The following is a 112,406-nucleotide window of genomic DNA, read 5'->3' on the forward strand; positions in this document are numbered from 1 at the left end:
GAGCACGCGGGCGCGGTCGACCAACGGGTCGCTGCCGGGCTGGTAGGCGCCGATCTCGACCAGCTCCCGGACGTCGCGCAGCGCGCCCATGAGCCGGCGCATCTCGCGGGAGTCGGCCATCCGCGCGGGCGTGGTGACCGCGCCGGCGACGCGGGAGATCGACTCGAGCACGTCGACGGCGGGGAAGTGCCCGGCGGTGGCCAGCTTGCGGGTGAGCACCACGTGCCCGTCGAGGATGGAGCGGGCGGTGTCGGCGATCGGCTCGTTGTGGTCGTCGCCCTCGACGAGCACGGTGTAGAGCCCGGTGATCGACCCGGTGGCGCCCGGCCCGGCCTTCTCCAGCAGCTTGGGCATCATCGCGAAGACGCTCGGCGGGTAGCCGCGGGTGGCCGGGGGCTCGCCGGCGGACAGGCCCACCTCGCGCTGGGCCATGGCGGTGCGCGTGATCGAGTCCATGAGCAGCAGCACGTCGCGGCCCTGGTCGCGGAACCCCTCGGCGATGCGGGTGGCCACGAAGGCCGCCTTGAGGCGCACCAGCGGCGGCTCGTCGGAGGTGGCGACGACGACGACGGTGCGCGCCATGCCCTCGGGGCCGAGGTTCTCCTCGAGGAACTCCTTGACCTCGCGGCCGCGCTCGCCGATCAGCCCGATGACCCGGACGTCGGCCTCGGTGCCGCGGGTGATCTGCGCCAGCAGCGTCGACTTCCCGACGCCGGAGCCGGCGAAGATGCCCAGCCGCTGGCCCTTGCCCACCGGCACCAGGGTGTCCAGCGCGCGGACGCCCACCGGCAGCGGCTCCTCCACCCGGCGGCGGGACAGCGCGTGCGGCGTCTCGCTGGCCAGGTCCACCCAGTCGACCCCGGCGCCGAGCGGGCCCTGCCCGTCGACCGGCCGGCCGAGGCCGTCGAGCACGCGGCCGAGCAGCGCCTCGCCGACCGGCACCTGCAGCGGCATGCCGGTGTTGCGCACCGGCGCGCCGGCGTGCACGCCGCCGAGCTCGCCCAGCGGCATGCAGGTGAGCCGGTCGCGGGCGACGGCGACGACCTCGGCCACGAGCGAGCGCGGGCCGGGGTCGACCTCGACGAGGTCACCGACGGCGGCGACGACGCCCTCGACGGTGAGCGTGAGGCCCATGGCGCCGACGACGGAGCCGGTGAGCTCCGGGCGGGCGGCGCGGCGGGCCCGGGCCAGGACGGCGGCGGCGGCGGACATCAGGACGGGCCCCCGCCCGACAGCACCGTCCGCACCCGCGCCAGCGCCGTCGACAGCTGCGCGTCGACCCGGCGGGGACCGCACTCGGCGACCGCGCCGGCCCGCTCGACGGCGTCGTCCCCGAGCACCGTGACCGACGGCGGCAGGGCGGCCAGGGCGTGCGCCGGGACCTCGGCGAGGTCGTCGGGGTGCAGCCGGACCACCGCGGGGGCGTCGGTGGGCACCAGGGTCAGCGCGCGGCGCACCGCGTCGAGGCCGGCGGTGGTGGCGGTCGACAGCTCCCGGCCGAGCAGGTCCTCGACCAGCGTCACCGCGCCGTCGAGGAGGGTGTCGCGGACGTCGTCGGCCGTGGGCACCGTGGCGGCCTCGAGCGCGGCGACGGCGGCGCCGAGCGCGGCGGTGGCGGAGGCCATCCGCCGCTCCCAGCGGGCCTGCACCTCGGCGAGGCGGGCCGCGGCCTCGGCCTCGGCCTGGGCGACCACGCGGCCGGCCTCGGCCAGGCCCTCCGCGTACCCGGCGCCGTGGCCCTCGGCGTGCGCGAACTCGCGCAGCCGGGCCAGCTCCTCGGCGTAGACGTCGCCGAGGCGCAGCACGCCGCGGCCGTTGGGCACCGGGACGTCGGCGGCGCGCCGGCTCCCGACCCGCCGCTCGACGACCACCTCGGGCGCGGTGGCGACCACGGGGGAGGCGGGCTCCACGGGCGGCGGGACGGGCACCGGCCGCGGCCGCGGCGGCACCGTCGTCCCGGGCACCGAGCGGTAGGGGGCCGCCGCGCTGGCCGAGGCCCCGCGCAGCAGTGCGGACTCACGCGACGAACTCATCGTCCCCACCGCGCGAGATGGTCAGCACGCCCTGCTCCTCGAGGGTGCGGATGACGGCGACGACCTTGCCCTGGGCCTCCTCGACCGTGCGGGCACGGACCGGGCCGAGCAGCTCGATCTCCTCGGCGAGATTCTCGGCGGCGCGCTCGGAGAGGTTGCGGACCACCTTGTCCCGGACGTCGGGGCGCACCCCCTTGAGCGCGGTCGCCAGGTCGTTGGACTGCACCTCGCGCAGCACCAGCTGCATCGAGCGGTCGTCGATCGTGGTGATGTCCTCGAAGACGAACATCTGCGCGCGCACCTGCTCGGCCAGCTCCGGGTCGGAGGTGTCGAGCCACTCGAGGATCGAGCGCTCGGTCGGCCGCGGCGAGCGGTTGATGATCTCGACGAGGGTCTCCACGCCGCCGACGGTGGACATGTCCTGGTGGGCGAGCAGCGAGCCCATCCGCCGGCCCAGCTCCTCCTCCACCAGGCGGACCATCTCCGGGGTGGTGCGGTCCATGGTGGCGATCCGGTGGGCCACCTCGGCCTGCTGCTCGGGTGCGAAGCCCGAGAGCACCTCGGCGGACTGGGCGGCGGTCAGGTGGGCCAGCACCAGGGCGATGACCTGCGGGTGCTCGTCCTTGAGGAAGGTGACCAGCTGCCGGACGTCGACGTTGCGCAGCGAGGCGAAGGGGACCTCGGTGTAGACGACGTTGAGCCGGGCCAGGATGCCCTCGGCCTTGTCCTCGCCCAGGCCCGCGGCGAGGATCTCGCGGGCGAAGTCGACGCCGCCCCGGCCGACGAAGCGCTGGGCGTTCATCAGCTGGTGGAACTCGGTGAGCACGCCGTCGACGTCCTCGGGCTCGATCGACCCGAGCTTCATGATCTCGCGGGTGATCGCCTCGACCTCGCGGGGGCGCAGCATCGACAGCAGGGCGCCGGCCTCCTCCTTGTTCATCTGGGCGAGGAAGACGGCGGCCTTGCGCAGGCCGGGCAGCTCGGGACGCGGCGGCTTGGGGGGCAGCGCGGGCAGGTTGGTCCCGCCCGCACCCACCAGCTGCTCGACGGAGGCGAGCGTCATCGCACGTCACTCAGCCAGCCGCGCAGCATCTGCGCCACCTCGTCCGGACGTTCGCTGACCATGGTCGCGATCTCCCCCCGCACCCGTTGCCGCTCCGCGGCCTCCAGCTCCAGCGCCCGGTTGTCCAGGACGGCGGTGTCGTCCCGTGCGCTGGCCACCCGCAGCCGCTCGAGCTCGGCCATGACGCCCTCGTCCAGCTCGAGCGGGTAGTCCTCCTCGTCCTCCTCGTCCTCGCCGCGGCGGCGCGAGCGCAGCCACACGACGAGGACCAGCAGGACGATGCCGAGGGCGATGGCCCCGGTCTTGATCAGCGACCACATCTGGGCCTGCTGCTCGGCCTCCCGTGCCGCGGTCATCTCCGCGGCCGCCGCGTCGGCGGCGCTGGTGTCGAAGGCCAGCGAGGCGAGGCTGATGTCGTCGCCGCGTGCGGCGTCGAGGCCGACGGCGTTGCCGACGAGGTCCTCGATCTGCGCCTGGTCGAGGCTGCCGGCCACGGTGTCGTTGAGCACGACGGCCACGGTCAGCCGGTTGACCTCGCCGGGGGCGCCGACGGTGTTGGTGACGGTCTGGTCGACGGAGTTGTTCGCCGTCGAGGACTCGGTCTCGTAGTTCGCCTGGCCGGTGCCGGTGGTGCCGTCGGCGGCGTCGGCGGTGTTCTCCGGGCCGAGAACGCCGCCGACCGCGGTGCCGTCGCCGGTGTAGGTCTCCCGGGAGGTCTGCTCCGAGACCGGCGGGGTGCCGTTCGTGTAGCCGTAGGTCGTCGCGGTGCTGTCGCGCTGGGACATGTCCAGGTCGGCGCGCACCGAGACGCGGGCGTTGCCCGGGCCGAGGAAGGTGTCGAGGATCGACTGGGCGTTGGCCGCCAGCCGGGTCTCGTAGTCGGTCTCCATCTGCGAGCGGGCGTCGCCGGACGCCGACGTCACGCCCTGGCCGGCCGCCGAGAGCAGCTGGCCGGTCGAGTCGCTGACCGTCACCTGCTCGGGGTCCATCCCCTCGACGCTGGAGGAGACCAGGTTGGTGATCGACTGGACCTGCTCACCGGCCAGCTCCGTGCCCGGCGTGAGGTCGAGCAGCACCGACGCGGTGGGCTCGCCCTCGTCGGTGGCGAACACCTCGTCCTCGGGCAGCGCCACGTGCACCACCGCCGTCGAGACCCCGTCCAGGGCCTCGAGGGTGTTGGCCAGCTCGCCCTCGATGGCGCGCTGGTACTGCACCTGCTGCTGGAACTCGCTGGTGGTGATGCCCTGCTCGTCGAGCAGCGCGTAGCCGGTGTCGGAGCCGGCGGGCAGGCCCTTGCCGCTCATCTGCAGCCGCAGGTCGTAGACCTGGTCGTTGGCCACCATGATCGTCTGGCCGCCGTCGGCCAGCTCGTAGGCGACGCCGGAGGCGTTGAGCTCGTCGACGATCGCCGAGGCGTCGGTCGAGGCGAGGTTGGAGAACAGCGGCGCCATCGTGGGCGTCGTGATCCACCGGTAGAAGAAGAAGCCGCCGAGGGCCAGCCCGACGACCAGCAGGCCGATGACGACCTTCTGGCCCAGGCTGATCGTGGCGAGGGTGCTCTTCAGCTTCCCCAGCGGACCGGCCAGTGCGGCAGGCATCAGATCGGCATCCTCATGATCTCGGTGAAGGCCTCGACCGCCTTGTTCTTGAGGGTCACGACGACCTCGGTGGCCACGGAGGCCTCCTGGGCGGCGATCATGTAGTCGTGCACGTCGCGCAGGTCGCCGGTGGCGCCCTGGACGGCGAGGGTGTCCTTGGCCGACTGCAGGCTGCCGAGCTGGTCGAGCGCGCCGGTCAGCGCCGCGGCGAAGCCCTCGCCGGAGCCGGCCGCCGGGGCCGCCGCCGCGGTGCCGGCGACGTCGGCGACGCCGGCCATCGCGCCGATGCCGCCGATGCCGCCGACGGTGGGGAAGCTGGGCAGCGAGACGCCGCCGATCGGAGAGGTCACGGTCAGCCCTTCCCGAGCTGCAGGGCGGCCTGGTAGGCGTCGGTCGCCCGCTCCATGGACGCGATGTTGGCCTGGTAGCCGCGCTGGGCCATGATCAGCTGGGTCATCTGCTCCCCCAGGTCGATGTCGGGGTAGCGCACGTAGCCCTCGCTGTCGGCCAGCGGGTGGTCGGGCTCGTGGACCAGCCGGCCCTCGCCGCTGCCGAACTCGGCGCGGGCGACGCGCACCCCGCCCTCGCCGGAGCCGTAGTCGACGGCCTGGGCGACGACCATGCGCTCCTTGAAGGCCTCGCCGTCGGTCGAGCTGACCGTGTTGATGTTGGCGATGTTGTCGGAGACGGCGTCCATCCAGCGGCGGTGCACCGAGAGGGCGGAGCCGGAGATGTCGAGGCTGTCGAACACGTCATGCCGTCCGGAGGGCCGTGCGCAGACCGCTGTACTTGCCGTCGAGCGCGGAGAGGGCGAACTGGTAGCGCAGGCCGGTCTCGGTCGCGATGACCGTCTCGGCGTCGAGGTTGACGTTGTTGCCGTCCTCGCGGGTCGGCTCGAGCGAGCGGGCCATCGAGCCGCCGGAGACGGTCGGGGTGCGGCCCTGGTGCAGCTGGGTGCGCAGCGAGGACTCGAAGTCCGTGCGGCCGGCGAGGAAGCCCGGCGTCTGGACGTTGGCGATGTTGTCCGCGGTGACCCGGGAGCGCTGGGCGAGGCCGCTGAGGGCCGCGTGCAGCGTCGTCATGGTGACGTCGCTGATCATCGGGCGGACCGCCGGTGGGCAGGACGGCAGGACACGAGGGCCTCCGGGTACGTCGGGACACCCCTCGCGCGTGCGCGCAGGAGGGGAGGGGCCGCCGATCCGTGGCGAGAGTGGTGCTGTCCGTGCGGGGTCGTCATCGGCACCCGCGTCCCGGTGGTTGACCGCCGTCCGCCACATGGGTGACGGGGGTTCCGCCCGGGACCGGTGTGACGCGCGGGGTCTGCCGACCGCGCCGGGCGGTGCCCGGCCTCAGCCCGCACCGCGAGGTCGGGCACCACGGCGCGCGGCCGGGTCGACGTCCCCGGCGCCGGCCGGCCGCTGCCCCGGGGGCGGGAGGACCCGCGGACGACGACGGCCGGGCCGCCACGCGTGTGGCGACCCGGCCGGAGGTCGGGGGAGGGGAGGGCTAGAGGGCGCGGTCGACGAAGGCGGCGACCGGGCGGGGGCGGTAGGCCATCCGGGCGGCGAGGTCGCGCTGGCGCTGCGACTGGGTGATCCGCTCGACGAGCTCCTCGGCGACGGCGAGCTGGTGCTGCAGCAGCCGGGCGGCCCGCTCGCGCAGGTCCATCGGCAGGGGGCCCAGGGCGCTGGGCGGCACCCAGTCCTCCATGCGCCGGCCCCAGGCGGCGATCTCCTCGGCGCGGTTGCCCCGGATGGAGCGCTCCGCGTCGATGACCTCGCCCTCCATCTCCTCGAGGACGAGGGTCCACTCGGCGCGGCGCTCGTCCTCCGGCGCGCCGGGGGAGACGCGCTGCAGGGCGGTCATGCGGTGGCCGCCAGGCTCGCGGCCGCCTGCCGCCACGCGTCGCGCAGCGGCTCGACCACCTGCAGGCAGGACCCGACGCGGTTGCGGTCCTGCTTCAGCGAGGCCTGGGTGATCTCGGCGAGCAGCCAGTTGTAGAGCGCGGCGAGGCGGGGACCGCCCTCCCACGCCTCGACCCGCAGGCTGCCCAGCAGCTCGAAGACGATGTCCTGCGCGTGCCGCAGCTCGGGCTCGGCGTCGGCCGGCCGGCCCTGGCCGAGGGCGAGCTGGGCGCGCTCGAGGTCGAGGGCGAGGCGGTCGTACAGCATGACCAGCACCTGCTGCGGCGAGGCGGTGGTCACGGCGTCGCCGAGGTAACGGGCGCGGAGGGACGCGGCACTCATCGAGCTGACTCCTGGGGAAGCGGTGGTACGGACAGGATCGGCCGGTCGGGCGTCAGCTTGAGCTGGGGAGCGAGGCGAGCTGGCCGGCCAGCCAGCTCGACTGGGACTTCAGGGAGCTCAGCGCCGTCTCCATGGCGGTGAACTGGCGGGTGAGCGTGTCCCTGCGCACCTTCAGCCGGGTGTCCCAGTCGGCGATGCGGTCCTTGATGTCCGCGGCCAGGGTGTCGCGGCCCTTGGCCAGGCTGGTCAGCGTCCCGGTCGTGGTGTCGGAGGCCTGTTTGGCCAGCGTCTGCACGCGCTGGGCGAGGCCCTCGACCGCGGTGGTGCCGGCGACGGTGTCCGCGGGCCTGCCGCCCAGCAGGGCCTGCACCTTCGCCGGCTCCTCCTCGAGGGCGGCGAGGAGGGTCTCCTTCTTGAAGGCGATCGTGCCGTCCTTGTTGAGCTGGATGCCCAGGGTGACGGCGGAGGAGGTGCCGATGCGGGTGCCGAACGCGCTCAGGATCGAGCCGGTGAGGCCGGTGAGGGTGCTGTCGCCCTTGAGGACGGCGGTGCTGCCCGGGGCCGAGGAGCTCTGCGCCTTGATCTCCTTGAGCGCCGCGTTGGCGGCGTCCACGAAGGCCTGCACCTTGGCGGCGACGCCCTCGGAGTCGCTGGCCACCCGCACGGTGGTGGTCGCGGTCGGGTCGACCTTCGACACGGTGACCGAGACGCCCGAGAGCAGCTCGGCGAAGGTGTTGGTGGCCGAGGTGGCGGTCAGGCCGTTGCTGAGCCGCAGCTCGGCGTCGCGGCCCGGCGGCTCGGCGACGAAGGCGCTGCCCGCGGTCTCGGTGGTCTCGTTCCCGCCGCGCAGCCAGAACTGCGACGCCGCGCCGGTGGTCGTGCTGGTCACCTGGAGCCGGACCTGGCCCGGGGCCAGCTGGACCACCGTGGCACGCAGGCCGTACTCGCCCTCGTTGATGGCGGCGGCGACGTCGGCGAGGGTGGGCGGGTTCTTGTCCGGCAGGGGGATCTCGGCGACCAGCGCGCCGTCGGCACTCCCGTCGGGCTTGCGGATCTGCAGCGGCCAGCCGGGGTCGCTGCCGCCGGCGCTGGGGGTGCGGACGTCGGTGGCGGCCGAGCTCCACACCAGGTTGCTGGTGACGGTGTGCGCGCTGGACAGCGCGACCACCGAGAAGCTCAGGGCGCTGCCGTTGACCGCCGAGGACGTGGCGCTGGCGGTGACGTCGGCACTGCTGCTGGTGGCCGTCCGCGCGGCGGCGAGGTTCGTCGCAGTGAGCGCCTCGGCCGCGCTGCGCAGGGACTCCATCCGGCTGTTGACCGTGCGGTAGGCGGTGGCGGCGGCGGTGGTGGCGCTCAGCCGGGTCTTCAGCGCCGTCTGCGGCGCGGCCTCGGCCGAGACCAGCTGGTTGATCAGCGTCGTGGTGTCCAGCCCGGACACGAGGCCGTCGACGGCCATCCCTGCCATGTCGGCTCCTCCTGTGTCGGGCGGGTGCGGATGTGGGTGAGGGGGGAGGCGCGGGGCCTCCCCCCTCACCGGGGTGGTGCGGTGTTACCGGGTGGGATCAGCCACGCAGCAGCTGCAGGACGCCCTGCGAGCTGGAGTTGGCCTGGGCGAGCATCGCGGTGCCGGCCTGGGACAGGATCTGCGAGCGGGTGAAGCTCACCATCTCCTGCGCCATGTCCGTGTCGCGGATCCGCGACTCCGAGGCCGACAGGTTCTCCACCGCGACGTTCAGGTTGTTGATGGTGTGCTCGAACCGGTTCTGCACGGCACCGAGGTCGGCGCGGACCGTCGAGACGGTCTTGATGGCGTTCTCGATGGCCGTGATCGCGGTGTCGGCACCGGTCGACTGGGCGAAGACCACCGCCCGGTCGGCCGCCGCCCGCGCCGTCTCGCCCGAGGCGCCGGTGGCACCCGTGATCACGAGGTCGACCGCGCCAGTGCCGCCCGCGGCGGTGGCGGAGGAACCGAAGACGGCGTTGATCTTCGTGACCAGGTCGGCCCGCTGGTCGTCGACGGTGGCACCGGTCAGCTTGACCGTGGCCAGGTCGAGGCTCTTGTTGCCGACGGTGATGGTGCCGTTGAGCTGCTTGAGGTCGTCGAGCGTGTCGAGCTGGGCCGACGAGATGGTCACCGTGCCGGCCGCACCGGCGGTCACCGGCTGGACGGTGACGGCCGTCTTCGCGGTCCCGGCGGTCACGGAGACCCCGGAGACGCCCAGGCCCGTGGTGGTCATCGCGGTGGCCACCCCGACGGAGATCGTCTCACCCTGGTTGGCGCCCACCTGGAAGGTCTTCCCGGTGTAGGTGCCGTCCAGCAGCTTGTTGCCGTTGAACTGGGTGGTGTCGGCGATCCGGTTCAGCTCCGACTTGAGCTGGCCGATCTCCGACTGGATGGCCTTCTTGGCGTCGTCGTTCAGCCCACCGTCGGACGAGGCCTGGACGGCCAGGTCGCGCATGCGCTGCAGGATGCTGTGGGTCTCGGTGAGAGCGCCCTCAGCGGTCTGGACGACCGAGATGCCGTCCTGGGTGTTGCGGACGGCGACCTTCAGACCACCGATCTGCGAGCGCAGACCCTCGGAGATCGCCAGGCCGGCCGCGTCGTCGGCGGCCCGGTTGATGCGCAGACCGCTCGAGAGCTTCTCGAGCGACTTGCCCATCTGCGTGTCGGTGGCCGACAGGTTGCGGTACGAGTTGAGCGCCGCGATGTTGGTGTTGACGCGCAGACCCATGGTGTTCCTCCTTGGAATCAGGTCTTCGGGTTTCCCGCTGCATCCGTGCTGCGGGGCGTGCAGGTGGTGTTACGGCCGGGACGGGACGGGACTTGAGGCGAATCCCGGACTTCTTGCCGGAGTTCTCACTCAGGCGGGTCGGGAGACGCCGTAGGAGCGGGCCGCCGCCGCCCACGCCGCGCGCGGTGCGGGGAGCGGGGGCACGGCCGCGGGCGGGGCGTTGCGGTCGCCGGCGTGCCGGCCGGCCACCCGCTCGACGTAGAGGCGCTGCTGGTTGCGGGCCCGCACGCCGCCGTCGGCCGGCACCGTCCGGCCGTCCCACACCTCGCTCATCGCCGCGTGCAGCAGCGTCAGTGCGCGGGCGCGCATCTGCGAGACGCGGGAGAGCGTGACGCCGAGGTCCGCGGCGATGTCGGTGAGCGACTCGCCCCCGAAGAAGTTGCGCTCGACGACCTCGTCGAGGCGGTCGGGCAGCGCCCGGACGGCGTCGTGCAGGTAGCGCGAGCGCTCCCCCCGCAGCACCGCCCGCTCGGGGGACTCCCCGGGGTCGGGCAGGTCCAGCGAGCCGCCCTCGGCACCGCTCTCGGCGTCGATGCTCACCATGACCGCCCGGTGCACGTCGACCTGCAGCGCGTCGAGCTCGTCGCGGCGCACGCCGAGCTCCCCGGCGAGCTCCTCGCGCGTCGGCGGCCGGCCCAGCCGGATGGTCAGCGCGTCGGCCGCGGCGTCGGTCCGCCGCGCCGCGGCCCGCACCGAGCGGCTGGCCCAGTCGCCCGAGCGCAGCTCGTCGAGGACGGCGCCCTGCAGGCGGGGGAGGGCGTAGGTGGCGAAGGTGGCGCCGGCCGACGGGTCGAAGCGGCGGGCGACCTCCACCAGCGCCAGGCGCGCGCAGGAGAGCAGGTCGTCGCGGCTGACGTGGCCGGGCAGCGAGATCCGCGAGGCCACCGCGTTGACCGCGAACGAGCACAGCGGCAGGTGCTCGGTGACCATCGCCTCCACCTCGGCGGCCGACCGCGACACGGCCGGCGGCGGCGCGCCACCGGGGGGCGGCGCGCTGCGCGGGGTGGCGGGGCGCAGGGCGGGTGGGCGCTCGGTCACCGGGAGGCGGGCTGCTGGCACGCCTCCCTCCTCGGCTGCCCGCACGGGCGACCGCACCACCCGGACCGGGCAACATCTGCCGATCCTGGGATCTCGGCTTGAGGGTCCTTCGCCCGGTGCCGATGGCCTGACCGCTGACGACGCCGGACGGGACCGCCCGCCCGGCAGGACGAGGGAGGCGGTGGCGGACGTGGACTTCCAGCACCTGTCGACGCTGCTGTGGCGGGAGCAGGAGCTGCTCGACCTGCTGCTGTTCAAGGCGGAGGAGAAGCAGTACCTCATCCTGTCGGGCAAGACCCGCTGGCTGGCGCGCATCGCCCACGAGATCGAGGTCGTGCTCGACCAGCTGCGCACGCTCGAGGTGGAGCGCGCCGCGGTGACCGAGTCCCTGGCCACCCGGCTCGGCGTCGGCGTCAACCCGTCGCTGCGCCAGCTCGCCGAGGTGGCCCCCGCGCCGTGGAACGACCTGCTGGGCCGCCACCACGAGGCGTTGCTCGTGCTCGTCACCGACCTGCGCAGCCTCTCCGACGCCAACCGCGAGCTGATCGAGGGTGGCCTGGCCGCCCTCGGCGACGCCCTGGTCTCGGTGCGCCAGCCCTCGGCCGGCACCTACGGCGCCAGCGGCCGCTCCGAGGCCGGCAGCTCCCGCGCGGTCACCCTGGACGGTGCCCTGTGAGTGCCTTCTCCGCCCTGAACACCGCGACGACGGCGCTGTGGGCCGCCCAGCGCGGCCTCGACGTCACCGGCCAGAACGTTGCCAACGTCAACACCGAGGGCTACTCGCGGCAGCGGGTCGACCTGCAGGCCATGGGCGGCACCGCCCTCCCCGCGATCCACTCGGTGAGCAGCGCCGTCGACGGCGGCGTGGACGCCGAGAAGGTCCGGCGGGTGCGCGACGCCCTCCTGGAGGCGCGCGCCCACCTCGAGACGGCCGACACCGCCCGGCTCACCGCGGAGAGCGCGGCGCTGTCCCAGGTCGAGGAGGCGTTCCGCGAGCCCGGCGACAAGGGCCTGCAGAGCATGCTGACCGCGGTCTGGGCCGGCTTCTCCGACCTGGCCAACTCGCCGCTGACGCTGGCCTCGCGCAGCCAGGTGCTCGAGCGCCTGGACACCCTCGCCGACGGCCTGCGCACCTCCCGCGCCGCGCTGGACCAGCAGTGGGACCAGACCCGCGACGGCCTGGCCGCCCTCGTCGCCGACGTCGACACCAGCACCCGGGCCATCGCCGACCTGAACGCCAGCATCCGGCAGGCGACGCTGGCCGGCCTGCCGGTCAACGAGCTCGCCGACCGGCGGGACGGCCTGGTGATGCAGCTGGCGCAGCAGATCGGCGCCACCGCGGTGCCGCGCGCCGACGGCGTCGTCGACGTCACCGTCGGCGGGACCAGCCTGGTCTCCGGCGGCACCTCCGTCGGCCTCGCGCTGGCCGGCACCGCCAAGCCCGACGACGCCACCACCGACCCGCCCCGCCTGGTCACCGTCCCCGGCGGCACGGTGCTGCGCCCCGGCGGCACGGCCGCCGGCCAGCTCACCGCGCTGACCGCCACCGTCCCGGCCTACCGCACCCAGCTCGACGAGTTCGCCCGGTCGCTGGCCGGCACGCTCAACACCGCGCACGCCCAGGGCTTCGACCTCGAGGGCCAGCGGGGCGGCCCCCTGTTCGACGACGGCTCGGGCGCGGCCACCGTCGACCTCACCAAGGTCACCGCCGCCACCATCACCCTGCGGTCGCTGCGGCCCGAGCAGGTGGCCGCGGCCGCGACCGACCCCGCCGCGCTCGGCGGCAGGACGTCGGCCGACGGCCGCAACGCCGACGCCCTGTTCCGGCTCAGCCTCGACACCGCCGGCCTGGACGCCACCTACCGCACGTTCGTGGTGGGACTGGGCGTGGAGTCCTCGGTGGCCGCCCGCAACCTGGAGGTGCAGTCGGTGATCTCCACCCAGGTGGACGCCGCCCGCGAGTCGGTCTCCGGGGTCAACCTCGACGAGGAGATGACCAACATGCTGTCCTTCCAGCACGCCTACAACGCCGCGGCCCGCATGGTGAGCGCGATCGACGAGGCGCTGGACACCCTGATCAACCGCACCGGCGTCGTGGGGCGGTGACCTGAGTGCGCATCACCCAGAAGGCCGTGGCGCAGACCGCGCTGCTCGGCCTCAACCGCAACCTCACCGAGCTGGGCAAGCTGCAGCAGCAGCTCACCTCCGGCAAGGTCGTCAGCAAGCCCTCGGACTCGCCGACCGGCGTCAACCGCGCCATGCAGATCCGGCAGGACCAGGCGGCGGTCACCCAGCAGGCCCGCAACATCTCCGACGCGCAGGGCTGGCTGGACACCACCGACACGACGCTGCGGACCATGTCCGCGCAGGTGCAGCGGGTCCGCGACCTCACCGTGCAGGCGTCCAACGAGGGTGCGCTCTCCGAGTCCGGCCGCAGTGCCGTCACCACCGAGCTGCGGGAGATCCGCAAGAGCCTGATCGGCCTGGCCAACACCTCGGTCGACGGCCGGCCGCTGTTCGGCGGGGTCACCACCGGTGACCGGGCCTACGCCGACGACGGGAGCTACGTCGGGGTCGGCGGCGCCGACGGCATCCCGGTCGTGCCGACCACCCGGCGGATCGCCGACGGCGAGGACGTGCGCATCGACGTCACCGGGTCCGAGGCGTTCGGCGACCCGGCCGGCGTCGACCTGTTCGCCCTCGTGGGGAAGATCGCCGACGACGTCGACGGCGACCCGGCCGCGCTCGGCGGGGACCTCGAGGCGCTCGACGCCTCGCTCAAGCGGCTGCTCACCGGCCTGTCGACGATCGGCGCCCGCGCGGCGCGGGTGGAGTCCGCCGCGCAGACCAACAGCGACGTGCAGCTCTCGCTGAGCCGGCAGCTGGCCGACGTCGAGGACGTCGACCTGCCCAAGACGATCATGCAGCTGCAGTTCCAGCAGACCGGCTACCAGGCGGCGCTGTCGGCCACCTCGCAGGTCATCCAGCCCTCGCTCGTGGACTTCCTCCGGTGACGCTCGCCCCCGTCGCCACGCTGCCCCTGCTGGGCATGGTCACGCCGCTGCCCGGGTTCCCCGAGTTCCGCGACTACGTGCTCGTCACCGCCGACGGGGACGGGCTGCTGTTCTGGCTGCAGTCCCTCGACGTCGGCGGCCCGCGGTTCCTGGTCATCCCCCCGGCCCGGTACTTCGCCGACTACGACCCCGTCCTCCCCGCCGCCCTGCTCGACGAGCTCGGCCTCGACGACCCCGCCGACGCGCAGGTCTACGTGCTGGTGACCGTGCCGGCCGGCGGGCCGTCCGCCGCCACGGCCAACCTCCGCGCCCCGGTGGTGGTCAACCCGGCCAACTGGCGGGCCGCCCAGGTCGTGCTGCCTGATGGACGTCATCCGATCCGGCGGCGCCTCTGCCGATGAAGGAGGGGACGGCGCACCCGCCGTCCGGGCCCGCCCCGGCGGGCACCGCCACGGAAGGCCGAACACACACCCATGGAGGGGTACCCGTGCTCACACTGACCCGCAGCGTCGGCGAGACCATCCGCATCGGCGACGACATCGAGGTGCACGTCGTCGAGGTGCGCGGCGGCACCGTCCGCCTCGGCTTCAAGGCGCCCCGCGAGGTGGCCATCCACCGCGAGGAGGTCTACCGGCAGATCGCCGAGGCCAACCTGCTCGCCGCGCAGGTCACCGCCGACACGCTGGGCGCGCTCGCCGCCTTCGCCCCGCCCGCCGACGGCGGTCCCGGTGCCGCGGCGGCCCCCGCAGCCGCTCCCCGGCCGGCCGTGCCGGGCGCCGCCTCGCCGGGACCGGCCACCCGCTGACGACTCGCCACGGACGCGGGGCCGGCGCCTCGGCAACTTCCGCCGTGGCGCCGGCCCGCCCGAGCCCCACGGGCGCCGGCGTCAGCAAGAACTGACGAAGGTGCCCCCGCAGATTGCGTAGGGCACGGCGAGTTGTGTGCCCGTCACCGTCCGCTCATGCGCCAGAGTTGCCCCGAGCACGTCACAGGGGGCGATGAAGATGCGACACAGCGTTGCAGCAGTGCAGGGTGCCGACGTCGAGGCCGGCACCGGTCCGGCGGCCGACACCGTCGTCGTGCACGTCCAGCTCCGCCCGCGGCGCGGGTCCACCCGCCGCTGCCTCGCCGAGCTGGCCGCGCTGGCCGCGGCCCACCCCGCCGTCGGCTTCGGCGTCAGCGGCCTGGGCAAGGACGAGCGCGTCGTCCGCGTGACCGTCGGCGTCGAGCTCGGCCCCCGCGAGGCCATCGCACGCTTCTCGCCGCAGGCCCAGGCCGCCTACGCCTTCGTCAGCGACCTGTTCACGGTCCTCTACGACCACATGCCGGTGTACGCCACCGAGCCCGGCCCCGCCGAGCGCGCCGCCGCGGAGGCCCTCCTCGGCGCGGCCGACCCCGAGGTCGTCGCCGTCCCCGGCCCCCGCTCCCCGCTGCCGGGCGAGCGCGTCCCCGCCTAGACCCCTCTCGAGGGGCCGCCGCCCCTCAGCCGTCGCCTTCCCCGCGATCGCCAGGAGCACCGGTGACCCACCCCGCCCCCGCCCCGTCCACCGACACCCGCGCGCCGCTCGTCTTCGGCGGCCTCCCCGAGGCCGAGGGCTTCGCCCGGGTGCCCATCACGCCGCGCGACCGGGTGCACTTCCGCGCCGACCGCGAGATCCCGCTGGCACGGCTGCGGGCCGACCTCCCCGACGGCGTGACCGTCAGTCACGACGAGGGGGAGGGGCTCTACCGGGTCGACGGGCCCTGCGGCCAGGGCGGGGTGCTCGCCGACTGGCTCCGCGCCTGGTGCGCCACGCACGGCGCGACCACGGTCGGCCTGCGCGCCGAGGCCGACGTCCGCCGGCGCGCGCCGCGCGACCTGCCGCCGGCCTTCCTCGAGGACCTCTGCCGGCACTACATGCCGGTGAGCCTCAAGCGGCTGCAGCGCAACATGAGCACGATCCGGCTGCACCTGCCCGACCCCGACGACCTCACCCAGCAGGTCGCCGAGTGGATCCTCAAGGCCGTCGGCCAGTACGACGAGACCAAGGGCGTCCCGTTCGGGGCCTTCCTCGCCACCCAGCTGTCGAAGTGGGTGCACGACCTGGGCCGCAACGCCCACGGCCGGACGGCGGCCGACACCGAGAACCGGCAGCAGAAGGCGATCGCCGCCTTCCAGGCCGAGCACCAGCGGCGGCCCACGGAGCGCGAGCTGGCCGCCTACATGGGGCAGAGCGTGGCCACCCTGCGCCGCAACTCGCAGACCGTCGCCACCCTCAACGGGCTGCGCAACCTGCAGTCGCTGGACGGCACGCCGGACGCGACCGAGGTGCTGCTGCCCGACTCCGACGAGGCGCCCGACCAGATCATGGACGAGGCCGAGCAGACGCTGCTCTCGCACGCGCTGACCGCCGCCTGCGCGCCCGACCCCACCGCCGCGCGGGGCCAGCGCGCCGCCCAGCCCAACGTGCTGGGCTGGGCGACCTGGTACCTGACCACCTGGGGCGGGCAGACCAAGACGCAGGTCTCGGCCGACCTGGGCACCTCGGTGCGCAACATGAACGTGCACGCCGACCGCGTCGAGCGGGCGCTCAAGGACCGGCTGGCCGAGCTCAGCGAGTAGCCGGCGAAACGGATCCGATCGGTCCGGCGCACCCGGGTCCATCCGGGTCCGGACCTGCCGATACCGAGAGCGTGACCACGAGTCCTGCCCGATCCCGCGCCGCCGGCGCCGGAGGGGCGGACCCGCACAGCCGTCCGGGGGGAGGTGCACGGTGAGCGTCCTGCCCGCCGGCGACCACGCCGCCGCGGCGCTGCTCCCGCACTGGCTGTCGGAGCAGGACCGCGGCGACCTGGCCACCGTCGTCCGCGACGCGCTGGCCGAGCCGGGGGTGCACCCGGTCGCCGCGGTGCACCTGGCCGACGTGCTCACCGAGCTGCACGTGGCCGCCGCCCGCGACGCCGTCTGGCCCGGGCCGGCCGCCCGCGTGCGCCGGGTGACCGGCTGGGCCGACGACGTGCTGCCGGTGCGCCTCTCGGCCGCCGAGCTCGACAGCGTCCTGGACCTGGCGGACCTGCCGCCGGCCCTGCAGGGCGTCCTCGGCGGTCGCCGCCCGTGAGCTCCCTGCACCCCCGGTCCCGCGCCGGCCTGCTGCAGCGGCTGCGGCCCGGGCCGGTCGACGTCGACCTCCTCCGGGAGACCGCCACCGCCGTGCTCCCCGGCCTGGCCACCGGCGGCCTGCGCGCCGCCGTGTCGGCCGACCCCGTGCGCGGTCCCGTGCTGGTCCTCGCCGAGGACGAGCGCCGGGTGCGCACCCCGCTGCGCGACCTCGCCGAGGACATGACCGACGCCGGCGTGCCCCCGACCGCCGCCGCGGTCGCCGCCGCGCTCACCGACCTCGTCGCCGCCCGCCCGGTGACCGACGCCGCGGCCGCCGCGACCGGGGTGGCCGTCCTCGACTGGACCGACCGGGCCCGCGCCGCCGTCGGCTGGCGGGTCGTCGTCCGCCGCGGGGAGCGCACCGTCGGCTGGGCGCCGTCGGACCGCGCCGACGCCGCGGTCGTGGGCCGCACCCGGGCCGCCGCGCTCGGGCGCGCCGCCGACGCCGGGGGCGTGCTGCGCGTCGAGGGGCCGGTCGCGCTGTGGTCGCACCCCGGCGCGCCGATGCTCGCGTCCGCGGCCCTCGCCGACCCCGCCCGGCTGCTCGCCCGCATCGCCGACGCCGGGCTGCACCTGACCGAGCCGCACGTCGTCGTCACGCCGGTGCGTCCGGTGGCGTGCGCCTCGGCCGCCGTCGCCGCCCGGTTGGGCGAGACCGGCGAGGCCTGCGTCCGCCTGCCCTGGTCGCGCCTGCCCGACCTCCGCTGGCTCTAGAAGGACCCCGTCGCCCCCCACGCCTCGCGAGCTCGGCGCGGGCCCCTGCGACGGGGCCGTTCCAGTACGTCACCGCGGCTACGCCAGGTCGCCGTACTCCCAGTGCCAGGGCTCGGGCTTCTCGCCGCCGGGCCGGGCCCAGTCGGGGTTGACGAAGCCGAACGCGCCGGCGTGCTGGGTCATCCAGGTCCACTGCGGGGTGCCGGCGACGTTGATCCCGCCGCAGAGGTCCACCGCCAGCGCCCAGCCGTGGTTCGACGTCCCCGGCACCGCGGCCAGCGCCGGCTTGCGGCGGAACGCGTCGACCTGCGCGCCCATCGACCGGTAGGAGTCGGTGATGCACAGCGGGGTGCCGAAGGCCGCCTGGTAGGCCTGCGCCAGGGCCGCGTAGCCGGCCGCCGCGTCGCAGCGCAGCGCGTGGCCGCGGGCGACCGGGCACAGCGCCGCGGTCGGGATCCGGCCGTTGGACCAGCCACCCCACGCGGGGCTGACCGGACCGGCCGGCGCGGGGACGGCACCGCAGGCGCCCCGCCCCGACGTCGACACCGGCAGCGGCGCGTTGGGCTCGGCGGGCGCCGGCAGGGTCACCCGGACCGCGCGGGCGTCGGAAGGCACCGAGCGCACGCCCACCTGGTAGCTCGCCGCCGAGGCGCCGAGCACGTCGTCCCCGCCGAGGTAGATGCCGACGTCGAGGCCGCCGTCGGAGACCAGCAGGTCGCCGACCTGCAGCTGCGACGCGGGCACCACGGGCGCGGCGGCCCACTGTCCGGCCGCGGTGGTGGGCAGCGCGTACCCGCCGAGCAGGTAGGAGGCGGCCACCAGACCGCCGCAGTCGTAGGTGTCCGGCCCGGCGGCGCCGGCCACGTAGGGGCGGCCGGCCTGCGACAGCGCGCTGCTCACCGCGGCCACGGTCTCGGCGGGCAGCACGGTCACCGGCCGGTTGCCGGCCACCGCCCACGCCACGCCGGGCACGGCCTGCCCCGCGGCGTCGAGGGCGGGGGAGAAGCCCTCGGGCAGCGCGGCCGGGTCGGCCAGCTCGGCCGCCGACGGCGGCTCGACGCCGGCGGCGGCCAGCTCGGTGAGGTAGCCCTGCCAGCGCTGCAGGGCGGCGGCGTTGCGGGCCTGCTGCTCCCCGGCGGCGGGCACGGTGCCCAAGGCGGCCAGCTGCACCGAGACGTCGAGCCCCAGGTCGCCGGCGGTCTCCCGGATGCCGCCCAGCAGCGAGCGGGCCTGCGCGGTGGCCGCGTCGACGGCGGACTGCGCGGCGGCCACCCGGGCGGCGGCGGTCCGGACGGCGGCCTCGGCGCGCTCGGCGCGGGCGACGGCGGCCTCGCGGTCGCCGGCGGCGCGGTCGGCCAGCGCCTGCCGGTAGAGGACGTCGGGGGTGCCGGCCGGTGCGGTGGCGTCGAGGCCGAGCACCGGCATCCGGGTGAGGGCGGTGGCGCGGTAGAGGTCGGCCGCGGCGGCCCCCACGGTGGCCTGCTCGGCGGCGACGGCGGCGCGGGCGCCCTGCTCGGCGGCGACGGCCTGCTCCACCGCGGTCCGGCGGGCGGCGATCTCGGTCTGCAGCCGGCGGTAGGTGTCGGCGTCCTGCAGCAGGGTGCTGCGGGCGGCCAGCGCCAGGCCGGCCGGGTCGCCGGGCACGGTGGCCGCGCCGGGGGCGGACGTGGTCGGCGCGAGCAGCACGGTGAGCACGGGGACGAGCAGGGTGGCCAGGCCGACGACGAGCAGCCGGGCCCGCCAGGGGCCGCGCGCGCGAGCGGTCCGGGGGGCGCGGCGGGCGGCCGGGCGGCGGCGGGTGGCCGAGCGCTGGCGGGCGGCGGCGGGCCGGGCAGGGCGCGGGCGGGCCCCGGCGGGGGCGCTGCCGGCGGTGCGGGCGGCGAGCAGGGCCTGCAGCGCCTGGGCCTCGCGGGCGGTCAGCGGGCGGCGGGGAGCGGGGACGCCGGCGGTCCGCGGGGAGGCGGTGGTGCGTGGTGCGGGCACTGCGGGTCCCCCGGGCGTCTCGACGGGCGTGGCCGGCTCCGCGGCAGGGGTGCCGTGGAGCGCTCGCCGTCAGATCGACGCGGTGGGGGACCCGGAGGAGGGAGGGGGGAGTCGGTCTCACCCCAGGGGGTGAGGGAGGCCGCCCGGACGGGGGGGCCCGCGCGGAGGTCGGGTGTGCACCTCCCCCGGACGTGCGCGGGGCACGTCCGCGGGAGTGCGCGGGGGTGCGGTCAGCGGTCGGGCGGCCACCAGGCGCCGTGGCGGGGCACCAGCGCGATGCGGTGCTCCGCCCCGTCCTCGGTGGACACGACGAGCTCGACGGCGGTGACCGCCACCGAGTGCTCGTCGTCGAGGCGCAGCAGCCGCCCGGTCGCCAGCGGCACCGGTGGCAGGACGAGGGCGTCCTCGCCGGGCGGCTCGCTGCCCATGCCCGCCCGGGTCAGCGCTCGGCGAGCGGGACGAAGGCCCGCTCGGTCTCGCCGGTGTAGACCTGCCGGGGACGGCCGATCTTGGTGGCCGGGTCGTCGATCATCTCCCGCCACTGGGCGATCCAGCCGGGCAGCCGGCCGAGGGCGAACAGCACGGTGAACATCCGCGTCGGGAAGCCCATCGCCCGGTAGATCAGCCCGGTGTAGAAGTCGACGTTCGGGTAGAGCTTGCGCTCGACGAAGTAGTCGTCGGACAGCGCGATCTCCTCGAGCTGCTGCGCCAGGTCCAGCAGCTCGTTGTTGCCGCCCAGCTTGGCCAGCACCTGGTCGGCGGTCTTCTTCACGATCGCCGCGCGCGGGTCGTAGTTCTTGTAGACCCGGTGGCCGAAGCCCATGAGCTTGACGCCGGGCTCCTTCTTCTTCACCCGCTCGACGAAGCGGCCGATGTCGCCGCCGTCGCGCTGGATGGCCTCCAGCATCTCCAGCACCGACTGGTTGGCCCCGCCGTGCAGCGGCCCGAACAGCGCGTTGATGCCGGCCGACACCGAGGCGAAGAGGTTGGCGTGCGAGGAGCCGACCAGCCGCACCGTCGACGTCGAGCAGTTCTGCTCGTGGTCGGCGTGCAGCACGAACAGCATGTCCAGCGCCGCGGCCAGGTCGGGGTCGACCTCGTAGGGCTCGGCGGGGAAGCCGAACGTCATCCGCAGGAAGTTCTCCACCAGGCCCAGGGAGTTGTCCGGGTAGAGGAAGGGCTGGCCGACGGACTTCTTGTACGCGTAGGCGGCGATGGTGGGCAGCTTGGCCAGCAGCCGGACCGTGGAGATCTCCACGTGCCGCTCGTCGAAGGGGTCCAGCGAGTCCTGGTAGAAGGTCGACAGGGCGCTGACCGCCGAGGACAGCACCGGCATCGGGTGCGCGTCGCGCGGGAAGCCCTTGAAGAACTGCTTGAGGTCCTCGTGCAGGAGGGTGTGCCGCCGCAGCCGGTCGTCGAACTCGGCCAGCTGGTCGGCGGTCGGCAGCTCGCCGTAGATGAGCAGGTAGCTGACCTCGAGGAAGCTGGCCTGCCCGGCGAGTGAGTCGATCGGGTAGCCGCGGTAGCGCAGGATCCCGGCGTCACCGTCGATGTAGGTGATCGCCGAGGTGCACGAGGCGGTGTTGACGAAGCCGATGTCGAGGGCCACCTGGCCCGTCGTCGACAGGAGCTTGGAGACGTCGAGGCCGGCGGACCCCTCCGTGGCCGGCACCACGCGCAGCGGGAGCTCACCTCCCGGGTGCCGGAGAGATACCTCGGGAGTGCGGTCGGCTGCGGCGTTCGCTGTCTCGGTCATCGCACCGCGACGCTACTGGCGTCGGGCCCCGCCGACGACAGGTAGTCGTCCGCGGGGGTGGGCCCGGCACCCCGCCGGGCCCACCCCGGGCCGTCAGGGGTGGGTCATGGACAGGACGTCGAGGGCCTCGTCGAGCTGCTGCTCGGTCAGCTTCCCCTGCTCCACGTAGCCGCGTTCCACGACGACCTCGCGGATCGTCCTGCGCTCGGCCAGCGACTGCTTGGCGACCTTCGCCGCCTCCTCGTAGCCGATGTACTTGTTCAGCGGCGTGACGATCGACGGCGAGGACTCGGCGTAGGTGCGGCACTGCTCGACGTCGGCGACGATCCCGTCGACGCAGCGGTCGGCGAGCAGCCGGCTGACGTTGGCCAGCAGCCGGATCGACTCCAGCACGTTGCGGGCCATCAGCGGCAGCGTCACGTTGAGCTCGAAGACGCCGGTGGTGCCGGCGTAGGTGACCGCCGCGTCGTTGCCGATCACCTGGGCGCCCACCTGGATGACCGCCTCGGGGATCACCGGGTTCACCTTGCCCGGCATGATCGAGCTGCCCGGCTGCAGGTCGGGCAGCTGGATCTCGCCGAGGCCGGTGCGCGGGCCCGAGCCCATCCACCGCAGGTCGTTGGCGATCTTCACCAGGCCCACGGCGATCGTCTTGAGCTGACCGCTGCCCTCGACCAGGGCGTCGCGGGAGCTCTGCGCCTCGAAGTGGTCGCGCGCCTCGGTGAGCGGGAGGTCGAGCTCGGCGGCGAGCTTCTCGATGATCGCGGCGGCGAACCCGGGCGGGGTGTTGATGCCGGTGCCGACGGCGGTGCCGCCCAGCGGCAGCTCGCCGATGCGCGGCAGCGAGGCGTGCAGCCGCTCCACGCCGTAGCGCACCGCTGCGGCGTAGCCGCCGAACTCCTGGCCGAGGGTGACCGGGGTGGCGTCCATCAGGTGGGTGCGGCCACTCTTGACGACCTCGCGGAACTCCTCGGCCTTGCGCGACAGCGCGGCCTCGAGGTGCTGCAGCGCCGGGACGAGGTCGCGCACGATCGCCCGGGTGGCGGCCACGTGGATGGCCGAGGGGAAGACGTCGTTGGACGACTGCGAGGCGTTGACGTGGTCATTGGGGTGCACCGGCGTGCCCGTGGCCTCGGTGGCCAGGGTCGCGACGACCTCGTTGGTGTTCATGTTGCTCGACGTCCCCGAGCCGGTCTGGAAGACGTCGATGGGGAAGTGCTCGTCCCAGGTGCCGGAGGCGACGTCGGCGGCCGCGGCGGCGATCGCGTCGGCGACGCCGCGGTCGAGCACGCCGAGGTCGGCGTTGACCCGCGCGGCGGCGCCCTTGATGGCGGCCAGGGCGGCGATGAGCTCGCGCTCGATGGGCGTGCCGGAGATGGGGAAGTTCTCGACGGCGCGCTGGGTCTGCGCCCGCCACTTGGCCCAGGCGGGGACGCGGACCTCCCCCATGGAGTCGTGTTCGATGCGGTGGTCCTGCTCGGTGGCCACGCTGGCTCCCGTGTGGTGTCGGTGGGATCGCTGCTGCACGCGTGACCCTAGAAGCACCCCGTCGTCCCTCCTGCCCGCAGGCCCGGAGCGGGACCCGGGAGGGGGCCGATCGGGGACCTACGGTTCCCCGGACGTCCCCAGCCCCGAGGAGGGCCCGTGTCCCACCCGCCGTCCGTCGACCCGTCCTGGGAGCCGCCGGCCTGGACCCCGCCGCCGGCACCCACCCCCGCGGGCGCGTGGACGCCGTGGGGGACCTGGGACCCCGCCGCCGGCCGCCCCGTCCCGCCCCCGCCGCTGCCCGCGCCGCCGGCGTCCCCCGGCCGGCCGGGGCGCACCGTGCTCGCCGCGACCGCCCTGGGTGCCGCCGGCCTGGTCACCGCCACCGTCCTCGGCGCGCTGGTGCTGAGCTCGGCCGCCGACGAGCTCGGCCGCGGGATCGGTGCGGGCGTGGCCGAGGCCGTGGGCGCCGGTGGCGTCTACGCCGACCCGTCCTGGACCGGCGGGGCGCTCGGCCCGGTCGAGCAGTCCGACCCGGTGGAGCCCGACGAGCTCGGCCCCGACCCGGTGCTCGACGCCTACGCGCAGAGCTGCTTCGACGGCGACCTGCAGGCCTGCGACGACCTGTTCTACGAGTCGCCGCCGCTGTCGGGCTACGAGGAGTACGGCTCGACCTGCGGGGGCCGGGTGCGGCAGTACGAGGTCCCCGCCTGCACCGACCTGGACTGAGCGCCGCTGCCAGTCGTCCGCCAGCGACCCGCAAGCGCGTCCGGCCAGGCTGTCCGTGACCCCAGGTGCCGCCGGGGACCGTGGGACGGGGCGCCGCCGTCCCGTGACCGCGTTCCGCTCCCGGCCCACCCGGGGCCGACCGAGACTGTCGGGCGCACCCGACCCGAAGCGAGGAGTCCCCACCATGTCCCAGCCTCCCCACCCTCCGCCGGGCGGCACCGACCCCGGGGCGCCGCAGCCGGGGCAGCAGGGCTGGGGCGCGTCCGACGACCCGACCGCGCAGGCCGGTCACCCGGCGCCCCCCACGTCGCAGTTCCCGTCGGGGCAGTACGGCCAGCAGGGGCAGTACGGGCAGCCCGGCCAGTACGGCGAGCGTGACCGGACCACCCCCCTCGGCCCGCCGGGCCAGGACCCGCACCAGGCCCCGTACGGCCAGCAGTACGGCGAGCAGTACGGCCAGCAGCCCCCCGGCGGGTACGACCCGAACCAGGCGCAGTACGGCCAGCAGTACGGGCAGCAGCCCTACGGCCAGCAGCCCTACGGCGCGTACGACCCGAACCAGGCCCAGTACGGCCAGCAGTACGGGCAGCAGTACGGGCAGCAGTACGGCCAGCAGCCCTACGGCCAGCCGCAGCGGCCGGCGAGCAGGCGGAACCTGGTCGTCGCGCTGACCGTCGGTGGGGTGCTGCTGCTCGCGGGGCTCGCCGTCGGGCTGTTCTTCCTGCTCCGCGGGGACGACGGCGGCACCACGGTCGCCGACCCGACCGGCACGAGCACGAGCACGAGCTCGTCGTCCGCGGGCTCGTCGTCCCCGAGCTCCTCCGTGGGCTCGTCGTCGCCCGCGGGCGCGTGCGAGGAGCCGTCGGGGAGCGGAACGGCGGGCGTGCCCGACCCGGCGTCGCCCTGCTCGATCACCGAGCCCGACCCCGACGGGGAGTTCCTCCCGCTGGCCGAGCAGTGCGCGGCCGAGGACTGGACGGCGTGCGACGACCTCTTCTTCGCCACCTCGATCGGGTCGGACTGGGAGGAGTACGGCTCCACCTGCGGCGGTCGCAACGACCCGCAGGGCGGCGGCTGCGAGGAGCTCTACGCCGGTGGCGGCGTCCCGCCGGCCACGATCCCGCCCACCGGGCTCGGCTCGGACCCTGCGCTGAACGCCCAGGCGCAGAGCTGCTACGACGGCGACATGGCCGCGTGCGACGACCTGTTCTTCGCCTCCGACGCCGACTCGGCCTACGAGCGCTACGCCGACACCTGCGCCGGCCGGCAGCCGGAGGGCACCGGCGAGCTGTGCACGGTCAGCTTCCCGGAGTGACGGTGCACTGACCGGCGGAGGCCGGCGCACGGCGGGCCCGGCCCCCCTCGGGGTGCCGGGCCCGCTGCATCGGGGGTCAGTCCTCGGTGTCGTGCCGGTCGAAGGGCACCGCGGAGTAGGCGCGCAGCTTCTCCAGCGCGTGCAGGCTGTCGATCGAGCGGATCGTGCCCGACCGCGACCGCATGACCAGCGACTGCGTCGTGCAGCCGCCGGCGCGGTACTGCACGCCGCGCAGCAGCTCGCCGTCGGTGATGCCGGTGGCCACGAAGAAGACGTCGCCGCGCACGAGGTCGTCGATCTGCAGCACCCGGTCGAGGTCGTGGCCGGCGTCGAGGGCCTTCTGCCGTTCCTCGTCGTCCTTGGGCCACAGCCGGCCCTGCAGCGCGCCGCCCATGCACTTGAGCGCGCAGGCGGCGATGATCCCCTCCGGGGTGCCGCCGATGCCCATGAGCAGGTCGACGCCGGTGCCCTCGCGGGCGGCGGCGATCGCGCCGGCGACGTCGCCGTCGGTGATGAACTTGATCCGCGCGCCGGCCTCGCGGACCTCGTGCACCAGCTGCTCGTGCCGCGGCCGGTCGAGGATGCACACGGTGACGTCGGCGACCGAGCCGCGCTTGGCCTTCGCGACCCGGCGGATGTTCTCCGCCACCGGGGCGGTGATGTCGACGACGTCGGCGGCGGCCGGTCCGGTGGCGATCTTCTCCATGTAGAAGACCGCCGACGGGTCGTACATGGCACCCCGGTCGGCGACGGCCATGACCGCGATGGCGTTCGGCATGCCCTTGGCCATCAGCGTGGTGCCGTCGATGGGGTCGACGGCGACGTCGCACTCGGGGCCGTACCCGTCACCGACCTGCTCACCGTTGTAGAGCATCGGCGCCTGGTCCTTCTCACCCTCGCCGATGACGACGACGCCCCGCATGCTCACCGTGCCGATGAGCGCGCGCATCGCGTCGACCGCCGCGCCGTCGCCGCCGTTCTTGTCGCCCCGCCCCACCCAGCGGCCCGCGGCCATCGCGGCGGCCTCGGTGACCCGGACCAGCTCGAGGGCGAGGTTGCGGTCGGGCGCCGGACGGTCGGTGCGGAAGGTGCTCACCCGCTGAGCCGGGGGTACGGGGCCGTCGGGGACGGGAAGGATCACGGGGACCTCCAGAGGAAGGACCCCGTCCTCCCCACCCTCGCCTGCTCGGAGGGTGCGCTGGACGGGGCCGCGGTCGTGGGGCGGCGGGGTGGGTCGGCGGTGCTGCGATCCTAGGGGAATGAGCACTCCCGGCCCGTCGGGCGAGCAGGCCGCCCAGCAGGGCACAGCACCGCCGACCGACGAGCAGCCGCCCCCGCCGCCGTCCGCGGTGGAGCGGGCCAACCGGATGAGCGCGGCCAACATGATCCGGTCGCTGCTGCCGCTGGTGGTCGTCTCCCTGCTCGCCGTCGGCTGGATCGCCTTCCGGCAGGGCGACCCCGACCCGGTGCGCCCGATCGACCCCACCAGCACCGTCCAGCTGGCCGCGGCCCGCGCCGGCTACGCCGTCCAGGTGCCCTCCGAGCTGCCCGACGGCTACCGGCCCACCAGCGCGCGCACCGACGCCGGGGACGCCGTCGACGGGGCGCCGGTGACCCTGCAGATCGGCTACGTGACGCCGTCGACGGAGTACGCGGGCTACGTGACCAGCGACGACCCGGGCGCCGACCCGCTCACCGACGTGCTCGACGGCGCCGAGCAGGAGGGCACCGTGCAGGTGGCGGGGGAGGAGTGGACCCGCTCGACCACCGGCCGCGGCGAGACCGCGCTCTCCCGCGAGGAGGACGGCGTGACGCTGCTGGTGACCGGCTCGGCGCCCGACGCGGAGCTGGAGACGGTGGCCGCCGCGATCGCGCCGGTGGCGGCGCGCTGAGCCCGGCTCAGTCCGGCTGGTCGCCCGGGGTGGCCGCGGCCAGCCGCTCGCGCGCCCGGTCCAGCCAGTGCTGGCACAGCCGGGCCAGCTCCTCGCCGCGCTCCCACAGGGCGAGGGACTCCTCCAGCGTCAGCCCGCCGGCCTCGAGCCGGCGGACCACCTCGGCCAGCTCCTCGCGGGCCTGCTCGTAGGTCTGGGTCGGCTGCTCGGGGGTCGGTGCGCTCACGACCGCCCATCCTGCCGGTCGACCCGGACGGGCAGCCGCCCACCGGCCACCCGCACCGCGAGCCGCTCGTCGTCGCCGACCTCGGCCGGGTCGCGGACCAGCGCGCCGTCGGCCCGCTGCACCAGCGCGTAGCCCCGCTCGAGCGTGGCCTGCGGCGAGAGCGCCGCGACGCGGGCGCGGGCGTGCTCCAGGTCGCGCTCGGCGGTCTCGACGCGGTGGGTGAGCGTGCGCCGGGCGCGGTCGCGCAGGGCGGAGACGTCGTCGGCGCGGCCGTGCAGCAGCCGCTCGGGGGCGGCCAGCGCCGGCCGGCTGCGCACCCCCTCCAGCCAGCGCACCTGCTGCTCGAGCCGCAGCGCGAGCAGGTGCCGGGCGCGGGCGCGCAGCCCGTCGACCAGCCGCCGCTGCTCACCGATCTCGGGCACCACCCGGTGCGCGGCGTCGGTGGGGGTGGCCGCCCGGACGTCGGCCACGTGGTCGACCAGGGTGGTGTCGGTCTCGTGCCCGACGGCGGTGACCACCGGGGTGCGGCAGGCGGCGATCGCGCGGACCAGGCCCTCGTCGGAGAAGGGCAGCAGGTCCTCGACCGAGCCGCCGCCGCGGGCGAGGACGATGACCTCGACCTCCGGGTCGCGGTCGAGCCGCTGCAGGCCGTCGATGACCGACGCGGCGGCGTTCACGCCCTGCACCAGGCTGTGGTGGACGGCGAAGCGCACCGCGGGCCAGCGCCGCCGGGCGGTGACCAGCACGTCGCGCTCGGCGGCGGAGTCCTTCCCGGTGACCAGCCCGACGACGGCCGGCGCGAAGGGCAGCGGCCGCTTGCGGGCGGCGTCGAAGAGGCCCTCGGCGGCCAGCAGCCGGCGGATGCGCTCGATGCGGGCCAGCAGCTCACCGAGGCCGACGGCGCGGATCTCGGTGGCGCGCAGCGAGAACGACCCGCGGGCGATGTAGTAGTCGGGCCGGGCGCGGACGATGACGCGCGCGCCCTCGGTGAGCTCCAGGCCGGGGCGGTCGGCGACGTCGCGGGCGCAGGTGACCGGCACCGAGAGGTCGGCGGCCGGGTCGCGCAGGGTGAGGAACACCGTCGCCGCCCCGCGGCGGGACAGCTGGGCGACCTGGCCCTCGACCCACACCTCGCCCAGCCGGCCGATCCACTCGGCGACCTTGCGGGCCACCGTGCGCACCGGCCACGGCGCCTCGGGGGAGGAGGGCGCGGTCATGCACCCGAGGGTGCCAGGCGGGACCGACCGTCCCGCCCGGCACCCTCGCCGGGGTCGCTAGCCGCGGGGCTGCAGGGGGCTGGCGTCGACGGCCTGCTGCTCGAGCTTCTCCAGCCGGTTGCGCAGCATGGTGACGAACTGCGGCCGGTTGCTGCCGGCCTCCTCGTAGGCGAGCAGGTCCTGCACCGTGGCGAGCTGGTACCCGCGCAGCCGGCCGCGCAGCTGGGCGATGCTGAAGCTGTCGTAGCCCTCGATCGGGGCCGCGGCCTGCTCGGCGCCGCTCGCCGTGTCGTCGGAGGACGTGTCGGGCTGCTCGTCGACCGCGCCCACCGCGGCCACGGGCGTGCCGCCCTCGTCGGTGGCGGTCGCGGCGGCGGAGTCGGTGCCGGTGCCGGTGCCGGTGTCGGGCTCCTCGGCCGGGCCGGCCTCGGCGCCCACCTCCTCGTCGACGCGGGCGTGCTCCTCGGTGACGACGTCGCTGCCCGCGCCGGTGGCGGTCCCGGTCCCGGCCGCCGCCTCGTCGCCCTCCGGGGCGACGACGCCCTCGTGGGTGACGGTGCCCTCGACGGTGGCGACCTCGCCGTCGGGCGTGACGACGTCGACCTCGGACGGCGCCTCACCGCCCGCGTCGGGCTGCGCGTCCCCGGCCAGCACGCCGGCGTCGCCGGTCGCCCCGTCGCCGGCCGCCTCGCCGGTGGTCGCCTCGTCCGTCGTCGCCTCGTCGGCCAGGCCGATGTCGGTGTCGGGCACGCCGGAGTCGGCGGCGTCGGGCAGAACGGTGTCGTCGCTGCCCACGTCGGGGGCGCCGGCCAGCTCACCGACCGGGGAGCCTCCGGGGTCGCTGGCGGCGGGCGCGTCGTCGGGGGTGGTGGTGTCGGTAGCGGCGCCGGACTCCGGGCCGGTGCCCTCCGCCTCGAGCAGCGCCGACTCCAGCGCGTCCTCGGCGGTGAGCGTGGAGTCGGCCGCGTCGAGGGCGGCCCCGGCCTCCTCGGCGCCCTGCACCTGGTCGGTGATGCCCTCCAGGGCGGCCACGACCTCGGCCGGCGCCGGGTCCGGCGGCAGCCCGGCGGTCTCGTCGTCGACCAGGCCGGCCGCGTCGGTGTCGACGTCGACCTCCATGACGTCGACCTGGGTGAGCCCCACCCGCGCGTCGGTCTCGTCGAGGGCGGAGGCGGTGTCCTCCACGGCGGCGACGACCGCGTCGGCGGCCGGGTCGTCGGGGAGGGCCGCGACCTCCTCGTCGGTGATGGTGCCGGCGGTGGTGTCGACGTCGGGTGCGCGGTCGAAGGCGGAGTCGCGCCGGACGTCGATCGGCTGGGCCACCAGCGGGCCGCCGTCCGCGGACCGGTCCTCGTCGTCGTCGTCGAAGGTGGCCAGCCCCGGCTCGCTCTCGCCCCGGATTCCGGTGAGCACCTCGTCGCCGCGGGCCACCAGGCCCGACCACTGCTGCTGCAGCTTCATCGCGGCCTGCAGGGCGATGCCGATGAGGCGCACCGGCAGTCCCGGCAGGGTCCGGGGGAGGCTGCGGACGTCGTCGAGGACGGTGGCGGCCAGACCGACACTCGCCCGGATCGGCTCGGGGATCTCACGGGACATGGCCCCAGCCTGCCCCAGTGCCCGCGGAACGGCATCGTGTGCCCCGCCCCGGCCACCCGGTCGAGCAGGCCGCACGGTGTGACGTTGGCGACGTTCCGGGACGGCCTCCCTGCAGGGGCCCGCCGCGAGCCGGCGAGTGGCGGGGAGCAGGGAGGTCCTTTCTCTACCATGGGGGCCATGGCTGATCAGCGCGGACGCGTCCTGCTGGCCGATCCCCGGGGCTACTGCGCCGGCGTCGACCGGGCGGTGATCGCCGTCGAGCGGGCGCTGGAGATCCACGGCGCGCCGGTCTACGTCCGCAAGCAGATCGTCCACAACAAGCACGTCGTGGCCACCCTCGAGCGGCGCGGCGCGGTCTTCGTCGACGAGACCGACGAGGTGCCCGAGGGGTCGGTCGTCGTCTTCAGCGCCCACGGCGTCTCGCCGGCGGTGCACCAGGAGGCCGCGGCCCGGCAGCTGCGGACCATCGACGCCACCTGCCCGCTGGTCACCAAGGTGCACCAGGAGGCCAAGCGGTTCGCCCGCGACGACTACGACATCCTGCTCATCGGCCACCGTGGCCACGAGGAGGTCGAGGGCACCTCCGGTGAGGCGCCGTCGCACATCCAGCTCGTCGACGGTCCCGAGGACGTCGCGGCCGTGCAGGTGCGCGACCCCGAGAAGGTCGTCTGGCTGTCGCAGACGACGCTGTCGGTCGACGAGACGCTGGCGACGGTCGACCAGCTGCGCACCCGCTTCCCCGGCCTGCAGTCCCCGCCCAGCGACGACATCTGCTACGCCACCCAGAACCGCCAGCAGGCGGTCAAGCAGATGGCCGCCGAGTGCGACCTGGTGGTCGTCGTCGGCTCGACCAACTCGTCGAACTCGGTGCGGCTGGTGGAGGTCGCGCTGGAGGCCGGCGCCCGGGCCGCGCACCTGGTCGACTACGCCGCGGAGATCGACGAGGCCTGGCTCGAGGGCGTGGGCACCGTCGGCGTGACCAGCGGTGCCTCGGTGCCCGAGGTGCTGGTCAGCGAGGTGCTCGACTGGCTGGCCGCGCGCGGCTACCCCGACGTCGGGACGGTCAAGGCCGCCGAGGAGCGGCTGGTCTTCGCGCTGCCCCACGAGCTGCGGCCCAAGCGCGGCTGACCCGCCCGGAACGCAGCAGGGCCCCCCTCCCGACCGGGAGGGGGGCCCTGGTACGTGCGTGGAACGGCCTCCCTGCAGGGGCCCGCCGCAGGCCCCGTCCAGAGGCTCGTCCCGAGCTCGCGAGGGATGAGGAGGACGGGGTCCTTCCACGGTGGGAGGTCCTCCCGTCAGCGGCGGGCGGCCCAGCGGACGATCGCGACCACCAGGGCGGCGACGGTGGCGACGGCCATGGTCGGGAAGCCGCGGACGAGCACGGTGGCGATCGTCGGCAGGTTGAGGCTGGCCGAGGGGGCCAGGCCCACGTTCACCGCGGCGACGGCGACGAACACCAGCGGCGGGGCGACGGCGGGGGTGAGCAGGTCGCGCCGTCGGACCAGCAGCGTCGCGACGGCCGAGCCGGCGACCAGCGTGACCAGGGTCAGCGTGCCGAGGCCCACGCCGAAGAAGGAGTCGACGGCGCCGCCGGCCAGGGTGAGCACGAAGACCCCGAGGACGGCGACGGCGCCGCGCAGCCGGCTGCCGGACCCCGCCTCGGAGGGCCCGCGTCGGGCGGCGGGGCGCCCGGGGGCGCGGCCGCCGCGGCGGGCACCGGCGTCGTCGCGGTCGGGGAGCGGCGGCACCGCGGCCGAGGGGGTGCGCTGCGAGGGGCGCGCGCCGCCCGCGGCGGGACGGCCGGTCCCACCCGCCCGGCTGGGGGCGGGCACCGCGGGACGGCCGCGCGGCGGGGGCGGCGGGACCGGCGGACGGGCCATGCGCACCGGGCGGTCGGGGCCGGTCAGGTCGGGACGGAGGCTGCCGTGGTGGCGCTCCGGGCGCACTCCGCTGTCCCGCCAGGTGTCGGCTGCACGCACCGAGGCCATGGCACCTCCCCGTCCGGACCGGTGGGCCCCGGGCGGGGCCGCTGTCGGCACTCACGGTAGCGACGGGACCGGGATCGACGGGCCGTTTGCCGGTGTCGCACCTCGACACATCTGCGTGTCGATTTGGCAAGTCTCGGTGAGGGGCGTGCGTGGTGTGACGGACGGGCCGTCCGGGGCGGAGGGGGTGCCGGCCCCGGCGGGTCAGCCGTCCCGGGTCCAGCGCAGGGGGCGCACCTCGTCGTCGGCGGGGTCGCGCTCGGTCAGCAGGGTCCGCTCGGGCAGCGCGGGACGGCCGACCGCCAGGACGGGGTGGTGCCCGGCCCCGATGTCGTCACCGTCGTCGTCACGCTCGTCGGCCGCGTCGTCGGTGCGGTCGTCGGCGGGGCGGAGGGCGCGGACCACGGCCTCGACCGCCGGGGGCGTGGGCACCGGGGTCTCGGCGACGCCGAGGTCGTCGAAGCGGCGGGCGGCGGCCAGCACCGAGCGCTCGTAGGAGCCGACCGTCTCGTTGTAGCGGGCGAGCGTGGCACCCAGCGCCGACCCGAGCCGGGTGAGGTGGCCCGACAGCGTGGTCAGGCGGGCGTGCAGCCGGCGGCCGACCTCGATGACCTGGTCGGCGTCGCGGGCCAGCCGCTCCTGCCGCCAGGAGTGGGCCACCGTGCGCAGCAGCGCCAGCAGGGTGCTCGGCGTCGCGATGACGACGTCGCGGCCGAAGCCGTACTCGAGCAGCCCGGGCTCGGCCTCCAGCGCGGTCGTGAGGAACCCGTCGGAGGGCACGAACAGCACGGTGAACGGCGCCGCCGGCCGGAAGGCGGTGGGGTAGCGGCGCGCGGCGAGCTGGTCGACGTGGGTGCGCAGCTGGCGGGCGTGCGCGGCGAGCCGCTGGTCCCGCACGGCCTGGTCGGTGGCCTGGACCGCCTCGATGTAGCCGGTGAAGGGCACCTTCGCGTCGACGACCACCTGCCGCCCGTCGGACAGGGTGACGACCAGGTCGGGGCGGACGCCGGCGCCCTCGTCGTTGGTCGACGACGGCTGCTCGACGAAGTCGCAGTGCTCGAGCAGGCCCGCGACCTCGACCACCCGGCGCAGCTGCACCTCGCCCCACCGGCCGCGCACGTGCGGCGTCCGCAGCGCGGTGACCAGCGCCGCGGTCTCCTGGCGCAGCATCGCGCTGGTCTGCCCGACGGTGCCCATCTGCTCGCGCAGCTCGCCGTGGGCGGTGGCCCGGGCCTGCTCCATGCCGGCGAGCAGCCGGTGCAGGTGGTCGATCGACTCGTGCAGCGGGTCGAGCCCGGTGTCGGCCGGCCGGCGGCGGGCCAGCAGCGCGACGACCCCGAGCGTGACGGCCGCCCCCAGCAGCACCCCGAGGAGCAGGCCGAGCAGCAGGGAGGCGGCGTCCACGGACAGCAGCGTGCAACACCGCACCGACAACTCCCGGGAGGCGGCCCCGTCCCACTGCCGTGGCCCCCCTGCCGGGTCCCGCCGCGAGCGGAGGGAGTGGCGGGGGCAGGGGGGTCCTCCGTCAGGCGTCGACGGGGACGGGGGCGTGCTCCGCCTCGTGGTCGAGCAGCCAGCGCTTGACCGGCGTGCCCCACCGGAAGCCGCCGAGGCCGCCGTCGGAGCCGAGCACGCGGTGGCAGGGCACGAACAGCGCCGCGGCGTTGCGGGCGCAGGCGTTGGCCGCGGCCCGCACCGCCGACGGCCGGCCGCAGCGCGCGGCGAAGGCGGCGTAGGTGTCGGGCTGCCCGGCGGGCACCGTGCGCAGCACCTCCCACGCGTCCTCGAGGAAGGGGCCGGAGCGCTGCCGCACCGGGACGGCGTCGATCGCGGTGACGTCGCCGTCGACGAAGGCCGCCACGGTGTCGAGCACCGGCAGGGTGTCGGCGCGCTCGACCCAGGTGGGCCGCAGCGCGCGGTGGACGACCGGCAGCAGCTCGGCGACGTCGGCGGTCCAGCCGGCGGCCAGGACGACGTCCTCCCCGTCGACCCCGGTGGTGACGACGACGGTGAACGGTCCGGGCGGGGTGGCCACGGTGGCGTGGCGCGCGGGCGGGGTCATGACGCACTCCGATCGGGGGCGGGGGAGCGGGGGGCGGGGAGGGACGGGCGGGTGAAGAGTGTGGGCGCCGCGAGGGCCCACAGGTGCACCGCGGCGTACGAGCGCCACGGCCGCCAGCGTGTCGCGGCGTCGGTGTCGGAGCTGCCGACGGCGGCCAGGGCGCGGCGCAGCGCGAGGTCACCGGGCAGCCACACGTCGGGGTCGCCGAGCCCGCGCATCACGACCAGCGCCGCGGTCCACGGGCCGATGCCCGGCAGCGCCAGCAGGTCGCGGGCGGCCTCCTCGCGGTCGCAGCCGGGGTCGAGGGCCACCCGCCCCTCGGCGAGCGCGGCGGCCAGGCCGGTCAGCGTGCGGCGGCGGGCGCCGGTGAGGCCGACGGCCGACAGGTCGGCCCCCGCCAGCGCCTCGGGCCGCGGGAAGGCGGCGGTCAGCGTGCCGACCGGCTCGGCCAGCGGCGTCCCGGCGAGCGCGACGACGCGGGCGGTGAGCGTGCGGGCGCCGGCCACCGACACCTGCTGGCCCAGGACGGCGCGCGCCGCGGCCTCCGGGCCGTCCGGCGACGCGGGCACCCGGCGGCCGGGCGCGCCGGCGACCAGCGGGGCCAGTGCCGGGTCGGCGGCGAGGACCTCGTCGACAACGAGCGGGTCGGCGTCGAGGTCGAGCAGCCGCCGGCAGCGGGGGACGGCGGCGCGCAGGTCGCGCAGGTCGGTGAGCAGCAGCCGCGCGGTCACCGCCGGGCCGCCGTCGGCCGCGGGGGAGAGCCGGACGACGCCGGGGCCGGCGGGCAGGTCCAGCACGCGGGAGAACGTCGTGCCGTCCCACTCCTCCAGGCCCGGGACGGCGTGCGCGCCCAGGAAGTGCAGCACCTCCGCGGCGTCGAACGGGGCGCGGGCGGCCAGCCGCAGGGTCAGCCAGCCCGGCGTCCCGCCGTCGCCGCCCGGCCGCCGGAGGCGCAGCTCGGACGGGGTGCAGGCGAACACCTCGCGCACGGTGTCGTTGAACTGCCGGACGCTGGCGAACCCGGCCGCGAAGGCGACGTCGGTCATCGGCAGGTCGGTGGTCTCGACGAGCACCCGCGCGGTCTGCGCGCGCTGGGCGCGGGCGACGGCGAGCGGGCCGACGCCGAGCTCGCCGACCAGCAGCCGGTGCACCTGCCGCTCGGAGTAGCCCAGCCGCGCGGCCAGGCCGGGCACGCCGGTGCGCTCGACCTCGCCGTCGGCGATCAGCCGCATGGCCCGGGCGACGACGTCGGCGCGCACGTCCCACTCCGGCGACCCGGGGACGGCGTCGGGGCGGCAGCGGCGGCAGGCGCGGAAGCCGGCGGCCTGCGCACCGGCGGCGGTGCCGAAGAAGCAGACGTTGGCCGCGGCGGGGGTGCGCGCCGGGCAGGAGGGTCGGCAGTAGATGCCCGTGGTGCGGACGGCGGTGACGAACCAGCCGTCGAAGCGGGCGTCCCGGCTGGCGACCGCGCGGTAGCAGCGCTCGGCGTCCAGGGAGGCGGTCACGGGATCGAGCATGACAGCACGCAGGAGCGGTGACTGGCGGTTTCCGGACGTCGCCGTCGCCGCCGTCCGGGTGCGCGCTGTCACCTCCTCCCGACAGACTGCCGACCATCCGCCGGTGCTCCGGCCGGCGGGGACGAGGGGGACACCGTGATCGATCCACCGACCCGCCGCGGCCCGGGCCCGAGGCCGCCCGTCCGGACCACCGGGCGCCAGGTCGTCGTCTTCGCCGACCGCGACGACCTGCAGGTCGACTGGTCGGCGGCCGGCATCACCGACGTGGCCGACTCCCGCGACTTCGCCGCCGGGCGGGTGCCGGCGCAGACGCTGCGCGAGGCCGGCGCCACCGTGTTCGCGCGGCTGGGCATCGCGGTCGTCGCCGCCGGCCCCGACCAGGTCGGCGCGCTGCGCGCCGCGGCGCGGCCGGTGCTGTCGGTGTCGCCGGAGCTGGTGCACCGGGTGCTGCCGGAGGACACCGCCGGGTACGTGCGGGGCTACCGCGACGGCGTCGCCGACCTCGCCGGGCGGGTGCTCGGCGGCGCGGGCGAGGACGGCACCGCGGCCCCGCCGCTGTTCCAGGACACCGCGACCGCGACCTGGGGCGTGCAGGCCGTGCGGGCGACGACGTCCCCGTACACCGGCAGCGGCATCCGGGTCGCCGTCCTCGACACCGGGCTGGACCTCGAGCACCCCGACTTCGCCGGCCGCACGATCACCGCGGAGTCCTTCGTGCCCGGGGAGACCGCGCAGGACGGGCACGGTCACGGCACCCACTGCGTGGGCACCTCCTGCGGGCCGCGCACGCCCCCGGGCGGCCCGCGCTACGGGATCGCCTCGGAGGCCGAGGTGTACGTGGGCAAGGTGCTCGGCGACGAGGGCAGCGGGGACGACGGCGGCATCCTGGCCGGCATCGACTGGGCGGTGGCCAACGGCTGCGCGGTGATCTCGATGTCGCTGGGCGCCGACGTGGCCGAGGCCCACCCGCCCTACTCCGCGGCCGGGCGGCGGGCGCTGCAGCAGGGCTCGCTGATCGTGGCCGCGGCCGGCAACAACGCCGACCGCCGGTCGGGCGAGTTCGGCTTCGTCGGCGCGCCGGCCAACAGCGTGGAGGTCCTCGCGGTGGGCGCGCTCGACCCGGCGCTGACGGTGGCCTGGTTCTCCGCGCGGAGCCTGCCCTCACCCGGCGGCGAGGTCGACGTCGCCGCGCCCGGCGTGGACGTGCTCTCCACCTGGCCGATGCCCGAGCGCTACAACACGATCAGCGGCACCAGCATGGCCACCCCGCACGTCGCGGGGGTCGCCGCGCTGTGGGCCGAGGCCACCGGGCGGCGCGGCTACGAGCTGTGGGCCACGCTCACCCAGGCGGCGCAGCGGCTGGGCGAGCCGTCGGTCGACGTGGGCAGCGGGCTGGCGCTGGCGCCCCAGGAGGGGGCCGGCGGGGCGTAGCCTCCCGCCATGGCCCTCCCGCTGACGCCGGTCAGCGTCACCGTCGACGACGGCCACCTGGCCCAGGTCGAGACGGTGGCGCAGGCGCTGCGCGACTCCGGCATGGAGGTCGAGCGGGTGCTCGGCTCGGTCGGCGTCATCACCGGCCGCGCCCCGGCCGACGCCCGCCGGAGCCTGCTGGCCGTCGAGGGCGTGACGTCGGTCGACGGGCAGCTGCAGGTCTCGCTGCCCCCGCCCGACGCCCCCGTCCAGTAGCCGGTGGGGACCCTCGCGCGCCGCCGTCCGTTGGACGGGTCGTGCAGGTGCCCCGGCAGGTCGCGTCCCGGCAGCGGAGGGTCGTCGCGCTGGTCGCCGGCGTCCTGGTGCTGCTCGCGGCCGTGCTGGTGGTCCGCTCGGTGACCGCCGAGCCGCCGCGGTCGGCCGAGTGCGCCGCCGCCGGGCCCGCCGTGCGGGTCGACCCCGCCGCGGTCCCGGACGGACCGGTCGCCGGGTACGGCGCCGAGCAGCTGGCCAACGCCGCGGCGATCGTCAACGCCGCCGAGGCGCTCGGGCTGGACACCTGCGCGCAGGTCGTCGGCGTGATGACCGCGATGGGGGAGTCCTCCCTGCGGGTGCTCGACCGCGGCGACGCCGCCGGCCCGGACTCCCGCGGGCTGTTCCAGCAGCGGGACAACGGCGCCTGGGGCTCCTACGCCGACCGGATGGACCCCACCACCAGCGCGACCAACTTCTTCCGGGCGCTGCTGGAGGTGCCCGGCTGGGCGTCGCTGGAGCCGACCATCGCCGCGCACCGCACCCAGCGCAACGCCGACCCGTACCACTACGCGCGCTACTGGGAGCCCGCCGTGGCGGTCGTCTCGGCGCTGGCCGGCCGGCCGGTGCTCGGCGGCTGACCGGCAGCGTCCACCGACCGGTGGACGGCGGACCCACGGAACGGGCGTCCCGGTGGACGCCGCGACCGGCCAGGCTGGGGCCATGACAGCGATCCAGGTGGCGCCGGTCCCGGTGCCGGTCGGGCAGGACCCGGCGGTCCGCGTGCGCGGGCTGGTCAAGCGGTACGGCGGCCGCGCCGTGGTCGACGGCGTGGACCTCGACGTCCGCCGCGGCGAGGTCTTCGCCCTGCTCGGGCCCAACGGGGCGGGCAAGACGACCACCGTCGAGGTGCTCGAGGGCGTGCGCCGGCGCGACGGCGGCGAGGTCACCGTCCTCGGCGAGGACCCGGCGACGGCGGGGCGGGGCTGGCGCGACCGGATCGGCGTGGTCGCGCAGAGCACCGGCGTCGGCGACGCGCTCACCGTGCGCGAGACGCTCGACCACTTCGCCCGCTACCACGGCACCGCCCGGCCCACCGCCGAGCTGCTCGCCGCGGTGGGCCTTCCCGAGGCCGCGGGCACCCGGGTGGCGCGGCTCTCCGGCGGCCAGCGGCGCCGGCTGGAGGTGGCGCTCGGCGTGCAGGGCCGCCCGGAGCTGCTGTTCCTCGACGAGCCCACCACCGGCATGGACCCGGTGGCCCGCCGGCGGTTCTGGGACCTCGTCCGCGGCCTGCGGGCCGGCGGGACGACCGTGGTGCTCACCACGCACTACCTCGACGAGGCCGCCGAGCTCGCCGACCGGGTCGGCGTCCTGGCCGACGGGCGGCTGGTCGACGTCGCTCCGCCCGGCGAGCTCGGTGCGCAGCTGCGGCGGGTGGCCACCGTGCGCTGGACCGAGGACGGCGCGACCCGCGAGGTGCGCACCCCCGAGCCGGCCGCCGTGCTCCGCGACCTGCTCGCCGCGCACCCGGCCGGCGAGGTGCCCGGCCTGACCGTCACCCGCCCCGGCCTGGAGGACGTGTACCTGTCCCTGGTCGGCGCCACCCCCGAGGGAGAGACCCGATGACCGCCGTCCTGACCCCCGCGACGACCCGCCCGGCGCCGCCGTCGGCACTGGCCATCGGCCTGGCCCGCACCGGCCTGGAGCTGCGGTTGTTCGTCCGCGACCCGGCGCAGGTGGTGTTCTCCTTCGCCTACCCGATCGTGATGCTGGTGATCTTCGCGTCGGTGTTCGCCGGCGAGGACCGGCCCGGCGGCGTGCCGTTCGCGCAGTACTTCCTCGCCGGGATCGCCGCCACCGGGATCATGCTGACCAGCTTCCAGGCGGTGGGCACGGCGCTGGCCGAGGAGCGCGAGCGCGGCGACCTGGCCCGCCTGCAGGTCATCGGCACCCCGCCGCTGGGCTACTTCCTCGGCAAGGCCGGCCAGGTGCTGGTGACGACGGTGCTGCAGCTGGCGGTGCTGCTCACCGTGGCCGCCACCGTCTACGACGTGTCGCTGCCCACCGGCGTCGGCCGCTGGCTGACCTTCGCCTGGGTGGTGCTGCTCGGGGCGGTGGCCGGCACGGTGCTCGGCACCGCGGTGGCGTCGGCGGGCAGCAGCCGCGCGGTGGGCAACGGGATCAGCGCGTTCGCCGTCGTCCTGCAGTTCTTCTCCGGGGTGTTCTTCGTCTTCTCCGAGCTGCCCTCGTGGATGCAGGAGGTGGCCGCGGTCTTCCCGCTGAAGTGGCTGGTGCAGGGCATGCGGTCGGTGTTCCTGCCCGACGCCGCGGCCGCGGCCGAGCCCGCGGGCAGCTGGGAGCACGGGACCACCGCCCTCGTGCTGGCCGCGTGGGTGGTCGTCGGTCTCGTGGTCTGCGCCCGCACGTTCCGCTGGCGCCGGACGGCGTGAGCACCGCCCGCCGCCGGCTGGCCGCCGTCCTCGTCCCCGCCGCCGGGGACGAGGGCGGCGAGCCGCTGTCCGCCCGAGGGTGGCGCGCCACCGTCGTCGGGATGCACGTCATCTCGGCGGCGGTCTGGACGCTGGCGGTGGCCAGCGTGCTCTCCGGCGAGGTGACCGCGCCCGTGGAGCAGGGGCCGGTGCTCGCCGTCCTGGCGGTGCTGGCGCTGTCCTACGTCCTCGCCGGCGGGCCGGCGGTGGCGGGCGGGCACCCGCGGCGGGCGCTGGTCCACCTCGTCGTCGTGGTGGTCGCCTTCGGGCTGCTGGGCCGGCTGGCGCCGGGGCTGCTGTTCCTGCTCTTCCTGGCCTACCCGCAGGTCTGGTTCGTGGTGCAGGGCCGGCTGACCGGAGTGGCCTGGACGGTGCTGCTGGCCGTGGCCAGCGCGGTCGGCCCGGTCTCCGGGGCGGTGGCCGGCGGTACCACGCTGGAGGTCCTGCGCGAGTCGGTGGTCAGCCTGGCGTTCAGCCTGGCGCTCGGGCTGTGGATCAGCCACGTGCTGCGGCAGAGCGCGGAGCGGGCCGACCTCATCGAGCAGCTCCGGCGCACCCGCTCGGAGCTGGCCACCGCCGAGCGCGAGCGCGGGGTGCTCGCCGAGCGGGAGCGGCTGGCGGGGGAGGTGCACGACACGCTGGCGCAGGGCTACACCTCGATCGTGGTGCAGGCGCAGACCGCCGCCGCGCTGCTCGCCGCCGACCCCGACGCCGCCCGCGAGCGGCTGTCGGTGATCGAGGAGGTCGCGCGCGACAACCTGGCGGAGGCCCGGGCGGTGGTGGCGGCGTTCCGGCCGGTGGCCCTCGACGGGTCGACGCTGGTCGAGGCGCTGCAGCGGCTGGCGTCCCGCTTCGCGCGGGAGACGGGGCTGGCGGTGCGGGTGGACACCGGCGCGCTCGACGGCGTGCCGGCGCTGCGCACCGACGAGGAGGTGGTCCTGCTGCGCGGGGCGCAGGAGGCGCTGACCAACGTCCGCCGGCACGCGGGGGCCACGGCCGTGGTGCTGCGGCTGGCGCGGGTGGGCCCGCAGGTGTCGGTGCACGTGGAGGACGACGGCGTGGGCTTCGACCCGTCGGCGGTGGCCGCGTCGGGTCTGGAGGGGCTGCGCGGTCGGGTGGCGCAGGTGGGTGGCGAGGTCGACGTCGCCTCGGCGCCGGGCGCGGGCACCCGGGTGACCGTGCGGGTGCCGGGGTCGTGAGCATCCGGGTGCTGGTGGTCGACGACCACCCGGTGGTGCGCGGCGGGCTGGTCGGCTGGCTGGCGGCGCAGCCCGACCTCGACGTCGTCGGGGAGGCCGGCGACGGGCAGGAGGCGCTGGCGCTGGTGGCGTCCACCGCGCCGGACGTCGTCCTCATGGACCTGCGGATGCCGCGGGTGGACGGCGTCACCGCGACCGAGCGGCTCGCCGCCACGCACCCCGACGTGCGGGTGCTGGTGCTCACCACCTACGACACCGACGCCGACATCCTGCGCGCCGTCGCGGCGGGGGCCACCGGCTACCTGCTCAAGGACGCGCCGCTGCCGCAGCTGGCCGACGCCGTCCGTGCCGCCGCCCGGGGGGAGACCGTGCTCGCGCCCCCGGTGGCCGCCCGGCTGGTGTCCCGCATGCGCGCACCGGCCCCCGAGGAGCCCACCCCGCGGGAGCTGGAGGTGCTGGCCGGGGTGGCGCGCGGGCTGACCAACGCCGAGATCGGCCGGGAGCTGTTCATCGGCGAGGCCACGGTGAAGACCCACCTGCTGCGGGTGTTCGCCAAGCTCGGCGTGGACGACCGCACCCGGGCGGTGATGGTCGCGGTCGAGCGCGGCCTGCTGCCCGGCCCCGGCTCGCGCTAGGAACCCTGGTCGCCCGCCCCGGCGGCCGACAGGGTGACCGCATGGCCCGGCTGATCAGCCCCCGCGCGCTGCTCGAGCTGCTGCGGACCGGCGACGCCCGTGCGCGGTGGCGTGCCGCGCAGGACGGGCAGGCCGCCCTGCGCCTGCAGGTCGTCAGCGCCGCGCTCGACACCGGGGTGCTCGACGAGCTGGCCCGGGCGCCCGCGGGCACCGCCGAGCTCGCCCGTCGCACCGGTGTCACCGAGCCCGCGCTGCTGGAGGCCTTCCTGCGCGTGGCGGCCGTGGTCCGGCTCGTCGACGGGGACGGCGCCGGGTGGCGGCTGGGCCGGGCCGGGCGCGCCGTCGTCGGGGACGACCTCGTCCGGGCCTCCTACCAGGGCTTCGGCGGCTTCCACACCGACCTCTACCGCGGGCTGCGCGCGGTGCTCGCCGGCGGGACGCGGCGGCGGGACGTCGCCGAGCGGGGCGAGGTCATCGCCCGGATGAGCGCCGGCTTCGACGTGTTCGTGCACGACCTGCTCGTGCGGACCGTCGCCGAGCGGCGCCCGCGCCGGGTGCTCGACGTCGGCTGCGGTGCCGGGCTGCAGCTCGCCGGCATGCTGGAGGCGGCGCCCGCGGCCTCGGGGGTCGGGGTGGACGTCGACGCCGAGGCCGCCGCCCTGGCCGCCCGGACCCTGCGGGAGCGCGGGCTCGCCGACCGGGCGACCGTCGAGGCGGTCGACGTCCGGACCGCGCTCGCGACGGGACCGGCCGGCGCGCTCGCCGAGCCCTTCGACCTCGCCCTGCTGGCCAACGTCGTCTACTACCTGCCTCCGGCCGAGCGGGTGCCGCTGCTGCGGGCGGTCGCCGGCCTCCTGGCCCCCGGCGGCACGCTGCTCGTGGTCACCACCGCCGCCGCCCCGCAGCTGTTCAGCCGGCACATGGACCTGCTGCTCCGCGCCCAGGACGGCGACATGCAGCTGCCCGACGCCGACTCCCTGGTCCGGCAGCTGGCCGAGGCCGGCCTCGACCCGCAGCCGCCGCGCAGCCTCGTGCCGGGGACGCCGCTGATCGCGGTGTCGGCCACCCGCGGGTGACCCGGGTCACCCGCCGCTACGCTCGCGCAGCACCCGGACCGCACCCGGAGGTGCTCCATGGACGCTGGTGTCGACACCCTGCAGAAGGCCCTGCAGGTCAACCTGGACCTGCGCTGGTACGGCACCATCGCCGAGATCGGGGCCGGCCAGGAGGTGGCCCGCTGGTTCTTCCGGGCCGGGGGCGCGGCGGGCACGGTGGCCAAGTCGATGTCGGCCTACGACATGGCGGTGAGCGACGCCGTCTACGGCAAGGCCGACCGCTACGTCTCCCAGGGCCGGCTGCAGGCGATGCTCGACCGCGAGCTGCAGCTCAACATCGACCGGCTCGGCGACCAGCGCGGCGACGACACCTCCTTCTTCGCCTTCGCCGACACCGTCGTGGCCCGCAGCTACCGCGGGGGCAACGAGTGCCACGGCTGGATGGGCGTGAAGTTCCAGGCGCACCCGCGCGACGAACCCAGCCAGGTCGTCATCCACGTGCGGATGCTCGACGACGAGGCGCCGCAGCAGCAGGAGGCACTCGGCATCGTCGGCGTGAACCTCCTGCACGCCGCCTTCTTCCAGCACCACGAACCCGACCGGCTCGTGGAGAGCCTGCTCGACCGGCTGACCCCCGGCCGCATCGAGATCGACCTGCTGGAGATGAGCGGCATCGAGTTCCGGATGGTCGACAACCGGCTGATGGCGCTCAAGCTCGTGCAGGTCGGGCTCTCCGGTGCGGCGATGTTCGGTCCCGACCGGCGGGTGCTGCAGCCCAGCGAGGCGCTGCGGAAGAAGGCGATCCTGGTCGAGCGCGGCAGCTTCCGCCCGCCGACCGTGGTCAACATCGACATGCTCGAGGCGGCCCGGACGGCGTTCGAGCAGGACCCGGCGGTCGCCGAGCGCGAGGTGCTCGTGCTCACCGAGCTCACCATGGCCAACCTCCGCGCCGGCGGGGACGTCGTCGACCGGCGGGACTTCCTCGCCCGCGCCGACCTGCTGGCCGCCTGTGGCCTGCCGGTGCTGATCTCGGACTACCTGGCCTACCACCGGCTGGCCGCCTACCTCGCCTGGCGCACCGACGGCCGGCTGGGGATGGTCATGGGGGTGCCCAGCCTGCTCGAGCTGTTCGACGAGGCCGCGCACGCCGACCTGCCCGGCGGGATCCTGGAGAGCTTCGGGCGCCTGTTCAAGAACGACCTGCGGCTGTTCGTCTACCCGATGCTGCGCGACAGCCGGGTGGTCACGGTCGAGACGGCCGAGGTGGCCGAGCAGCTGCGGCCGCTGTTCGACTACCTCCACCGGCGCGGCAGCTTCGTCGGCCTCGACCACCAGGCGGACTACCTGCCGATCCTCAGCCGGGACGTGCTCCGGCGGATCCCCACCGACGACACCGGCTGGGAGGCGATGGTGCCGGCGCAGGTGGCGACACTGATCAAGAAGCGCGGCTTCTTCGGCTACGACCGGTCGCGCTGACCCCTGGTCGCGGCTGGCGCACGGTGGCGCGGATCTGTGGACGAGCCGCTGACCTGCGGATTCGTCCTGCAGCCGCCCGTCGGATCGGCTGGACTTCGTACGTGTGTTCGGGTGACGGGTCGACCGGTGACGTGCTGGACGACGTCGCCGCGCTGGTCGCCGAGCGCAACCGGATCGACGCGTTGTTGGCCCGCCGGGTGCGGGCCGCCGAGCTGTCCCAGGCGGCCGAGCGCGACGGACTGAGGTCGATGCGGTCGTGGCTGGCCGGGCACTGCCGGCTCTCGCCTGCCGCGGCCGCCCGCATCGTGGGCAACGGGCGGGTGCTGGCGCACTTGCCGGCGCTGGCCGAGGCCCACGAGGCCGGCCTGGTCACCGCCGAGCAGGTCGCCGTGGCGGCCACCGCGCTGACACCCGGCTGTGCGACACCACGCTGGCCGCCGGCGGTCTGCCGGTGCTGCGCACGGTCAAGCCGCACATCGCCGCGGTGATCGACCTCGACGACCTCGCCGGCACCGCCACCGGCCCGGAGGCCGCCCGGATGGGGTTCGGCGCGGTCGTCTCCGCCGCGAGAGCCCGCTGGCTGGCCTGCGACAGCACCGTCTCCCGCGTGGTCTTCGGCCCCGACGGCGCACCGCTCGACCTCGGCCGCGAACACCGCCTGGCCAACCGGTGTGGCCCCTCCGCAGGGGCCCACCGCGAGCTTGCGAGCGGTGAGGGGGCGGAGGGGTCCTTTCTCTGGTGCACTGGCTCGACGGCGGCGAGACCAACCTGCAGAACTCGGCGCTGCTGTGCGAGCGGCACCACACCAAGGTCCACCACGGCTTCCGCGTCGAGCGACAACCGGACGGGCGGTGGCGGACCTGGCGACCCGACGGCACCGAGATCGGCGTGCCGCCACCGCTGCTGCAACCCGCCGCCTGAGCACCGACCGAGACGCCCGCGCGACCACCCCGACCGGGTCGCTCAGGCTGTGTGCTCCGCAGGGACCGGCGCCCCGGGCGCGGCGAGGGCCCGCTCGACGAGCGCGAGCAGCTGGCGGCTGACCTCGGGACGGCGTTCCAGCTGGACCATGTGCCCGGCGCCAGGGTAGACGGCGAGCTCGGCGGTGGGGAGCGCCTCGGCCAGCGCGCGGCTGTGCTCGACGGGGCAGAGCCGGTCGGCGTCCCCGACGGCGATCAGCACCGGCACGTCGGTGAGGGCGCTCAGTGCGGTCAGCCGGTCGTGGTCGGAGAAGGTGGGCAGGAAGGCGGCCACCGTCTCGGCCGTGGTGCCGCGGTGCACCTCGATGGTGGTCCGCACGTCGGCGGGGTCGGCGGCGCCGCCGAAGACGAGCCACATGTCGGCCTTCCCGACCGCCCGCTTCCTCCCCGCCAGCTCCGCCGTCACCGCGCGCTCGTTGAGCACCGGCAGCGCCTTCTTGACCACGCGGGCCAGCGGCGCCGGCAGCCCGTAGGTGACCGCGTCGAGCCCGCCGGAGCTGGTGCCGACGAAGGCGACGCCGGCCACCCGGTCGCCGAACAGCTCGGGGCGCTGCTCGGCCAGGGCCATGAGTGTCATGCCGCCCATGGAGTGGCCACCGAGGACCACCGGCCCGTCGGGCACGACCTGCTCGAGGACCTGTGCCAGGTCGCGGCCGAGCTGCTCGATGGTGGCGCGGTCCCGCGTCGTCGACCCGGACGCCCCGTGGCCGCGGTGGTCGTAGGTGACCACGGCGAGGTCCGGCCGGGCGTCGAGCAGGTCGTGGACCTGCCCGGCCCACAGGCGGGAGGACTGCACGTAGCCGTGCGCGAGGACGACGGTCGCCGTCGGCTGCTCGCTCCCGGACACCTCGACGTGCAGGTCGACGCCGTCCTCGGTGGTCACGGTCCGGACGCGCCCCCGCGGCAGCGGGGCCGGCGGCGGGACGGGGCTGCGTTCGCGGCCGGCGGCGCGGCGGCGGGCGACGAGGGCGCCGGCCGCGACGGTGAGGGCGCCGGCGGCGGCGAGGGAACGGGTGCGCATGGGGGAGGGCTCTCCAGGGGTGGGTCAGGCGGGGACGGCGACGGGGACGGGGACGCGGCGCGGGCTGCGCAGCTCGTAGGAGTCCGCGTCGAAGCGCCGCATCAGCCGCAGGAACACCGAGGTGCGGGTCGGCCAGAGGGTGAAGTTGCGACCCTGCTCGTCGCGGTACCAGGAGCGGCAGCCGCCGGCGTTCCACACGGTGCCGGTGAGCTCCTCCTGCAGGCGCGCGTTGTAGGCGTCCTGTGCCGACCGGCGCACCTCGATCGCGCCGGCGCCGGCCTCCTCCACCCGCCGCAGCGCCTCGACGACGTAGCCGATCTGCGCCTCGATCATGATCACCACGGAGGTGTGCCCGAGCGCGGTGTTCGGCCCGAGCAGCAGGAACAGGTTCGGGAAGCCCGCGACGGTGGTGCCACGGTGCGCCTGGACGCCGGAGCGGTCCCACTCCTCGCGCAGCGTCCGGCCCTCGCGGCCGACCAGCCGGTGTCCCAGCGGGATGTCCATGACGCGGAACCCGGTGCCCCAGACGATCACGTCGACCTCGTGCTCGGTGCCGTCGGCGGCGACCACGGCGTGCGGTCGGACCGCGGTGACCGGCGCGGCGACCACCTCGACGTTCGGCTGCGCGAGCGAGGCCAGGTAGTCGTCGCTGACGACCACCCGCTTGCAGCCCAGGGCGTAGTCGGGCGTGAGCCGGGCGCGCAGCTCCGGGTCGGGGACCTGCTGCTCCAGGAACCCGAGCGCCTGCCCCTCGAAGAGCCGCCGCAACCGGCCGGCGCCGGTCCACACGCCGAGGCGGGCCTCGCGGACGACGTACTGGCCGCCGCGCGCCAGCCGCAGGAGACCCGGCACCCGGGCCTGCAGCCGGTGCTCGCGCTCGGAGTAGGCGCGGTCCCGGCGCGGGAGCACCCACGGCGGCGTGCGCTGGAAGACGACCACCTCCGCCGCCGTCCTCTGCAGCTCCGGCACAAACTGCGCGGCCGAGGCGCCGGTGCCCACGACGGCGACCCGCTTGCCGGCGAGGTCGACGGAGTGGTCCCAGCGGGCCGAGTGGAACGACGGGCCCTGGAAGGTCTCGGTGCCGGGCACGTCGGGGAGGTGCGGCTCGACGAGTCCGCCGGCACCGCTGACGACGACGTCTACGGTGAGGTCGCCGCGCGAGGTCTGCAGACGCCAGACCAGCGCGTCGTCGTCCCACCGGCCGGACACGACGTCGGTGTCGCAGTACAGGTGGGGGAGGACGCCGTGGTCGGCGGCGACCTGCTCCAGGTACCGCTGGATCTCCGGCTGCCGGGAGTAGACGTGCGACCAGTCCCGCTTCAGCGCGAAGGAGAAGGAGTAGAGGTGGCTCGGCACGTCGACGGCCGCGCCCGGGTAGTCGTTGTCCCGCCACGTGCCACCGAGGCCCGCGGCCCGCTCGAGGACGACGAAGTCGTCCACGCCGGCCCGCAGCAGGGCCACGGCGGTGCCGATGCCGGAGAAGCCGCTGCCCACGACCGCGACGCGGACGTGCTCGGGGAGCGGGCCGGTGGCGGTGGCGTGCCGCGGCGTCGTCGTCAGGGTCACGGGACCTCCTCGTCTCGGTGGTGTGACGAGCGTCGCACGTGTTTCATCCCCGCCGGCAGGCGCCCACCGTTCGTCGTCCGCCCGCGCGGGCGACCCGTAGGCTGGACTCCCGTGAGTCTCACCATCGGGATCGTCGGGCTGCCCAACGTCGGCAAGTCGACGCTGTTCAACGCGCTGACCAAGAACGACGTCCTGGCGGCCAACTACCCCTTCGCCACGATCGAGCCGAACGTCGGCGTCGTCGGTGTGCCCGACGAGCGGCTGGGCCGGCTGGCCGAGCTGTTCAGCTCGCAGAAGGTGGTGCCCGCGACGGTGTCGTTCGTGGACATCGCCGGCATCGTGCGCGGCGCCAGCGAGGGGCAGGGACTGGGCAACAAGTTCCTCGCCAACATCCGCGAGAGCGACGCGATCTGCCAGGTGATCCGCGTGTTCACCGATCCCGATGTCGTGCACGTGGAGGGCAAGGTCTCGCCCCGCGACGACATCGAGACGATCAACACCGAGCTCGTCCTCGCCGACCTCCAGACGCTGGAGAAGGCCATCCCGCGGCTGGAGAAGGAGTCGCGGAAGGACAAGGAGCGCGCCGCGCTGCTGTCGGCCGCGCAGGCCGCCGTCGAGGTGCTCAACACCGGGCAGACGCTGTTCGCCGCCGGCGTGGACCCCGCGCCGCTGCGCGAGCTGACGCTGCTGACCACCAAGCCGTTCCTCTACGTCTTCAACGTCGACGCCGACGAGCTGGCCAACGAGGAGCTCATCGCGGAGCTGCGCGAGCTGGTCGCGCCGGCCGAGGCGATCCTGCTCGACGCCAAGACCGAGGCCGAGCTCACCGAGCTGCCCGCCGAGGAGGCCGCCGAGCTGCTCGAGTCGATCGGGCAGAGCGAGCCGGGCCTCGACCAGCTGGCCCGCGTCGGCTTCCGCACCCTCGGCCTGCAGACCTACCTGACGGCGGGCCCCAAGGAGGCGCGCGCCTGGACCATCCCGGTCGGCGCCACCGCGCCCCAGGCCGCCGGTGTCATCCACACCGACTTCCAGCGCGGCTTCATCAAGGCCGAGGTCGTCTCCTACGACCAGCTGGTGGAGGCCGGCTCGATGACCGAGGCCAAGTCCCGCGGCTGGGTGCGCATCGAGGGCAAGGACTACGTCATGGCCGACGGCGACGTCGTGGAGTTCCGCTTCAACGTGTGATCTGGCCTGTTTCCGCAGCTCAGCGGCTGGTGAGGGTCCGCCAGTCAACACCCAGTCAACAGGATTTTGACTTCCAGGCCTCCGCGGCCCCGGCGACAGCCGCTGGGAACCCCTGAGAGCAGGCGCACTCCGTCGGTTGGGGGCGCGGCAGACGGGTGCTGGAGGTCGAGCGCCTCATCCGTCAGCGATCTTCGGTACGGCTCCGGTCAGCCTCCGGGCCGCGTGACTCGGCGAGCAGCGCCTGGGCGGCGGCGCGCGTCCGGTCCTCGGCGCTCGGCCACAGGTGCGAGTAGGTCGACAGGGTGGTCGTCGCGGAGGAGTGGCCGAGGGCGCGCTGCACCGTGACGATGTCGCAGCCGGCGGCGATCGGCCCCGAGGCGTAGAAGTGCCGGAGGTCGTGCAGCCGCAGACCGGAGACCCCGGCGGCCGCGGTGGCGGTGCGCCAGCGGTGGCCGACGGTGTTCTGGTGCGGCGGCTGATCACCTTCTCCGGTGAACATCCAGCCGCCGCCCCGGTCCTGCCCGGCGACGTGCGCGGCCAGCATCTCGACCAATCCGGGTGCCAGGAACACGACCCGCTCGCTGCCGTACTTGGGCGGCCGGACCTCGACCTGGCCGCGGCTGGCCCGCTGCACCTGGCGGGTGACGGTGACGGTGCGGCGCAGGAAGTCGACGTCCTCCACCCGCAGCCCGGCGGCCTCACCGAGCCGGAGCCCGGCGAACGCGCACAGCGCGACGAACGGGCGGAAGGCCGGGTCGGCAGCGTCGAGGATGGCGCCCACCTGCGCCGCCGTGGGCAGCGTCATGGCCGCCTGAGGACGACGGCGGCGGGGAAGCGCCACCCCGATGCTGGGATCGGTCGGGATGAGCTTGTCCGCGACGGCGCCACGTAGGACGGCGCGGACGTTGTTCATCCGGGTGTGCACCGTTCCGGCGGCGAGCCTGCGGTTGACCATGCCCTTGGCCCAGCCCTCGATGTGCGAGCGGCGGAGTGATCGCAGCGGCACGTCACCGAAGGGCACGGAGCGGGCGGCGAGCCGCATTGCGAGGACCGTCCCCGGGGCCCACACCTGCCGTTCGGACCAGTCGGCGTAAGACTTGGCGAAGGTGACCCGGCCCGCGCCGGGATCGACATAGCGCCCGAGCACCAATGCTGCGCTCAGGCCGGCCGCGCCGCCGCCGACCACCACCAGGTCGTGAACCTTCGCCTCCATGACGATCACCTCCGCGGCGAAGGTTCGCGGGGCCGCCCGATCCCGACAACGATCGTTGCCATTTCCGGGAAGCGCTGGTGGGCTGGCCGGCATGCGGCACTCGGCGGCGATCGCGGCGGCGCTGGCCGAGGTGGGGGCCACGGCTGAAGCGGGTGCGCACCCAGCGCGACATCACCCTGACCCAGCTGGCCGCCGCCACCGGCATCTCCAAGAGCACGCTGTCCCGGCTGGAGGCCGGGCAGCGCAAGCCCAGCCTGGAGCTGCTGCTGCCGATCGCGCAGGCGCACCGGATCCCGCTGGAGGAGCTGATCGGCGCCCGCGAGGTCGGCGATCCCCGGGTGCGCTTCATCCCGCGGCGGCGCAACGGCCGCATCGTCGTGCCGCTGACCCGCAACCCCGGCGGGCTGCAGGCGTGGAAGACGATCATCCCGCCCGAGCTCGGCGAGCCCGAGCTGCGCACCCATGAGGGCTACGAATGGCTCTACGTGCTGGCCGGACGGGTGCGACTGATCCTTGGCGACCACGACCTCACCCTGGGCCCCGGCGAGGTCGCCGAGTTCGACACCCGGCTGCCGCACTGGTTCGGTCCGGCCGACGACCAGCCAGTGGAGACTCTCAGCCTCCTCGGCCGCCAGGGGGAACGCATCCACGTCCGCGCCGCCCCCCGCCGAACCGACCACGACTGATCCGGTTGCGGCGGGGCGAAGGGCATCGACACCATTCGTCTCCGACTGCCACGATGCGTCTCCGGAGCCGACGGTGTGGCCGGTGACCAGAGTCGTCGACGCCGGGGCTTGGCCCCTCCAGGGAGGCGGTCGCGGTGGGGCCCCTGCTCACGACCAAACTGCACGTTCCGCGGCGGCGGCGTGGCCTGGTGGTGGCCCGACCCCGGCTCAGCGAGCGGCTCGACCGGGGCGGCGACGCGGCGCTGACCCTCGTGTCCGCGCCGGCCGGGTTCGGCAAGACCACCTTGCTCACCGAGTGGCTGGCCACCGCCGACCGGCGATCGACAGCATGGCTGTCCCTCGACGACCGGGACAACGACCCGAACACGTTCTGGACCTACCTCATCGCCGCGCTGCAGACGGCGGTACCCGGCGTAGGGGCCGGCGCATTCGCGCTGCTGCGGGAGCCGCACGCGTCGCTCGACGAAGTGCTCGCCACCCTGGTCAACGAGCTCGACGCGGTCCCCGACGACCTGGTCCTGGTGCTGGACGACTACCACGCCATCGCCACGCCGGAGATCCACGAGCGGATGGCCTTCCTCGTGGAGCACCTGCCCCCGCACGTGCACCTGGTGATCGCCACCCGCGCCGACCCGGCCCTGCCCGTGGCCCGGTGGCGGGCGCGCGGCGAGCTCGTCGAGATCCGCGCCGACGAGCTGCGCTTCACCCCCGAGGAGGCCGCGGCCTACCTCAACGAGGCGATGGGGCTGGCCCTGACCGCCGAACACATTGCGGCGCTGGAGGCGCGCACCGAGGGCTGGATCGCCGCGCTGCAGTTGGCCGCGTTGTCCATGCAGGGCCGCGACGACCCCGCCGGCTTCATCGCTGGCTTCGCCGGCGACGCCCGCTACATCGTCGACTACCTGGTCGAGGAGGTCCTGCAGCGCCAGCCCGATGACGTCCGCCACTTCTTGCTGCGGACCTCCATCCTCAACCGGCTGACCGGCCCGCTCTGCGACGCCGTGGTCGGCCGGGACGGCGGCCGGCCGATGCTCGAGGGCCTCGAGCGGGCGAACCTGTTCCTGGTCCCGCTGGACGACCGCCGCACCTGGTACCGCTACCACCACTTGTTCGCCGACGTCCTTCAGGCGCACCTGCTCGACGAGCAACCCGGCACCGTCCCGGACCTGCACCGGCGGGCAGCGGAGTGGTTCGAGCGCAGCGGCGAGCGGGCCGAGGCGATCGAGCACGCGCTGGCGGCGGCGGACCTGGACCGGGCGGCGGACCTCCTCGAGCGCGTGATCCCAGATATGAACCGGCACCGGGGGGAGGCCACGCTGCGCCGCTGGCTGGAGTCCCTGCCCGACGAGGTGCTCCGCGCCCGGCCGCTCCTGAGCGCCGGCTACGTGGGGGCCTTGATGTCCACCGGAGAGGTACGCGGAGCGGAGGCGCGCCTGGAGGAGGTCGAGCGGTGGCTGGCCGGCCCACCGGGCGGGGCGGACGGCGGCGTCGTGGACGAGGCACGTCGGCGCTTGCCCGGCCAGATCGCCATGTTCCGGTCCGCGCAGGCTCTGGTCTCCGGTGACGTGGACGCCAGCATGCGGCACGCCCGGCGAGCGCTCGATCTCGCGGCGCCGGGAGATCTCGCCACGCGGGGCGGACCGGAGGCGCTGATCGGGCTGGCCTTCTGGACGACGGGCGACCTCGACGAGGGCTACCGCTGGTACGCCCAGGGGATGGCGAGCCTCGACGAGGCGGGCTACGCCACCGACGTGGTCGGCGGCGCCGTCACCCTGGCCGAGATCCGGATCGCCCAGGGCCGTCTCCGCGACGCCATGTCCATCTACCGGCGCGGACTACGCCGCGCCGAGCAGACCGTGCCGGCGCTCAAGGGCGCGGCCGACATGCACGTGGGGATGAGCGAGCTGTTCCGGGAGCGCGATGACCTCGAGGCGGCCCGGGGGCACCTCGTCCGCAGCCAGGAGCTGGGCCCGTCGTCGGATCTGCCCAAGAACGCGTACCGGCGGCGTCTCGCCATGGCGCGTCTCTGCGAGGTGGAGGGTGACCTGGACGGGGCGTTCGAGCTGCTGGACGAGGCCGAGCGCTGCTTCAACAACGACTACTCACCCGACGTCCGACCGATCCCCGCGCTCCGAGCGCGGATGGAGGCTGCGCACGGCCGGCTGGGGGACGCCCTGGACTGGGTCGGCGAACGGGGCCTGTCCGCCGACGACGACCTGAGCTACGTGCGCGAGTACGAGCACGTCACCCTGGCGCGCGTGCTGCTCGCCCGGCACGCCGTGGAAGACGGCGCCGGGGCCTCGCTCCGTGCAGCGACCGGGCTGCTCGACCGGCTGCTGTCCGCGGCGGAGGCCGGGCGCCGGGCGGGCAGCGTCATCGAGATTCTGGTGCTGCAGGCGCTCGCCGCGCAGGCCTGCGGCGACATGCCTGCGGCGCTCGCGGCGTTGCGGCGGGCCCTGTCCCTGGCCGAGGCGGAGGACTACGTCCGGACCTTCGCCGACGAGGGGGCGCCGATGACCGCGCTGCTGCGGTCCGCCGGAGCGTCGGGATCGATCTCGGGTTACGTCCGCCGGCTCATAATCGCCTGCGGTGTCCACGACGACGAGCCCGTCGCCCAGCGTCTGGTGGAGCCGCTGAGCGCCCGGGAGCTCGACGTCCTCCGGCTGCTGGCCACCGACCTCGACGGCCCACGGATCGCCAGCGAGCTGTTCGTGTCCCTGAACACCGTCCGGACCCACACCAAGAACATCTACGCCAAGCTCGGCGTGACCAACCGGCGTGCGGCCGTCCGCCGGGGGCAGGAGCTGGATCTCGTGCGGGGCCGGTGAGGCGGCGTCAGCGCACCCGCCGGACACGGAGGATCGCCGCGCCCGCCAGCGCGGCGCAGGTGCCGGCGACACCGAACAGCACCCCGTAGTCGCCGTCGGCGACCGACAGGACGAACGGAGCCAGCGCGGGCGCGACCGAGAAGGGCAGGGCGCCGGCGATGTTGAGGACGCCGAGGTCCTTGGCGTTGTCGTGGCTCGTCAGCACATCGGCGACGAGCGCGAGGTCGACGGCGGTGTAGAGGCCGAAGCCCAGGCCGCCGACGGCCATGCCGACGAGGTAGCCGTCGAAGCCGGAGGCAATCGCGAGCAGGAACAGCGCCGAGCCGTATACCAGCGCCGCGACGCAGACGAAGGCCTTGCGCCGGCCGGTGCGGTCGGACAGCCGCCCGCCCACCACGGAGGCGACGGCGACGAGTGCGGACTGCGCGAGCGTGCCCAGGAAGATCTGCCGGGGGACGTCGGCCTCGGCGCTGCCCACCTCCTGCAGCAGGTAGTACGCCTGGTAGGTGGTCAGGAACGCGTAGGCCAGGACGAACAGGAATCGGCTGACGAAGGCCCACGCGAAGTCCGGGTTCCGCCGGGGGCTGACGTAGAACGTGCCGGCCAGTTCCCGCAGCGACCACGCCGGCTTCTCCGCCCGGGCGAGCCTGCGGTCGTCGAGCGTGAGGGCGAAGAGCAGGACGAAGAACCCACCGACCGCGCAGGGCACGAGGAACATCGCGAGCTGGTTGCCGGTGACGAGCTGGACCAGGTAGGTGCCGCCCACGGAGGCGACCGGAAGGCACACGCCGAGCACGCCGGACACCAGGCCGCGCTGCGCGGTCGGCACCTGGTCCGGCAGCACCGCCACCATGGCGGCGAGCAGGGCGTTGTTGAGCATCTGGGCCAGGCACCAGCCGGCGAGGACCACCGGGATGCTCGGCGCCAGCGCGACCACGAGGACGCCGAGGGAGCCGCCCAGCAGGCCGATCACCATCCACGGCCGCCGCATGCCCAGCGGTGAAGGGGTTCGGTCGCTGAGCTTGCCGAAGAACGGGTTGGCCACCATGGCCACCAGGCCGCCGACCCCGGTGACCAGCGCCAGGCCCTCCGGCGCCCGTTCGGCGCCGACGAGTGAGTTGATCTTCAGTGCCAGGGTGACCAGGAGGGGCGCCACCAGCACCAGGCACGTGCTCGTGAACCCGGCCGCGTACAGCCAGACGAAGCGCGGGCCGACCCGCTGGGTCGGAGCCGAGCGCACCCCGGGCTCCGCCGCAGGCAGCGGTGGCGGCAGCGGCTCCGGCCCGGCTCCGGCAGCAACGGTGCGGGACACGGGCCGCTCCCTCGACGTGCTGGTCGGTGGTGTCCCCGTGCTGCTGCGGTCCGCGCACCGTAGCCGAGACGGGAGTCGGGCCAACCACGTTCGCGCGTGACGGAATCACCACCTCACTCACATCACGTGGTGATCCCCGCTCCCCACGCCGGCTCCTAGCTTTCGCACATCGACGAGAGAGCGAGCAGCACGTGATGACCACCAACCCGGCCGGCCCGGCGGCCGACTCCCCGCGCTACGAGATCCGGCTACGCGGCCGCCTCGACCCGCGGTGGGCCACCTGGTTCGACGGGATGACCCTCACCACCGCCGACGACGGCACCACCGCCCTGCGCGGCCCGGTGACCGACCAGGCAGCGCTGCACGGCCTGCTGCAGAAGGTGCGCGACCTCGGGGTGCCGCTGCTCTCGGTCACCCCGCTCGACGCGGAGCACCCGCGCACCGCCACCACCTGACCCGCCACCACACCCGAAGGACTCCGCCATGAGCATCAGCGCACCGCCCGCCGCGGCGACCCGACCCGCGAGGACCCGACCCGCGACGGACCCGATGCGACAGACCGCATTCCTCGGCGGCCTGCTGTACGTCATCACCTTCGCCGCCTCGATCCCGGCCGCCTTCTACTTCCTTGCCCCCGTCCTCGACAACCCCGACTACGTCCTGGGCGCAGGGTCCGACGGGCGCGTCATCACCGGCGGCCTGCTCGAGGTGGTCACCGCCATCGCCGGCGCCGGCGCCGCGGTCGTGTTGTTCCCCGTGGTGAGGCGGCAGAACAGCACTCTGGCGCTCGGCTTCGTCGCCTCCCGCCTGCTCGAAGGCGCGATCATCATCATCGGTGTCGTCAGCGTCCTTGCGATCGTGACGCTGCGACAGGACGTCGCCGGAGCGCCCGACGCCGACACGGCCTCGCTGACCACCACCGCCGCAGCACTCGTCGCGGTCCGCGACTTCACGTTCCACATCGGTCCGGGCTTCATGGCGGCCGTGAACGCGTTGCTGCTGGGCAGCCTGATGTACCGGTCCGGACTCGTGCCACGGGTGATCCCGCTGATGGGCCTCATCGGAGCCCCGCTGCTCCTCGTGGCCAAGATCGCGACGGTCTACGGCGTCAACGACGACGCCACCCTGTGGTCGGTGATCGCCCTGGCGCCGATCTTCTTCTGGGAGCTGTCGCTGGGCATCTACCTGGCCGTCCGGGGCTTCCGGCCCGCCGCCGTCGCCGCCCTGCCGACCGCGCAGGCCGTGCGATGAGGGCCGCGGTCTACCGCCGGTTCGGTGGGCCGGACACCGTCCACGTGGCGGATGTGCGGCGGCCGACGGTCGCCCCCCACGACGTCCTCGTCCGGGTGCATGCCAGCACCGTCAGCGTCGCCGACCACCGCGCCCGCAGCCGCGAGGTGCCCCGCGGGCTCGGCCTGCTGGCCGCCGCTGGGATCGGCCTGTTCCGGCCGAAGCACCCGGTGCTCGGCTTCGACGTCGCCGGCGTCGTCGCGGACGTCGGCGCGAACGTCACCACGTTCGGCCCCGGCGACGAGGTGATCGCGATGACCGGCGGGCAGTTCGGCGGGCACGCCGAGTACGCCCGGGTGCCGCAGACCGCCGCGATCGCGCACAAGCCGCGGAACATGACGTTCGAGGACGCCGTCACGCTGGTCTTCGGCGGGCTGACCGCCCGGGGCTTCCTGGGCCAGGCGTTCCTCGGCCCGGGCGCGACGGTCCTGGTGAACGGGGCGTCGGGCGCGGTGGGCACCGCGGCGGTGCAGCTGGCGGCGCACGCCGGGGCGTACGTGACCGGCGTGTGCAGCGGCGCGAACCGCGAGCTCGTCATGTCGCTGGGCGCCGAGCGGGTGATCGACTACACCGCCGAGGACTTCACCGCCGGGCCGGCCGCCTACGACGTGATCGTCGACTGCGTCGGCACCGCCCCGTTCGAGCGAGTCCGGCATCTGCTCAAGCCCGGTGGCGCGCTGCTGCTGGTGATCACCGACCTACCGGGGCTGCTGCGGGCACCGCTGCGCAGCCGGCGGACCGGGCACCTGGTGACCGCCGACGTCGGCACGCCCACCGCCGAGGACCTGGCGTTCCTCGTCGGCCTCGCCGAGGCCGGCTCCTTCCGGGCCGTCCGCGACCGCACCTACGACCTCGGCGACGTCGCCGAGGCGCACCGTTACGTCGACACCGGCCGCAAGCGCGGCAACGTCGTCCTTCGCCTCCGCGGCGAAGAGTCGGCGCCGAAGTCCACCGCCCAGCAGACCGAGGAGGCCTCGTCATGATCGAGGCGCACGAGCTGACCAAGCGCTACGGCGAGAAGACCGCCGTCGACGGGATCAGCTTCACCATCGCCCCCGGGTCGGTCACCGGCTTCCTCGGACCCAACGGCGCCGGCAAGTCGACCACCATGCGGATGATCATGGGGCTGGACCGGCCCACCTCCGGGACGGTCACCGTCAACGGCAGGCCCTACGCCGAGCACCGCTCGCCGCTGAGCGAGGTGGGTGCCCTGCTCGACGCCAAGGCCGTGCACCCGGGCCGCAGCGCCCGGTCGCACCTGCGCACGATGGCCGCCACCCACAACATCCCGTCGTCGCGGGTGGACGAGGTCATCGAGATGACCGGCCTGGCGGCCGTCGCCGGAAAGCGGGTCGGCGGTTTCTCCCTCGGCATGGGCCAACGGCTCGGCATCGCCTCGGCGATGCTCGCCGACCCGCGGACGCTGATCCTGGACGAGCCGGTCAACGGCCTCGATCCCGAGGGCGTGCAGTGGGTGCGCCGGCTCGTGCGCACCCTGGCCGACGAGGGACGGACGGTGTTCCTCTCCTCGCACCTGATGAGCGAGATGGCGCAGACCGCCGACCAGCTCCTCGTCATCGGCCGCGGCCGGATCATCGCCGCGGGCCCGGTGCAGGAGGTCATCGACTCCGTCTCCGCCGCCGCCGTCCGCGTGCGCACTCCACGCGCCGGCGAGCTGGCCGACCTGCTGCAGGCCGACGGCGTCACGATCAGCTCCCCGGAGCCCGGGACGCTCGACCTGCGGGGCATCGACGCCGCCGACGTCGGCGAACTCGCCTGCGCCGCCGGCATCGCGCTGCACGAGCTCTGCCCCCGTAGCGCCACCCTCGAGGAGGCCTACATGAGCCTCACCCAGGACGCGGTCGAGTACCGGTCCGACCTCGCCGCCACGACCTCGGCCGCCACGACCTCGGCCGCCACGACGTCGGCCGTCCCGGAGGAGGGATCCCGATGAGCACGACCGCCGTCGCCGCACCCGTCCCCACGCCGCTTCCGCGTGCCGTGGTCGCGGCCCGCCCCACCTTCGGTGGGGTCGTCCGCGGCGAGCTGACCAAGCTGCTGTCGCTGCGGTCCACCTGGTGGACGCTGGCCACCACCGTGCTGCTGATGACCGGCGTCTCACTGGCCGTGGCCGGCTCGCTGGACTCCATGGCCGCCGACCCCTCGACGGCAGCCGAGCTCGCCGCACTGACCGGCCCGGTGGTCGTCTCCGGCGGCTTCCAGCTGGGCATGCTCGCCATCGCGGTGCTGGGCGCGCTGGTGATGACCGGGGAGTACTCCACCGGCATGATCCGCTCGACCCTGGCCGCGGTACCCACCCGGGTGCCCGTGCTCGCCGCGAAGGCCACGGTGCTGGCCGTGGCCACCGCGGTCGTCGCCACCCTGGGTATCGCCCTGTCCTACCTCGCGACCATGCCCCTGCTGGCCGACCACGACCTCGTCCCGCGTCTCGCCGAGGCCGACACCTGGCGGGTCTTCGGCGGCACCGTCTTCTTCATGGTCGCCGCGGCCCTGTTCGCCCTGGGCGTGGGCACGCTCCTGCGCTCCAGCGCCGGCGCCATCACCGTGGCGTTGTCGGTGCTCCTCCTGCTGCCGACCCTGCTGGTGTTCATCACCCTGGACTGGGTCGAGACGGTCGTCGACTACCTGCCGCTCCCGGCATCGGGCGCCTTCCTCGGTGGCGGCGAGGACTCGCTGTCGGCCGTCGGAGACGAGCTGGCTCCCAGCGCCGGCGTCCTGGTCGTCGCCGCCTACGCGATCGTGCCCCTGATCGCCGGGGCGCTGGCGCTACGTCGACGCGACGCCTGACCCGTCAGATCCCGACACCCGAGCGACTGGGCCGGCGCATGGCCAGCGATTCGGACCCTGCACATCTCGCAAGGCCTCTCCATGACATCGCACACCGAGGAGGACACCATGGACCTGCAACGAACCGGCCGGATCTTCGGGTGGTTGTTCATCGGGACGTTCCTGACGAGCATCCCGGCGCGCCTGCTGTTCATAGACGGGGCGGGCGCGAGTTGGACCGACATGCGGCTCGTCCCGGGAGACGCCTCCACAGCGAGTCTGAAGTGGGGCGCGCTTCTCGAGTTCGGTCTGATCGTCACCCAACTCGGAACCGCTGTCGTGCTGTACCCGATCGCTCGCAGGTACAGCCACACGATCGCGCTCGGCTACGTGAGCGCCCGGACCATGGAGTCCGTCTTCGCCGCCATCGGCCTGATCAGCATGCTGTCGCTGGTGTCGGTGATCAGCGCGATGGACGGGGCGAGCGGCGGCGAGGCGGTCGCACTCCAGGTCCAGGGTGACGGCCTGGCGCACACCTACGAGTGGGCGTTCGAATGGGGGCCGGGACTGGTGGCCGGCATCGGTAACGGGCTGCTGCTCGGCTACCTCATGTACACGTCGGGCCTCGTGCCCCGGCGGCTGGCGCTGCTGGGTCTGGTCGGCGGATCCGTCCTGATCGTCTCAGCCATGCTGATCCTGGCGGGCGTGTACAAGAACGGCGAGGGGCCATCGGGCGTCCTGACGCTCCCAGAGGCCGCGTGGGAGCTCTCGCTCGGGATCTACTGCGCCGCGAAGGGCTTCCGATACTCGAGCGCAGCGGTTACCCAGGCCCACGACCGAGAGCCGCTACCGGCTGCCTGAGAGCCGAGCGAGCTCGAGGTCGGGGCCCTCAGCGCCACGCCGTCCGGCTTGTCCAGTTGGGAGAAGCCGGACGGCATGGCGCTGTCTTGGACAGAGCCGGCAGAACGGCTCGAGACCTCGGACGGCGGGATAGGGACCTCCGCCACTGGCGACCCATGGCTGGAGACGAACGCCACGCCCGACCGCGTGGGCGTCAGTCAACAGCCAGTCAACAAGACTTCCGATCCAGACCACTGCGCACCAATGCCGACCAACAGCGAGACCGCAGGTCAAGGACGACTTTCCAAAGCGTCCAACGAGGATCGTCCACGCTGGACACATTCTGCTTCAACGTGTGAGCCGGGCCCGGACCGTCGACGGCGGTCCAGGGTGGGGCCGCGGGAGCAGCGGACCCGCGAGGGACCCTGCACGTCGCCGTCCCGGTGGAGTCCCGCCACGCGGACCCCACGTCATGCAGCGCACGCGAACGCGTCGTCATCTGCGCACGGGACGACGAGGGATGCGAGGCGCGCGATGGGCACGGGTCAACAGGCAGGGGTCGGGTCCGTCGAGACCGCGGACGAGGCGCCGCACGGGCAGGAGCAGGTCCGCCGGTTGCTGCGGGTGCGGTGCGCGGCCGAGCAGCTGGCGACGGCGCGCCTGCTGGAGCGCTGTGCCGACTCCGCCGCCACGCCGGCACTGGCCGTCCTGCTGCGGGAGCGTGCCGGTGAGCGACGGCGTCGCGGGGAGCGACTCCTGGCAGGGCCGCCGGAAGCCGGTCCCGTGCCCGCGCGGCGGGCGGCGGCGAACACCTAGCCGGTTCCCGGGTCTAGGGGACACGCTCGGGCACCGGCCGTCGCACGTCGGCCCCATCCGGTCCCGACGGAGGGAAGGCACAAGCGATGGCCACGACCCCGACCCGGCCCACCGACCCCGCCGCACTCAACGCCGCCCGCGCCACCGTCGCGTCCCTCATGGCCGGTCACCACGTGCCCGGCCTGTCTGTCGCGGTGACCGACGCCGACCGGCTGCTGTTCGCCGAGGGCTTCGGCGCCGCGGACCTCGCGACAGCCCGGCCGGCCACGCCCGACACGCGCTACCTCTGGTTCTCCATGTCCAAGATCGCCACCGCGACCGTGGCGGTGCGGCTGGCCGACGAGGGCCGGCTCGACCTCGACGCCCCCGTCCGCGACCTCGTCCCCGGCTACGCGGCTCGCTCGGGTGAGCAGCCTCGGGTGCGCCAGCTGCTCGACCACACCGCCGGTGCCGCCAACCCCCTGCCGGTGCGCTGGGTGCTGCCTGCCGCGGCCGGCGACGCCGACGTCTCGGCCGCCACCCGGCGGGTCCTCGACCGGCACGGCCACCCGAAGCGGTCCGCCGGCGGCCCGGCCCGCTACTCCAACCTGGGCTACCTGGTCCTCGCCGAGGTCGTCAGCCACGCCGCCGGCGAGCCGTTCGAGCAGCACGTCGAGCGGAGCCTCCTGCAACCGGCCGGTATGACCGCCACCGGCTACCGCCACCGGGACGGTGCCGACCACGCCACGGGCTACGTGCGCCTGCCCCGACCGGCCACCCCGCTGCTGCGGGCCGCGCTGCCGGCCGGCACCGTCGGCGACCGCCACGGGGCCCAGGTGGCGTTGCGGCCCTTCCGGGTGGCGGGCGCCGGTTACGGCGGGCTGATCGGCCCGGTTCCCGACGCCGCCCGGCTGCTCCGGCTGCACCTGGCCGACGGCGTGGTCGACGGCCGGCGCCTGCTGGCGCCGGAGACCGCCCGCGCCATGCGCACCATCGCGACCCCGGGCCGGCCGTTCGACCTGGGCCTCGGCTGGTTCCGCCGCCCCGCCGACCGGTCCGCCAGGCCGGAGTTCGTCGAGCACTGGGGGACCGGTGGGGGCTTCTGGAACGCCATGCGGCTCTACCCGGGGCTGGGCCTGGGCGTGGTCGTCATGGCGAACACGACCCGCGCCTACGACCACTCCGCGCTGATGAGCGCCCTGCTCCCGGCGTTCACGTGATGAGCGCCCGCGGCCTCCGGTCCCACCGGCGGTCGCGGACGCTCGTCGGGCACGCCGTCCGGAGCCGCGCCTCAGCGCACGGCAGGTGAGGACGGCAGCGCGGCGAGCGCGCGGTGCGGGCGTCGCCGGCGACCAGGCGACGCGTCGGGGCCGGCCGCCACCGGGACCCGACACCGCGCCCTTCCGGAACGGCTCGTCCCTGTGGTGTGCTCCGCTCTCATCCTTCCGCCCCCTACCAGCGACGGAGACGCCATGACCGCCACGCCCACCACGCACGCCCCGCGGACCGTCCAGGTCGGCGACACCGCCGTCGCCGTCCAGGAGTACGGCGAGGGCGAGCCGCTGCTGATCGTCAACGGGACCACCCAGTCGCTGGGCTGGTGGGCCGAGATGGCGCCGGTCCTGGCCGGCCGGCACCGGGTGGTCACCTACGACCTGCGCGGCATGGGCGGGTCCGAGCGCGGCTCGGGGGAGATCAGCGTCGCCTCGCTGGCCGCGGACGCCCTGGGGCTGCTGGACGCCCTCGGCATCGAGCGGGCGCACGTCCTGGGCTACTCCCTCGGCAGCGCCATCGCCCAGGAGCTCGCGCTGGCCGCGCCCGAGCGGGTGGCCTCGCTCGTCCTCTACTGCACCTGGGCCCGCACCGACGGCTTCCAGCGGGCGGTCATCACCGGGCTGGCCCACCCGTGGCGCACCGGCGACATCGAGGCCGCGCTCGGGGCGCTCGGCATCGCGTTCTCCCCGCAGCTGCTCGACGACCCGCAGTTCGGCGAGATGATCGGGCAGATGCTGCCGCTGTTCCCGAGCACCGAGCAGCAGATCCGGACCACCGTCGAGCAGTGGGACGCCGACCTCGCCCACGACACGCTCGACCGGCTCGGTGGCATCACCGCGCCCACCCTCGTCGTCGCCGGGGAGCAGGACCTGCTCACCCCGCCGTGGCACGGCCGGCAGGTGGCCGAGGCCATCCCCGGCGCCGAGCTCGAGCTGTTCACCGGCCCGGGTTCCAGCCACGCGCTCGGCGTCGAGCGGGCCGAGGAGTTCCTCCCCCGCGTGCTCGCGTTCCTCGCCGAGCACCCGCTCGGCTGAGCAGGGGGCGGGCGGCCGGGATCGCCCGCGCCCCTTCTGAGGGGGCCTCCCGTATCGATACTGTGACGTGTACCACTCCACTCGCACGGGAGGTCCCCTCATGACGACGACTGCCGAACGGGCACCCGCCCCGGAGATCCGCAGCAGCGAGGAGGGCACACCCGAGCACGTCGACGTCCTCATCGTCGGTGCCGGGGTGTCCGGGATCGGTGCCGCGCACCACCTGCAGGAGCGGTTCCCCGACCGGTCGTTCGTCCTCCTCGACGCGCAGGACAACCGCGGCGGCACCTGGTGGACCCACCGGTACCCGGGCGTGCGCTCCGACAGCGACCTGTTCACCTACGGCTACCGGTTCAAGCCCTGGCGGGGCCCCTCGATCGCCGCGGGGGAGGAGATCCTGAACTACCTCGACGAGGTCATCGAGGAGGACGACCTCGCCGGGCACATCCGCTACCACCACAAGGTCACCGCGGCGCGCTGGTCGACCGAGGAGCGCCGGTGGACCGTGGACGTCACCCGCGGCGACACCGGCGAGCAGCTGCGCCTCACCACCGACTTCCTGTGGATGTGCCAGGGCTACTACAACCACGCCGAGCCCTACCGGCCGGAGTGGGAGGGGTTCGACCGCTTCCAGGGCGAGGTCATCCACCCACAGCAGTGGCCCCAGGACCTCGACCTCACCGGCAAGCGCGTCGTCGTCATCGGGTCCGGGTCCACGGCCGCCACGCTCATCCCGGCGATCGCCCAGGACGCCGAGCACGTGACGATGCTGCAGCGCTCGCCGTCCTACTGGCTCGCCCCGCCGCTGACCCACGAGCTCGCCGTCACCCTGCGCCAGCTCGACATCCCCGAGGACTGGACGCACGAGATCCTCCGGCGCGCCTACGCCGCCCAGTTCAACGAGCTGGCGCGGCTGTCGCACGAGGCGCCCGACGAGCTGCACGCCTTCCTCATGGACTCGATCACGCCGCTGCTCCCGGAGGGCTTCGACGTCGAGAAGCACTTCACACCCCGCTACCGGCCGTGGCAGCAGCGCATCGCGATCGTCCCGGAGGGCGACCTGTTCGCCGCGCTGCGGGAGGGCAAGGCCTCGATCGTCACCGACACCATCGAGACGTTCACCGAGAAGGGCATCCGGGTCGGCTCGGGCGAGGAGATCCCGGCCGACGTCGTCGTGACCGCCACCGGGTTCAACCTCTCGGCCTTCGGCGACGTCGACTTCACCGTGGACGGCGAGCCGGTCGAGTTCCCCGAGCGCGTCACCTGGCGCGGGATCATGATCACCGGCGTCCCGAACATGGCCTACGTGTTCGGCTACTTCCGGCACAGCTGGACGCTGCGCGCCGACCTCGTCAGCGACGTGGTGGTCCGGCTGTTCGAGACCATGCAGGCGAAGGGCGCCTCGATGGTGGTGCCAACGCTGCGGCCCGAGGACGCCGGCATGCAGATCCGGCCGTGGTCGGACCCGGAGAACTTCAACGCCGGCTACGTCCTGCGCTCGCAGCACGTGCTGTTCAAGCAGGGCGACCGGGAGCCGTGGACGCACATGCTCGAGCACGCCGAGGAGGCCGAGCTGCTGCCGAAGGCCGACCTGGAGGACGGCACGCTCGTCTACCGCTGAGGCCCGCGGGCGCCGGGTGCAGCAGCTGCACCCGGCGCCCGGACCCGTGTCGGCGGACGCTCAGTGAGCGGTCACGCCTGCCCGGGGGTGCCGCCCGACTTGGCCGGCGGGACGAGCGGGTCCGGCAGCGGGCCGCCGGCCTGGCTGTGGGCGTCCGTGCTGGTCACCGGCGGGGGCGGGGGCACCACGGCCTCGACGTCCCCGAGGAGGGTCGCCTCGCCCTCGATCCTCCCGGTGTCGGCGGTGCCGGTGCCGGTGCCGCTCGTCCCGGACCCCGAGCCCCGGGTGCCGGAGCCCCGGGTACCGGAGCCCTGCCCGCCGGAGGCCTGCTGGGTGAGCTTGTCGATGCTGCCCTGCAGCGGCGCCGGCGCGGCGGCTCGCGCCTGCTCCAGGGTCTGCTGCACCTCCGGCCGGCCCAGGAAGCCCTGGGTGGCCTGCACGATCTGCTCGTAGCGCTCGCGCCCGGCGCGCGCACCGAGCACGTAGCCGATCCCGAGCCCGAGTCCCAACGTCAGCTTGCCCACGGCTCTCCTCCTCCAGTCGTGCCCGTCCGGTCGGGACGGCGTCCTCGGAGGGATAGCGCGCGGGACCGGTCGGCAAACCGCTCAGGGTCGGTGGGCGTCGACCACCGTGCGCACCAGGGAGTCGCCGAGGTCGTCGGCGTCCCCCTCGAGCAGCCCCGCGTGCCGCAGCGCGGCCACGCCGTGGGTCACCGTCCAGCAGGCCTGCGCGAGGGCGTGCGCGTCGTCCGCCCGGAGCGTCCCGGCGTCCAGGCACTCCCGCGCCGCCTCGACCACCTGCCCGAGCGAGACCGCCCGGCCGGCCTCGCGGGTGGCCCGGCCGGGGGTGAAGCCGGGGATCGCCGGGCCGAACATGACCGAGAAGAACGCCGGTTCGGCGACGGCGAACCGGCGGTAGGCGCGCGCCGCCGTGACCAGCCGCCCCGGGTCGCCGGCCGGTGCCGGATCGGCCGCCAGGGCCGCGCGGACGGCATCGCCGAGCCGGCGGAAGCCCTCCCCGTACAGCGCGTCGGCGAGGCCGGGCTTGCCCCCGAACAGCGTGTAGACCAGCTGGGTCGAGCCGCCCGCGGCCGTCGCCAGCCGCCGCAGCGACAGCCCGTGCGGCCCCTCCTCGGCGAGCAACCGGGCCGCGACCTCGACGACGCGCGTGCGACGGTCCCGGTCGCCGCCGTGGTCGTCGTCGGCGATGCTGTATGACGCTGTCATGACACTGTTATAGCCTGTCCGCCATGCCGTCTGACGTCATCGACACCGACTACCTGGTCATCGGCGCGGGCGCCACCGGCCTCGCCTTCGCCGACACGCTGCTCGACGAGAGCGACGCGCACCTCACGATCGTCGACCGGCGCGGCAAGCCCGGCGGGCACTGGAACGACGCCTACCCCTTCGTCACGCTGCACCAGCCCTCGGCCTTCTACGGCGTCGACTCGACGGAGCTCGGCAGCGGCCGCAAGGACACCACCGGCCTCAACGCCGGCCTCTACGAGCTCGCGACCGGCGCGGAGATCTGCGGCTACTACGACCGCGTGGTGAGCACCCGCCTCGTCCCGAGCGGGCGGGTCACCCACCTGCCCATGAGCGAGTACGAGGGCGACGGGCGGGTCCGGTCGCTGCTGTCGGGCGCCGTCACGCAGGTGCGGGTGCGCCGCAAGGTCGTCGACGCGACCTACAACAGCCCGTCGATCCCCTCGACGCACACGCCGTCCTTCGCCGTGGCACCCGGGGTCCGGCTGGTGCCGCCGAACGCCCTGCCGGGACTGGCGGTGCACGCGGGACCGCCGCCGCGCCGGTTCACCGTGCTGGGCGGCGGCAAGACGGCCATGGACACCTGCGTGTGGCTCGTCCAGTCCGGCGCCGACCCGGACGCGATCACCTGGGTCGTCCCGCGCGACTCGTGGCTGATCAACCGGGTGACCACCCAGCCGGCGCCGGAGTTCTTCGACGAGGTCATCGGCGGGCAGGCCGACCAGATGGCCGCCTTCGCCGCGGCCACCTCCACCGAGGACCTGTTCCTGCGGCTGGAGGCCTGCGGCGCGGTGACGCGGATCGACCGCAGCCGGACGCCCGGCATGTTCCACCTCGCCACGGTGGCCCCCGGCGAGGTCGAGGTGCTGCGCCGCATCCGCCACGTCGTCCGGCTCGGACGGGTGCGCGCGCTCGAGCCCGGCCGCGCGGTCCTCGACCACGGGGAGGTGGCCACCGCACCGGACACGCTGTTCGTCGACTGCACCGCCTCGGCCGTCCGCCGCCGCCCGGTGCAGCCGGTGTTCCAGGGCGACCGGATCGTGCTGCAGATGCTGCGGCTGCCCCAGCCGGCGTTCAGCGCGGCGCTCACCGCCTGGGTCGAGGCGCACCACGACGACGAGGAGCAGCAGAACCGGCTGTGCGCGCCGGTGGCGTTCCCGCACACGCTCGACGACTACGCCGGCGCGACGATGACGACGATGCTGAACCAGTACCACTGGTCGCAGGACCGCGAGCTGCGCCGCTGGATCCGCGGCAGCCGCCTCGACGGGTTCGGCCGCCTGGTCGCCGGCGTCGGCCGCGACGACGCGCACGGGCAGGCCGTCCTCGCCCGCTACCGGGAGCAGGCGCTGGCCGCGATGGGCAACCTGCCCCGGCTGGCCGCCGCGGCCGGCTGACCGCCGACCGGGGGCGCAGGCACCTGTCCCGCGCCGCGGGGCGCCGCTAGGGTCGGCCGCGCCCGTGGCGGTCCGCGTGCAGGACGAGGCGGCGATGGCAGGCGCAGCACACGTGCACTTCCGGGTCCTCGGGCCGCTGTCGGTGGAGCGCGCGCAGGGGCCGGTCGCCGTCGGCGGGCACAAGCCGCGCACCCTGCTCGCCGCCCTGCTCGTCGCGCACGGCGAGGTGGTGTCCGCCGACCGGCTGGTCGCCGCGCTGTGGGGCGAGACCCCGCCCGACGGCGCCCTGACCGCGCTGCGCGCCTACGTCTCGCGGCTGCGCGGCGTCCTCGGGGACGCCGCGCCCCTCCGGTACCGGCCGCCCGGCTACTGCCTCGTGCTCGACGCCGCGACCCTCGACGCCGCCGAGTTCGAGCGGCGGGTCCGGACCGCGCGGGCCGCCGCGGCCGCCGGGGACCACGGGCGGGTGCTCGCCGAGCTCGACACCGCGCTCGGCCTGTGGCGGGGCGACGCGCTCGCCGAGTTCGCCGACGAGGAGTTCGCCGCCGCCGAGGCGGCCCGGCTCACCGAGCTGCGCACCGGCGCCGCCGCCGACCGCGCCGACGCGCTGGTGGAGCTGGGACGGGCCGCCGAGGCGGTGCCCGAGCTGGAGGCGCTGGTCCGCGCCCACCCGTCGTGGGAGCGGCCCGCGGTGAGCCTGATGCGCGCGCGGTACGCCACCGGGCGCCAGGCCGACGCGCTCGCCGCCTACCACGAGCTGCGCACCCGCCTCGACGACGAGCTGGGGGTGGAGCCGGCCGCGCCGGCCCAGGCGCTCTACCGGCGGATCCTCGTCCACGACCCCGGGCTGGCCGGCGCGCCGCCGCAGGGCAACCTCCCGCGGCGGGCCAGCGGCTTCGTCGGCCGCGGCCGGGAGGTGGAGCGCGTCCTCGCCGCGCTGCGCGCCGGGCCCCTGGTCACGCTGACCGGCGTCGGCGGGGCGGGCAAGTCCCGGCTCGCCGTCGAGGTGGCGGCGCGGGACCGGGACCGCTTCGACGACGGCGTCTGGCTCTGCGAGCTCGCCGGCCTGCCCGAGGGCGCCCCGGTCGGCGACGCGGTCGCCGCCGCCCTGGGCATCCGGCAGCGGTCGGGCCTGTCGGTCGAGCAGACGGTGCTGCACTACCTGCGCGAGCGCGCGCTGCTGCTCGTCGTCGACAACTGCGAGCACGTGCTGGCGCACGCCGCCCGGCTGGTCGGCGAGGTGGTGCAGCACTGCCCGCGGGTGGTGGTCCTGGCGACCAGTCGCGAGCCGCTGGCCGCCGACGGCGAGCAGGTGTGGCCGGTGCCGCCGCTGCCGCTGGAGGACGCCACGGCGCTCTTCGTGCAGCGGGCCCGCGCGGCGGCGCCGGACTTCCGCCTCGACGCGGCGGCCGCGGACGCCGTCGCCGCCATCTGCGGCCGGCTCGACGGGCTGCCGCTGGGCATCGAGCTGGCCGCGGCCCGGATGCGCGTGATGAGCCCGGTCGAGGTGGCCCGGCGGCTGGAGGACGCCCCGCTGCTGGGCGGCGGGCGTGGGCCGGTCGCGCGCCACCAGAGCCTGGAGGCCGCGATCGAGTGGTCCTACCGGCTGCTGCCCGAGCCCGAGCAGCGGCTCTTCCGCGGCATGTCGGTGTTCGCCGGCGGCGCCGACCTGCGCGCCGTGCACCGCGTCGTCGACCCGGAGGCCGCTGAGGACGACGTCCTCGACCGGCTGACCCGCCTGGTCGACCGCTCGATGGTCGTGGCGCGCAGCGGGGTGCACAGCCGCTACCGGCTGCTGGAGACGCTGCGGGCCTACGGCCGGGCGCGCACCGAGGAGGCGGGGGAGGACCGCGCGCTCGCCCGGCGGCACGTCGCCGTCCACGTCGACCTCGCCGAGCGGGCCGGCCGCGGGATGCAGGGCGCCGACGAGCGCGCGTGGGCGGAGGAGGGCCTCGCCGTCTACGACGACCTGCGGGCGGCCTTCACGCGGGCGGCCGCCGACCGGGACTGGGAGCCCGCGCTGCGGCTGGTGACGGCGGTGCCGGAGCTGGTGCACCTGCGCGTCGGCTACGAGGCCTACGCCTGGGCCGAGCAGCTGCTGCGCGTCGTGGACCCCGGCCACCCGCGGTACCCGGCCGCCGTCGGCGCCGCGGCCCGGGGCGCCTGGAACCGGGGCGACTTCGCCGTGGCCACCGCGACGGCGCGCCTCGCCGGGGGCCGGCTGCCGCCGCCCGGGACCCCGCGCATCGCCTTCCCGGGCGACGTGCTGGCCGACGTGGCGCTCTACGACGGCGACGTGGAGGCGGCGCTGCGGCACTACACCGCCGAGGCGGAGCGGGCCCGGGCCGACGGCGACCGCATCCGGCTGGTGTGGACCCTCTACTACGTCGCGGTGTGCCAGGCGGTCGGCCGGACGCCGGAGCGGGGGCTGGCGGCGGCGCGGGAGAGCCTGGAGGTGGCCGACGCGACGGCCAACCCGACGGCGCAGTCGATGGCCCGCTACGCCCTGGGGCTGGTGCTCAAGAAGGCCGAGCCCGACCGCGCCCTGGCGCTGTTCGACGAGGCGGGGGCGCTGGCCGCGGGCGTGCGCAACTTCTGGTGGCAGGGCATCGCCGAGATGGAGGCCGCGGCCACCCGGGCGGTGCACGGCGACCCGGTCGAGGCCGCCCGCGAGCTGGCCGCCGTCCTGGCGCACTGGGAGCGGGTCGGCGACGCCACCCAGCAGTGGCTCAACCTGCGCTACGTGGCCCGGCTGCTGCAGCGGGTCGACGCCGCCGAGGACGCCGCGGCCCTGCACGCCTGCCTGGTCGCGGCCGGCAAGCCCTCGCCGCTCGGGCCGCCGGACCCCGCCGTGCCCCGGCGCGACCCGCGGGCCGCCGAGGCCGCCGCCGTCGCGCTGGCCCGCTCCGCGCTGGGCCGGGTCGCGGCCCCGCCGGTGCGTGCATGAGCGCTGCACGCGCGGTGCAGCCGGTCTGCAACCCGGCCGCGCCACCGTCGTCGCACTGCGGGGACGACCCGCACGACGACAGGAGATCCAGATGACCGACACCATCGACGCCGTCGCCGCCGACCGGGCGCTCAAGGCCAAGCACCGGGCGGTGTGGGGGCTCGGGGACTACCCGTCGGTGGCCCGCGACCTCATCCCCGAGCTGGGCCGGGTCCTGGTCGCGGCCACCGGGGTGCGCCGCGGCGAGCGGGTGCTCGACGTCGCCGCGGGCACCGGCAACGCCGCCGTGCCCGCCGCGCTGACCGGCGCCGAGGTGGTCGCCTCGGACCTGACGCCGGAGCTGTTCCCCGCCGGCCGGGCGTTCGCGGCGCGGACCGGCGCCGAGCTGACCTGGGAGGAGGCCGACGCCGAGGCACTGCCGTACGCGGACGCGAGCTTCGACGTCGTCCTGTCCTGCGTCGGCGTGATGTTCGCGCCGCACCATCAGCAGGCCGCCGACGAGCTCGTGCGGGTGTGCCGGCCCGGCGGCCGCATCGGGCTGGTGAGCTGGACGCCGGAGGGCTTCGTCGGCGAGATGTTCCGGACCATGAAGCCCTACGCGCCCCCGCCGCCGCCCGGGGCGCAGCCGCCGCCGCTGTGGGGCGACGAGCAGCACGTGCGCGGGCTGCTCGGCGACCGGGTCACCGACGTCGTCGCGCGCCGGCAGTCGGTGACCGTCTCCGGCTACGCCTCGCCCGAGGCGTGGCGGGACTCCTGGAAGCAGGTCTACGGCCCGACGATCGCGACCTACCGGGCGATCGGCGACGACCCCGCCCGGGTGGCGGCGCTCGACCACGACCTGGCCGCGCTCGCCGAGCGGTACGACCGCGGCAGCGGGAGCACCGTCCTGGACTGGGAGTACCTGGTGCTGACCGCGCGCCGCACCTGACCGGCCCGGCCGTGACGCCGGTGGCCGTGCCCCGTTCGGCGGGGGGTGGGCCGGCGCGTCCGGCGGTGCTTCACTGACCGGGACGCCGGAGCGGCGGGCGGGCCCCGCCCGCCGCCCCGGCCGGTCGGTCCGCCGTCGAGTCCCTCGGGCGAGGAGCCGCAGATGGGCACGCTCACCGCTCCGCCGCCGTCCCGCACCGCCCGGTCCTCCGCACCACGGGCCCGGCCGTGCGTGGCGGGTGACATCGGTCCCGAGCGCCGGGAGATCGAGTGCGAGCCGGTGGCCGACCCGGTCCCGGCCCGGCCCGCCCCCGCGCCCCCCGTGCCGGCCCAGCCCGCTCCCGCGTGACCGCGCCTCCCCACCCCCCGGACCCCTCGCCGGCCCTGGTGGCCGGGGAGGTGCAGGGGTACCGGCGGTTCCGGCTCACCGACGACGGGCTCTGCCCGCCGGTGCACCTCGACGCCGGGCCCTGGAGCTGGCCGGTCGAGCGGGCCCGGTGCTCCGTCGACGCGGCGCACGTGCCGCCGCAGTGGGGGTGCGGCTGCGGGCTCTACGGCTGGTACCACCCCAGCCACACCGGCCTGGGGACCGGCTGGGGGAACGTGACGGCGGTGGTCGCTGCTCGGGGCCGGGTCGTCCTGGGCGACACCGGCTTCCGGGCGGCCGCCGCGCGGGTCGTCGCGGTCACCCTCCCGCGCGGCACCGGACCGCGCCGGCGGCGCCGGTGGGAGCGGGTGCTCGCCGAGCGCCACCCCGGGGTGGCGGTGTACCGGTCCCGGCGGCGCATGGTCCGCCGGCACCCGCCCGAGGACCTCTACGGGCTGGGCATCGAGGTCCGCCCCAGCACGGCCGTGCGCTGGCGCTGGACCGCCCTGGCGCTGTGGCTGTCCGGCGTCCTGGCCGTCTGCTCGGTGGCGGTGCTCCCGCGAGAGCTGGTCACCGGCCTGGGCGCGGCGGGGTGGCTCGGCGTCCTCGCCTGCTTCGTCGCGTGGCAGGTGGCCCTCGGCTGGCTGGTCTGCCGGGCGTGCCCGCTCCCCGCCGGGCCCGCCTGCGACTGACCCCGCGCCCCGCCGGGGACCGCGCTCGTGACACGCGGTCGGCTGTTTGCGGCCGGTCCTGCCGCCTGCCACGGTGCTTCGGCCCAGGTGCCGCCGGACGGGGGAGACGCGCGTGGACGGACGGGTCGGCGGGGCGCTCACGCACCCGCGGAGGGCGGCGGTCCCGCTGCGCCTCCTGGTCGCGGTCAGCGCCGGTGTGCTCACCGGGGGCCTCGCCGCGTGGGCCTACCACGACGACGTCCTCCGCCCGCTGTCGCACGTGTTCCTGCTGTGGACCGCGACGATCGCGCTGCTCAGTGCCCGGCAGCCGTGGCGGCGGGCCGTCGTCGTGTCGTCGGTGACTCTGCTGGCCGCGGTGCTCGCCTTCTACGTGGGCAAGCAGGTGGTCTACGGGATCGAGTACCCCGGCATGCCGTACGCACTGGACACCGGACAGGTACTGCAGTGGCTGGTGCTGGCCGTCGTCGCCGGCGCGGTGCTCGGGGTGGCCTTCGCGGGCATCGGCACCCCGGGCCGCGCCGGCTCGATCGGGACCGCCGCGGCCCTCGGGCTGCTCGTGGCCGACGCGTACCGGCGCGCCTCCTCCTACCCGGCCGAGGCACCGGTGGTCGTCACCGCCGCGGTCCTGGCGGCGGCCGCGGTCCTGGCGGTGGCACTGCGGTCACCGCGCCAGCTGCCCGGCATCGCCGCGTGGACGGTGCCGGCGGTGCTGGCTGGTCTCGTGCTCGTGTCGGCTCCCGACCTCCTCGAGCAGCTCCTCCTGACCGGCCGCCCGTGACCGGCCGCCGTCAGCCGGCGGTGCCGGCCTGCTCGGCGTACCGGCGGCGGGCGTCCTCCAGCGCCTCGACCGCCTTCGCCCTGCGCTCCCAGCCCCGGCCGCGGGCCTCGGCCGACTTGTCCGGCGCGAGGGCCTCGTAGATCTCGAAGAAGTGCCAGATCTCGGCGATCTGGTGCATCGGCACGTCCTCGAGCTCCTGCAGGTGCTGCTGCCGCGGGTCGTCCGCGGGCACGCACAGCAGCTTGGCGTCCGGCCCGCGCTTGTCGTCCACCCAGAACACCGCGATGACCCGGGCGCGGACCAGGCAGCCGGGGAAGGTGGGCTCGCCGAGCAGCAGCAGCGCGTCGATGGGGTCGCCGTCCTCGGCGATCGTCTCGGGCACGAAGCCGTAGTCGCCGGGGTAGCCGGTCGCGGTGAACAGCATCCGGTCCAGCCGGATGCGGTCGAGCCGGTGGTCGTACTCGTACCTGTTCCGGGAGCCCTTCGGCACCTCGACGATCACGTCGGCTTCCACGGACGTCCTCCTCCGGTGCGCGGGTCCCGGTACCGGCGAGGCCGGCCGCGGCCCGACCCTGGCCCGGTGCCCGCCCGGTGGCAACTCGACCCGGCCGGCGGCCGCCTGCGGCAGGGGTCAGGCGGGCGGCGACACCAGGCCGGTGACGTCGCCGGCGAGCTCCACCAGCCGGTCGCACTGCTCCAGGGACAGCGCGCGGGGCTGCTCGTCGAAGACGCACAGCGTCCCGATGGTCGAGCCGCCGACGACGAGCGGGGCGCTGGCGTAGCCGCGCACGCGGGCGCTGCGGCCGTCGACCCACGGGTTGCCGGTGAACCCCGGCTCCTCGGCGAGGTCGGTGAAGGCGTAGACGTCGGCCGCGGCGCCGGTCACCTGGGCGCAGATCGAGTCCGCGAGCGGGGTGTCGGCGTCGGTGAACCCGTGGCTGCCGACCTGCCGCTGCCGGTCGCCGTCGAACAGGTTCACCGTCGCCCTCGGCATGCCAGTGGCCGCGGCGGCGGCCCGGACCAGCTCGCCGAGCTGTGCGGTGGGTGCCGGGGCGGCGCCCGTCTGGTGGTCGGTCACCGGGGTGTCCTCTCGTCGGCGGTGGGGATCTCGCCGAGGGGATCGGCCGGTCCCGTGGACGACTTGAGCGACCACCCGCCGGCACAGACGCCCGCCGCCCGGTGCCTGAGGGGGCACCGGGCGGCGGGAGGAGCGGAGCGCGCTGCGGCTCAGGCCGCCGCGGGGTGGTGGTGGCAGCGGCCACCGCTGGTGGCGCGGGCGGCGCAGGGGGCGCCGGCCCGGGTCACGCCGCCGCTGTCGCCGCAGCGGGCCGGGCCGGCGGGCCGCTCGACGACGACGGGACGGGGGAAGGCCAGGACGACGGCGTCGGGGCCCTCGGCCGGGGCGGCCGGGAGCGGCTCGGCGGCGGGGGCCGGCGCGGCGCGCCGGGTGGCCCGGCGCAGGAGGGAGGCGGCGGCGAGGCCGGCGGCGAAGGAGGCGAGGGCGGTGGCGAGGTGGCTGGCGCGCATGCCCGGTACATCGGCGGTCCGGGCACCCGGTGGGACCCGCACGCCCCACCCGTCCCACCCGTCGCCCCGGCCGGTCAGGTGCCGCAGAAGGTCGTGTAGGCGCCGAAGGACTCCGGCGCCGGACCGGCGTACCGCTCCAGGCCCGGGCGCTCCTCGAACGGCCGGGTGACCGCGTCGAGCAGCCGGTGCAGCGGGTCGAGGTCGCCGTCCGACGCGGCGGCCAGCGCCTCCTCGACCAGGTGGTTGCGGGGCACGTAGACCGGGTTGACCCGGTCCATCGCGTCGGCGTCCGGGCCGAGCGCCCGCCACCGCGCGAGCCAGCCGTCGATCCCGGCCAGGTCGAGGAACAGCTCCCGCGTCGGCTCGGCCGCGCCGCGCGCCGCGCCCGACAGGCCGCGGGAGAAGGAGGTGAGGTCCACCCGGCCGGCGGCGAGCAGCGCCAGCAGGTCGTCGTACAGCGCCCGCGCCACCTCCTCCTCCAGGCCCTCGGGGAGGCCCAGCTTGGCCCGCATCCCGTCGGACCAGGCGGCGTTGTACGCCGGGCGGAACCCACCGAGCGACGCCACGGCCACCTCGACCGCCGCGTCCTGCTCGTCGGCCAGCAGCGGCAGCAGCGCCTCGGCGAAGCGGGCGAGGTCCCACTCGGCGACGATCGGCTGGTTGCCGTAGGCGTAGCGCCCGCCGACGTCGATCGAGCTGTAGACCGTCGCCGGGTCGAACGCGTCGAGGAACGCGCAGGGGCCGTAGTCGATGGTCTCGCCGGAGACGGTCACGTTGTCGGTGTTCATCACCCCGTGCACGAACCCGACGAGCATCCACCGCGCCACCAACGAGGCCTGGGCGGCCACCACCGCGTCGAACAGCGCGACGTACGGCTGCGGCGCGTCGGCCGCCGCGGGGTGGTGCCGGGCGATGGCGTGGTCGGCGAGCCGGCGCAGCAGGTCGGCGTCGCCGGTGGCCCGCGCGTACTGGAAGCTGCCCACCCGCAGGTGGCTGGCCGCCACCCGGGCGAGGACGGCGCCGGGCAGCAGCGTCTCGCGGCGCACCGGCCGGCCGGTGGCGACGACCGCCAGCGACCGCGTGGTCGGGATGCCCAGGGCGTGCATCGCCTCGCTGACGACGTGCTCGCGCAGCATCGGCCCGAGCGCGGCCAGGCCGTCGGCGCCGCCGCGCGCGAACGGCGTCCGCCCCGACCCCTTGAGCGCCAGGTCCCGCAGCCGGCCCCCGGCGTCGGTGAGCTCGCCGAGCAGCAGCGCCCGGCCGTCACCCAGCCGCGGCACGAAGCCGCCGAACTGGTGCCCGGCGTAGGCCTGCGCCACCGGGGTGGCGCCCTCGGGGACGGCGGTGCCGGTCAGCAGGCCGACGCCGTCGGGGCCGCGCAGCCACGACGGGTCCAGGCCGAGCTCCGCGGCCAGCGGCTCGTTGAGCACGAGCAGCCGCGGGTCGGGGGCGGCCTCGGCCTGCCACGGGACCGCCATCTCCGGCAGCTCGCGGGCGAAGCGGTCGCTCAGGGTGACGGTCGGCGGCGGGGCGACACTCACCCCACGACGGTACGTCCGATCCGCCACCACAGTGGAACGGATCCGTGCTTCGTCGGCTCTGACCTCGGGTAACGCCCCGACCGCGATGTCGGAACGTCCTGCGACGGAGGAAGCACGATGACCACGAAGGTCGAGAAGTCGATCCAGGTCGACGTACCGGTGACCACGGCCTACAACCAGTGGACGCAGTTCGAGGACTTCCCGCACTTCATGGGCGGCGTGAAGGAGGTCCGCCAGCTCACCGACGACCGGATGCACTGGGTCGCCGAGATCGCCGGCGTCCGGCGCGAGTGGGAGGCCGCCGTCCTCGAGCAGGACCCCGACCGCAAGGTCGCCTGGGCGGCCACCAGCGGCGCGACCAACGCCGGCGCCGTCCGGTTCGAGCCCGCCGGGCCGAGCTCGACGATCGTGTACCTGGAGCTGGAGTACGAGCCCGAGGGCCTGGTGGAGCAGGTGGGCGACAAGCTCGGCATCGTCGGGCGGCAGGCGCAGTCCGACCTCGAGCGGTTCAAGCAGCTCGTGGAGAGCCAGGGCTACGCCAGCGGCGCCTGGCGCGGCTCGGTCAACGAGCACGTCGACGTCGGCACCCCCACCACCGCCGACGCGTACGGCTCGCACGGTGACAAGGGCAAGGCCGGCGTCTCGGGCGCGGCGGTCGCCGCCGGCGTGGCCGCGGTCGCGGGCGCCGCGGCGGCCGGGGTGGCCGCGGCGACGTCGTCGTCCGGGAGCCGGCAGGAAGAGGTGCCGGCGCAGCCCACGGAGGGCGTCGTCCAGCCGCAGGAGGTGACCGTCGTCGAGCAGCCGCCGCCGGACGTGGTGGTGCGCGACGACGTGCTGGTCCCCGAGTCGGGCTCCGAGGGGTACACCGCGACGTCGTCCACCGAGGGCGTCGAGCACGACGTGCGGCGCGACGGCGACGACCCGATGATCGGCGGCGGCAACCGCTGACCGCACCCGGTGGCCGGGAGGGACGCAGGTCCCTCCCGGCCACCGTCACGAGGAGGACCCGTGGAGTACCGCACGCTCGGCCGCAGCGGCTGCGCCGTCTCGGCTCTCGCCCTGGGCACGATGACCTTCGGCGCGGAGACCGACGAGGCGGGGGCGCACGAGCAGCTCGACGTGTTCGTCGAGGCCGGCGGCACCCTGGTCGACCTCGCCGACGTCTACTCCGCCGGCGCGGCCGAGGAGATCACCGGGCGCTGGCTGGCCGCGCGGCCGGCCGAGGTGCGCGACCGCGTCGTCCTCGCCACCAAGGGCCGGATGCCGATGGGGGAGGAGCCCAACGCCGTCGGCAACTCCCGCCGCCACCTGCGCCGCGCGCTCGACGACTCGCTGCGCCGGCTGGGCGTCGACCACGTCGACCTCTACCAGCTGCACGCCTGGGACCCGCTCACCCCGCTCGAGGAGACGCTGCGCTTCCTCGACGACGCCGTCCGTGCGGGCAAGATCGGCTACCCGGGCCTGTCGAACTTCCTCGGCTGGCAGGTGCAGAAGGCCGTGGACCTCGCCGAGCGCGAGCACCTCGCCGTCCCGGTGACCCTGCAGCCCTCCTACAGCCTGCTCGTGCGGCAGGTGGAGTTCGAGATCGTGCCCGCCTGCCTCCACAACGGCCTCGGCCTGCTGCCCTGGGGCCCGCTCGGTGGCGGCTGGCTGTCGGGGAAGTACACCCGCGACCAGCGCCCGTCGGGGGCGACGCGGCTCGGCGAGGACCCGGCCCGCGGCATGGAGGCCTACGACCGGGTCGGCGAGCGGGAGCGCACCTGGGACGTGCTCGAGGCGGTGCAGGACGTGGCCGAGGCCCGCGGGGCGTCCATGGCGCAGGTGGCGCTGGCCTGGCTGGCCGCCCGGCCGGCGGTGACCTCGGTGATCCTCGGCGCCCGCACGGTGGAGCAGCTGCGCGGCAACCTGGCCGCCGCCGACGTCGTGCTGGACGACGACGAGACGGCCCGCCTCGACGCGGTCAGCGACCCCGGCGCGGCCGACTACCCCTACGGCGAGATCGGCGTCGAGCAGCGCACCCGAGTGCTGCCCTGACCGCGGCGCGGGAACCCGGCACCCACCCGGGCACCGGGTCCCCGCGGTACTGCTGACGCGGTCCTACTGCCGGCCGGTGAGCCGGCCCGCGGTCTGCACGATCTGCTCGTAGCGCGGCCGCCCGGCCTGGGCGCCGAGCACGTAGCCGGCACCGAGGCCCGCGCCCAGGGAGGCCATCCGCACGACCCGCTTCCCGCGCTTGCGCGCCCGGTGGCCGGCCTTGGCGACCGCCTCGGGGACCTCCTCGACGGCCCGCTCGGCGCGCAGCGCGGCACGCAGGCCGCTCTGCCCGAGCTCGGCGCCGGCCTCGGCCGCCCTCGACAGGGCGGTCACCGCGAGCCCGGCGCCGGCGTCGACCGCCCGCAGCGCCGCCCCGGTCCCGGCGCTCGCGCCGCGCTGCAGGGCGGTGCCGGTCGTGGTCAGCAGCGGGCCGGCCTGCGCGGCGGCCTCGGCCGCGCGGGCCCGCACCACCGGGGCGACCACGGCCGCCTGCTGCCCGACCGCCACGGCCGCGCGGCTCACCGAGTCCACCCCGGCGCGCGACGCCGTCCCGACCGCCTGCGCGGCGTTCGACGCCAGCGGCGCCACCGACGCCGAGAGCTGCGCCAGCCGGGCCCGGCCCGCCGTCGCCTGCGCCGCGGTCTGCCGCCGGGCCCGCCGGCCCACGCGCCCGGCCTGCCGGGACGCCCGCCGTGTCGTCCGCCGTGAGACCCGGCCGGCCCGCCGCGACACCCGCGCCGCCGGCCGCTGCCGGCGACGCGTGAGAGAGAAGACCGTGGCGCCCAGCGCGAGCACCGCGGCCACCGCGGCGGCCACCTGCCCGCCGCGCCCGGCCGACCGGTCGGGGGCCGAGCCGTCGCGGCCGAAGTCGCGGTCGCCCGGCTGGGCCACCGGCGGCGGGGGTTCCGTGGGCAGCGCCTCGGGGTCGCGCGGCGCGACCGGCGCGGGCTCGGCCTCCGTGGCCGGCAGCACGCTCTCCGACGCCTCGGTCGAGTACTGGATGCCGTAGTGCCGGTAGAGCTCGGCCTCCTGCTCGGTGGTGAGCCGGCGGCTCTCGCCGTACCGCGGCGCGGCGAGCACGGCGGTGCGCTCGACGGTCACCCGCACCCGCCCGCCGTCGTCGGCGGCGTCGACCAGCGGCACCGCGACGACGGCGTCGTCCACCTCGGCGTACATCCACTCGGGCGCGCCGGTGTCGTCGTCGGCGAGCAGGTGCGTGACCCGGCCGATCTCGGTCCCGTCGCGCCCGACCACCGTCCTGCCGACCCACTCGCGCACGGAGTCCCGGTCGGGGAGTGCCATCGTCGCCTCCCGGCTGAGTTCGCGGCGGCGCCCGGGTGGCCCGCCTCGTCCCGCGCCGCCGTACCCCTCCGACCTGGGCCCAACCGGAACCGGGCGGGACGCGACCTGCGGTGAGGACGCGGCTACGACGGGGCTGCGCTCCAGTCGACGCGCTCGGCGAGGGCGTGCAGGCGCGCGCCGAGCACGGGGTCGACCGACGACGCCCAGGCCACCCGGCCGAGGACGGCGTCGCGGAAGGTCGCCGGGTCCGCATCGCGCACCTGGCTCGCCCACCCGTGCACCGCGCAGTTGTGCAGCAGCGCCCGCAGCGCGTCCCGCTCCGGCCGGGGCAGGGTGGGCCGCACGTTGACCACGGCGCCCAGCACCTGCTGCCGGCGTCCCGACCCGGCCGTGCGGGTCTTGCCCGGGTGCACGCGGAAGCCCTCGTCCGCGGCGACCGCCGTGACCCGGTCGGCGAAGCGGTCCCGGCGCAGCGCCGCGCCGCCGCTGAACGTGAGGTCGTCGACGTAGCGCGTGTAGACCGCGCCCGATGCCGCGGCCAGGCCGGCCAGCCGGCGGTCCAGGCGGGCGCAGACCAGGTTGGCCAGCGCCGGTGAGGTCGGCGCACCCTGCGGCAGGTGGGGCACGGCCAGCCGCCGTCCCAGCCGGTGGTGGCGGTCGCGGCCGGCCGGGTCGGCGGGCACCGGTACCCGCCGCCACACCGCCACGGGCACCACGGTCGTGGCCAGGCCGGTCAGCGCGTGCGCCACCGGCTCGGTCAGGCCGGCCACCCCCTGCAGCAGCCCCCACACCCGCCCGGCCGGGATGCCGGCGAAGAAGCCCTCGAGGTCCATGCCGAGGACGACGTCGGCGCCGGCGTGCGGCAGCGCCGCCGTCCGCACCGACCGCCCGCGCACGCACCCGTGCGCCGCCGGGTGCACCGGCAGCGGCGCGAGCACGTGCCGCAGCACCCGGCGCTGCGCCTCGCGCAGCCGCGGCTTCGGGGCGGCCAGCAGCCGGACCCCGCCCGCCGGGCGGGGCACGGTCCGCCAGCGGTAGTGCCGCAGCGGCGCGTCGGCGGTGCGCTCCCACGAGCGGACGTCGGTGAGCCAGGCCAGCTCGCCCTGGTCGACGTCGAGCAGGCGGGCGAGCGCGGCCAGGTCGGGCAGGTCGGCCACCGGGGCGCGCACCCGGACGGTGCGGGTGGGCACCGGCTGACGGCGCACCACCCGCGGCCGGACGTCGGCGGCCTGGCCGCGCGCCCAGCCCTCCGTCGTCCGCACGAAGGCGGCCAGCTCGCGCGGGCGGTCGGCGGGGGCGTCCCGGTACGCGGCCAGCACCTCGGCGACCAGCGTCCCCACCCAGCGCGCCGCCCGGGCCTGGCCCAGCGCGACGGCGACCCGGCGCACCGCGTCGCGCCGTCGCCAGGGCCCGGCCAGGAGTGCGGTGGCGATGCCGGAGGCGGTCGCGGCGGCCTGGCGGGGGCGGGTCACCGGGGTGCGCGGCGGGGCGGGCAGCCGCTCCCTGTGGGAGGCGCCGGTGCGTGCGCGGAGCGCGCCGTCCGGCGGGTGGTGCCGATGGTGGCCATGGCGGACAGCCCCGGGGTCGCCCCGGGAGACCGGCCGGTGCCGGTCGTCCTGCCCGTCCCGCCGCACACGCCGCGCACGGTAGCGGCACCGGCGGGTCCCGGGCGCGGTCGCCGGACCCGGCCGTCAGGCGCGGACGGCCTCCCGGACCTCCCGCAGCGACGGGTTGGTCAGGTAGCGCCCGCCGACGACCACGGTCGGTGAGACCTCCCAGCCCTCGGGGTGGTGCGCGCGGACGGCCGCGGCACCGTCCGGGTCGTCGGCGAAGCGCACCGAGCGGTGCGGGAAGCGGGTCAGCGCCATCTGCGCCCGCAGCCTCGCCGAGTGGGGACAGCCCGGCCTGTAGTAGACGGTGACGGCCCGGTCGCCCATGACGGCTCCTCTCGCGCCTGCGCCCGGCAGGGTCCTCCGCTGACCCCGTCGGGGCAAGCGGACCGCCCCGGTCTCGCGGTGCGGCGGGCCGCGGGGCAGGGTGGAGCCGTGAGCTGGCTGGTCACCGGGGGCGCGGGGTACGTCGGGGCGCACGTCGTGCACGCCATGGTGGCGGCGGGGGAGCAGGTGGTCGTCCTCGACGACCTGTCGACCGGCGACGCCGGCCGGCTGACCGGGCTGCCGCACGTGCCGGTGGAGATCGGCTCCGTGCGCGACCGCGGGATGGTCCGGCGGGTGCTGCGCGAGCACGGCGTGACCGGGGTGGTGCACCTGGCGGGGAAGAAGCAGGTCGCCGAGTCGGTGGCCGACCCGCTGCTCTACTGGGCCGAGAACGTCGAGGGCACGGTGGCGCTGCTCGAGGGCTGCCGGGCCAAGGGCGTCAGCCGCGTCGTCTTCTCCTCCAGCGCCTCGGTCTACGGCACGCCCGACGTCGAGCGGGTCGACGAGGACACCGTCTGCCGCCCGCTGTCGCCCTACGGGCGCACCAAGCTGGCCGGCGAGGACCTGCTGCGCGACTGCGCGACCTGGGGCCTGGCCGCCACCAGCCTCCGCTACTTCAACGTGGCCGGTGCCGCGGCTCCCGAGCTCGGCGACCGGGGGGCGGCGAACCTGGTGCCGCTGGTCTTCGCCGCGCTCGACGCCGGCCGGCCGCCCCAGCTCTTCGGCGACGACCACCCCACACCCGACGGCAGCCCGGTGCGCGACTTCGTGCACGTCTCCGACGTCGCCGACGCCCACGTGGCGGCCGCCCGCGCGCTGGCCGCCGGCCGGCCCGGCGGCACCTACAACGTGGGCCGCGGTGAGGGCAGCAGCGTGCGGGAGGTGCTGCGCGTCGTCGCGGAGGTCACCGGCGGGGACACCGCGCCCGAGGTCGTCGGCCGCCGTCCCGGGGACCCCCCGCGGGTGGTGGCCGCCGTGGACCGGATCGGCCGCGACCTCGGCTTCCGGGCCACCCGCGACCTGCGGGAGATGGTCACCAGCGCGTGGACCGCCTGGCGGGCGCTGCAGCCGCTGTAGTGCTCCTGCGGACGGTCGTGCTCTGCCCCCGCGGACGGGGCAGAGCACGACCGTCCCACCGGAGGCAGTCGTGCTCTGACCACGGGTGTGTGCAGAGCACGACCGCGCCGCGGACACCGGTACCGCGGCCGGAGCGCCCAGGTCAGAAGGCGTCCCCGGTCCGCCAGGCCATCTCCTGCAGGGTCAGCGTGTTGCCGTCGGGGTCGGCGAACCCGGCGTAGCGGACCCCGCCGCCCACGTCGACGACCTCGCCGACCTCCACCCCGCGGGCCACCAGGTCGGCGCGGGCCGCCTCGACGTCGGCGACCACGAGGTGCAGGCCGCGGACGGTCCCGGGGGTCCCCTCGTAGGCGGGGACCCCGGTGCCGAAGCCGATCGAGCAGGCCGAGCCCGGCGGGGTCACCTGGACGACGCGGACGCCGTCGGCCGGCCGCACGTCGACGTCCTCGGTGCAGCCGAGCCGGTCGACGTAGAACGCCTTGGCGCGGTCGACGTCGGCGACCGGGACCGGCACCAGTTCCAGCTTCATCTGCACGGGGAGCTCCTCTGCGGGGGGTGGACGGAGGACGGACGGCCGGGGCCCGCACGGCTCACCGGTGCCGACCGGCCAGCTCCCGGGCCCGTGTGTCGCCGAGCAGCACCTCGGGCAGCCCGGCCAGCGCCGCGCGCATCCCGTCGGCCCCGCCGAACTGGAAGCCGAGCTGGGTCGTGTAGCAGGCGCAGGCGTCGGCCCGCCGGACGTGGTCCTGCGGCAGCTCGACCGGGGTCAGCCCGGCCGGCAGGTCGGGCCCGGGGACGGCGGCCGGGTCGCGCAGCACGTAGGGCGAGTCGCGCCACCACAGCACCGGGCGGCCGGTGCCGGCGACGGCGCGCAGCACCTGCAGGTGGTCGACGTGACCGCCCAGCGCCTGTGGGGCCAGCCACAGGTCGCCGGGCAGGCCGGCCAGCGCCGCCCGCACGTCCCGCCACGCGTCGTCGTGGGGGTGCACGCCGGCGAACAGGTCGGCCGCGCTGTCGTACCCGCGGTGCGGGGCCTCGGGCAGGTCCAGGTGCAGCGGCGTGGCGCCCAGCACCGCCATCGCGGCGGCGTCCTCGTCGCGGCGGAGGGACATGTAGTCGACGTCGGCCGGCAGTCCCTTGTCCAGCTGGCAGGCCAGCGCGAAGCCCTCGGGGTCGGGCACGCTGCGGGTGAAGCAGGTGACCACGGTGACCTCGTGCCCGGCGTCGGCGAGCGCGGCCAGCGTGCCGCCGACGGAGAACGCGGCGTCGTCGAGGTGCGGGCTGACCGCGGTCACCCTCACAGCAGGTGCGCCGCGCTCCGGAACCGGCAGGAGAGGTCCACCTCCGGGGGCATCGTCCAGGCGTGCGACGGCGTCGTCCCGGCCACGGCGCGGTACACGTCGTCGATCGCGCGGGCCAGCACCGGCCACGAGTACAGCCGGCGCACCTCCTCCAGCGCCGTCGTCGCCAGCCGTTCGCGCAGCGCGCCGTCGCCGAGCAGCCGGTCCAGCGCGGCCCGCAGCCCCGCGACGTCGCCCGGCGCGTGCAGCAGGCCGTTCTCCCCGTGCCGCAGGCAGTCGACGACGCCGACCGAGTCGGTGCTCACCGTGGGCAGCCCGCTGGCCATCGCCTCGAGCAGCGTGTTGGAGAAGCCCTCGCTGTAGGTCGGGCTCACGAACACGTCGGCCGAGCGGTACACCGCGGGCGCCTCGTCGGGCGGGACGTAGCCGAGGAACGTCGTCCGCCCGTCGGCCCGTGCCCTCGCCTCGTCGAGGTCGGGTCCGATGCCGGAGACGACCAGCCGGACGCCGTCGGGCAGCGCCTCCAGCAGGTCGAGCACGCCCTTGCGGCGGTCGACGCGGCCGTGGAACAGCAGCACCGGCGGGTCCTGCAGCGCGCCCAGCGGCCGCTCGGCCGGGGTGAACCGGCGGGTGTCCGTGGCGCCCGGGACGATCGTGAACCGCGCCGGGTCGCTGCCGAGGTTGCCCACCACCTCGTCGCGGAAGCTGGCGCTGCCGATGAGCACCGCCGAGGAGGCGTCGACGACGGCGCGCATCGCGTGCGCGTGGGTCGTGCAGCAGGTGCCCACCCAGTGCCCGTCGCCGCCCTGGATGCTCACCACCGCCGGCAGCCCGGTCTTCCGCGCTGCGGCCAGCACCGCCAGCCCGGGCGGGTAGCCGTACTGGGCGTGCAGCACGTCGAACGGGCGCTCGCGGTGCAGGCCGACGACCGTGCGGACGATCTCCGCGGTGTCGCCCTCCCAGTCGGCCGGGACGACGGTCTCGCCCCGGCTGGGCAGCGCGTGCACCTCGACACCGGCGGGCACCCGGTCGGCCGGGGGCGGGCCGCCGCCGTAGACGCGGGTGCCGGCCTCGTCGTCGCGGTACTGGCTGACCAGCACCACCTCGTGGCCGAGCGCCACGAGCTCGCGCAGCAGGTTCTCCGCGTAGACGCTCATCCCGCTGACCGCCGGCCAGTAGCGGCGGCTGACGAAGCAGATCCTCACGCGGCCGCCACCCCCTGCGTCTCCGCCTTCCGGAGCGTGGCCATCGACCGGGGCACCATCTCGTGCGCGCGGTGCCCGTCGCGGGAGAGCTCCAGGGTGACCAGCCGGTCGTAGGAGGCGTCCCGGAGCGCGCGCAGCACCGCCGGCAGGTCGACGTCGCCCTCGTCGAGCGGCAGGTGGTCGTGCACGCCGCGGCGCATGCCCTCGACGGCGACCGTGCCCAGGTGCGGCGCGAAGCGGGTCACCGCCTCCTCCGGCGCGTACGCCCCCGCGACGACGCAGTGCCCGGTGTCCAGCGCCAGCGTGGTCCCGTGCGCCTCGGCGGCCAGCCGGGCCCAGCCGTCGCAGTCCTCCACCAGCATCCCGGGCTCGGGCTCCACGGCCAGGGCGTAGGAGCGCCCGCCGTGGCTGTCGACCAGCGCCCGCACGCCGTCGACCAGCCAGCCCCAGGCGGCGTCGCGGTCGACACCCGGCTTCGGCACCCCGGCCCAGAAGCTGACCGCCTCCGCGTCGAGCACCTCCGCCAGGTCGCAGGCCAGCCGCAGGTAGGCCAATCGCCGCGCCCGCCCCTCGGCCGACGCGGTGATCAGCGTGGGCTCGTGCTTGACCCGGGGGTCCAGCAGGAAGCGGGCGCCGGTCTCCACCACCACGCCCAGCCCGAGCTCGTCGCACCGCCGGCGCACCGCCTCGGCCTGCCGGTGGGCGTCGTCGGCGAACGGGTCGAGGTGGACGACGTCGAGGGTGAGCGCCACGCCGGCGTAGCCGCAGTCGGCGAGGAAGGGGAGCGCGTCCGACAGCCGGTGCGAGGTGAGCCCGTTGGTGTTGTAGGCGTAGCGGAGGTCCGTCACCTCTCGAGGACCTCCGCGACCACGTGCCGGCCCGGCTCCCGGTACAGCGCGTACAGCGCCCCCACCCGCCGGTCGGCGCCCGCGCGGTCGAACCAGGCCGGCCCGCCCAGGCGCTCCTCGGCCGCGGCGGTCAGGTGCACCCGCGCCCAGCCGCCGGGGTCGCCGCCCACCGCGGCCAGGGGAGGGTGGGGATCACCGGAGCGCTCGACCAGCCGGCGCACCCCGCGCTCGCCGATCCGGCCGTAGGACATCGTCTCGACCTCCAGGCCGGTCGCCAGCACCTTGGCCGCGACGGCGTCACCGGCCGACGGCTGCAGCTCCACGAGCACGTCGTGCCCGGCGGCCTGCACCGCGCCGACCACGTGCGCGTGCAGGTCGTCCCCGCGCCAGGTGGGCAGGCCGCTCAGCGGCACGGTGGAGCGCCGCGACAGCACGGTGTCCTGCAGCAGGTCGACCAGCGCGCTCGTGCCCATCCGGGTCCAGTCGAGCATCGCCTGCAGCGCGCGGTCCTCCTCGACCAGCCGCTCCGGCGGGTGCCCGCCGCGCCAGTGCTCCAGGTAGCCCGGCGGCGTCGCGGGCAGGACGACGTCGAACGGCCCGTGCATGAACGCCTTGCGGCTGCGCGCCGAGGCGAACTCGTGCAGCGCCTTGCGGACGGCGGTGTCGCGGTCGGGGTGGGCAGCCTCCCCGCACGCCGTGGCCATCACCGGCACCGGCTCCGAGCCGTCCCGCGAGCAGCCGACGGCGTACACGTCGACGACGCCGAACTCCGTCGAGGCGAGCTTGACCACCACGTCGATGCCCGCGGCGTCGAGCCGGTCGAGCAGCGCCCGCGCGTCGGGGTCGGCGATCCCGTCGAGGTCGACGACGACGCCGCGGTCCATGGCGCGGAAGGCGGTGGCGTTGCCGTCGCGCTGCAGCACCTCGAGCAGCGCGTGGGTGACCGCGCGGTCGGCGTCGAAGGCCGCGCCTTGCCCGTTGGTGATGACCGTGGTCAGCCAGCCGCCGGGCGGGGGAGCGCCGGGCAGGTCGTCGGGCGCCGACGCCACCAGCTCGGCGGGCACCTGCACGGTCTCGCCGTCGCGCAGCCGGGTCATCGGCAGCCACTGCAGCGGCCGGTCGTCGTCGTAGGGGCTGCCCGCCTCCAGGCAGAGCTCGCGCGGGTCGGCCACCCGGTCCCGGCCGTACCGGCGGGTCATCTCGGCGTACGAGCCCTCCTCGCGGGAGACGCCCTGGTGCGCGCGCAGCGACAGGGCCATCTCGGCCATCTCGCCCATCGCCCCGGTGCGGGCCTCCTCGCGGGTGGCGCCGTAGCCCAGCCCGCTGCCTCCCGGGTGCAGCTCCGAGGGCGGCAGCACCGCCGAGTGCAGCGGTACGTCGAGGACGTCGATGCCCTCGATCGCGAAGTCCTCGACCGGCGTCGGGAAGCTGTCGCGGTAGCGCTGCGACGGCGTCACGTCGACGGCGGTCACAGCTCGGCCAGCGGGACGGGGGCGGCGTCCGGCGGCCCGGACAGCAGCCGCTGCACCAGGTGCACGACGTGGTCGGTGGTGATCCCCGGGACCATCTCGAACGGCGTCGCGACCACCTCGAAGTCCAGCTCCGCGACGACGGCGAGCATCTCCCGCAGCTCGCCGTGCGACAGCGGGATCTGCGCGTGGAACGCCTTGTGCGCCGACAGCGCCACCGGGTCGCCGTCGGGGGAGAGGTCGACCTTCAGCGAGTCGCCGCAGAAGAGGATCCCGCGGCGGGAGTCGTGCAGCACCGAGTGCCCGGGGAAGTGCCCGCCGGTGCGGTGCAGCGTGAGGTCGGGTGCGAGGGTCAGCACGTCGTCGGCCGGCCAGGTGACCCGGAAGGCCTTCGTCCACACGAGGTCGTGCACGTTGACGCAGACCACCCGCGGCTCGAGCTCCTGCTGCAGCTGCCACAGCGCGCCGTAGCCGTGCACGTGGCTCGAGGCCAGCACGGGGAAGCCGCCCCTCTCGGCGGCCATCCGGCGCAGCTCGGCGAGCATGTCGGCGGTGTACCAGGGCGCGCACTCGAAGCCGACCAGGCCGGTGTCGGTCTCGATCACCCAGCCGCGGCTGTCCAGGCCGAAGCGCGGCTCGGTGCCGAACTCGGTGACGCCGTCCACCGGGGCCGGCCGCCAGAAGCCGGTGACCAGCTCGTCGGCCTGCTTGTCGGTCACGAACTCGAAGCCGTGCTCGGGCAGCGCGTTGCGCACGTCGGCGCACACCGGGCAGACCACGGGCCCGGGCGCCGGCCAGCGCTGCCAGTGCCCGCAGTTGGTGCAGGCGTAGGCGGGCAGGTCGGGCAGCAGGCCGCGGTAGGGGTTGGTGTCGACCCCTCCCTGACGAGCCTGGCTGGACACGTGGCGGGCGCCGTCGTCGGCGGCGGGGTCGGTGGCCCGGTCGATGGCACCGGGCACGTCGGGCGAGCTCACGGGGTCCCTCTCTCCAGAGCGGTGAGGAGCAGGCGGTGCAGGGCGAGGTCACGGGCGGGGTCGAACGGCCACCGAGCGCGGCCCGCGACCGCGTCGGTGAAGGCGGCGAACTGTGCGGTGAACGGCGGGGTGTCGGCGAACGGCACGTCGACCGGGTCGGGGCGGTACAGCGTCAGGGAGCCTCCCGCCGTCTGGCCCATGGTGTCGACGGCGACCGCCATGCCGCGGGTGCCGACCACCTCCAGGCGGCGGCGGGGCAGCGCGTCGGGGGTGTTGAACGCGACGTGCAGGCTCACCAGCACGCCGGAGTCGGTCGTCCCGGTGAGGAGCGCGCCGTCGTCGACGCCGTAGTCGTGCACCCGGGTCTGCAGCAGCGCCGACAGCGCGGTGACGTCCTCGCCGAGCAGCGTGCCGGTGAGGTCCAGGCCGTGTGGGGCGAGGTCGATGGCCGCACCGCCGCCGGCGCGGGCCGGGTCGACCCGCCAGTTGTCGTGCGGGCGGCCGTCGGGCGTCCAGTCGCCGGGCAGCCAGCAGCAGTAGACGATCCGCACCGCGGTGACCGTGCCCAGCTCCGGGACCAGCTCGCGCAGCCGCACGTGCGCGGGGTGCCAGCGCTGGTCGTAGGCCGTGCCGAGGAGGACGCCGGCCCGCGTGCCCGCCTCGACCAGCGCCTGCGCGTCGCCGACGTCGGCGGCCAGCGGCTTCTCGCACAGCACCGCCTTCCCGGCCGCGGCGGCCGCCTCGACCACCTGCCGGTGCCCGGCGTTCGGGACGGCCACGTAGACGGCGTCGAGGCCGGGGGTGGCGAGGAACCCCGCGAGGTCGGTCGTGCGCCGGGGGCCCTCCACCGGCACCCGGTCCAGCGCCGCGGGGTCGAGGTCGTGCAGCGCGACCAGCCGCGCGTCGGGCACGTCGAGCAGTGCGGGCAGCGCGTGGTCGCGGGCCACCCAGCCGCAGCCGGCGACGCCCCACCCGACGCTCACGCCGCCCCCTCCGTCGAGATCACGTGATCTCGCTCGCGGGGAGCCGTACGGACGGTCGAGATCGCGCGATCTCGACCGCCCCACCCGACGCTCACCAGGCCTCCGGGAGGTCGACCAGCAGCCGGCGGCGGGCGGCGTCGGCGGGCAGTGGGTCGGGCCAGCGCTCCGGCAGGTACGACGAGCGCGGCCCGTACTCGGCGGCGTAGCGGTCGCTCGGCCAGGTGCGCACGCCGTCGCGGTAGAGCGGGTTGGGCGACAGCGGCGGCAGCGGCTCTCCCAGGTCGGCGGGCGCGGGCCCCAGCGGGTCACCGGCCACCAGCGCCACCGCCTCGCTGGCGTGCAGGTCGGCGGGGGCGGCCGGCCGCGGCGGGCGGCCCTCGAGCAGCGAGCGGGTCAGCTCGTCGTCGTCGTAGAGCAGGCCGGTGCCCAGCACCTCGGCGTAGCCCTCCGGCGTCAGCGGCTGCCCGTGCGGGTCGGCCACGTGCGCGTGCCCGACGACGACGGTGCCGCCGTCCCCGGCCAGCGCGCGCATCGCCGCCGCGGCCGCGGGCTTGTCGCGCAGGAAGTAGAAGGCGTCGTGGCACATGACGTAGGCCGGGACGCCGACGGCGAGGTCGGGCGCCGCGGTCAGGTCGGCGCACACGTAGCGGGCGTCCGGGCAGACGAACCGCCGGGCCAGCCAGAGCTTGGCCCACACGACGTCGACGCCGAGCAGGTCGCCCGCCCCGCGCCGGGACAGCTCGCGCAGGTGCGCGCCGGTCCCGCAGGCGACGTCGACCACCGGGCGCCGCCCGGGCCAGTGCTGCTGCAGCAGGGCGAGCCCGGCCAGGTGGGTGGGGTCCGACCAGCGGTGGGCGAAGTAGTCGGCCACCCGCCCCATGCCGAGGAGGTCCATGGCCTCGCGGAGCGTGCGCGCGGCGGGGACGCGGGCGAGCTGCTCGGGCGGCGGCGGCGGCTCGGTCCACCAGTCGTCGGCGTCGGCGAGCAGCAGCACCCGGGCCCGGTCGGTCTCCCCGGCGGCCAGCAGCCCGGCGACCTCGTCGCGCAGGTCGTCCCGGCCCGCCCGGGCGAAGGGGATCCCGTCGACGACGGGCGCGTCGAGGAGCAGGCCGGTCACAGCCCGGCCGCCGCCAGCACGTCGAGGTGGTAGCCCTGCACCGGGCCGGCGTGCACCAGCTCCAGGTCGTCGAGCGCCTGGGAGGCGGTGAACGCCGCCGCGCGCGCGTGGTGGTGCACCTGCAGCACCCGGTCGAGGACGTCGGCGGCGTGGAACGCCCGGGCCTCCGGCAGGTCGGCGCCCGGCCGCAGCGCCAGCACCTCGCGCAGCCGGCCGGCCAGCGGGCCCGGCAGCGCCGCGAGCTCGCGCTCCTCCAGCGTCGTCACCACCCGCTCCAGCGCGTTCCCGAGCAGCACCTCGCCGGCGAACCCGGCGTCGGGCAGCACCACGTTGTGCAGGTGGTGGCCCAGGCCGAGCAGGAAGGGCCCGACCGGGTCGGCGCCCACCACCGGCGCGACGAGCGCGGCGTAGACCGCGACGGTGAGGCAGTGGTCGCCGTGGCTCTCCGGCGGTTCGACGACCACCCGCGGCTTCCCCGGCGCGGTGGCGCCGGCCCGCGGCTGGGCGTTGAGCGCGGCGGCGAGCGCCGGTGCCGGGCCGGCTGCCGGCAGCGGCCCCAGCGCCGCCCGCAGCCGTGCGCGCAGTTCCGGGTCGAGCGGGCCGGCGACCTCGTCGAAGCCCCGGCGCAGCACGTCGAGCGCCTCGGCGTCCGACAACCCGGCGGTGGTCAGGACCCCGGCGTCGATGCCGGCCAGCCGGGCGCGGGCGACGGCGGCCGCGGTCTCGGACTCCGCGACCGCGGCGACGTCCTCACCGGCCACCAGCCGCGCCCACGCGCGGGCGAAGGCCTGCTCGGCGAGCGAGCCGGGGACGCCGGCGACGCGGACGCGCTTGGCGTCGCCGATCTCGGCGAGCAGCGGCCGCAGCCCGGCGAGCGCCCGCAGCGTCCCGGGGGAGGCGAGCGCGGTCACCGGGAGGAGGCGCCGGCGGCCAGCCAGTCGAGCAGCGCGGACTCCTGCCGGTGGAAGGCGTGCTCGGGCACGCTGCCGTCGGCGGTCATCGGGGCCTTGAAGAACCAGCCCAGCTGCCGCTGCACGCCGCCCTCGCCGCGCTGCTGCGCGAGGTCGGCGAGCCGGGCGAGCTCCACGGCCAGCGGCGCGGCCAGGATCGAGTCGCGGCACTGGAAGTCGACCTTGACCTGCATGCGCTGGCCGAGGAAGCCGACCAGGTCGATGGCGTCCCAGGCCTCCTTCTGGTCGCCGCGCGGCCGGTAGTAGTCGATGCGGACGACGTGGTCCTCGACCGGGTAGCCCAGGATCGAGTCGAGCACGCTGCCCTTGGTGTTCAGCTTGCTGGCCAGCGAGTCGGGGTCGTCGAGGGCCAGGCCGTCGCGGTTGCCGAGGATGTTGGTGGAGTACCAGCCCTCGACGGTGAGCGAGCGGGCGCGGAAGGCCGGCGCGAGGACCGTCTTCATCATCGTCTGGCCGGTCTTGCCGTCCTTGCCGGCGACCGGCACGCCGCGGGCCTCGGCGAACGCGACCAGCGCGGGGACGTCGGCGGCCAGCGACGGCGTGAAGTTCACGTAGCCGACGCCCTCGGCGATCGCGGCGTAGGCGTAGACCATCGCCGGGGTGATCGCGCGGTCGTCGGCGTCGAGCCCGGCCTCGAAGGCCTCGATCGACTGCAGGGCCGGCGCGGCCGGGTCGGGCCAGCGCTCGGTGGAGGCCAGGTTGACCAGCACCAGGCCGTCGAGGGACTCCTCCTCGCGGAAGCGGCGGAGGTCGGCGCGCACCGCGTCGACCTGCGCGCGGCGCGTCTCGGCGAGGACGACGTTGCCGCCGGTGACGTTGCGGCAGAAGTCGGCGTCCCCGGCCGCCGGCCACGGGATCACCGCCGACAGCGCCGGGCCGGCCTCCTCCAGCTGGCGGGAGTCGAGCACGCCGTGCTGCTCGGCGGCCTTGCGCAGGTCCGAGCCGTCGAGGTCCCACCCGCGGACGACCAGCGAGTCGTAGGACACCAGGCCGGTCGTCTCCTCGGCCGGACCGCCGGCGACCTCCAGCCCGGCGAGCGGCAGCCCGTCGGTGCCGGCCGCCCCGGTCCGGACCAGCTCCAGACCGGCGACGGCGGTCGTCGCGACCGCGCCCCCCAGCCCGACCACAGCGACGCCGACACGACGGGACTCCTGCGACAAGACGACCTCCCCACCCTGGAGGGGTGGCGTCCGCCACCCCTCGCCGAGCCTGGCACAGCGCCCGGGGCCCCGCCGGGTGAACGCCAGATTCTCGTCCGCAACCGAGTGGCCCGCCGTCATCTGTGCAGGTAGGGGTCTCCCGGAGGCCCCGTGGGGGCGCGGCCCGGGCCAGGATGGGGGCTCCCTCCCCGACAGGAGCACGCCGTGACCGTGCCGCCCGCCGCCCAGTCCCAGCCCTCCGCCGCGATGGTCGTGCCGCGCTTCGCCGTCCGTCAGCGGATCACCGTCATGGTCAACCGCTACGAGGTCCGCGCCGTGCAGCCCGACGGCAGCGAGGGTCACCTCCTGGCGATGGCCCAGCAGAAGCGGCTCAAGCTCAAGGAGGAGGTCGTCTTCACCGCCGACGAGGCCCGCACCCGCCCGGTCTTCTCCTTCCGGGCCCGCCAGCGCCTCGACGTGCACGCCGAGCACGACGTCTTCGACGAGTACGGGCAGGTGCTCGGCTCCTTCAAGAAGCGCTTCGGCGCGAGCCTGCTGCGCTCCACCTGGGAGCTGTCGGCGCCCGGCCTGCAGGCGATCGGCCGGGAGCGCCGGCCGTTCCTGGCCGTCCTGCGGCGGATCTGGGAGTTCATCCCCTACCTCGGTGACGTCTGGGTGCCCTTCGTCTTCCACTTCGACTTCGTCGACACCGCCACCGGCGCGCCGGTGCTCGTCGTCGAGCGGCGCAAGAGCATCCGGGACCGCTACGACGTGCACGTCCCCGACCCGCGGCTGGACTTCCGGGTGGCCGCCTCGATGGCCGTGGCCCTCGACGCCCTGCAGAGCCGGTGACGGCCCCTCCCGACGACCTCGACGGCGCCTGCGACAGAAACTCCGGCGGCGCCTTCCTCGACGACTTCGACGGCGACGACCTCGACCGCGACGTCTGGGTGCCGCACTACCTGCCGCAGTGGAGCTCCCGCGCGGCCACCGCGGCGTGCTACGAGGTCCGCGACTCCTGCCTGCGGCTGTCCCTGCCCGACGAGGTGCCGCTGTGGTGTCCCGGTGACCACCCGCCGCTGCGCGTCTCGGGCATCCAGTCCGGCGTCTTCTCCGGGCCGGTCGGCAGCACGGTCGGCCAGCAGCCGGTGCGGCCGGGCGCCGTCGTCCGGGAGGAGCAGCCGGCGCACTGGGGGTGGACGCCCCGGTACGGGCGGCTGGAGCTGCGGGCCCGCGCGACCGTCACCCCGCGGTCGATGGTCGCCTGGTGGCTGGTCGGCCTGGAGGACGTCCCGGAGCGCTCCGGCGAGCTGTGCGTGGTGGAGGTGTTCGGCGACGCCGTCGACCCGGTCGGGGGAGCCGCCGTCGGCGCGGGCACGCACCCGTTCCGCGATCCGCGGCTGCCCGAGGACTTCGCCGCGCCCCGGCCGGGGATCGACGTGGCCGACTGGCACGACTACGCCGTCGACTGGCGCCCGGACGGCGCGACGTTCACCGTGGACGGGCGGGTGCTGCGCGAGGTCGCGGTCACCCCCGACTACCCGCTGCAGGCGATGCTGGCCGTCTTCGACTTCCCCGAGAAGGCGGTGCCGGGGGAGCCCTACGTCGTCCCCGAGCTCGTCGTCGACCGGATCAGCGGGAACCCGGGCGACAGCGGGACGGCGCGCGGCTAGCCTCACCCGCCGTGTCCAGCCGCACCTACCGCGTGGTCGTGCGCGGCGTCCTCGACGGTCTCGACGACGACCGGCGCGCGTGGCTGCGCGACCGGGCCGCCGAGCACGACCTGTTCGCGTCCGCGTTCACCGAGGAGGGGACGACGGCCTACGACGGCCGGCTCGCCGCCTTCAGCCACCGCGTCGTCGTCCGGGTCGAGCCCGGCCCGGACGAGGAGGCCGTGGCGTGCACCGCCGGGGAGCTCTCGGCGCTGCGGTGGCTCGAGAACGCCGGCGTCGGGGCCCGCCGGCTGCGCTCGACGGCCACCTGCACCGACGACGTGCGGGTCCGGCGCCGCTGAGGCTCAGGCCGGCAGCGGGAAGACCAGCAGCGAGCTCGACGCCGTGGCCACCTGCTTGCCGGCCGCGTCGAGCACCTCGCCCTCGGCGAAGGCGACCCGCCGGCCCGGCTTGACCACCCGGCCGATCGCGGTGAGCGGCCCGCTGGCCTGGGTCACCGCGCGCAGGTAGGTGACCTTCAGCTCGATGGAGGTGTAGCCGACGCCGTGCGGCAGCGTGGTGTGCACCGCGCAGCCGGCGACGGAGTCCAGCAGCGTGCAGACCAGCCCGCCGTGCACGACCCCGATCGGGTTGTAGACCGACTCGTCGACGGCGCAGCGGAACTCGACCCGCCCCTCCTCGACGACGGCCATGTCCATCTGCACCAGCTGCGCGATCGGCGGGGGCGGCAGCAGGCCGTCGCGCACCGCCCGCAGCGCCTCCAGTCCGGACAGCTCCCGCCCGCCGGCCGCGGTGACCATCGGGTCGTGCCAGGTGACGGTGCGGGTGCGCGGCTCACCCCAGGACCCCGGGACGGCGGCCGGCGTGCAGGGGATCGCGTCAGTGCTCATGGGCGTGCTCCTCGGCGGGCAGGCCCGACAGCACCCGCCCGGCCGGGGTGAGCACCCGCTCGACGCGGCTCTCGTTCACCGGCACGCCGCACGTCCGGCACACCCACGCGGCCGCGACGGGGTGTGCGGGGTGGCCGGCCGGCGCGTGCTGCAGGCGCACCGGCGGTTCCTCGGCGGCCCACCGGTCGCCCCACTGCAGCAGCGCCTGCAGCACCGGCAGCAGGTCGCGGCCCGAGGCGGTGAGGTGGTAGCCCGAGCGCGGCGGTGAGTCGCTGTACTGCCGTCGCTCCAGCACACCGGCGGCGACCAGCGCGTTGAGCCGGGCGGTGAGCCGGTCGCGGGGGGCGCCGGTGCCCCGGGCGATGTCGCTGAAGCGGTGGTTGCCCAGCGACACCTCCCGGACGACGAGCAGCGCCCACCGCTCGCCCACCAGCTCCAGCGCGGCGGCGATCGAGCAGGGACGCCCGGGGAGGGAGGCCAGGTCGAACGAGGCGGTCACACCGGTCAGTTTGCCGGTCGAACCGACGGAGCGCCACCTCCCGGGACGCCGACGGGCGGGGACCCGTGCAGGGTCCCCGCCCGTCGGCGGTGGTTCCGGCTCGACTAGCTCTTCGGACGCGCGCCGGCGCGCAGGGCGCCGAGGAGGTCGTGGTTGAGCCGCGAGATGTTCTCCATCGAGATGCCCTTCGGGCAGCTGGCGGAGCACTCACCGATGTTGGTGCAGCCGCCGAAGCCCTCGAGGTCCTGCTGGTGGATCATGTTCACCACGCGGTCGTTGCGCTCGGGCTGGCCCTGCGGCATCAGCCCGAGGTGGGTGACCTTCGAGGCGGTGAACAGCATCGACGAGGCGTTCGGGCAGGCCGCCACGCAGGCGCCGCAGCCGATGCAGGTGGCGGCGTCGAACGCGGCGTCGGAGTCCTTCTTGGCGACCAGGATCGAGTGCGCCTCGGGGGCGGTGCCGGTCGGGGCGCTGATGTAGCCGCCCGACTGGATGATCCGGTCCAGGGCCGACCGGTCGACGGCGAGGTCCTTGATGACGGGGAACGCCGTCGCCCGCCACGGCTCGATGTCGATCGTGTCGCCGTCCTTGAAGGACCGCATGTGCAGCTGGCAGGTGGTGGTCTGCGGGTGGTCGTCGAACAACCCGTTGCCGTGCGCGCGACCGTTGATCATGACGCCGCACGACCCGCAGATGCCCTCGCGGCAGTCGTGGTCGAAGGAGACCGGGTCCTCGCCGTCGAGGATGAGCTGCTCGTTGAGGACGTCGAGCATCTCGAGGAAGGACATGTCCGGCGAGACGTCGGTGACCTGGTAGGTCACCATCTTCCCCTTCTCGGCCGCACTCCGCTGGCGCCAGACGCGCAGCTTGAGGTTCATCACTTGTAGCTCCGCTGGGCGAGGTGGACGTACTCGAACTCGAGGGCTTCCTTGTGCAGGACGGGCGGGACGCCCTCCGGCGTCCACTCCCAGGCCGCGACGTACGCGTAGTTCTCGTCGTCGCGCAGGGCCTCCCCGTCGGGGGTCTGGCTCTCCGCCCGGAAGTGCCCACCGCAGCTCTCGTTGCGGTGCAGGGCGTCGACGCACATCAGCTCGGCGAGCTCGATGAAGTCGGCGACGCGCCCGGCGTGCTCGAGGCTCTGGTTGAACCGCCCGGCCTCACCGGGCACGCGCACGTTCGTCCAGAACTCCTGCCGGATCTCGGGGATCCGGTCGAGGGCCTTGCGCAGGCTCTCCTCCGAGCGCTCCATGCCGCAGAGGTCGAACATCAGCCGGCCGAGCTCGCGGTGGAACGACGCGGTGGTGCGGTTGCCGTTGATCGACAGGAGCCGGTCGGTCTGCGCGCGGACCTCCTCGAGGGCCTGCACCGCGGCCGGGTGGCCGGCGTCGACCTTCTCGAACGGACCGCTGGCCAGGTAGTCGTTGATGGTGTTGGGCAGGACGAAGTAGCCGTCGGCCAGGCCCTGCATGAGGGCGCTGGCGCCCAGCCGGTTGGCGCCGTGGTCGGAGAAGTTGGCCTCGCCGATCACGAACAGGCCCGGGATGGTCGACTGCAGGTCGTAGTCGACCCACAGGCCGCCCATCGTGTAGTGGACCGCCGGGTAGATCCGCATGGGGACCTCGTAGGGGTCCTCACCCGTGATCTGGGCGTACATGTCGAAGAGGTTGCCGTACTTGGCCTCGATGGCCGGCCGGCCCAGCCGCTGCATGGCCTCGGCGAAGTCGAGGTACACACCCAGGCCGTTCGGGCCGACGCCACGGCCCTCGTCGCAGACGTTCTTGGCCTGCCGCGAGGCGATGTCGCGGGGGACCAGGTTGCCGAACGAGGGGTAGAGCCGCTCGAGGTAGTAGTCGCGCTCGTCCTCGGGGATCTGCCGCGGGTCGCGGTCGTCGCCGCGCTCCTTGGGCACCCACACCCGGCCGTCGTTGCGCAGCGACTCGCTCATCAGCGTGAGCTTCGACTGGTACTCGCCGTGCACCGGGATGCAGGTCGGGTGGATCTGCGTGTAGCAGGGGTTGGCGAACAGCGCGCCGCGCTTGTGGGCCCGCCAGATCGCCGTGGCGTTGGAGCCCTTGGCGTTCGTGGACAGGTAGAAGACGTTGCTGTAGCCGCCCGTGGCCAGCACGACGGCGTCGGCGAAGTGGGTGCTGATCTCACCGGTGACCAGGTCGCGGGCCACGATGCCGCGGGCCCGCCCGTCGACGACGATCAGGTCGAGCATCTCGGTGCGCGCGAACTGCTCCACGGTGCCGGCGGCCATCTGCCGCTCGAGCGCCTGGTAGGCGCCGTAGAGCAGCTGCTGGCCCGTCTGCCCGCGGGCGTAGAAGGTCCGCGAGACCTGGGTGCCACCGAAGGAGCGGTTGTCGAGCAGGCCGCCGTACTCGCGGGCGAAGGGGACGCCCTGCGCGACGCACTGGTCGATGATGTTGACGCTGACCTCGGCCAGCCGGTGGACGTTGTTCTCCCGCGACCGGAAGTCGCCGCCCTTGACGGTGTCGTAGAAGAGCCGGTGCACCGAGTCGCCGTCGTTGCGGTAGTTCTTGGCGGCGTTGATGCCACCCTGCGCGGCGACGCTGTGCGCGCGGCGCGGGCTGTCCTGGTACCAGAACGACTTGACCTTGTAGCCGGCCTCGCCGAGCGTCGCGGCGGCCGAGCCGCCGGCCAGGCCGGTGCCGACGACGATGACGGTCAGCTTGCGCCGGTTGGCCCGGTTGACCAGCTTGGCCCGGAAGCGGCGCTCGCTCCAGCGCTCGCCGATCGGGACGTCCATCGGGGCCTTGGTGTCGGCGATCGGGTCGCCGACGGTGAACAGGTCGAGGGCCATGGCGAGTGCTCCTACTCGATGATGCCGACGAGGACGCTGAGCGGCGGGATCAGGAAGCCCGCGGTCAGCACCACGGCGAACACCGTGGCGAAGGCGTTGACGGTGCGCTCGCGCGTCTTGTTGCTCTGCCCCAGCGTCTGGGTCGCGCTCCAGACCCCGTGCCGGAGGTGGAAGCCCAGGGCCAGCAGCGCGACCACGTAGACCAGGGTGACGAGCGGGTTGGAGAAGCCGGCGATGGCGCGGTCGTACGGCGTCGAGTCGTGGCCCGCGGGGTTCGCCACACCGAGCGTGAGGTCGAGGATGTGGTAGACGATGAACAGCCCGAGGATGACGCCGCCCCAGCGCATGGTCCGGGAGGCGTAGCTCTGGGCCACCTGCTTGCGCGCGACGTACTGCTGCGGGCGGGCGCGCTTGGCCTGCCGCCACAGCGAGATCGCCGCCCAGGCGTGCGCGACCACGGCGGCCAGCAGGACGACGCGGATGATCCACAGGACGGTCTGCCCGGGGACGGCCGGCTCGCCGATGCGGCGGATCCACTCCGAGTACCCGTTGAAGGTCTGCGCGCCGGCGAAGAGCTTGAGGTTCCCCACCATGTGCGCGATCAGGTACAGGACCAGGATGATCCCGCTGACCGCCATCACGACCTTCTTGAAGACCGAGCTGGTCTTCGCTGCCTTCGGGGTCCTGCGCTGGCCCGAGTGCGTCACCGTCACCACGGCACCAAAGTTAGGCTCGTTACCCACCACTCGGCCATGTGGACACGCAGTGACTCACCTCATGTAAGGGAACCCTCAGCCCAGGTCAGGACGTTGGTGGTCACCCGCCGGGCACACCCACGATCGGAGGAGGACGCGTGGCAGGACCGACCAGGGGCTTCCTCGGACGCCGGCGGGAGCGCGACCCGCGGCTGCCCCCCGGCCAGTACGACGTCGGCAGCGACTGGCCGGTGCTCACCGCCGAGCCCACCCCGCGCATCGCGCCGGAGACCTGGAGCATCAGCGTCGACGGCCGGGTCGAGAACCCGACGAGCTGGACCTGGGACGACGTGCACCGGCTGCCGCCCTCGGAGTACCGCGGCGACATCCACTGCGTGACGACCTGGTCGAAGTTCGACACGCACTTCGCCGGCGTCAGCGTCGACACCCTGCTCGAGGCCGCCCGGCCCACCGCCGACGCGCACTTCGTCATGGCGACGTCGAAGACCGGCTACACGACGAACCTGCCGCTGGAGGACGTCACCGGCGGGAAGGCGTGGGTCGTCTGGGAGTTCGGCGGGCAGCCGCTGCCGGTCGAGCACGGCGGCCCGGTGCGGCTGCTCGTCCCGCACCTCTACTTCTGGAAGAGCGCCAAGTGGGTCACCCGGCTGACCCTGCTGCAGCGCGACCAGCAGGGCTTCTGGGAGCAGAACGGCTACCACGACCGCGGCGACCCGTGGCGCGAGCAGCGCTACCAGGGTGACTGAGCCGGCCGCCGCGCCGGCCGGGATGGGCCCCCGCCGGCTGCGGGCCCCGGCCGGCGGCTGGCGGACGGCGACGGTGCGCGAGGTCGACCGGCCGACGCCGCGCACCGTCCGGCTGCGGCTGGAGGTGCCCGACCGGGTCACCCACCTCGCCGGGCAGCACTACGTCGTCCGGCTGACCGCCGAGGACGGCTACCGCGCCCAGCGCTCGTACTCGCTGGCCTCCGCACCCGCTGACCCGCTCGTCGAGCTGCTGGTCGAGCGGCTCGAGGACGGCGAGGTGTCGGGCTACCTCGCCGAGGTGGTCGAGCCCGGCGACGTGCTGGAGGTCCGCGGCCCGATCGGCGGCTGGTTCGTCTGGGAGGGCGACGAGCCGGCGCTGCTGGTCGGCGGCGGCACGGGCGTCGTGCCGTTCGTGTCGATGCTGCGCACCGCCCGGGAGCTCGGCCGCACCCACCTCCTGCGGGTCGCCGTCTCCACGCGCACGCTCGCCGAGCTGCCCTACGCCGACGAGCTGCGGGAGGCCGGCGCGCTGGTGGTCACCACCCGGGAGGCCTCCGGCATCCGCCCGGCCGGCCGGCTCACCGCGCCCGACCTCGTGCCGCTGTGGGAGCCCGGGCAGACCGCGTACGTGTGCGGCTCGGCGTCGTTCGCCGAGGCGGCCAGCCAGCTGCTCGTCGGCATGGGCGTGCCGGCCGCCGACGTCCGGGTGGAGCGCTTCGGTCCCAGCGGCACGTCCGGCTGACCGGCACCCGGGCGGTCGGGAACCCGCGTCGCGGACGATGATCGGGGCATGACGTCCGCCGTGCCGTCCGCCGTGGTCACCGCCGTCGACACCGTCGACGCGCGCCTGCGCCGCGAGCTGCTGGCCTGCTGGACCGAGGTCACGAACGCCGGCGGCGCGGTCGGGTTCGTCCCGCCGGTCACCGAGGACGACGTCGCCCCGGTGCTCGACGCGCTGCTGGACCGGGTGCGCCAGGGCCGCGAGCGGCTGGTCGTGCTCACCGAGGACGGCGCGCTCGCCGGCTGGGCCGTGCTGTCGCTGTCGCTCTCCCCGCTGCGCCGGCACTGGGCCACGGTGCTGCGGGTGCAGGTGCACCCGCACCGGCAGGGCCGCGGGCTGGGCCGGGTGCTGCTGTCCGGCGTCCACGCCGTCGCCCGGGACAGCGGCCTGGAGATGCTGCACCTGACCGTGCGCGAGGGCTACGGCCTGGAGCGGTTCTACGCGCAGTGGGGCTACCGCGAGTTCGGCCGGATGCCCGGCGCGATCCGGCTGGGCCCCGGCGACGACCGGGAGGAGCTCCACCTCTACGTCCGGCTGTGACCGGCCGGCGACTCAGCCGGCCGCGGGGTCCAGCCCGTCGAGCGTCCCCCGCGAGGACAGCACCGCCAGGCGGGCGAACAGCTCCTCGGCGTACCAGCCCTCCCGCGCGGTCCGCTCGACCACCGCGGCGTGCGGCGCCCGGTCGTAGGCGAAGGCGTTGAGCGCCGCGGCCGAGTCCCAGACGCTGAACGTGCCCTGCAGGCCCAGTGGCGCCTCGCCGATCCCCACGGCCACCCGCAGCCCCGGTGCGGCGTGCAGGTCGGCCGACACCGGTGGCACCGCCGACCAGAACCGGGCCGCCCGGCGCAGCACCAGCCGGGCGCGGGTGACCGCGGCGACCGGCCCGTCCCAGCGCTGCGGCCGCGGGGAGCCGAAGGGCTCGCGGCCCGACCACCGGCCGCGCGTGGCCAGCGGGCGCAACCGCACCGACCACTCCTCGTCGGCGATGCGGCGCCAGCTCGCGGCCACCGGCCCGTCGTCGAGGGCGTCGGCGGCCGCCGCGTCGTCCCACACCGCCAGCAGGCCCCACCGGCGGGGGTCGGCGTCGCGGACGGTGAAGGTGCGCCCGTCGCCGGTGCCGAGCAGCTTGGCGAAGCGCAGCCCCGGCGTCCGGGCCAGCGCCGGGCGGACCGACGCCATCCGCAGCACCGCCCGCGGCACCGCCCGGCCGGGCACGCCCCACAGGTGGACGGTCACGAGGCCGGGGCCGGGTGGGGACACGCCGCCGAGGGTAGGTGTCGCCGGTGACCGACCAGCGCCGCGTCCAGCTCGGCGACACCGACGCCCCCGCCGAGGACGAGGTCGTCGAGGCCTTCGACCGGGTGGTCGGCCAGGGCGCCCAGCGGCTGCACCGCACCTGGCGGGAGGTGCTCACCACCGGGCTGGCCGGCGGGCTGGAGGTGTCCGTCGGGGTGCTCGCGCTGGTCGCGGTCTACGCCGAGACCGGCAGCCACCTGCTGGCCGGGCTGGCCTTCTCCGTCGGCTTCGTCGCCCTCCTGCTGGCGCGCAGCGAGCTGTTCACCGAGGGCTTCCTGCTCCCGGTCACCGCCGTGGTGGCCGGCCGGGCGAGCTGGGCGCAGCTGGCGAAGCTGTGGTCGGGCACGCTGGTGGCCAACCTGGTCGGCGGCTGGGTGTTCCTGTGGATCGTCGCGCACGCGTTCCCGGAGCTCGCGCCCACGATGGTCGAGTCGGCCGCGCACTTCGTCGAGTCACCGCTGGACCTGCGCGCGGTCTGCCTGGCCTTCCTCGGCGGCGTCGTCATCACGCTGATGACCCGGATGCAGAACGGCACGGAGGCCGACGGCGCCAAGATCGTGGCCGCCGTCGCCGGGGCGTTCGTGCTGGCCGGGCTGCAGCTGTTCCACTCGGTGCTGGACTCTCTGCTCGTCTTCGGCGCGATCCACACCGGCACCGCGCCGTTCGGCTACGGCGAGTGGCTGGCCTGGTTCTGGTACACCGTGCTGCTCAACATGGCCGGCGGGCTGCTGGTGGTCACCCTGCTGCGCCTGGTGCGCAGCAAGGAGCTCATCGAGCGGGAGCGCGCGGCCGCCGCCGACGAGGGGTGAGCGCCGCGACGTCTAGCGGGGACCGAAGGCGACCGCCCGGAACGCGTCGAAGACCGCGGGTGGCACGGGCGAGGACCACGCCTGGTTGGTGAGCAGCACCGCGGTGGTGCCGGTGACCGGGTCGGTCCACCAGGTGCTGCCCAGGCCGCCGTCCCAGCCGAAGGACCCGGCGTGCCGGCCGCCGGGCTCGTCGGTGCGCCGGACGCCCAGGCCCAGCCCCCAGCCGCCACCCTCGTCGTCGACCGGGCCGGCCTGCTCGGTGAGCGCCGCCCGCACGGTGTCCGCGCCGAGCACCGGGGCGCCGCCGGCCAGCAGCGCCCGGGCCAGGGCGGTGAGGTCGTCGACGGTGGACACCAGCCCGTCCCCGCCGTCGGGGAAGGGCGGCGGGGACGCCCACTGACCGTCGGCCGGGTCGTACAGCTCCCGCCGTCCGGCGTCGTCCGGGGACGTCCAGTGCGGGCCGAGGCGGTCCCGGGCGTGCGCCGGCACGCCGAAGCCGGTGTCGTGCATCCCCAGCGGCCCGAGCACCCGCTCGGCGAGCACCCCGGGCAGCGGCCGGCCGGCCGCGCGGGCCACCAGGACGCCGAGCACGCTCGCGCCCACGTGGTAGAGCCAGCGCTCACCGGGCTGGTGTGCCAGCGGGACCGACGCCACCCGGCGCAGCCACTCGTCGGGCGGGGGAGCGGCCTGCGGCTGGGGCGGTCCGGCCGGGAGCCCGGCGGCGCCCAGCGCGGCGAGGGTCGGCGTCGGCCAGGGGGCGGTGAAGTCGATGCCCAGGCCGAGACGGGACGTGAACACGTCGCGGACGGTGATCGGCCGCCGGGCGGGCACCGTGCCGGCGTCCGGGTCGGCGGGGTCGACGAGGACCTGCCGGTCGGCCAGTTCCGGCAGCAGCCGGTCCACCGGCTCGTCGAGGCCGAGGGTGCCGTCCTCGACCAGCGTGAGCGCGGCGACCGCGACCACCGGCTTGGTCACCGAGGCGATGCGGAACACCGCGTCCGGCGGGAGCGTGTCGTGCCCGCCGGGGGAGTGCGCGCCGGCCGCGCCCCGGGCCACCTCCCCGTCGCGCTCCACCCGCCAGGCCGCACCGGGCACCGCGCCCGCGGCCACCGCCCGGCCCACCACGCGCTCGACGTCCCGTGCCAGTCCCATGCCGGGGTGACCGCAGCCGGGACGGGGACTCATCGGTGCGGCACCATCCGGGGGTGACCGCGCCCGGCACCGTCGAGGAGTACCTGACCGCGCTGCCCCCGGAGGCGCGGGCGGTGCTGGACCGGGTCCGCGCCGCCGTCCTGCGCGGGATGCCGGGCGCGACCGAGACCATCCGGTACGGCATGCCCGCCGCGATGGTGGGCACCCGGTACGGCCTGCACTACGCCGCCTGGAAGCGGCACGCCGCGCTCTACCCCGTGCCGGTCCTCGACGACGGGCTCGAGGCCGAGGTGGCGCCGCTGCGCTCCGGGAAGGACGCGGTGCACCTGCGCTACGGCCGCCCGGTGCCCGAGGACCTGGTGGAGCGGATCGCCTCGGCGGTGGCCGCCCGCCGCAGCGAGGACAGGTAGCGCCGGGTGGCCAGCCCCTGCACGAAGCGGCTCACCGGCGGCACCGCGCGGGCCGCCGGGGTGGCCAGCCGGGAGAACACCCGGATGGTGACGACGACGTCGCCGTCCCCGGTCAGCCGCACGGTGAACCGCTCCTCGCCGCTCTCCGGGTGGCCGGGCAGCGTGCCGTAGGCGAAGCCGCGCTCGTCGCCGGTGGTCTGCGCCCACACCACCCGGCACGGGATGTCGTAGCCCGGCCGCGGCAGCCCCGCCGTCAGGACGACGACGGTGCCCACCTCCGCCGGTGACCCGGTCGCGCGCACCCGAAGGCCCACGCTGCGCTGCGGCGTCCAGTCGAACACCGCCGCGGCCACCCGCTCGAACACCTCCCGCCCGGTGCCGACGACCTCGGTCCACTCCCCGTGGAGGTAGCCCGCTGGCATGTCCGGGGAGCCGGTGGCGCCGACCTCGGCGTAGGTGAGCGGCGCGTCGCGCAGGCCCTCGGGCGACGCGGCCCGGAACAGGCCCATGCCCCCAGTGTGGACCGGCGTAGGTTGACCGGCACTGTGCTGCCCGCCGTCACCGCCACCCGCTACGTCACCCCGCTGCGCGAGGGTGGCTCGCTGCCCGGGCTCATGGAGGCCGACGACCTGGGCACCTACGTGGTCAAGTGGCGCGCCGCCGGGCAGGGCGTGCGGGTGCTCGTCGCCGAGGTCGTCTGCGGGGAGCTGGCCCGCGCGCTGGCCCTGCCGGTGCCCGCGCTGGTCACCGTCGACGTCGCCCCGCAGCTGGCGGTGGGGGAGCCCGACCCCGAGGTGCAGGAGCTGCTGCAGCGCTCCGCCGGGGTCAACCTCGGGCTGGACTACCTGCCCGGCGCGCTGGACTTCGAGGCCGGCGTCGGCGAGGTCGACGCCGAGCTGGCCGGCCGCGTGCTGTGGTTCGACGCGCTGGTGGGCAACGTCGACCGCTCCTGGCGCAACCCGAACATGCTGTTCTGGCACGGCCGGCTGCAGCTCATCGACCACGGCGCCGCGCTGACCTTCCACCACCACTGGCCCGGCGCGCAGGCCGCCGTCGCCCGGCCCTACGACGCCGCGCAGCACGCGCTGCTCGAGTGCGGGCCCGACGTGCGCGCCGCCGACGCCGCCCTCGCCGGGAAGGTCACGCGCGCGCTGCTCGACGGGGTGCTGGCCCAGGTGCCCGACGCGTGGCTCGAGGGCCCCACCCCGGAGGAGTCCCCCGACGACGTCCGCGCCCGCTACGCCGACCAGTTGCTGGCGCGGCTCGACGCCCGCGGCGCGTGGCTCCCCTCCCTGCTGGCCGCGGCGGCCGCGGGTGGGTCCCGGCGCCGGGCGCCGCGCGGGGAGAACCGCCCCGCCTGGCTCGGCCCGCCGCCCCCGCCGGGGGTGCGCCAGCGGTGAGCCGGGAGACCTTCGAGTACGCCGTGCTGCGGGTGGTGCCGCGGGTGGAGCGGGGTGAGGTGCTCAACGCCGGCGTGCTCGTCTACTGCCGCCAGCGCGACTACCTGGGCAGCCGGGTGCACCTCGACGCCGACCGGCTGCGCGCGCTGGACCCGACGGCCGACGCCGAGGCGATCGGCCGGGCGCTGCAGGCCGCCGCCGACGTCTGCGCGGCCGACCCCGCCGCGGGGGCCGCCGGCCGCGAGGCGCTGGGCTCGCGGTTCCGCTGGCTGACCGCGCCGCGCAGCACGGTGGTGCAGCCCGGCCCGGTGCACACCGGCCTCACCGAGGACCCCGACGCCGAGGCCGACCGGCTGCTGCGGCTGCTCGTGCTGCCGGTCGAGGAGTAGCCGCTCAGGGCAGCAGCGCGTCGATCCGGCGGGCGAGGTCCAGGTCGAGCTCGCTCACCCCGCCGGCGGAGTGGCTGACCAGCGTCAGGTGCAGGGTGCGCCAGCGCAGGTCGACGTCGGGGTGGTGGTCCACCGCCTCGGCGGCGAAGCCGATCCGCACGACCGCGGCCACGGCGTCGGCGAAGGAGGGCAGCTCCACGCTGCGCCGCAGCCCGTCGGCGTCGCCGGACCACCCCGGCAGCTCCCGCAGGGCGGCGGCGACGGCGTCGGGGGACAGGCGCGGGGGTCTGGGCACGGCGCCATCCTGCCGTGCTGGAACGGCCTCGGCCCCTGGGACGAGGTCCTTCAGAGGTGCAGGCCGCACTCCGTCTTGCCGCGACCGGCCCAGCGCCCCGCGCGCGGGTCCTCACCCGGGGCCACCGGGCGGGTGCACGGCGCGCAGCCGATCGAGGCGTAGCCGATCTCCTGCAGCGGGTTGACCGGCACCTGGTGCTCGGCGACGTAGGCGTCGACGTGCTCCTGCGTCCAGGCGGCCAGCGGGTTGACCTTGACCATGCCCCGCTTGGCGTCCCAGTCGACGACCCTGGTGCCGGCGCGGGTGGGGGCCTCGTCGCGGCGCACGCCCGAGCCCCAGGCCGCGTACCCGGCCAGCGCCCGTGCCAGCGGCTGCACCTTGCGCAGCGAGCAGCAGAGGTCGGGGTCGCGCTGGTGCAGCTCGGGCCCGTGCTCGGCGTCCTGCTCGGCCACCGTCTGCGGCGGCGTCACGTTCACCAGGGTGATCGGCACGACCCCGCTGACCCAGTCGCGGGTGCCGATCGTCTCGGCGAAGTGGTAGCCGGTGTCGAGGAAGACCACGTGCACCCCGGGGACCGCCCGGGAGGCCAGGTGCGCGAGCAGCCCGTCGGCCATGGACGACGTGATCGCGAAGTCGTCGCCGAAGGTCTCCCCGGCCCACCGCAGGACCGCCAGCGCCTGCTCGACGGGGTCGGCGATGCCCTCGAAGCGGGCGTCGGCCGCCGCTGCCAGCTCCGGCGTGGGCCGGACCGCCGTCGTCATCCCTGCACTCCTGTCCCGGTGAGCCGCACGGTGAAGGTCCGCAGGCACGCGGCGCAGTGCCACCCGCCCTCGTCCCCGTGCGGGGTCAGCTCCTCGTCCCCGCAGTACGGGCAGAAGAACACGGGCAGCTGCCGTGTCCTTCCCCCGCCGGCCGGCTCCTCCTCCGTCAGAGCAACCACGCTTCTTCCGCGCGGGACACGTAGGCGGCGAACCGCTCGCCGGGCTCGCGCCGCTCGAGGTAGCCGCGCAGCACCCGCTCGCAGTAGTCGGCGGTCTCCGCCTTGGTCACCTTGTGGCCGCGGAACTTGCGGCCGAAGGAGGCCTCGGTGCCGAGGTGCCCGCCCAGGTGGACCTGGAAGCCCTCGACCATCTCGCCGTTCTCGTCGCGCACCATCGAGCCCTTGAAGCCGATGTCGGCGGTCTGGAAGCGGGCGCAGCTGTTCGGGCAGCCGTTGACGTTGATGCCGATCGGCTCGTCGAAGCCGGGCAGCCGCTTCTCCAGCTCGGCGTAGAGGTCCTGCGCGTGCTGCTTGGTCTCCACGATGGCGAGCTTGCAGAACTCCAGGCCGGTGCAGGCCATCGTGCCGCGGCGGAAGGCGCTCGGGCGCACCAGCAGGTCGTGCTCGGCCAGCGCGGCCACCAGGTCCTCGACCCGCTCGTCGGGCACGTCGAGGACGACCATCTTCTGCTGGGTCGTCGTCCGGGTGCGGCCCTGCCCGTACTCCTCGGCGAGGTCGGCGATCCGGGTGAGCAGGCTGCCGGTGATCCGGCCGGTGCGCAGCGCGAAGCCGACGGCGTTGGTGCCGTCCTTCTGCCGGGCCACGCCGACGTGGTCGCGCTGGGCGTGCGCCGGCGCGGACGCCGCGGGACCGTCGGGGAGCTTCGCGTGCAGGTACTCGTCCTCCAGCACCTGGCGGAACTTCTCCGGCCCCCAGTCGGCCATCAGGAACTTGATGCGGGCGCGGTTGCGCTGCCGGCGGTAGCCGTAGTCGCGGAAGACCGAGGTGCAGGCCGCCCACACGTCGGTCACCTGGTCGGGCCGCACGAAGACGCCGACGCGCTGGGCGAACATCGGGTTGGTCGACAGGCCGCCGCCGACCCACAGGTCGTAGCCGGGCTCGCCGTCGGCGTTGCGGACGCCGACGAAGGAGACGTCGTCGATCTCCGGCTCGGTGCAGTGGTCCACGCAGCCGGACATCGACGTCTTCCACTTGCGCGGCAGGTTGCTGAACTCGGGGCTGCCCACGTACTTGGCGACCGTCTCGGCCATGACGTCGCTGGCGTCGATGACCTCGTCCTCCAGGACGCCGGCCAGCGGGCAGTTGAGCATGCCGCGCGGGGTGTCGCCGCAGGCCTCGGTCGTGGTGAGACCGACCGCCTCGAGCCGGCGCCAGATCTCGGGCACGTCCTCGATGCGGATCCAGTGGTACTGGATGTTCTGCCGGTCGGTGACGTCGGCGACGTCGCGGCCGAACTCGGTGCTGATGCCGCCGATGGTGCGCAGCTGCTCGCTGGTCAGCGCCCCGCCGTCGGTGCGCACCCGCATCATGAAGTAGGAGTCCTCGAGCTCCTCGGGCTCCAGCACGGCGGTCTTGCCGCCGGGGATGCCCTGGGCCCGCTGGGTGTAGAGCCCCATCCAGCGCATCCGCCCGCGCAGGTCGCTCGGGTCGATGCCGCCGAAGCCCGTGTGCGCGTAGATGTCGAGGATGCGCTGCCGGACGTCGAGGCCGTCGGAGTCCTTCTTCATCCGCTCGTTGGGGTTGAGCGGCTCCCGGTAGCCCAGTGCCCACTGGCCCTGGCCCCGCTGGGGGGTGTCGCGGCGCGGCGGCCTGGTGGTCGTACGGGGGGTGGTCACGGTGGCACTTCCTCCTGCGCCGCCCGCCGCGGCGCCGGACCGGACGGGGAGGGCGCTGCCGGATCGGGGGCGCAGCGGGCGCTGCGGGGGACCTCGGTGTCAGCGCGCGGGGCGACAGACCGCGCTGCTCACCAGCGCCAGGTCGATGTGACGGCGCGCGACGAGGAGCAGGGCGCGACCGGACACGCCCTCCATGGTCGCACACGGGAGGGCGTGTCCGCGGTCACGTCAGGCGGCCGGCGGCGTCCCGTCCCCGGTGCCGCCGTCCATCGCGGCCCGGATCCGGGCCACCGACTCGGCCAGCGGGGTGGCCGACGTGTCGATGACCAGCTCGGCCCGTGCGGGCGGCTCGTAGGGGTCGTCGACGCCGGTGAACCCGGTGAGCTCGCCGGCCCGCGCGCGGGCGTAGAGGCCCTTGACGTCGCGGGCCTCGCAGACCTCCAGCGGGGTGGCCAGGTGTACGAGCACGAACCTGCCGTGCCGCTCGACCAGCGCCCGGGCCTCCTCGCGCGCCCGCTCGTAGGGCGCGATGGCGGCCACCACGACGGTGCCGCCGTGCCGCACCACCTCGCCGGCCACGAAGCCGATCCGCCGGATGTTGAGGTCGCGGTGCTCGCGGGAGAAGTCGAGCTCGCTGGACAGGTGGGTGCGGACGACGTCGCCGTCGAGGACCGTCACCGGGCGCCCCGCGGCCTCCAGCTCCGCGACCAGGGCGTCGGCCACGGTCGACTTGCCCGCGCCGGACAGGCCGGTGAGGAAGACGGTGACGCCACCGTGCTGCGCGCTGCTCACCCCCCGAGTCTCGCCCAGGCGCCGTGCGCGGCGGCCCGCGGGGCCCGGTCGCCGGGCCTCCTGGGAGCCTGGCGGGGTGGGCGGTCGCTGGGCGGGTGCGCCGCGGTCCGCCCGGGTCGTGGCAGCGGTCGCGGGCGCCGTCCTCGCCTACGGCACCGCGGTGCACGTCGTGCAGCTGGTGCTGGGCGGTGACGACCCCTACCCCGGGCTGCCCGGGTGGCTGAGCGGCTACTTCGTCTCGCTGACGCTGCTCGACCCGCTCGCCGGTGTGCTGCTGTGGCTGCGCCGGCGCAGCGGTGTCGTCCTCACCGTCGGGGTGCTCGTCTCCGACGCCGCGGCCAACGCGTGGGCCGACTACGCGCTCGACCCCGCCGCCGGCGTGACCGTCGGGCGGGTGGGCCAGGCGGTGGTCACGGTGCTGGCCCTGGCCGCGGTGGCGGCCGCGCCGCTGCTGTGGCGGGCCGCGTCCCCGGTCGGCGCGACGCTCAGTCGCCGGCGCGCTCGTCGCTGAAGGAGCGCCACGCGCTCTCGACCGCGGCCAGCTCCGCGACCGGGCCGGGCAACCGCCCGGCGACGACGTCGGCCAGCGTGACCTCCTCCAGCACTCGCCGGTAGGCGGCGCGGGCGGCGACCCAGACGCTGGCCAGCTCCGCGGCGGCACCGGGGTAGCTGACGTCCTCGGGGCGCTGCCCGTGCACCTCGGCGAGGAAGCCCTGCTCCACCCGCATGACGCGGGCGATGGAGATCTCCGACGCCGGCAGCGCCAGGCGGTAGCCGCCCTCCCGGCCCCGCTGGCTGGTCACCAGCCGCGCGTGCTGCAGGTCGCCGAGGATCCCCTGGAGGAAGCGCGACGGGATGTCCTGCGCGGTGGCGATCCGGTCGCACGTCAGGCTCCCCGGTGCCGCCGCGGCCAGCTCGAGGGCCGCGCGGACGGCGTAGTCGACCCGGGCCGTGATGCGCACCGTGCTCCCTCCAGCGGACTCTCCGGGCTCCCATCCTGCCCGGTCTGCCAGGGTGACGGCGTGTACCGGCTGCGCTTCACCACGATCGTGGCAGCGCCGCTCACCGTCGCCTTCGACGTCGCCCGAGCCCTGGGGCGCCCCTGGCCGGTGCCGCTGGCGGAGGTCGAGTCGGTCCGGCCGGTGCGCGACGTGTACGCCCTCGCGCCCGGCGGGCCCTGGCGCTCGCTGGTGCACACGCGCCGGTTCACGGCCACCGGCGCGGGCACCCGGGTCGACGAGGTGGTCGAGTGGGAGACCGTCCTGCCCGCCCCGCTCGGTGCCCTGGCCGACCGGGCGGTGCTGCGCCGGCGGGTGGCGCGGTCGATGCGCCGGCACCTCGACGGTTACGCGGCGGCGGCCGCCCGGCAGGCGCTCGACGTCGTCCAGGTGGTGGGTGCGGCCATCGTGCGCGGCGACCGCGTGCTCGTGGCGCAGCGCGGCGGGACCGGGCCGCTGGCCGGCCGCTGGGAGTTCCCCGGCGGCAAGGTCGAGCCGGGGGAGGAGGAGCTGGCCGGGCTGGCGCGCGAGTGTGCCGAGGAGATGGGCGTCGTCGTCCTGCCCGGGGAGTTCCTCGGCGAGGTGCCCCTGGACGGCGCCGTCGCCGGTGGTGTCCCCGACACCACGACGCTGCGGGTGTGGTCGGCGTGCCTCGTGGAGGGCGAGCCGGTGGCCCGCGAGCACCGGGAGCTGCGCTGGGCGCGGGCAGGCGAGCTCGAGGCGCTCGACTGGATCCCCGCCGACCGCCCCCTGCTCCCCGCCGTCCGGGCCCTGCTCACCCGCCGCTGACGCACCACGGGCGCCGCACCCGTCGGTGCGGCGCCCAGGTGACGTGCTGGAACGGCCCCGTCCAGAGGCTCGCCCCGAGCGGAGCGAGGGGTGAGGAGGACGGGATCCTTCGACTACTTGAAGACGTCCTTGACCTTCTCGCCGGCCTGCTTGAGGTTGCCGGCGGCCTTGTCGCTGGCGCCCTCGGCCTGGAGGTCGCGGTCGCCGGTGGCCTCGCCCAGGCGCTCCTTGCCCTCGCCGGACAGCTCCTGTGCCTTGTTCTTCGCCTTGTCGATGCCGCTCACGAGTGAACTCCTCTCCTCGGGTGGCCGATGCTTACCCCGGTCGGGTCGCCCGGACACCCGGGTCCCCCCGAAGGCGTAAGTCCTGCGGGGGTATGGTCCCCGCGCCGCAACACCTGTCGTCCCGAGGGCGGCAGACCGTGGTCGTTGCGGCACCCGGTGCCGAGGTCGTGAGCCTGGGTCACAAATCGGTGACGGCCGTGGACGGTCCTCACCGGGCGTGCCTAGGGTCGCGACCGGCGTTCCGGCCGTTGCGGGCGCTCCGCCCGCAGCACGCCGTTGCCCCGGCCTCGCGCCGGGGTGCGCACCCACCAGTCCGGTCCCCCCGCTGACGCGCGGGACGAGGGAGGCAACGCACGTGAAGTTGAGCAAGCGCCGGTCGGCGCTCGTCGCGGCCGGGATCTCCGGCGCGCTGCTGCTGTCCGCCTGTGGTGGCGGCAGCGACGACAGCGGCTCCGGCGGCTCCGCTGCCGGCGGTGAGGGTGGCGGCACCTTCAGCGTCTACATCGGCGAGCCCGAGAACCCGCTCGTCCCGGGCAACACCACCGAGTCCGAGGGCGACCAGGTCATCAGCTCGCTGTGGACCGGCCTCGTGCGCTACACCGAGGAGGGCGAGGTCGACTACAGCGGCGTCGCCGAGTCGATCGAGTCCGAGGACAACACCACCTGGACCGTGACGCTGAAGGACGGCTGGACCTTCCACGACGGCTCGCCGGTCACCGCCGAGTCCTTCGTCAACGCGTGGAACTACACCGCCTACAGCCCGAACGCCCAGGGCGCCGCGTCCTACCTGTCGCGCATCGCGGGCTACGCCGACCTGCAGGCGCCGGTCGACGAGGCCACCGGTGAGGCGACCGGCGAGCCGGTCGCGACCGAGATGAG

119 protein-coding genes (2 of these 119 running past the window's edge) are annotated in these 112,406 nt (G+C 75.5%); 57 read left to right on the top strand and 62 right to left on the bottom strand.

The window, feature by feature from the left end; translation table 11 throughout:
• The 12 genes from BLQ97_RS08475 to BLQ97_RS08530 form a co-directional block, all read right to left on the bottom strand.
• A protein-coding gene (locus BLQ97_RS08475) for a FliI/YscN family ATPase (protein WP_091365093.1) crosses the window boundary here: on the bottom strand, positions 1-1,212 show its 5' portion. It extends 99 nt beyond the left edge of the window; 1,212 of the gene's 1,311 nt are visible here — the first part of the coding sequence; its start codon is at positions 1,210-1,212; its stop codon lies off the left edge, out of view.
• Positions 1,212-2,033: a FliH/SctL family protein gene (locus BLQ97_RS08480; protein WP_091365785.1), complete on the bottom strand. Its 822-nt coding sequence runs from the start codon at positions 2,031-2,033 to the stop codon at positions 1,212-1,214. Before BLQ97_RS08480 ends, BLQ97_RS08475 begins: the two co-directional genes overlap by 1 nt.
• On the bottom strand, positions 2,017-3,096 hold the full coding sequence (gene fliG, locus BLQ97_RS08485) for a flagellar motor switch protein FliG (protein WP_091365095.1): 1,080 nt from the start codon (positions 3,094-3,096) through the stop codon (positions 2,017-2,019). The genes BLQ97_RS08480 and fliG overlap by 17 nt, the downstream gene beginning before the upstream one ends.
• A complete protein-coding gene (gene fliF, locus BLQ97_RS08490; protein WP_091365097.1) occupies positions 3,093-4,694 on the bottom strand; it encodes a flagellar basal-body MS-ring/collar protein FliF in 1,602 nt (533 codons plus the stop codon). The genes fliG and fliF overlap by 4 nt, the downstream gene beginning before the upstream one ends.
• Positions 4,694-5,044, bottom strand: coding sequence for a flagellar hook-basal body complex protein FliE (gene fliE, locus BLQ97_RS08495; RefSeq protein WP_217637098.1), 351 nt, complete (start codon positions 5,042-5,044; stop codon positions 4,694-4,696). The genes fliF and fliE overlap by 1 nt, the downstream gene beginning before the upstream one ends.
• Positions 5,045-5,046: 2 nt before the next feature.
• Positions 5,047-5,445, bottom strand: coding sequence for a flagellar basal body rod protein FlgC (flgC, locus tag BLQ97_RS08500; RefSeq protein WP_139173528.1), 399 nt, complete (start codon positions 5,443-5,445; stop codon positions 5,047-5,049).
• A gap of 1 nt (position 5,446) precedes the next feature.
• Positions 5,447-5,794, bottom strand: coding sequence for a flagellar basal body rod protein FlgB (locus BLQ97_RS08505; RefSeq protein WP_091365099.1), 348 nt, complete (start codon positions 5,792-5,794; stop codon positions 5,447-5,449).
• A 406-nt stretch (positions 5,795-6,200) separates the two neighbouring features.
• Entirely contained in the window at positions 6,201-6,560 is a 360-nt protein-coding gene (locus BLQ97_RS08510) for a hypothetical protein (protein WP_139173530.1), read from the bottom strand.
• Entirely contained in the window at positions 6,557-6,940 is a 384-nt protein-coding gene (fliS, locus tag BLQ97_RS08515) for a flagellar export chaperone FliS (RefSeq protein WP_091365104.1), read from the bottom strand. The genes BLQ97_RS08510 and fliS overlap by 4 nt, the downstream gene beginning before the upstream one ends.
• A gap of 52 nt (positions 6,941-6,992) precedes the next feature.
• Positions 6,993-8,405 carry a flagellar filament capping protein FliD gene (fliD, locus tag BLQ97_RS08520; protein ID WP_091365105.1) on the bottom strand — a complete coding sequence of 471 codons (1,413 nt, stop codon included), beginning with the start codon at positions 8,403-8,405 and terminating at the stop codon, positions 6,993-6,995.
• Positions 8,406-8,502: 97 nt separating this feature from the next.
• Positions 8,503-9,672: a flagellin N-terminal helical domain-containing protein gene (locus BLQ97_RS08525; RefSeq protein WP_091365107.1), complete on the bottom strand. Its 1,170-nt coding sequence runs from the start codon at positions 9,670-9,672 to the stop codon at positions 8,503-8,505.
• Positions 9,673-9,801: 129 nt separating this feature from the next.
• Entirely contained in the window at positions 9,802-10,791 is a 990-nt protein-coding gene (locus BLQ97_RS08530; protein WP_245691976.1) for a sigma-70 family RNA polymerase sigma factor, read from the bottom strand.
• A 160-nt stretch (positions 10,792-10,951) separates the two neighbouring features.
• Here BLQ97_RS08530 and BLQ97_RS08535 point away from each other — a divergent pair, with 160 nt between their 5' ends.
• The 9 genes from BLQ97_RS08535 to BLQ97_RS08575 all read left to right on the top strand — a co-directional run bounded on the left by BLQ97_RS08535 (position 10,952) and on the right by BLQ97_RS08575 (position 17,637).
• Positions 10,952-11,446, top strand: coding sequence for a flagellar protein FlgN (locus BLQ97_RS08535; RefSeq protein WP_245691978.1), 495 nt, complete (start codon positions 10,952-10,954; stop codon positions 11,444-11,446).
• Complete coding sequence (gene flgK, locus BLQ97_RS08540) at positions 11,443-12,876, top strand: flagellar hook-associated protein FlgK (protein ID WP_091365108.1); 1,434 nt, start codon at positions 11,443-11,445, stop codon at positions 12,874-12,876. The genes BLQ97_RS08535 and flgK overlap by 4 nt, the downstream gene beginning before the upstream one ends.
• A 5-nt stretch (positions 12,877-12,881) precedes the next feature.
• Positions 12,882-13,784, top strand: coding sequence for a flagellar hook-associated protein FlgL (gene flgL / locus BLQ97_RS08545; RefSeq protein WP_091365110.1), 903 nt, complete (start codon positions 12,882-12,884; stop codon positions 13,782-13,784).
• Positions 13,781-14,185, top strand: coding sequence for a flagellar assembly protein FliW (locus tag BLQ97_RS08550; RefSeq protein WP_091365111.1), 405 nt, complete (start codon positions 13,781-13,783; stop codon positions 14,183-14,185). Before flgL ends, BLQ97_RS08550 begins: the two co-directional genes overlap by 4 nt.
• 86 nt (positions 14,186-14,271) lie before the next feature.
• The gene (gene csrA / locus BLQ97_RS24400) at positions 14,272-14,589 is read left to right on the top strand and encodes a carbon storage regulator CsrA (RefSeq protein ID WP_281181385.1); all 318 of its coding nucleotides are present in this window, start codon (positions 14,272-14,274) and stop codon (positions 14,587-14,589) included.
• Between the two features lie 220 nt (positions 14,590-14,809).
• A complete protein-coding gene (locus BLQ97_RS08560; RefSeq protein ID WP_091365113.1) occupies positions 14,810-15,241 on the top strand; it encodes a hypothetical protein in 432 nt (143 codons plus the stop codon).
• Between the two features lie 62 nt (positions 15,242-15,303).
• Positions 15,304-16,386, top strand: a complete 1,083-nt coding sequence (locus tag BLQ97_RS08565; RefSeq protein WP_091365116.1) for a sigma-70 family RNA polymerase sigma factor — start codon at positions 15,304-15,306, stop codon at positions 16,384-16,386.
• A 151-nt stretch (positions 16,387-16,537) separates the two neighbouring features.
• Positions 16,538-16,882 (top strand): hypothetical protein, encoded by a 345-nt coding sequence (locus tag BLQ97_RS08570; protein WP_091365118.1) that lies wholly within the window; start codon positions 16,538-16,540, stop codon positions 16,880-16,882.
• A complete protein-coding gene (locus tag BLQ97_RS08575) occupies positions 16,879-17,637 on the top strand; it encodes a hypothetical protein (protein ID WP_091365121.1) in 759 nt (252 codons plus the stop codon). The genes BLQ97_RS08570 and BLQ97_RS08575 overlap by 4 nt, the downstream gene beginning before the upstream one ends.
• A 78-nt stretch (positions 17,638-17,715) precedes the next feature.
• On the opposite strand, the gene BLQ97_RS08580 is transcribed toward BLQ97_RS08575, so the two are convergent.
• From BLQ97_RS08580 to BLQ97_RS08595, 4 genes are all read right to left on the bottom strand, one after another.
• A complete protein-coding gene (locus BLQ97_RS08580; RefSeq protein WP_091365123.1) occupies positions 17,716-19,620 on the bottom strand; it encodes an NlpC/P60 family protein in 1,905 nt (634 codons plus the stop codon).
• Between the two features lie 230 nt (positions 19,621-19,850).
• On the bottom strand, positions 19,851-20,048 hold the full coding sequence (locus BLQ97_RS08585) for a hypothetical protein (RefSeq protein ID WP_091365125.1): 198 nt from the start codon (positions 20,046-20,048) through the stop codon (positions 19,851-19,853).
• 11 nt (positions 20,049-20,059) lie between these two features.
• On the bottom strand, positions 20,060-21,376 hold the full coding sequence (locus BLQ97_RS08590; protein ID WP_091365127.1) for a citrate synthase: 1,317 nt from the start codon (positions 21,374-21,376) through the stop codon (positions 20,060-20,062).
• A gap of 93 nt (positions 21,377-21,469) precedes the next feature.
• A complete protein-coding gene (locus BLQ97_RS08595; RefSeq protein ID WP_091365129.1) occupies positions 21,470-22,864 on the bottom strand; it encodes a class II fumarate hydratase in 1,395 nt (464 codons plus the stop codon).
• Positions 22,865-23,020: 156 nt separating this feature from the next.
• Here BLQ97_RS08595 and BLQ97_RS08600 point away from each other — a divergent pair, with 156 nt between their 5' ends.
• A complete protein-coding gene (locus BLQ97_RS08600; protein ID WP_091365131.1) occupies positions 23,021-23,590 on the top strand; it encodes a hypothetical protein in 570 nt (189 codons plus the stop codon).
• Between the two features lie 184 nt (positions 23,591-23,774).
• Positions 23,775-24,905 carry a hypothetical protein gene (locus BLQ97_RS08605; protein WP_091365133.1) on the top strand — a complete coding sequence of 377 codons (1,131 nt, stop codon included), beginning with the start codon at positions 23,775-23,777 and terminating at the stop codon, positions 24,903-24,905.
• A gap of 76 nt (positions 24,906-24,981) precedes the next feature.
• On the opposite strand, the gene glpX is transcribed toward BLQ97_RS08605, so the two are convergent.
• Positions 24,982-26,046 carry a class II fructose-bisphosphatase gene (gene glpX, locus BLQ97_RS08610; RefSeq protein WP_217637099.1) on the bottom strand — a complete coding sequence of 355 codons (1,065 nt, stop codon included), beginning with the start codon at positions 26,044-26,046 and terminating at the stop codon, positions 24,982-24,984.
• 118 nt (positions 26,047-26,164) lie between these two features.
• Between glpX and BLQ97_RS08615 the strand changes: the two genes are divergently transcribed.
• Entirely contained in the window at positions 26,165-26,797 is a 633-nt protein-coding gene (locus tag BLQ97_RS08615; RefSeq protein WP_091365137.1) for a DUF4245 domain-containing protein, read from the top strand.
• 7 nt (positions 26,798-26,804) lie between these two features.
• Here the strand turns inward: BLQ97_RS08615 and BLQ97_RS08620 are convergent, their stop codons facing one another.
• Genes BLQ97_RS08620 through BLQ97_RS23270 form a run of 3 tightly spaced genes read right to left on the bottom strand, consistent with a single transcriptional unit; the run spans position 26,805 to position 29,836 of the window.
• Positions 26,805-27,023: an exodeoxyribonuclease VII small subunit gene (locus tag BLQ97_RS08620; RefSeq protein ID WP_091365139.1), complete on the bottom strand. Its 219-nt coding sequence runs from the start codon at positions 27,021-27,023 to the stop codon at positions 26,805-26,807.
• Positions 27,020-28,240, bottom strand: a complete 1,221-nt coding sequence (gene xseA, locus BLQ97_RS08625; protein ID WP_091365141.1) for an exodeoxyribonuclease VII large subunit — start codon at positions 28,238-28,240, stop codon at positions 27,020-27,022. The genes BLQ97_RS08620 and xseA overlap by 4 nt, the downstream gene beginning before the upstream one ends.
• Positions 28,241-28,297: 57 nt before the next feature.
• The gene (locus tag BLQ97_RS23270) at positions 28,298-29,836 is read right to left on the bottom strand and encodes a hypothetical protein (RefSeq protein ID WP_175471645.1); all 1,539 of its coding nucleotides are present in this window, start codon (positions 29,834-29,836) and stop codon (positions 28,298-28,300) included.
• A gap of 177 nt (positions 29,837-30,013) precedes the next feature.
• Between BLQ97_RS23270 and BLQ97_RS08635 the strand changes: the two genes are divergently transcribed.
• Entirely contained in the window at positions 30,014-30,964 is a 951-nt protein-coding gene (locus tag BLQ97_RS08635; RefSeq protein WP_091365142.1) for a 4-hydroxy-3-methylbut-2-enyl diphosphate reductase, read from the top strand.
• A gap of 167 nt (positions 30,965-31,131) precedes the next feature.
• On the opposite strand, the gene BLQ97_RS08640 is transcribed toward BLQ97_RS08635, so the two are convergent.
• The 4 genes from BLQ97_RS08640 to BLQ97_RS08655 all read right to left on the bottom strand — a co-directional run bounded on the left by BLQ97_RS08640 (position 31,132) and on the right by BLQ97_RS08655 (position 35,388).
• Complete coding sequence (locus BLQ97_RS08640; RefSeq protein WP_217637100.1) at positions 31,132-31,824, bottom strand: DUF6542 domain-containing protein; 693 nt, start codon at positions 31,822-31,824, stop codon at positions 31,132-31,134.
• Between the two features lie 201 nt (positions 31,825-32,025).
• Positions 32,026-33,225 (bottom strand): DNA recombination protein RmuC, encoded by a 1,200-nt coding sequence (locus BLQ97_RS08645; RefSeq protein ID WP_091365145.1) that lies wholly within the window; start codon positions 33,223-33,225, stop codon positions 32,026-32,028.
• 121 nt (positions 33,226-33,346) lie between these two features.
• Entirely contained in the window at positions 33,347-33,883 is a 537-nt protein-coding gene (locus tag BLQ97_RS08650) for a methylated-DNA--[protein]-cysteine S-methyltransferase (protein ID WP_091365147.1), read from the bottom strand.
• Positions 33,880-35,388 (bottom strand): AlkA N-terminal domain-containing protein, encoded by a 1,509-nt coding sequence (locus BLQ97_RS08655; RefSeq protein ID WP_281181386.1) that lies wholly within the window; start codon positions 35,386-35,388, stop codon positions 33,880-33,882. Before BLQ97_RS08655 ends, BLQ97_RS08650 begins: the two co-directional genes overlap by 4 nt.
• A 147-nt stretch (positions 35,389-35,535) precedes the next feature.
• On the opposite strand from BLQ97_RS08655, the gene BLQ97_RS08660 reads away from it, so the two are divergent.
• The 11 genes from BLQ97_RS08660 (at position 35,536) to BLQ97_RS23855 (ending at position 44,858) form a co-directional block, all read left to right on the top strand.
• A complete protein-coding gene (locus BLQ97_RS08660) occupies positions 35,536-36,831 on the top strand; it encodes a S8 family serine peptidase (RefSeq protein ID WP_091365151.1) in 1,296 nt (431 codons plus the stop codon).
• Positions 36,832-36,840: 9 nt separating this feature from the next.
• Positions 36,841-37,086 carry a hypothetical protein gene (locus tag BLQ97_RS08665; protein WP_091365152.1) on the top strand — a complete coding sequence of 82 codons (246 nt, stop codon included), beginning with the start codon at positions 36,841-36,843 and terminating at the stop codon, positions 37,084-37,086.
• A gap of 41 nt (positions 37,087-37,127) precedes the next feature.
• Entirely contained in the window at positions 37,128-37,724 is a 597-nt protein-coding gene (locus BLQ97_RS08670; RefSeq protein WP_091365154.1) for a hypothetical protein, read from the top strand.
• Positions 37,725-37,806: 82 nt separating this feature from the next.
• Positions 37,807-38,709 carry an ABC transporter ATP-binding protein gene (locus tag BLQ97_RS08675; RefSeq protein ID WP_091365790.1) on the top strand — a complete coding sequence of 301 codons (903 nt, stop codon included), beginning with the start codon at positions 37,807-37,809 and terminating at the stop codon, positions 38,707-38,709.
• Positions 38,706-39,533: an ABC transporter permease gene (locus BLQ97_RS08680; RefSeq protein WP_091365156.1), complete on the top strand. Its 828-nt coding sequence runs from the start codon at positions 38,706-38,708 to the stop codon at positions 39,531-39,533. The genes BLQ97_RS08675 and BLQ97_RS08680 overlap by 4 nt, the downstream gene beginning before the upstream one ends.
• Positions 39,530-40,771, top strand: coding sequence for a sensor histidine kinase (locus BLQ97_RS08685; RefSeq protein ID WP_245691980.1), 1,242 nt, complete (start codon positions 39,530-39,532; stop codon positions 40,769-40,771). Before BLQ97_RS08680 ends, BLQ97_RS08685 begins: the two co-directional genes overlap by 4 nt.
• Positions 40,768-41,406 (top strand): response regulator, encoded by a 639-nt coding sequence (locus tag BLQ97_RS08690; protein WP_091365158.1) that lies wholly within the window; start codon positions 40,768-40,770, stop codon positions 41,404-41,406. Before BLQ97_RS08685 ends, BLQ97_RS08690 begins: the two co-directional genes overlap by 4 nt.
• Before the next feature lie 41 nt (positions 41,407-41,447).
• Positions 41,448-42,482: a class I SAM-dependent methyltransferase gene (locus BLQ97_RS08695; RefSeq protein WP_091365159.1), complete on the top strand. Its 1,035-nt coding sequence runs from the start codon at positions 41,448-41,450 to the stop codon at positions 42,480-42,482.
• A 57-nt stretch (positions 42,483-42,539) separates the two neighbouring features.
• Positions 42,540-43,937, top strand: a complete 1,398-nt coding sequence (locus BLQ97_RS08700; RefSeq protein WP_091365161.1) for a nicotinate-nucleotide adenylyltransferase — start codon at positions 42,540-42,542, stop codon at positions 43,935-43,937.
• Positions 43,938-44,038: 101 nt separating this feature from the next.
• Positions 44,039-44,425 (top strand): DUF222 domain-containing protein, encoded by a 387-nt coding sequence (locus tag BLQ97_RS23850; protein WP_139173534.1) that lies wholly within the window; start codon positions 44,039-44,041, stop codon positions 44,423-44,425.
• Between the two features lie 250 nt (positions 44,426-44,675).
• Positions 44,676-44,858 (top strand): hypothetical protein, encoded by a 183-nt coding sequence (locus BLQ97_RS23855; RefSeq protein ID WP_091365164.1) that lies wholly within the window; start codon positions 44,676-44,678, stop codon positions 44,856-44,858.
• 42 nt (positions 44,859-44,900) lie between these two features.
• Here BLQ97_RS23855 and BLQ97_RS08715 read toward each other — a convergent pair whose 3' ends face one another.
• Positions 44,901-45,938, bottom strand: coding sequence for an alpha/beta fold hydrolase (locus tag BLQ97_RS08715; protein ID WP_091365166.1), 1,038 nt, complete (start codon positions 45,936-45,938; stop codon positions 44,901-44,903).
• Positions 45,939-45,962: 24 nt separating this feature from the next.
• The gene (locus BLQ97_RS08720; protein ID WP_217637101.1) at positions 45,963-47,504 is read right to left on the bottom strand and encodes a flavin-containing monooxygenase; all 1,542 of its coding nucleotides are present in this window, start codon (positions 47,502-47,504) and stop codon (positions 45,963-45,965) included.
• 111 nt (positions 47,505-47,615) lie between these two features.
• Here BLQ97_RS08720 and ychF point away from each other — a divergent pair, with 111 nt between their 5' ends.
• Entirely contained in the window at positions 47,616-48,689 is a 1,074-nt protein-coding gene (gene ychF / locus BLQ97_RS08725) for a redox-regulated ATPase YchF (RefSeq protein WP_091365168.1), read from the top strand.
• A 181-nt stretch (positions 48,690-48,870) separates the two neighbouring features.
• On the opposite strand, the gene BLQ97_RS08730 is transcribed toward ychF, so the two are convergent.
• Positions 48,871-50,043: a tyrosine-type recombinase/integrase gene (locus tag BLQ97_RS08730; RefSeq protein ID WP_245691981.1), complete on the bottom strand. Its 1,173-nt coding sequence runs from the start codon at positions 50,041-50,043 to the stop codon at positions 48,871-48,873.
• Between the two features lie 11 nt (positions 50,044-50,054).
• Here BLQ97_RS08730 and BLQ97_RS08735 point away from each other — a divergent pair, with 11 nt between their 5' ends.
• Together BLQ97_RS08735 and BLQ97_RS08740 are read left to right on the top strand one after the other, a co-directional pair.
• Positions 50,055-50,588, top strand: coding sequence for a helix-turn-helix domain-containing protein (locus tag BLQ97_RS08735; RefSeq protein ID WP_245691983.1), 534 nt, complete (start codon positions 50,055-50,057; stop codon positions 50,586-50,588).
• 188 nt (positions 50,589-50,776) lie between these two features.
• The gene (locus BLQ97_RS08740) at positions 50,777-53,416 is read left to right on the top strand and encodes a winged helix-turn-helix domain-containing protein (protein ID WP_245691985.1); all 2,640 of its coding nucleotides are present in this window, start codon (positions 50,777-50,779) and stop codon (positions 53,414-53,416) included.
• Between the two features lie 7 nt (positions 53,417-53,423).
• Here BLQ97_RS08740 and BLQ97_RS08745 read toward each other — a convergent pair whose 3' ends face one another.
• Positions 53,424-54,656 carry an MFS transporter gene (locus BLQ97_RS08745; RefSeq protein ID WP_245691987.1) on the bottom strand — a complete coding sequence of 411 codons (1,233 nt, stop codon included), beginning with the start codon at positions 54,654-54,656 and terminating at the stop codon, positions 53,424-53,426.
• Between the two features lie 266 nt (positions 54,657-54,922).
• On the opposite strand from BLQ97_RS08745, the gene BLQ97_RS08750 reads away from it, so the two are divergent.
• The 9 genes from BLQ97_RS08750 to BLQ97_RS08795 all read left to right on the top strand — a co-directional run bounded on the left by BLQ97_RS08750 (position 54,923) and on the right by BLQ97_RS08795 (position 64,370).
• Positions 54,923-55,183 carry a hypothetical protein gene (locus tag BLQ97_RS08750; RefSeq protein WP_091365174.1) on the top strand — a complete coding sequence of 87 codons (261 nt, stop codon included), beginning with the start codon at positions 54,923-54,925 and terminating at the stop codon, positions 55,181-55,183.
• Between the two features lie 28 nt (positions 55,184-55,211).
• Entirely contained in the window at positions 55,212-55,979 is a 768-nt protein-coding gene (locus BLQ97_RS08755) for a DUF4386 domain-containing protein (protein WP_091365175.1), read from the top strand.
• Entirely contained in the window at positions 55,976-57,001 is a 1,026-nt protein-coding gene (locus BLQ97_RS08760) for an NAD(P)-dependent alcohol dehydrogenase (RefSeq protein ID WP_091365177.1), read from the top strand. Before BLQ97_RS08755 ends, BLQ97_RS08760 begins: the two co-directional genes overlap by 4 nt.
• Positions 56,998-57,972 (top strand): ABC transporter ATP-binding protein, encoded by a 975-nt coding sequence (locus BLQ97_RS08765; RefSeq protein ID WP_091365178.1) that lies wholly within the window; start codon positions 56,998-57,000, stop codon positions 57,970-57,972. The genes BLQ97_RS08760 and BLQ97_RS08765 overlap by 4 nt, the downstream gene beginning before the upstream one ends.
• Positions 57,969-58,826 carry an ABC transporter permease gene (locus BLQ97_RS08770; RefSeq protein WP_091365181.1) on the top strand — a complete coding sequence of 286 codons (858 nt, stop codon included), beginning with the start codon at positions 57,969-57,971 and terminating at the stop codon, positions 58,824-58,826. Before BLQ97_RS08765 ends, BLQ97_RS08770 begins: the two co-directional genes overlap by 4 nt.
• A gap of 108 nt (positions 58,827-58,934) precedes the next feature.
• A complete protein-coding gene (locus BLQ97_RS08775; protein ID WP_175471646.1) occupies positions 58,935-59,666 on the top strand; it encodes a DUF4386 domain-containing protein in 732 nt (243 codons plus the stop codon).
• 881 nt (positions 59,667-60,547) lie between these two features.
• Positions 60,548-61,660, top strand: coding sequence for a serine hydrolase domain-containing protein (locus BLQ97_RS08785; protein WP_091365186.1), 1,113 nt, complete (start codon positions 60,548-60,550; stop codon positions 61,658-61,660).
• 252 nt (positions 61,661-61,912) lie between these two features.
• Complete coding sequence (locus tag BLQ97_RS08790; protein WP_091365187.1) at positions 61,913-62,749, top strand: alpha/beta fold hydrolase; 837 nt, start codon at positions 61,913-61,915, stop codon at positions 62,747-62,749.
• A gap of 100 nt (positions 62,750-62,849) precedes the next feature.
• Positions 62,850-64,370: a flavin-containing monooxygenase gene (locus BLQ97_RS08795; protein WP_091365189.1), complete on the top strand. Its 1,521-nt coding sequence runs from the start codon at positions 62,850-62,852 to the stop codon at positions 64,368-64,370.
• Positions 64,371-64,441: 71 nt separating this feature from the next.
• Here the strand turns inward: BLQ97_RS08795 and BLQ97_RS08800 are convergent, their stop codons facing one another.
• Positions 64,442-64,894, bottom strand: coding sequence for a hypothetical protein (locus BLQ97_RS08800; protein ID WP_091365190.1), 453 nt, complete (start codon positions 64,892-64,894; stop codon positions 64,442-64,444).
• 81 nt (positions 64,895-64,975) lie between these two features.
• Positions 64,976-65,596, bottom strand: coding sequence for a TetR/AcrR family transcriptional regulator (locus BLQ97_RS08805; RefSeq protein ID WP_091365192.1), 621 nt, complete (start codon positions 65,594-65,596; stop codon positions 64,976-64,978).
• Positions 65,597-65,619: 23 nt separating this feature from the next.
• On the opposite strand from BLQ97_RS08805, the gene BLQ97_RS08810 reads away from it, so the two are divergent.
• The 5 genes from BLQ97_RS08810 (at position 65,620) to BLQ97_RS08835 (ending at position 72,743) form a co-directional block, all read left to right on the top strand.
• Complete coding sequence (locus BLQ97_RS08810; protein ID WP_091365194.1) at positions 65,620-67,032, top strand: NAD(P)-binding protein; 1,413 nt, start codon at positions 65,620-65,622, stop codon at positions 67,030-67,032.
• 94 nt (positions 67,033-67,126) lie between these two features.
• Complete coding sequence (locus tag BLQ97_RS08815; protein ID WP_245691988.1) at positions 67,127-69,979, top strand: AfsR/SARP family transcriptional regulator; 2,853 nt, start codon at positions 67,127-67,129, stop codon at positions 69,977-69,979.
• Between the two features lie 91 nt (positions 69,980-70,070).
• Positions 70,071-70,907 (top strand): class I SAM-dependent methyltransferase, encoded by an 837-nt coding sequence (locus tag BLQ97_RS08820; RefSeq protein WP_091365198.1) that lies wholly within the window; start codon positions 70,071-70,073, stop codon positions 70,905-70,907.
• A 344-nt stretch (positions 70,908-71,251) separates the two neighbouring features.
• Positions 71,252-71,965: a hypothetical protein gene (locus BLQ97_RS08830; RefSeq protein ID WP_175471647.1), complete on the top strand. Its 714-nt coding sequence runs from the start codon at positions 71,252-71,254 to the stop codon at positions 71,963-71,965.
• Between the two features lie 112 nt (positions 71,966-72,077).
• Positions 72,078-72,743: a DUF6518 family protein gene (locus BLQ97_RS08835; protein ID WP_091365203.1), complete on the top strand. Its 666-nt coding sequence runs from the start codon at positions 72,078-72,080 to the stop codon at positions 72,741-72,743.
• 10 nt (positions 72,744-72,753) lie between these two features.
• On the opposite strand, the gene BLQ97_RS08840 is transcribed toward BLQ97_RS08835, so the two are convergent.
• From BLQ97_RS08840 to BLQ97_RS08855, 4 genes are all read right to left on the bottom strand, one after another.
• A complete protein-coding gene (locus BLQ97_RS08840; protein WP_091365205.1) occupies positions 72,754-73,257 on the bottom strand; it encodes an inorganic diphosphatase in 504 nt (167 codons plus the stop codon).
• A 117-nt stretch (positions 73,258-73,374) separates the two neighbouring features.
• On the bottom strand, positions 73,375-73,821 hold the full coding sequence (locus tag BLQ97_RS08845) for a GAF domain-containing protein (RefSeq protein WP_091365207.1): 447 nt from the start codon (positions 73,819-73,821) through the stop codon (positions 73,375-73,377).
• Between the two features lie 149 nt (positions 73,822-73,970).
• Positions 73,971-74,270, bottom strand: coding sequence for a hypothetical protein (locus BLQ97_RS08850; protein ID WP_091365209.1), 300 nt, complete (start codon positions 74,268-74,270; stop codon positions 73,971-73,973).
• Between the two features lie 74 nt (positions 74,271-74,344).
• The gene (locus BLQ97_RS08855; RefSeq protein WP_091365210.1) at positions 74,345-75,811 is read right to left on the bottom strand and encodes a protein adenylyltransferase SelO; all 1,467 of its coding nucleotides are present in this window, start codon (positions 75,809-75,811) and stop codon (positions 74,345-74,347) included.
• Between the two features lie 117 nt (positions 75,812-75,928).
• Between BLQ97_RS08855 and BLQ97_RS08860 the strand changes: the two genes are divergently transcribed.
• Positions 75,929-76,759, top strand: a complete 831-nt coding sequence (locus BLQ97_RS08860; RefSeq protein WP_091365212.1) for an SRPBCC family protein — start codon at positions 75,929-75,931, stop codon at positions 76,757-76,759.
• A 60-nt stretch (positions 76,760-76,819) separates the two neighbouring features.
• Positions 76,820-77,845 (top strand): aldo/keto reductase, encoded by a 1,026-nt coding sequence (locus BLQ97_RS08865; protein ID WP_091365215.1) that lies wholly within the window; start codon positions 76,820-76,822, stop codon positions 77,843-77,845.
• A 63-nt stretch (positions 77,846-77,908) separates the two neighbouring features.
• Here the strand turns inward: BLQ97_RS08865 and BLQ97_RS08870 are convergent, their stop codons facing one another.
• From BLQ97_RS08870 to BLQ97_RS08880, 3 genes are all read right to left on the bottom strand, one after another.
• Positions 77,909-79,147 carry a PRC-barrel domain-containing protein gene (locus BLQ97_RS08870; protein ID WP_091365216.1) on the bottom strand — a complete coding sequence of 413 codons (1,239 nt, stop codon included), beginning with the start codon at positions 79,145-79,147 and terminating at the stop codon, positions 77,909-77,911.
• Positions 79,148-79,269: 122 nt separating this feature from the next.
• Positions 79,270-80,619 (bottom strand): reverse transcriptase family protein, encoded by a 1,350-nt coding sequence (locus BLQ97_RS08875; RefSeq protein ID WP_217637105.1) that lies wholly within the window; start codon positions 80,617-80,619, stop codon positions 79,270-79,272.
• 219 nt (positions 80,620-80,838) lie between these two features.
• Entirely contained in the window at positions 80,839-81,084 is a 246-nt protein-coding gene (locus BLQ97_RS08880; RefSeq protein WP_091365218.1) for a glutaredoxin family protein, read from the bottom strand.
• Positions 81,085-81,192: 108 nt separating this feature from the next.
• Between BLQ97_RS08880 and galE the strand changes: the two genes are divergently transcribed.
• Complete coding sequence (gene galE, locus BLQ97_RS08885; RefSeq protein WP_091365220.1) at positions 81,193-82,161, top strand: UDP-glucose 4-epimerase GalE; 969 nt, start codon at positions 81,193-81,195, stop codon at positions 82,159-82,161.
• Positions 82,162-82,303: 142 nt separating this feature from the next.
• Here the strand turns inward: galE and BLQ97_RS08890 are convergent, their stop codons facing one another.
• The 10 genes from BLQ97_RS08890 to BLQ97_RS08935 form a co-directional block, all read right to left on the bottom strand.
• A complete protein-coding gene (locus BLQ97_RS08890; protein ID WP_175471676.1) occupies positions 82,304-82,690 on the bottom strand; it encodes a VOC family protein in 387 nt (128 codons plus the stop codon).
• Positions 82,691-82,751: 61 nt separating this feature from the next.
• Positions 82,752-83,456, bottom strand: a complete 705-nt coding sequence (locus BLQ97_RS08895; RefSeq protein ID WP_245691990.1) for a PIG-L deacetylase family protein — start codon at positions 83,454-83,456, stop codon at positions 82,752-82,754.
• A gap of 2 nt (positions 83,457-83,458) precedes the next feature.
• Positions 83,459-84,667: a glycosyltransferase family 4 protein gene (locus BLQ97_RS08900; protein WP_091365228.1), complete on the bottom strand. Its 1,209-nt coding sequence runs from the start codon at positions 84,665-84,667 to the stop codon at positions 83,459-83,461.
• Complete coding sequence (locus tag BLQ97_RS08905) at positions 84,664-85,515, bottom strand: sugar phosphate isomerase/epimerase family protein (protein WP_091365231.1); 852 nt, start codon at positions 85,513-85,515, stop codon at positions 84,664-84,666. Before BLQ97_RS08905 ends, BLQ97_RS08900 begins: the two co-directional genes overlap by 4 nt.
• Positions 85,512-86,987 carry a YcaO-like family protein gene (locus BLQ97_RS08910; protein WP_217637106.1) on the bottom strand — a complete coding sequence of 492 codons (1,476 nt, stop codon included), beginning with the start codon at positions 86,985-86,987 and terminating at the stop codon, positions 85,512-85,514. The genes BLQ97_RS08905 and BLQ97_RS08910 overlap by 4 nt, the downstream gene beginning before the upstream one ends.
• Positions 86,984-87,958 (bottom strand): MBL fold metallo-hydrolase, encoded by a 975-nt coding sequence (locus BLQ97_RS08915; protein WP_245691992.1) that lies wholly within the window; start codon positions 87,956-87,958, stop codon positions 86,984-86,986. The genes BLQ97_RS08910 and BLQ97_RS08915 overlap by 4 nt, the downstream gene beginning before the upstream one ends.
• Positions 87,955-88,941 (bottom strand): Gfo/Idh/MocA family protein, encoded by a 987-nt coding sequence (locus tag BLQ97_RS08920; protein WP_091365233.1) that lies wholly within the window; start codon positions 88,939-88,941, stop codon positions 87,955-87,957. Before BLQ97_RS08920 ends, BLQ97_RS08915 begins: the two co-directional genes overlap by 4 nt.
• Positions 88,942-89,032: 91 nt before the next feature.
• Entirely contained in the window at positions 89,033-90,058 is a 1,026-nt protein-coding gene (locus BLQ97_RS08925) for a class I SAM-dependent methyltransferase (RefSeq protein ID WP_091365236.1), read from the bottom strand.
• Positions 90,055-90,969, bottom strand: a complete 915-nt coding sequence (locus BLQ97_RS08930; protein WP_245691994.1) for a hypothetical protein — start codon at positions 90,967-90,969, stop codon at positions 90,055-90,057. The genes BLQ97_RS08925 and BLQ97_RS08930 overlap by 4 nt, the downstream gene beginning before the upstream one ends.
• Positions 90,966-92,189, bottom strand: a complete 1,224-nt coding sequence (locus BLQ97_RS08935) for an inositol-3-phosphate synthase (protein WP_245691996.1) — start codon at positions 92,187-92,189, stop codon at positions 90,966-90,968. The genes BLQ97_RS08930 and BLQ97_RS08935 overlap by 4 nt, the downstream gene beginning before the upstream one ends.
• A 204-nt stretch (positions 92,190-92,393) precedes the next feature.
• Between BLQ97_RS08935 and BLQ97_RS08940 the strand changes: the two genes are divergently transcribed.
• The 3 genes from BLQ97_RS08940 to BLQ97_RS08950 are packed head-to-tail and all read left to right on the top strand — an operon-like array spanning position 92,394 to position 94,182.
• Positions 92,394-93,020, top strand: coding sequence for an LURP-one-related family protein (locus tag BLQ97_RS08940; RefSeq protein ID WP_217637107.1), 627 nt, complete (start codon positions 92,394-92,396; stop codon positions 93,018-93,020).
• A complete protein-coding gene (locus BLQ97_RS08945) occupies positions 93,017-93,841 on the top strand; it encodes a glycoside hydrolase family 16 protein (RefSeq protein WP_091365240.1) in 825 nt (274 codons plus the stop codon). The genes BLQ97_RS08940 and BLQ97_RS08945 overlap by 4 nt, the downstream gene beginning before the upstream one ends.
• 11 nt (positions 93,842-93,852) lie before the next feature.
• Positions 93,853-94,182: a DUF6204 family protein gene (locus BLQ97_RS08950; RefSeq protein WP_091365242.1), complete on the top strand. Its 330-nt coding sequence runs from the start codon at positions 93,853-93,855 to the stop codon at positions 94,180-94,182.
• A gap of 3 nt (positions 94,183-94,185) precedes the next feature.
• Here the strand turns inward: BLQ97_RS08950 and BLQ97_RS08955 are convergent, their stop codons facing one another.
• From BLQ97_RS08955 to BLQ97_RS08975, 5 genes are all read right to left on the bottom strand, one after another.
• On the bottom strand, positions 94,186-94,731 hold the full coding sequence (locus tag BLQ97_RS08955) for a PaaI family thioesterase (RefSeq protein ID WP_091365244.1): 546 nt from the start codon (positions 94,729-94,731) through the stop codon (positions 94,186-94,188).
• Positions 94,721-95,230, bottom strand: coding sequence for a winged helix-turn-helix transcriptional regulator (locus BLQ97_RS08960; protein ID WP_245691998.1), 510 nt, complete (start codon positions 95,228-95,230; stop codon positions 94,721-94,723). The genes BLQ97_RS08955 and BLQ97_RS08960 overlap by 11 nt, the downstream gene beginning before the upstream one ends.
• A gap of 104 nt (positions 95,231-95,334) precedes the next feature.
• Complete coding sequence (locus BLQ97_RS08965) at positions 95,335-96,108, bottom strand: succinate dehydrogenase/fumarate reductase iron-sulfur subunit (RefSeq protein WP_091365800.1); 774 nt, start codon at positions 96,106-96,108, stop codon at positions 95,335-95,337.
• Positions 96,108-98,054: a fumarate reductase/succinate dehydrogenase flavoprotein subunit gene (locus BLQ97_RS08970; protein ID WP_091365246.1), complete on the bottom strand. Its 1,947-nt coding sequence runs from the start codon at positions 98,052-98,054 to the stop codon at positions 96,108-96,110. Before BLQ97_RS08970 ends, BLQ97_RS08965 begins: the two co-directional genes overlap by 1 nt.
• A gap of 11 nt (positions 98,055-98,065) precedes the next feature.
• Positions 98,066-98,770 carry a succinate dehydrogenase cytochrome b subunit gene (locus tag BLQ97_RS08975; RefSeq protein WP_245691999.1) on the bottom strand — a complete coding sequence of 235 codons (705 nt, stop codon included), beginning with the start codon at positions 98,768-98,770 and terminating at the stop codon, positions 98,066-98,068.
• Between the two features lie 137 nt (positions 98,771-98,907).
• Between BLQ97_RS08975 and BLQ97_RS08980 the strand changes: the two genes are divergently transcribed.
• The 3 genes from BLQ97_RS08980 to BLQ97_RS08990 are packed head-to-tail and all read left to right on the top strand — an operon-like array spanning position 98,908 to position 100,837.
• Entirely contained in the window at positions 98,908-99,516 is a 609-nt protein-coding gene (locus BLQ97_RS08980; protein WP_091365248.1) for a sulfite oxidase-like oxidoreductase, read from the top strand.
• Positions 99,509-100,258: an FAD-binding oxidoreductase gene (locus BLQ97_RS08985; RefSeq protein ID WP_245692000.1), complete on the top strand. Its 750-nt coding sequence runs from the start codon at positions 99,509-99,511 to the stop codon at positions 100,256-100,258. The genes BLQ97_RS08980 and BLQ97_RS08985 overlap by 8 nt, the downstream gene beginning before the upstream one ends.
• 48 nt (positions 100,259-100,306) lie before the next feature.
• The gene (locus BLQ97_RS08990; RefSeq protein WP_091365250.1) at positions 100,307-100,837 is read left to right on the top strand and encodes a GNAT family N-acetyltransferase; all 531 of its coding nucleotides are present in this window, start codon (positions 100,307-100,309) and stop codon (positions 100,835-100,837) included.
• Between the two features lie 12 nt (positions 100,838-100,849).
• On the opposite strand, the gene BLQ97_RS08995 is transcribed toward BLQ97_RS08990, so the two are convergent.
• Positions 100,850-101,557 carry a monooxygenase gene (locus BLQ97_RS08995; protein WP_091365251.1) on the bottom strand — a complete coding sequence of 236 codons (708 nt, stop codon included), beginning with the start codon at positions 101,555-101,557 and terminating at the stop codon, positions 100,850-100,852.
• A 23-nt stretch (positions 101,558-101,580) separates the two neighbouring features.
• Here BLQ97_RS08995 and BLQ97_RS09000 point away from each other — a divergent pair, with 23 nt between their 5' ends.
• On the top strand, positions 101,581-102,402 hold the full coding sequence (locus BLQ97_RS09000) for a formate/nitrite transporter family protein (protein ID WP_091365253.1): 822 nt from the start codon (positions 101,581-101,583) through the stop codon (positions 102,400-102,402).
• A gap of 12 nt (positions 102,403-102,414) precedes the next feature.
• On the opposite strand, the gene BLQ97_RS09005 is transcribed toward BLQ97_RS09000, so the two are convergent.
• Complete coding sequence (locus BLQ97_RS09005) at positions 102,415-103,554, bottom strand: serine hydrolase domain-containing protein (RefSeq protein ID WP_175471648.1); 1,140 nt, start codon at positions 103,552-103,554, stop codon at positions 102,415-102,417.
• A gap of 53 nt (positions 103,555-103,607) precedes the next feature.
• Between BLQ97_RS09005 and BLQ97_RS09010 the strand changes: the two genes are divergently transcribed.
• Positions 103,608-103,964, top strand: a complete 357-nt coding sequence (locus BLQ97_RS09010; RefSeq protein ID WP_245692001.1) for an iron chaperone — start codon at positions 103,608-103,610, stop codon at positions 103,962-103,964.
• On the opposite strand, the gene BLQ97_RS09015 is transcribed toward BLQ97_RS09010, so the two are convergent.
• A complete protein-coding gene (locus BLQ97_RS09015; RefSeq protein ID WP_091365257.1) occupies positions 103,886-104,473 on the bottom strand; it encodes a DUF1990 domain-containing protein in 588 nt (195 codons plus the stop codon). The genes BLQ97_RS09010 and BLQ97_RS09015 overlap by 79 nt on opposite strands.
• 24 nt (positions 104,474-104,497) lie before the next feature.
• Between BLQ97_RS09015 and BLQ97_RS23280 the strand changes: the two genes are divergently transcribed.
• Together BLQ97_RS23280 and BLQ97_RS09025 are read left to right on the top strand one after the other, a co-directional pair.
• Positions 104,498-105,364 carry a HipA family kinase gene (locus tag BLQ97_RS23280; protein ID WP_245692002.1) on the top strand — a complete coding sequence of 289 codons (867 nt, stop codon included), beginning with the start codon at positions 104,498-104,500 and terminating at the stop codon, positions 105,362-105,364.
• Positions 105,361-105,753, top strand: coding sequence for a DUF3037 domain-containing protein (locus BLQ97_RS09025; RefSeq protein ID WP_091365260.1), 393 nt, complete (start codon positions 105,361-105,363; stop codon positions 105,751-105,753). Before BLQ97_RS23280 ends, BLQ97_RS09025 begins: the two co-directional genes overlap by 4 nt.
• 4 nt (positions 105,754-105,757) lie before the next feature.
• Here BLQ97_RS09025 and BLQ97_RS09030 read toward each other — a convergent pair whose 3' ends face one another.
• The 5 genes from BLQ97_RS09030 to cysC form a co-directional block, all read right to left on the bottom strand.
• Positions 105,758-106,048, bottom strand: a complete 291-nt coding sequence (locus tag BLQ97_RS09030; RefSeq protein WP_091365262.1) for a 4a-hydroxytetrahydrobiopterin dehydratase — start codon at positions 106,046-106,048, stop codon at positions 105,758-105,760.
• Positions 106,049-106,098: 50 nt separating this feature from the next.
• The gene (locus BLQ97_RS09035; RefSeq protein WP_091365264.1) at positions 106,099-106,809 is read right to left on the bottom strand and encodes a phosphoadenylyl-sulfate reductase; all 711 of its coding nucleotides are present in this window, start codon (positions 106,807-106,809) and stop codon (positions 106,099-106,101) included.
• Positions 106,806-106,988: an Insertion element protein gene (locus BLQ97_RS09040; RefSeq protein ID WP_139173538.1), complete on the bottom strand. Its 183-nt coding sequence runs from the start codon at positions 106,986-106,988 to the stop codon at positions 106,806-106,808. Before BLQ97_RS09040 ends, BLQ97_RS09035 begins: the two co-directional genes overlap by 4 nt.
• Positions 106,976-108,664 carry a nitrite/sulfite reductase gene (locus tag BLQ97_RS09045; RefSeq protein WP_091365268.1) on the bottom strand — a complete coding sequence of 563 codons (1,689 nt, stop codon included), beginning with the start codon at positions 108,662-108,664 and terminating at the stop codon, positions 106,976-106,978. The genes BLQ97_RS09040 and BLQ97_RS09045 overlap by 13 nt, the downstream gene beginning before the upstream one ends.
• Before the next feature lie 228 nt (positions 108,665-108,892).
• A complete protein-coding gene (cysC, locus tag BLQ97_RS09050; protein WP_091365270.1) occupies positions 108,893-109,456 on the bottom strand; it encodes an adenylyl-sulfate kinase in 564 nt (187 codons plus the stop codon).
• 118 nt (positions 109,457-109,574) lie between these two features.
• Between cysC and BLQ97_RS09055 the strand changes: the two genes are divergently transcribed.
• Entirely contained in the window at positions 109,575-109,967 is a 393-nt protein-coding gene (locus BLQ97_RS09055; protein ID WP_245692003.1) for a hypothetical protein, read from the top strand.
• On the opposite strand, the gene BLQ97_RS09060 is transcribed toward BLQ97_RS09055, so the two are convergent.
• Positions 109,942-110,418, bottom strand: coding sequence for an RrF2 family transcriptional regulator (locus BLQ97_RS09060; RefSeq protein ID WP_091365274.1), 477 nt, complete (start codon positions 110,416-110,418; stop codon positions 109,942-109,944). The two genes, BLQ97_RS09055 and BLQ97_RS09060, sit on opposite strands and share 26 nt — an antisense overlap.
• A 60-nt stretch (positions 110,419-110,478) precedes the next feature.
• Between BLQ97_RS09060 and BLQ97_RS23285 the strand changes: the two genes are divergently transcribed.
• A complete protein-coding gene (locus BLQ97_RS23285) occupies positions 110,479-111,243 on the top strand; it encodes a (deoxy)nucleoside triphosphate pyrophosphohydrolase (protein WP_175471649.1) in 765 nt (254 codons plus the stop codon).
• Positions 111,244-111,356: 113 nt separating this feature from the next.
• On the opposite strand, the gene BLQ97_RS09070 is transcribed toward BLQ97_RS23285, so the two are convergent.
• Positions 111,357-111,527, bottom strand: a complete 171-nt coding sequence (locus BLQ97_RS09070; protein ID WP_091365276.1) for a CsbD family protein — start codon at positions 111,525-111,527, stop codon at positions 111,357-111,359.
• A gap of 355 nt (positions 111,528-111,882) precedes the next feature.
• On the opposite strand from BLQ97_RS09070, the gene BLQ97_RS09075 reads away from it, so the two are divergent.
• On the top strand, positions 111,883-112,406 hold the 5' portion of the coding sequence (locus tag BLQ97_RS09075) for a peptide ABC transporter substrate-binding protein (RefSeq protein WP_091365278.1). Its footprint extends 1,141 nt past the window's final position; only the first 524 of its 1,665 coding nucleotides appear in the window; it begins with the start codon at positions 111,883-111,885; its stop codon lies off the right edge, out of view.

The sequence above is a fragment of the Geodermatophilus telluris genome (assembly GCF_900102745.1).
GTDB classification, from domain to species: Bacteria; Actinomycetota; Actinomycetes; order Mycobacteriales; family Geodermatophilaceae; genus Geodermatophilus; species Geodermatophilus telluris.

Coding starts and splice junctions, on each gene's coding strand:
- BLQ97_RS08790 (WP_091365187.1), top strand. CDS start 61,913: ATGACCGCCACGCCCACCACGCACGCCCCGCGGACCGTCCAGGTCGGC.
- BLQ97_RS08590 (WP_091365127.1), bottom strand. CDS start 21,376: ATGACCGAGACAGCGAACGCCGCAGCCGACCGCACTCCCGAGGTATCT.
- BLQ97_RS08890 (WP_175471676.1), bottom strand. CDS start 82,690: ATGAAGCTGGAACTGGTGCCGGTCCCGGTCGCCGACGTCGACCGCGCC.
- BLQ97_RS08665 (WP_091365152.1), top strand. CDS start 36,841: ATGGCCCTCCCGCTGACGCCGGTCAGCGTCACCGTCGACGACGGCCAC.
- BLQ97_RS08990 (WP_091365250.1), top strand. CDS start 100,307: ATGACGTCCGCCGTGCCGTCCGCCGTGGTCACCGCCGTCGACACCGTC.
- BLQ97_RS08880 (WP_091365218.1), bottom strand. CDS start 81,084: ATGGGCGACCGGGCCGTCACCGTCTACTACAGGCCGGGCTGTCCCCAC.
- BLQ97_RS08955 (WP_091365244.1), bottom strand. CDS start 94,731: ATGAGCACTGACGCGATCCCCTGCACGCCGGCCGCCGTCCCGGGGTCC.
- fliG (WP_091365095.1), bottom strand. CDS start 3,096: ATGACGCTCGCCTCCGTCGAGCAGCTGGTGGGTGCGGGCGGGACCAAC.
- BLQ97_RS08650 (WP_091365147.1), bottom strand. CDS start 33,883: ATGACCCCGCCCGCGCGCCACGCCACCGTGGCCACCCCGCCCGGACCG.
- BLQ97_RS08755 (WP_091365175.1), top strand. CDS start 55,212: ATGAGCATCAGCGCACCGCCCGCCGCGGCGACCCGACCCGCGAGGACC.
- BLQ97_RS08765 (WP_091365178.1), top strand. CDS start 56,998: ATGATCGAGGCGCACGAGCTGACCAAGCGCTACGGCGAGAAGACCGCC.
- BLQ97_RS08775 (WP_175471646.1), top strand. CDS start 58,935: ATGGACCTGCAACGAACCGGCCGGATCTTCGGGTGGTTGTTCATCGGG.
- BLQ97_RS08700 (WP_091365161.1), top strand. CDS start 42,540: ATGGACGCTGGTGTCGACACCCTGCAGAAGGCCCTGCAGGTCAACCTG.
- BLQ97_RS09035 (WP_091365264.1), bottom strand. CDS start 106,809: ATGACGACGGCGGTCCGGCCCACGCCGGAGCTGGCAGCGGCGGCCGAC.
- xseA (WP_091365141.1), bottom strand. CDS start 28,240: ATGACCGCGCCCTCCTCCCCCGAGGCGCCGTGGCCGGTGCGCACGGTG.
- BLQ97_RS08805 (WP_091365192.1), bottom strand. CDS start 65,596: ATGACAGCGTCATACAGCATCGCCGACGACGACCACGGCGGCGACCGG.
- fliS (WP_091365104.1), bottom strand. CDS start 6,940: ATGAGTGCCGCGTCCCTCCGCGCCCGTTACCTCGGCGACGCCGTGACC.
- BLQ97_RS08760 (WP_091365177.1), top strand. CDS start 55,976: ATGAGGGCCGCGGTCTACCGCCGGTTCGGTGGGCCGGACACCGTCCAC.
- BLQ97_RS08640 (WP_217637100.1), bottom strand. CDS start 31,824: ATGGCCTCGGTGCGTGCAGCCGACACCTGGCGGGACAGCGGAGTGCGC.
- BLQ97_RS08770 (WP_091365181.1), top strand. CDS start 57,969: ATGAGCACGACCGCCGTCGCCGCACCCGTCCCCACGCCGCTTCCGCGT.
- BLQ97_RS08750 (WP_091365174.1), top strand. CDS start 54,923: ATGACCACCAACCCGGCCGGCCCGGCGGCCGACTCCCCGCGCTACGAG.
- BLQ97_RS08505 (WP_091365099.1), bottom strand. CDS start 5,794: ATGATCAGCGACGTCACCATGACGACGCTGCACGCGGCCCTCAGCGGC.
- BLQ97_RS08615 (WP_091365137.1), top strand. CDS start 26,165: ATGAGCACTCCCGGCCCGTCGGGCGAGCAGGCCGCCCAGCAGGGCACA.
- BLQ97_RS08970 (WP_091365246.1), bottom strand. CDS start 98,054: ATGGCCCTCGACCTGTTCACCGTCGGCGACCCGATCGCCGACACCAAG.
- BLQ97_RS23270 (WP_175471645.1), bottom strand. CDS start 29,836: ATGTCCCGTGAGATCCCCGAGCCGATCCGGGCGAGTGTCGGTCTGGCC.
- BLQ97_RS08820 (WP_091365198.1), top strand. CDS start 70,071: ATGACCGACACCATCGACGCCGTCGCCGCCGACCGGGCGCTCAAGGCC.
- BLQ97_RS08480 (WP_091365785.1), bottom strand. CDS start 2,033: ATGAGTTCGTCGCGTGAGTCCGCACTGCTGCGCGGGGCCTCGGCCAGC.
- BLQ97_RS08675 (WP_091365790.1), top strand. CDS start 37,807: ATGACAGCGATCCAGGTGGCGCCGGTCCCGGTGCCGGTCGGGCAGGAC.
- BLQ97_RS09005 (WP_175471648.1), bottom strand. CDS start 103,554: ATGGGACTGGCACGGGACGTCGAGCGCGTGGTGGGCCGGGCGGTGGCC.
- BLQ97_RS08785 (WP_091365186.1), top strand. CDS start 60,548: ATGGCCACGACCCCGACCCGGCCCACCGACCCCGCCGCACTCAACGCC.
- BLQ97_RS08680 (WP_091365156.1), top strand. CDS start 38,706: ATGACCGCCGTCCTGACCCCCGCGACGACCCGCCCGGCGCCGCCGTCG.
- BLQ97_RS09015 (WP_091365257.1), bottom strand. CDS start 104,473: ATGGGCCTGTTCCGGGCCGCGTCGCCCGAGGGCCTGCGCGACGCGCCG.
- BLQ97_RS08810 (WP_091365194.1), top strand. CDS start 65,620: ATGCCGTCTGACGTCATCGACACCGACTACCTGGTCATCGGCGCGGGC.
- BLQ97_RS08795 (WP_091365189.1), top strand. CDS start 62,850: ATGACGACGACTGCCGAACGGGCACCCGCCCCGGAGATCCGCAGCAGC.
- fliD (WP_091365105.1), bottom strand. CDS start 8,405: ATGGCAGGGATGGCCGTCGACGGCCTCGTGTCCGGGCTGGACACCACG.
- BLQ97_RS08635 (WP_091365142.1), top strand. CDS start 30,014: ATGGCTGATCAGCGCGGACGCGTCCTGCTGGCCGATCCCCGGGGCTAC.
- BLQ97_RS08965 (WP_091365800.1), bottom strand. CDS start 96,108: ATGAACCTCAAGCTGCGCGTCTGGCGCCAGCGGAGTGCGGCCGAGAAG.
- BLQ97_RS08585 (WP_091365125.1), bottom strand. CDS start 20,048: ATGGGCAGCGAGCCGCCCGGCGAGGACGCCCTCGTCCTGCCACCGGTG.
- BLQ97_RS08605 (WP_091365133.1), top strand. CDS start 23,775: ATGTCCCAGCCTCCCCACCCTCCGCCGGGCGGCACCGACCCCGGGGCG.
- BLQ97_RS08850 (WP_091365209.1), bottom strand. CDS start 74,270: ATGCGCGCCAGCCACCTCGCCACCGCCCTCGCCTCCTTCGCCGCCGGC.
- BLQ97_RS08525 (WP_091365107.1), bottom strand. CDS start 9,672: ATGGGTCTGCGCGTCAACACCAACATCGCGGCGCTCAACTCGTACCGC.
- BLQ97_RS08815 (WP_245691988.1), top strand. CDS start 67,127: ATGGCAGGCGCAGCACACGTGCACTTCCGGGTCCTCGGGCCGCTGTCG.
- BLQ97_RS08695 (WP_091365159.1), top strand. CDS start 41,448: ATGGCCCGGCTGATCAGCCCCCGCGCGCTGCTCGAGCTGCTGCGGACC.
- BLQ97_RS08870 (WP_091365216.1), bottom strand. CDS start 79,147: ATGGCACTCCCCGACCGGGACTCCGTGCGCGAGTGGGTCGGCAGGACG.
- BLQ97_RS08510 (WP_139173530.1), bottom strand. CDS start 6,560: ATGACCGCCCTGCAGCGCGTCTCCCCCGGCGCGCCGGAGGACGAGCGC.
- BLQ97_RS08715 (WP_091365166.1), bottom strand. CDS start 45,938: ATGCGCACCCGTTCCCTCGCCGCCGCCGGCGCCCTCACCGTCGCGGCC.
- BLQ97_RS08860 (WP_091365212.1), top strand. CDS start 75,929: ATGACCACGAAGGTCGAGAAGTCGATCCAGGTCGACGTACCGGTGACC.
- fliF (WP_091365097.1), bottom strand. CDS start 4,694: ATGCCTGCCGCACTGGCCGGTCCGCTGGGGAAGCTGAAGAGCACCCTC.